Genomic DNA, 114,965 nt, shown 5'->3' on the forward strand with positions numbered 1-114,965 from the left:
CGTGCCTTGCAACGACCGTCTGTCCGGGGCCGTCGCGGCGGCCCCGGCCCGTCCCGGCCCGGCAGGAGGTCGCCGCGGAGGCGCCGGCTGCCGCCCCGTCCGGCCGGCTCCGGGACCGGCCGGTACCGCTCGGGGAAGGGATCGGGAACGGCCGGCCGGACCCTGCGAGGGCAGACAGGAGAGGGCGGGCGCGCGGCGAACCCGTGGCACACCGCCCCCGACCATCGCAAGGAGCATGAGCGTGGGCAGACCGGAGAAACCGCTGGCGCCGGACGCCGGACCGGCCACCGCCTTCGCCCTGGAGCTGCGCCGGCTCCGGGCCGCGGCGGGCTCCCCCAGCTACCGGGAGCTGGCGAGGCGTGCGCTGTTCTCGGCCTCGGTGCTCTCGGACGCCGCGGCCGGTCACCGGCTGCCCACCCTTCAGGTGGCCCTCGCCTTCGCCGAGGCCTGCGGCGGGGACCGGGCGGTGTGGGAGCGGCGCTGGCGTGCGGCGGCGGGCCGCGCGGGCGACGAGACAGGGCCGGCCGCCAAGCCGGCGCAGCAGGCACCGGAGCCGCGGCCGCGAGCCGCCGCGGGCCGGGCACCGCTGCCCGTACCCGCCCAGCTGCCGATGGAGCCGCGCCCGCTGGCCGGCCGGGCCCGGGAGCTGGGTGAGGCACGGGCGCTGACGGCGGCGGGTGCCGGTTCCGTCCCGCCGCTGGTCATCCATGGACTGGCCGGAGTGGGCAAGTCAGCGCTCGCGCTGCGGCTGGCCCACGAGCTGGCCGCGGACCTGCCGGACGGGCAGTTGTACGTCAGCCTCGGCGCCGCCGCCGACGGGCGCAAGGACGCGCCCGGAATCGCGGGCGGGCTGCTGCGGTCCCTCGGCATCGCACCCGAGCTCGTCCCGGACGATCCCGCACAGCGCATCGGGCTGTACCGCTCGGTGCTGTACGAGCGGCGCCTGCTGGTCGTGTTCGACGGCACGCTCCAGGAACGCCAGGTGCGCGACCTGCTCGTGGCCACGCCCCGCAGCAGGATCGTGGTCACCGCGCGGTCCCGGCTGCTCGGCCTCGACGGGGTACGGCGGCTGGCGCTGCCCGTCCTCGGCCGGGACGAGTCGATGGACCTGCTCGCGGGGATCCTCGGCACGGAACGGCTGGCCGGTGCGCCGCGGGCCGGTCTGCTGCTCGCGGAGGCGTGCGGCGACCTGCCACTCGCCCTCACCCTCGCCGGCCGGCGTCTGGCCGCGCGCCCGGAGGTCTTCCTCGCCGAGGCGGTCGCCGGACTCCTCGGCGCCGACGGGCTGTCCGGCCGGCTGCGGGTGGGCGACGAGAGCCTCACCGAGCGCTACGAGGACGCCTACCGCCGTCTCACGCCCCGGGCCCGGCTCCTGCTGCACCGGTTCGCGGCGGCGGGGGCGACGCCCTCCGTGGACGGGGTGATCCGGGCGCCTGCCGTCGCCCTCGCGCACGCACCGGAGCCGTCGCAGGAGCCGCAGGAGCCGGTGGAACCGGTGGAACCGGTGGAACCGGTGGAACCGGTGGAGGACGTCCTCGAAGCCGTGGTCGACAGCGGACTGCTGGAGCGTACCGACGTCCCCGGTCAGTACGGACTGCCGCCGCTGGTACGGCAGTTCGCGCTGGCCCGGGCGGCTCCCACGGCGGACGGTCCGGAGCCGGTGTGGCACCGCCCCCGGAGCGACCGGCCCGCACCGGACGCGGCACGACCCTTCCCAGCCATGACACAGGAGACCCCAGCATGACCACTCCCACCCCCGTCGCCGGCCTCGCCGAGGAGGCCGTCGGCCTGATCGCCGCCGAGGACCCGCTGGACGACGCGCTCGAAGGGTGCCCGGAGACGCTCGGACGGCTCGCCGACCCGTCGCGGCAGGCACAGGAGGCCCTGGCCGGTGAGGCGGCGCGGCTGGCCGAGCGGGCCGCCCGCGCGCCGGTCGCGGACGCCGCAGAGGAGGTGACCCGGGCCGTGGTGGTGCAGCAGGCGCGGGCGGTCGCCGACCGGCTGGGGACACGGCTGATCGAGCACACCGTCGCGGACTACCAGAACTCCCCGCTCGGCCGTCTGCTCGGTTCCCTGCCCGCGGTACGGCCTGCGGACGAGGAGCAGCAGCGCGGTCATCTGGAACGGCTGGCGGCGGTGCCCGAGTACCTGGCGAAGGCCGCCGAGCGGCACCGCGAGGGCCTGCGGGCGGGACGGCTGCCCGTCGCCGAGCGGGTCCGCACGGCGATGGCCCGGCTCGACGCGTACCTCGCCGACCCCGCCGGGGACCCGCTGCGCGCGGTGCCGCTGCGCACCCGTCACCACGCCGAGCGGGACCGGCTGGTCGACGAGCGGGTGCGCCCGGCACTCGCCGCCTATCGCGAGGCCCTGCGCACGGACCTCGTCTCCCGGGGGCGGTCCCCGGAGCGCCCGGGACTGTGCCACCTGCCCGACGGGGAGGAGCACTACGCCACCCTGGCCCGCGTCCACACCACCACCGGCCGCTCGCCCAAGGAGCTGCACGACACCGGGGTGGAGCTCCTCGCCCACCTGGAACGGGAGTACGTGCCCGTCGGAGCACAGGCCTTCGGCGGAGCGCCGGCCCCGGGGGAGGTGCGCGAGCGGCTGCGTACGGACATCCGGCTGCGGTGGGGCGGCGCGCAGGAGATGCTCGCGGCAGCCCGTACGGCGATCGCCCGGGCCGAGCAGGCCGCTCCCCGGCGCTTCGGGCGGCTGCCCGCCCGGCCCTGTGCGCTGGAGGGCAGCGAGGCGCCGGGCGCGCCCCTGGCCTGGTACATGCCGGCCGCGCTGGACGGTTCGCGGCCGGGAACGTACCACGCCAACACCGAGCGGGCGGCGGAGCGTTCGCGGGTGCTCGCCGAGGCCACCGCCTTCCACGAGGCCGTGCCCGGCCACCACGTCCAGCTCTCCCTCGCCCAGGAGCTGACCGGGCTGCCCCGGCTGCGCCGGATCGCCTGGATCAACGCCTACATCGAGGGCTGGGGGCTGTACGCGGAGCGGCTCGCCGACGAGATGGGGCTGTACTCCGGCCCGCTGGCCCGGCTGGGGATGCTGGCGATGGACTCGCTGCGGGCCGCCCGCCTGGTCGTCGACACCGGGCTGCACCACTTCGGCTGGACGCGCGAGCGGGCGGTGGCGTACTTGCGGGAGCACACGGTCCTGTCCGAGGCGGAGATCCAGAACGAGACCGACCGCTACATCGAGTGGCCGGGTCAGGCGCTGTCGTACATGACCGGCCGGCTGGAGATCCAGCGGTTGCGCACTCGCGCGGCCCGGGAGCTGGGGCCGGCCTTCGACATCCGTGCCTTCCACGACCTGGTGCTCGGCGGCGGCGCGCTGCCGCTCGACGTGCTGGACCAGGTCGTCGCGCGCTGGACGCGCAGAGGCTGAGCGGGCGCGCGGAGGGGGCCGGTGCGGCCGGCACCGGCCCCCCGTCGCCGTGCTCAGGCGGTGAAGAGACCGTTCATCTGGAAGAAGTCCAGCGAGTCGGCCAGTTCCTCGTAGCTGCCGGAGCCGAGCAGTTCCAGAGTGGCGCGGCGGGCCGCCGTGTACGCGGCCTGGGCGACCGCGGTGCCGACGCTGACGCGGCGCACCCCGGCCTTGGCCAGCTCGGCCACGCCGGGTCCGCCGGGACCGGCCATGGCGTTCACCGGCAGCGGGGAGCGGCCGGTCAGCTCGCCGAGGACGGCCAGGTCCAGCAGGCCGGGCACGAAGACGCCGTCCGCACCCGCCCGCTCGTAGGCGGCGGCGCGGGTCAGCACGTCCTCCAGGCGGCCGGACTCCTCGCCGATGCCGAACAGGTACACGTCCGTACGGGCGTTGATCACCAGCTCGGGCAGCCCGGCCGCGGTCGCGGCCGCGCGCGCCGCCGCGATCCGCTCCGCCTGCTCCTCGGGGCCGAACAGCGGGCCGCCGGGGGCCTTGGAGTCCTCCAGATTGATGCCCACCGCTCCCGCGGTGACCACCGCGGTGACCGTCTTCGCCACCTCGTCCGGGGCCGCGCCGTAGCCGCCCTCGATGTCCACGGTCACCGGGACGTCGACCGCGGCGGCGATCCGCGCGGCGGCCGCGAGCATCTCGTCCCGGTCGGCCTGCTCGCCGTCACCCTTGCCGAGGGACCAGGCGACACCACCGCTGGTCGTGGCGATCGCCTGGGCGCCGGCGGCGGCCATCACGGCGGCGCTGCCCGCGTCCCAGGCGTTGGGCAGCACGAGGACGGACTCGGCGCCGAGCGCCCGCAGCCGCCGCGCCTTGTCCTTGGTGCTCTGGTCAACTGTCATGGTTTCCGGTGCCTTTCGTGGTCGGCACAGCTCTGTGCCGCGGTTCGGGTGACGATCGCGACGGATCGTTGCACGGGGGTTCGTAACAGGGGCGGTATTCGGACGACCCGGGCGTGCGGTCAGCCCGCCGTGCGACGGGTGATGGTCACGTACAGGTGTTCGTCGAGGACCTTGGGAAGCGTGACGGCGGGCCGGCCGAGGCCGGCGACGAGCGCGTCGGCGCTCTGTCCGCTCTCGGCGAGGACGGCCCGCGCCCAGGCCCTGCCGGTGCGCAGGTGGCGGGCGAAGGCGGCGCCGTCCCGGGCGCCGTACAGCTCGGTGGCGATGGCCGCGTCCCACGGCATGACGGTGTGCGGGCGCAGCGCGTACAGCGCCTTCGCGGCGGCCGTCGGGCCGAGGGACCGCGGCCGGGGACCGAACCTGACCGGAAGCCGGGCGAGTTCCCCGTACGCGGTGGCCACGCTGTCGATTTCGGGGTCGGTCAGGTCGGCGAGCGGTGTGCCGGGCAGGGGATGACGGTCCGTCCAGGCGGCCAGCCCCTCCCCGAGCGGGTACGGTTCACCGTCCCGCGGGTAAGGGAGCCTGCACCCCCAGGAGTTGAGCCAGCGGTGCAGGGCCGTGCGACCGTCCGGGTCGCCGAGGTCGAGAGCGGGAGCGGCCGGCCCGCGCAGCTCCAGCCAGCTGCGGTCGACGCCCGGGTAGGCGGCGAACACCTCGGCCGACAGGCGCAGTTCGGCCATCGTCGGGGCGGGGCGCGCAGGTGGCCCCGGGTCGGGTCCGAGGTGGGCGCGGGCCACCTTCGCGGGGACGCACATGCGCCAGGCGTCGGTGACCAGTTCCGTCAGCTCGGGCGGACTCAGCGCGGCGAGCGTCGCCTCGGCCCAGTTGTAGCGCAGGTCGGAGGTCCGGGGCAGCGAGAACTTCTCCGGTTCCGAGGCCACCAGGGCCGCGCGCTCCTCCTTGGGGAACGCGAAGCCCAGCGTGGTCTCGTCACGGGACAGCGCCAGGTAGACGATCCGGCCGACACGGAACTTCACCCGGTCCCGGACCAGGTGCTCCTCGGTGCGCGGCAACGCGACCGCCAGGCGCCGCACGTCCTCGACGGTGGACATGTCCCTCCTCCTGTCGTGGAGCCTACGCCGGCCGGTCCTGCGCGGGCCGGTCCTGTGCGGATCCGTCCTGCGCGGGGCGGACCTTGATTTGGATGGTGTCCAGGGCCCGCCAGGCGGCGGCGACCGCCTCGGCGCCGGTCTCCGCCTCGGTGACGACCGAGCCGACCCGGTCCCAGGAGCTGCGCAGCTCCCGCACCTCGGCACCCGGCTCCACGGTCACCGAGCACGCCTGGACGCCGGGCAGCGCGCGCGCCTCGTCGAGCCCCGAGACGTCCTCCACCACCCCGGCCCCGGTGTGCAGGAAGCGGATGGCGGCGGCACCGGGGGCCTTCTCCGGGAGCGGGGTGGTCAGCGGTTCGCCCTTCATGAGGGTCCAGAAGGCGCGCACGAGGTCGACGCGGTACGCGCGGTCCATCAGGTCGACGATGCCGTCACCGGGGAAGCGGCCGGCGCACTCCACCAGGTACGGGCGGCCGTCCTCGACGATCCACTCGCAGTGCGCGATCCCCGTGCCGAACCCGACGGCCTTCAGCAGGCGCTCGGTCTCCGCGCGCAGCAGCGCGTCCAGTTCGCCGGGGATGTCGGCGGGCACAAGGTGGCCCAGCTCCACGGGCCGGCCGCCGGGGTAGAGCTCCTTGCCGGTGACGTTCCCGAACACCACCCGGCCGCGCTCCACGAGCAGCTCCACGCTGTACTCGCGGCCCTGGACGCACCGCTCGACGAGCATGCGGAGCTCGAACCCGCGGTCGGGGACCATCACCCCCTCGTCCATGGCCGTGGTCTCCGCCCAGGCATCGTCGATCTCGTCGGGGGAGGCGAGGATGCGGGTGCCGAGGGCGGCCTGCCGGTTGGCCGGCTTCAGCACGGCCGGCCCGGGGTGCTCCGCCATGAACGCGCGGACCCCGTCGGGACCGGTGACCTCCACGGACTCCGGGTTGAGGATGCCGGCGGCCCGGCTGACTCTGCGCAGCACGGCCTTGTCCCGCAGGATCCGCAGCGCCCCGTATCCGCCGGTGGGCAGCCCGTACCGTTCGGCGAGGCGGGCCGCGAAGGGGGTGGCGTACTCCTGGAGCGGGGCGATCGCGACCGGATCGAGGTCGGGGTGGGCGTTGTAGAAGGCGTCGGCCGCGCCGTCGAGCTGGTACTCCCAGGCGATCAGCTCCCGTACCACCGGGGCCTCGTCGGCCTTCGGCCCGAGCTCGCGCTTGCGGATGACATCGGGTTCGTCGACGACGATCACGGAGCCCTCGGGCTGGAACTGCGCGAGCGAGGTCACCGCCACGGGCACGAAGCCCACCATGACGACAGGGCGTTCGGGCATGTCTGTACTCCTTGGTGGATGGATCAGGCGTCCGGGTCGGTCAGCTCGGCGCGGACCTGGGCGGCGAGTTCCTCGGCGGTGGACATGGCGTCCTCGAACGACGTGCCCGTCACACCGAGGAAGCCGAGGATGCTGTTGCCCGCGGGCGGGCGGCGGACCAGGTCGCCGGGCTTGGCGGTGACCTTGAGGAAGAACAGGTCGTCCCGGCCGGCCAGGCCGTCGGGGACGTGCACGTGGGCCACGCGGCCGGAGGCCGGGGGCAGCAGGCACAGGGCCGCCGTGTGGACCCCGGTCGGCCGGTAGTGGCCGACCTTCGGGCGGACCCCGCGGGCCACGTCGGCGACGGCGGCTATCGGGTCGTAGCCGGCGGAGATGCGGGCCATGTGGTCCAGGCCGCCGCCGCCCGGGCGTACGGCGATCTCCACCAGGTGCGGGCGGCCCTCGTGGAAGCGGACCTCGGCGTGCAGCACGCTGCGCCGCAGCCCCTGGGCCCGGGCGCCCGCGGTGACGACCTCGTGCACGGCCTCGACCTGGGCCGGGGTGAGCGCGGTCGGGGCGTGGTGGACGTCGTCGTCGAAGGTGTCGCCCTCGGCGGTGACCCGGTCGACGATCGAGCCGAGGTACACCTCGTCGTCCCAGGCGAGGGCCTCGATGAGGAACTCGTCGCCGTCGAGGAAGGACTCCACCAGCAGCCCGTGCGGACCCAGGTCCAGTCCGTCGGCCTCCATCGCGTACCAGGACAGCTCGGTCAGGCCCTGCGCGGCCTGGGCGTAGCGCTCCCGCAGTTCGGCGGCGTCGTCGGCCCGGAAGACGTAGTTCGAGGCGGCCCCCAGGGTCGGCTTGACGATCACCGGGTAGCCGAACTCCTCCCCGGCGGCGAGCGCCTCGGCCTCGGTGGTGACGAAGCGGAAGTGCGGGTGGGCGGCGCCGCCGCGCTCGTGGGCCTGGCGCATCAGCAGCTTGTTCCGGCTGGCACGCGCGGCCTCCACGCCGATGCCGGGCAGGCCGAGGGCCTCGGCCACCGCGGCGACCGCGAGCACCCCCGACTCGGAGAAGGTGAACACGCCCTCGAAGCGTTCCTCGGCGTGCCATTCCTTGGCCGCCGCGATCAGCGCCTCGATGGAGCGTGAGCCTGCGGTGCGGTAGCGGTCGGCGGGCCAGAAGTCCTCGGTGCCCTCGCCGTTGAGCACGTACAGGTCCGCGCCCAGGCCGACGACCTGCTCGTAGCGGGAGATGTAGTAGGTGGCGTTCTGCCGGGCTTCGAGCGCCAGGAGTTTCATGGCGGTTCCTCTCGGATGGAAGGGGTCAGGGCCTGGCGTCGAGGGGATCGGCGTCCAGGGCGGCCAGGCCCGTCCGGTCGGGGACGCGGCCCAGGACCCGGTCGGTGAGGGTGCGGGCGATCAGCGGCGCGAACTTGAAGGACGAACCGCCGCACGCGGCGTAGGCGTGGGCCGGGCCGCCGAGGGAGACCACGAGGGGGCCACCGGTCTCGGCGTGCGACAGGTAGTAGCAGTCCTTGGTGCCGAGCACCCAGGCCGGTCCGAAGCCCGGCAGCAGGTCGCCGAACTCCGTCGTCAGCTCCTGCCGCCACCGCTCGGGCGTGACGTGGTCGGTGAGGTCGTCCACCTGGCGGCAGACGGCGGCCGAGCTGAGCTTGAGCGCCGTACCGGCCACCGGTGGGATCAGCCAGGCCCCGCGCCGGGTGCCCAGGGCGGGGACGGCCGGGGTGGCGGCCCACGCCTCGGCCGCCGCGCTGGGCACCCGGCAGTAGAGCAACGACTGCCGGTACAGGGCGAGCGACTTCGCCACCCGCTCGGGCAGCAGACGGCGCGCCCAGGGCCCCACGGCGACCACCACACCGTCACCGTCCAGTGCCTGCCCGTCGGCGAGCGTGACCCGTCCGCGTTCCCCGTCCACCGCGACCGCCGGCCGGTGTTCGAGCAGGCTGACGCCCGGCTGCCACTTCAGCCAGCCGACGCAGGCGGAGAGCACCCGTTCGGCGAGCAGCACTCCGGCGTCGTCCTCCAGGACCGCGCCGGCGGCACCGCCGAGGGAGAGGTGCGGGTAGCGGTCGGCGAGCGCGCCCGCCGTGAGCGTGTGCGCGCGCCCCCCGGCGTCGGCCAGCAGCACCGTGCCCGCGTCCGCCGCCGCGGGCGGGAGCACGGTGAGCGCGCCGACCCGCTCGTAGAAGCGGGTGGCGAACAGCTCCTCCAGTTCCAGCCAGCGACGGTGCGCGCGCAGCGCGGCCGCGGTGGTGGGCGGATCGTCCGGGTGCAGGGCCCGGATGATCCGGTGCTGGTCGAAAGAGGTGGCCCGGCTGTACGGGATGGGCCCCTGGTCGACCACCGTGACCCGGTGTCCGTCCAGGGCGCATTCCACGGCGGTCAGCAGGGCGATCACCCCGCCGCCGACGACGGTGACACGCATCGGGCACCTCCCTTCCTTCTCTCGGTCGTCCGGCGGTCGCTCAGGTCTCGGCGGTGGTGCGGCCGAGCGCCGGAACGGTGAACGGCGTGGTCGTCCGCTCGTCGGGAGCGACGGCGAACGTGCCGTCGAAGCCGCCCTCGGCCCGCGCCCGTTCGGCGAGGTCGATGAGGATCGGCGAGGCCGCGGCGATCAGGGTGCGCAGCTCGGCGAAGAGATCGCCCAGTTCGGCCGCGGACGCGGTGTGGTCGGCCGGGACCGGCCCGGCCGACAGGGCCTCGGCCCGGTCCAGGAGCCGCTCGGTGTGCAGCGGGATCAGGTCGGCGGTGCGGCTGAGGCTGTAGCCGGTGAGCCGGTAGCCGGCCTCGAACCGCTCGGCCATCGCCGCCCGGCGCGCGTTCGCCTCCGGTGACACCGGCAGCTCGTGGCCCGCGAGGCCCAGTTCGGCGACCGCCTTGCCGAGCAGGGCGCCCAGCCGGTTCCACGGGTCGACCAGCCGCTCGCCGGTGATCTTCTCCAGGGCGGCCCGGGAGAAGTTGGTGCGGGCGTGCTCCGGGGCGGTGAGCGCGAGGTGGAAGCGGACGAGGTCGCGGGGGACCTCGCGCACCAGGTCACGCGTCCACACCACGTGACCCTTGCTGGTGGAGAACTTCTCGTTCTCCAGCTCGTAGAACTCGTTGCTGACGATCGCGTCCGGGAGCACGTAACGGCCCTCGTGGGCGAGCAGCAGGGCCAGGTGGGTCAGGCCCCAGAAGTAGGCGTTGTCGAAGCCGAGGAAGTAGACCAGCCGGATGCCGTTCTCCGCGAGCCACAGCTCGTCGTCGCTCGCGGGCCGCTCGCCGTGCGCGCGCTGGGCCACGGCCGTGCAGTACATCGAGGCCGGCATGCCCTCGGCCCAGGCGTTGACGACCTGGCCCGGCGTCTCCGGGAACGGCGCCGGAATCCCCCACCCCGTGGGATAGGTGATGGGGAAGTCCGGCAGCGGGCGGGCCAGCAGCTCGCGCATCAGCTGCACGATGTGCGGGCGCCAGGTGGACTCCTTGGCCCGGTGGTAGGCGGTCAGCTGCTCGCGGTACTCCTCCAGCGGCAGGACCAGGATCTGCGTCTCCCGGTGGGTCACCTCGGCCGTGGGGTCGACGGTGGAGCGCGGGTCGGTCAGCTCGGCGAAGTTGTTGGGGTGCCCGCAGCTCTCGCACAGGCCGCCCCGGCTGACCGCCAGGCACACCGGGCACCCGCCACTGACCAGGCCCTCCATCAGGAACTCGCCGGTCGCCTCGACGTACGGCAGCTTCACCGTGCGCAGCCGGAACCTGCCGGCGTCGTGCAGCCGGGTGAGGAAGTCCAGCGTCATCGCGCGGTAACCCTCGTCGAAGGGGGCGAACCCGTCGACGGAGACGCCCATCAGGCCGAGCGTCTCCCGGATCTCCTGCCAGCTCTTCGCGGCGAGGGCGTCCGGGGTGGTGCCCAGCTTGGCGGCGCTGGAGACGACGTACGTCTGGCTGTCGTCCGTGCCCGTCGTGTAGAGCACCGGCCGGCCGGTGGCCCGCAGGTAGCGGGCGTGCACGTCGGCCGCCATGTACGGGCCCGCGATGTGGCCGACGTGCAGGTCGCCGTTGGGGGTGGGGGGCGGGCCGATGACGACCGTGCGCCGCTGTTCCGTCCGCTGGTCCATGGCTCAGGCCTCCCGGGCGTGGCGGTCGGTGAAGCGGCCGGCCATCTCGGCGTCCCACCAGACGCTGTACATCTCGAAGTCGGCGTCGGAGTCGTTGACGACGCGGTGCTCGTGGTGCGGCGGGAAGTGGACGATGTCGCCGGCGGTGAACGGCACGCGCTCGCCGTCGGCCTCCAGGAACGCCTCGCCGCGCAGGGCGATGAAGATCTCGTACTCGTGGTGGGCGTGCGCGGTGGACGCGGTGCCGGGGCGGATGACGCACCAGGAGCCCTCGAAGGGGGCGTTGAGCTGGGGCCAGGGCAGCAGACGCTGGGCGTCGAGGCCGTTCTCGTGGGTGAGGCCGGCGCGGTCGAGGTGCTTGATGAGCATGTCCGTCTCTCTGCTGGATGGGAAGCGGCGGTGGTCAGGCCGCGGCGAGGGCGGGCTCACGGTCGCCGGCCGGTTGGCCGGCGCGGTGCGCGAGGATGTCCTCGGTGATCTCCGCGGAGCGTGCGGCGAGGACGCTGAGCAGAGAGTCCGCGATGCCGTGGGTGGCCTCGTTGACGCCCTGGAGGTAGCAGGCGGCTGAGCCCTGGCGGCCCGTCTCCAGGCGGTAGTTGCGGGTGACGGCGATCTGGTCGAGGCCGAGCGCGCCACCGAGCTCGCGGACCATGCGGGGCATGTCGCGGACGAACCCGGTGCCGAGCAGCAGCAGGTCGCAGCGGAGCTCGCGGGTGGTGGAGGTGCGGCGGTCGGTGAGCGTCAGGACGATGTCGTCGCCGTCGGTCGCGGCGCCGGTGATGTCGGTCATGGTGATCATGCCCAGGCGGTCCGAGCCGGTGCGCCGGTCCTGGTAGAACTGCCGGTAGAGCGAGTCGAGGGTGGCCGGGGCCAGACCGCCGTAGTTGGAGCGGTGCATCTCGGCCAGCAGCTGGCGGCGGGCCTCGGGCTCGGCGCCGTAGAACTCGTCGACGAACGACGAGTAGAACAGCTCGTTGGTGAACTTGCTGCTCTCGTAGCCGTTCAGCCCGATCGAGCGCATGATCATCGTCGGCCGGCAGCCGGGCAGGTCCCGCAGGGCCGCGCCGAACAGCTCGGCCGCGCTCTGCGCCCCGCCCACCACCGCGACCCGGGCCGGCCGGTCCGTCGGCACGTCACCGATGCGCCGGGTGTACTCGGTGGAGTGGATGACCCGCTCGGCCGGAAGTCCTTCGAACACGGCGGGCACGTGCGCGTCCCGTCCGGCGCCGATCACCAGGTAGCGGCAGCCGATGGTCTCGCCGTCCGCGAACCCGACGGTCCAGCCGTCGAGTTCGCCGTCCGCGCCGTGCACGGGCGTGACCGAGGTGACGGCACGGCCGTACTCCACCTGCGTCCGCTCCAGCGAGTCCGCCACCCACTGGAGGTACTCGGATATCTCGCTGCGGTACGGCACGAAGCTGCCGAGGTTGACGAACGCGTCGAGCCGGCCGCGGGCGTGCAGGAAGCTGAGGAACGAGAACTCGCTGCGCGGGTTGCGCATGGTGACCAGGTCCTTGAGGAAGGAGACCTGGCTGAGGGCGTCGGGGAGCAGCATGCCCCGCTGCCATACGACGTTCTCCTCGCGCTCGACGACGAGGGCCTGGTCCGCGAGGTCGGGGGCCAGTTCCTCCAGCGCGACCGCGAGGGCGAGGTTCGCCGGACCCGCGCCGACGGCGAGCAGTTCGACTGTGCGGTGTGCCATGTGGTTCTCCTCAAGAGGTGTCGGCGGTCTGGTTCCGGGGGTGGGGTGGGCCCGGTTCACGCCGGGCGGTCCCGGGCCGGTGGGCCCGGTTCACGCCGGGACGGGCACGGTCAGCGGCTGCCCGTCGAGGACGACCAGGGCCGCTGCCGCGTCCAGGCGGGCGGTGGTCTGCCCGGGGTCCGCGCCGGCGACGATGACGTAGGAGTGGCGGGCGAGGTAGCCGTTGGGGGGCAGCCTGAGTTCGGTGCCGGGGCCGGCCATCGCCTCGGCGGCGAGCAGGCCCTCGGCGGCGGCGGGCGGGGTCACCGAGCGGACCACGCAGTCCTCGGGCGGGTAGCCGAAGCGGATGCCGACCGTGCGGTGCTCGGTGTCGGTGAAGTCGGGGCGCTGTCCCAGCGCGGCGCGCACGGCGGCGCGGGCCGGGTCGATACCGGTGGCGAGCTGTCCCAGGCGCGGGATGAGGTCGCCGCCGAGCCGCCCGTTGATCTCGACGATGACCGGACCGCGGGCGGTCAGCTTGACCTCGGTGTGGGTGATGCCGGAGCCGTAGCCGATGGCGCGGTGTGCGGCCCGCAGCATCGCCAGCAGCTCCGGATCGGTGCGCAGCGGGTCGTCCGCGGCGACGTGGTGGCCGATCTCCTCGAAGTAGGGGAAGAGGCCGACCTGTTTGCGGGCCACGAACATCGGGTGGTACTCGCCGTCCACGACGGCCGCGTCGACGCTGATCTCGGGACCTTCGAGGTACTCCTCGACCAGCGCACCGCCGCGGTAGGGGACCGCTCCGATCCGGCTGGACTCGTCGGCGGTGCGGAACGCCCCGGCGACCTCGCCGGCGTCCGCGGCGAGCACGACACCGATGCTGGCGCCCATGCCGCGCGGCTTGACGACGACCGGGTAGCCGATCTCCTCCGCCGCCGCGAGCGCCTCCTCCGCGGTGTCCACCCAGGCGTACCGGGGCTGGTCGACACCCGCCTCGCTGAGCAGCCGGCGGCTGCGGTACTTGTCCCGGCAGCCCTCCACGCCGTCCACGCCCGCACCGGGCAGGCCCAGTGCGTCCGCCACGTGCGCGGTCGTCACGATCAGGGTCTCGTCCCAGCTCAGTACGCCGCGCACCGGGACGCGCCCCGCCAGTTCCCGGGCGGCCGTGAGCACGGCGTCCCGGTCGGTGAGGTCCACGACCGTGTGCCCGCTGAGGCAGGGTGTCTGCCAGTCGGGCTCGTCGTCCGTGAACAGCCAGACCGGGTGCGTCGCCGCGGCACCGGCCAGCAGGTACTCGCGGTACTTGCGCAGCCCGCACCCGATGAGCAGGATCACGCCTTTCGCGCCCTCGCCGGCCCTGTTGTCGTCCACGCGCTGATCGCCTCCTGGATTCGAGTGACAGGGCGATTCCACGGGGTGCGCGGGTTGCCCGGAAGCCATGTCCGGGCGGGACAATCAACCCGGACGCGGCCCGGGTTCACGTCCGGTTGATTGGCCGTCCGGCACGGCCCTTCCGGGCAACCGGGCCCGCCTGTTCCATGGCTGACGTGATCGACTACGACGGCAAGCGATTCCGGAAGGTCCTGGCCGACCCGGCCGACGACGCGCCCATCGCGCTGTACCGGCAACAGGGTGATCTGGTCTGGGCCGAGTTCACCGGCGGTGACGTACGGCGCGGTTCCCTTGCGGGGACCCGGGACACCGACGGTGTGATCAGCTTTTCGTACAGCATGGTGCTCGACGACGGCCGGGTGATCTCCGGGCACAGCGTCAACACCCCGGAGGTCCTGGCCGACGGCCGGATACGGCTGCACGAGCGCTGGGAGCGCTACGGCGCCCACGCCGCGAGCGGCGTCTCCGCCATCGAGGAGGTGCGCTGACGGTGGCCGGTGTCGACTGCTCCGGGCTGGCCGGCGAGGTGGAGGGGCGCGTCTTCCTGCCGGGCAGCCCCGGCTTCCGCGTCGGCTCGCACCTGTTCAACAGGCGCTACAAGCACCGCACCCCGGCCGCCGTGCTCACCGCGGCCCACACCGCGGACGTCCAGCGGGCCCTCGTGTGGGCGCGCGAGCAGGGCGTCCCGGTCGTCGCCCGCAACGGCGGCCACAGCTTCGCCGGTTACTCCGTGGGCGACGGCCTGGTCATCGACCTCAGCCGGCTCACCCAGACCCACGCCGACGGCTCCACCGGCCTGGTCGTCGCGGGCGGCGGGGCCAAGATCAGCCATGTCTACGACGCGATGCAGCCGTACGAGATGGTCTTCTCCACCGGCACCAGCCCCACCGTCGGCGTCGCGGGCCTGGCGCTCGGCGGTGGCGCCGCGTTCGCCGCCCGCCGCTACGGCCTGACCGCCGACGCTCTCGTGGAGACCACCGTGGTCCTCGCCGACGGCTCCCTCGCGGTGGCCAACGAGCGGGAGAACCCCGACCTGTTCTGGGCCTGCAAGGGCGGCGGTGGCGGCAACTTCGGCATCAACGTCTCCCTCACCTTCCAGGCGCATCCCGTCCCGGACGTCACCACCTTCTACGTCACCTGGAAGTGGGCGGACGCCGCCGCCGTCCTGGAGGCCGGCCAGCAGATGGTGCGGAGGGCGCCGGACGACTTCGCGGCCCGGCTCGGTGTGTGGACGCACGGCACCGGGCTCGGCGCGATCCGGGACAACGCCGAAGTCACCCTCCAGGGCCAGTACTTCGGCCCGGCGGGCGAGTGCCTGGAGATCCTGGACCCGGTCCTGACCGCGGCCACCCCGGTGTCCCGGGACGTCGTCGAGCGCACGTTCTGGGAGGCCAACAAGTACATGGTCCACGCCACCTCCGGGGACCAGTTCGCGCTCCGCTCCAACTACATCCGCGAGCCGCTGTCCGCCGACGGCGTCGGGACCATGCTGTCCTGGGTCGAGCGCTGGCCCGGCAGCCACAACGCCGACGGCGGCGGGGTCGGACTGTTCTCCTGGGGCGGCGCCATCAACCGGGTGGCCCCGGACGCCACCGCCTTCGTCCACCGGGACACCCTGTTCCTGGTCTCCATGGACACCTCCTGGACGGACGACGACGGCCCCGACCGGATCGCCGCCAACCTCGGCTGGCTGGACGGGCTGCACGCCGCCATGGCCCCGCACGTCACCGGGTCCGCCTACCAGAACTTCGTCGACCCCCAGCTCACGAACTGGCGCGAGGCCTACTACGGCGCCAACTACGGGCGCCTGGTCCAGGTGAAGCAGAAGTACGACCCCGACGGGGTCTTCTCCTTCGACCAGGCCGTCGGCTCCTGACCCGGCCCGCTCCGGGCTGCCGAAGGCCCGGGAGGGTCCCTCTCCCCCCTACGAAGGTGAAGCGATGAGTGTGTCCAAGTCCAAGGAGAACGCCTCGCCCGGTGTCCTCGACGCCCTGCGGGCCACGCCCCGCTCGGTCCGCTACCTCCTCGGCGGTGTGCTGCTCAACCAGCTCGGCGCCTTCGTGCAGACCTTCCTGGTGCTGTACCTGACGCACCGCGGGTACGGCGTCGACAAGGCGGGCTTCCTGCTCGGCGCCTACGGCGTGGGCGCTGTGCTGGGCACCGTCCTCGGCGGCGAACTGACCTCCCGGCTCGGCAGCCGCAACACCATCACCACGGCCATGAGCTGCTCGGCCGTGCTGGTCTTCCTCATCCCCTGGCTGGCCGACCCCGGCGACTACCCCGTCCTGCTCGGTATGGTCGTCGTCCTCGGCCTGATGACGCAGTCGTACCGCCCGGCCGCCTCCGCGCTGCTGAGCGACCTGATGCCGGACGAGTTCCGTGTCATGGGCTTCTCCATGCTGCGCATCGCCATGAACATCGGCGCCGCCGCCGGCCCGCTGCTCGCCGCGGGCCTCATCCAGATCGACTGGAACCTGCTGTTCTGGGTGGACGGTTCGACCGCGCTGGCCTACGCCCTGCTCGCCGCGTCCCTGCTGCCCCGGCCGGCACCGGCCACCGGTGAGCAGGAACCCGGCGCCGCACAGGAGGCCCACCGCTCGGCGTACGGGACCATGGTGCGCGACCACCGCTTCCTGCTCTACCTGACCTCCATGCTGCTCAGCGCCCTGGTGTACGCACAGTTCTTCGCGGTGCTGCCGGTCGACCTCGACGAGGCGGGCCACTCCACCGCCCTGTACAGCGGTGTGCTGACCCTGTCCTCGGCCCTGCTGATCAGCTTCGAACTCGCGGTGACCGCACGGATCAGCCGCTGGCGTGCGAGCACCGCCGCGACGGTGGGCACGTTCGTCTACTGCCTCGGCATCGCCGGCTACGGCCTGCCCGGCAGCGTGCCCGCGCTGGTCCTGCTGACCACCGCCGTCAGCGTGGGCGGTCTCATGATCAGCGGACCGACCCTGTGGGCGCACCCGGCGAAGGCCGACGAGAAGGTCCGCGGCCGCTACATCGCCGCGTCCCAGACCGTGTTCGGCCTCGGCTCGGCGGTCGGCCCGGCCCTCGGCATGCTGATGTGGACCCACTACGGCGACGGTGTCTGGGCGACCTGCGCGGTCCTCGGCACGGTGGCGGCGGCCCTGGCCTTCGCCGGCCTGCGCTCGTCGGACGAACCACGGAGCACGGCCGAGCGGACGGACACGGCCGAGCGGACGCTCACGGCCGAGGAGTCCGTCGGGGCCGAGGACGCCGACGGGGCGCAGGTGACCGTCGTGGCGGACGACGCCGACGGAGCCCACCTGACCGTCGCAGCCGAGGAGGCCCCCGGCGAGACCGCGATCCCCAGCGGACGCTGAACGACCGACACCTCCGCCCACCCGGCCCGCCCCCTCCACCGCGCGCGGGCCGGACACCACACCACCGACGAACCCGCGGCCCCCTCCCCACCCCTGAACCAGGCCTCTCCCCCACCCCTGAACCAGGCCTGTCCAGCTCACCACCCGTGAGCCCCCTCCCCCTCACCACCCGTGAGACCCGTCCGTACCTCATCACCCATGAGAAAAGCCGAAGGAGCAACCGTGCCGGTCACCGACACCATCGCGCCCAGCGTCTCGACGCACCCGGCGGAGCAGCCCGTCCGCACCGCCACCCGCCGCAGGCTGCTGATGTGCCGGCCCCGGCACTACGACGTGACGTACTCGATCAACCCCTGGATGAACCCCGGCCGCAGCACCGACACCATGCTCGCGGTGCGCCAGTGGGAGCAGTTGCGCGACCTCTACCTCGAACTGGGCCACAGCGTCGAGGAGATCAAGCCGGTCGAGGGGCTGCCGGACATGGTGTTCGCGGCCAACGGCGCCACCGTCGTCGACGGCAGGGTCTTCGGCGCCCGCTTCCGGCACGCCGAGCGCACCGCCGAGGGGCCCGCCTACCTGCGCTGGTTCGAGGAGCACGGCTACCAGGACGTGCTGTGGCCCGAGCACATCAACGAGGGCGAGGGTGATCTCCTCACCGTCGGCCGCCGGATCCTGGCCGGGACCGGCTTCCGCACCGACATCCGCGCCCACGCCGAGGCGCAGGAGTTCTTCGGGCTGCCGGTCACCTCGCTGACGCTGGTCAACCCGAGGCACTACCACCTGGACACCGCCCTCGCGGTCCTGTCCGACGACGAGATCATGTACTACCCCGACGCCTTCACACCGGGCAGCCAGGCCGTACTGCGGGCCCTGTTCCCCCACGCGGTGATCGCCACGGCGGAGGACGCCGCCGTCTTCGGGCTCAACGCCTTCTCCGACGGACGCCATGTGCTGCTGCCGACCGCGGCGAAGGGACTCCAGGCCCAGTTGCGTGCCCGTGGCTTCGAGCCGATCGGGGTCGAGCTCACCGAACTGCTCAAGGCGGGCGGCAGCGTCAAGTGCTGCACGCTGGAGCTGCGCGACCGCTGAGCCGCCGACACCTCTCCCAGAAAAGGATCGCCATGTCCTCCGCGCTCGCGACTGCGGACAGCCGTACCCGCCTGCTCGACCTGCTCGCCAGGGGCGGCGCCCGCTACCGCCTGCTGAACCACGCACCGCAGGGACGCACCGACCTGGCCAGCGCGCTGCGCGGCCACCGGCTGGACCAGGCCGCGAAGAGCCTGGTCATCAGGGTGGCGCTGAGCAGCAAGCGGCGCCGGTACGTGATCGCGGTGGTGCCCGGGGACCGCAGGGTCGACCTGACCGCGCTCGCCGCGCTGTACGCGGGCCGGGAGGCGTCCTTCGCGGCGCGGGAGGTCGCCGAGCGGCTGACGGGCTGTGTCAGCGGCTGCATCATGCCGTTGAGCTTCGACCCGGAACTGGAGGTGGTCGCCGACCCGGCCCTCCTCACGCACGAGGAGATCTTCTTCAACACGGGACGCCTCGACGAGTCGGTGGCCCTGCGCACGGCCTGCTACCGCACGCTGGTCGCGCCCCGCGTGGCCGCGATGACAAGCGCCCCCTGAACGACCGTTGGTCCGCGGGCGTTGTCAGTGGCGACGTATAGCGTGCGCGGTTCAACGGCTTCGACGTGTGGGGGATGTGCTGATGGAGTTCCGGATCGAGCGGGGTGCTCTCGCGGACGCCGTGGGATGGGCGGCCAAGTCGCTGCCCGCCCGTTCGCCCGTGCCCGTGCTGGGCGGGTTGATGCTGGACGCCCGGGAGGGGCGGCTGCGCATCTCCGGTTTCGACTACGAGGCTTCCGCCGACATCGAGGTGGCGGCGAAGACCCCGGTATCCGGTCAGGTGCTCGTGCCCGGGCGCCGGCTGCTCGACATCTGCCGGGTGCTGCCCGATGCGATGGTGCGGTGCGCGCTGGAGGGTGCGCGCTTCACGATGGACGGGGGCGGTACGCGCTTCGGGCTGTCGACGCTGCCCGCGCAGGAGTACCCGGCGCTGCCCGGGCTTCCGGCCTGTCGCGGAGTGGTGGACGCGGCCGAGCTCGCCGCCGCCGTCGGCCAGGTCGTGATCGCGGCGGGCCGGGACGACACGCTCCCGGTGCTCACGGGGATCCAGGTGCGGCTGGACGGCGAGTCGATGACGCTGGCCGCCTCGGACCGGTACCGCTACGCCGTGCGCACGCTGTCCTGGCAACCCGGGGAGGCCGGCTCCGAGGCCGTGGAGGTGGTGGTACCCGGCCGCAGGCTGACCGAGATCTCCCGTTCGCTGGCGAAGTCCGGACCGATCCGTGTCGGGCTGAACGGCTCGGGCGGCGGCCTGATCTCGTTCGAGGGAGCCGGGATGCGTACGACGCTGCGGCTGCTGGAAGGACGGCTGCCGCGCTACGACAAGCTGTTCGCGCTGGACGGCCCGGCAGTCGCGGTCGCACGGCGGGAGCCGCTCGCTGACGCGGTCCGCCGTGTCGCGGTCGTCGCGGAGCCCGACAGCCCCATCCGGCTCGACTTCTCCGCCCAGGGCACCGTCCTGCTTCAGGCGGGGTACGAGGACGACGTCGCTTCGCAGCGGCTCGCGGCCACGTTGGAGGGCGCCGACGACATGGCGGTCGCCTTCAATCCGGCGTACCTGCTGGAAGCCCTCGCTTCCTTCAACGCTCCACAGATCCGCTTCGAGCTCCTGGGCCCCGGCCGGCGGGCCATGCTGAGCGGCGTGCCGGACGCGGACCACCCGGCACGGGAGGACCACCGCCATCTGCTGATGTCGGTACGCCAGTTGAGCTGACGCAAGAGGCCGATGGTCATCCAGCGCTCACACCTCCCCGGAGCGGCCGAACACCCGGTGCGGACACGCAAAGGCCGCCCGACCCGCTCCCCGGCAGGTCGGACGGCCCTTCACCGCACGTGTCAGACGTTGAAGCGGAACTCCACCACGTCCCCGTCCTGCATCACATAGTCCTTGCCCTCCATGCGGGCCTTGCCCTTCGCGCGGGCCTCGGCGACCGAGCCGGTCTCGACCAGGTCGTCGAAGGAGATGACCTCGGCCTTGATGAAGCCCTTCTGGAAGTCGGTGTGGATGACACCGGCCGCCTCGGGGGCCGTCGCGCCCTTCTTGATGGTCCAGGCGCGGGACTCCTTGGGGCCGGCCGTCAGGTAGGTCTGGAGGCCGAGGGTGTCGAAGCCGACGCGGGCGAGGGTGGCGAGGCCGGGCTCGTCCTGGCCGACGGACTGGAGGAGCTCCAGGGCCTCCTCCTCGTCCAGCTCGGCGAGGTCGGCCTCCAGCTTGGCGTTGAGGAAGATCGCCTCGGCGGGGGCGACCAGGGCGCGCTGCTCGTTCTTGAACTCCTCGTCCACCAGTTCGTCCTCGTCCACGTTGAAGACGTAGAGGAAGGGCTTGGTGGTGAGCAGGTGCAGGTCGTGCAGGAGCTCGGCGCGCTCGCTGCCCTGGACGATGCCGTGCGCGAAGAGCGTGTCGCCCTTCTCCAGGATCTCCTTGGCCTCCTCGACGGCCTTGACCTTGGGCGCGATGTCCTTCTTGATCCGCGACTCCTTCTGCAGGCGCGGCAGGACCTTCTCGATGGTCTGGAGGTCGGCGAGGATCAGCTCGGTGTTGATCGTCTCGATGTCGTCCTTCGGCGAGACCTTGCCGTCGACGTGGACGACGTTCTCGTCCTTGAAGGCGCGGATGACCTGGCAGATCGCGTCGGACTCGCGGATGTTCGCGAGGAACTTGTTGCCCAGGCCCTCGCCCTCGGAGGCACCGCGCACGATGCCGGCGATGTCGACGAAGTCGACCGTGGCCGGAAGGATGCGCTCCGACTTGAAGATCGAGGCGAGCTTGGCGAGGCGGCCGTCGGGTACGCCGACGACGCCGACGTTCGGCTCGATCGTGGCGAACGGGTAGTTGGCCGCCAGCACGTCGTTCTTGGTCAGGGCGTTGAACAGGGTCGACTTGCCGACATTGGGCAGGCCGACGATTCCGATCGTGAGCGACACGTTGCGACTTCCCGTAGTGAGTGGGCCAGGGGCTGCCAGGGGCCAGAGACCGACACTGGCCGATCCACCAGTTTACGGCGTCGCGCGCGCCCGCCTCACGACAGCGGTGTTCGCCCGGCCAAGCTCTGGCCATCGGCGTGTCTCGCGGCCGATTCGGCACATAAACAGACCTAGGTTGGTCCCTGTGGAGCAATACGGATCGCGACCCCCGAACGACGGACCGCGACGTGGCACGCCCCCGTCGGCCCCGCTGCCGGCGCAGGGACGGCGCCGGGCGGACGGCGAGCGCGGGCCCGGCGGGCGCGGGCCCGGCGGCGTCCGGCGTGGGCCCGGCGGTGTGCGCCGGCCCGCGCCCGGTGACGGACGGACCGCGCGGCCGGTGCGGGAACCGGGGCCCGGTGCGGCGGGCGGGCCGCTGCCCGGCGCGCGGCTGCCCAACCCGCGGCTGACCGGGCTCGGCAGCGGCCTGTTCTGCCTCGCGGCCATGTTCCTGCTCGGCTGGCTGGACCAGCTGCTGTTCGGCGCCTCCCCGACGGTCTACGGCGTGCTGTTCCTGCCGGTGTGCGTGCTGACCGCGCTGTGGGTGCGCGAGGGGGACGTGCTGACCGCGCCCGTCGTCGTACCGATCGCGTTCGCCGTCGGGCTGCTGCCGGTCGCCGAGGACGGCGGGGGGCTGCTCGGCCGCCTGATGGGGCTGGTCACCGGGCTCGCCACCCAGGCGGGCTGGCTGTACGCGGGGACGCTCGCCGCCGGGGTGATCGTGCTCGTCCGCCGGGTGCGGTGGGTGCGACGGCGCCGGCGCCGGAGCTGACGCCGCCGGCGCCCCGCCCCCGGCGGCTAGGCGCGCTGGGCCGCTCTCATCGCCGCGCCCACGATCCCCGCGTTGTTCTCCAGCTGGGCGGGGACGATCTCGGCCTTGACGCCCTCGATGAGGTGCAGGAACTTGTTCGCCTTGCGGCTGACCCCGCCGCCGATGATGAACAGCTCCGGCGAGAACAGCATCTCCACGTGGGCCAGGTACTTCTGGACCCGGTGCGCCCACTGCTCCCAGCTGAGGTCGTGGTCCTCCTTGGCCTTGCTGGAGGCGCGCTTCTCGGCGTCGTGGCCGTCCAGCTCCAGGTGGCCCAGCTCGGTGTTGGGGAGCAGGGCGCCGTCCACGAAGACGGCGCTGCCGATGCCCGTGCCGAAGGTGAGCAGGACGACCGTGCCCTTGCGGCCCCGGCCGGCGCCGAACTCCATCTCGGCGACGCCCGCCGCGTCCGCGTCGTTGACCACGGTCACCGGCAGGCCGCCGAGCCGGCCGCTGAACAACGCGCGCGCGTCCGTGTCGATCCAGCTCTTGTCGACGTTCGCCGCCGTACGGACCGTGGCGCCGCCGGTGACCACGCCGGGGAAGGTCAGGCCGACCGGGCCCGTCCACCCGAAGTGGTCCACCACCTGTTTCACCCCGTCCGCCACGCCGTCGGGCGTCGCCGGGTGCGGGGTGAGCACCTTGCAGCGCTCCTGGGCCAGGTCGCCCCGGTCCAGATCCACTGGGGCGCCCTTGATGCCGGATCCGCCGATGTCCACGCCGAAGATCTGCATGGCACCACGTTACGACGGACCACCGACGGTCACGCCACGGAGGTGCCGCTCCCGCCGCGCTCGGCGACCAGCGCCGCCGCCTCCTCGCGCAGGTCGCGGCGGAGTTCCTTGGGCAGCGAGAAGGTGATCGACTCCTCGGCGGCCTTGACGATCTCCACGTCTCCGTAACCGCGCTCGGCGAGCCACTGGAGGACCTGCTCGACGAGCACGTCGGGCACGGAGGCGCCGGAGGTGACGCCGACGGTCGTCACGCCCTCCAGCCAGGCTTCGTCGATCTCGTCCGCGAAGTCCACCAGGTAGGCCTCGCGGGCGCCGGCGAGCTTGGCGACCTCGACCAGCCGCTTGGAGTTGGAGGAGTTGCGCGAGCCGACGACGATGACCAGCTCGGCCTCGGCGCCCATCTGCTTCACGGCGAGCTGCCGGTTCTGGGTGGCGTAGCAGATGTCGTCGCTGGGCGGGGAGACGAGACCGGGGAACTTCGTCTTCAGGGCGTCGACGGTCTCCATGGTCTCGTCCACGGAGAGGGTGGTCTGGGAGAGCCAGACGACCTTGGACGGGTCGCGGACCTCGACCTTGGCGACGTCCTCGGGGCCGTCGACGAGCTGGATGTGGTCGGGGGCCTCGCCGGAGGTGCCGATGACCTCCTCGTGGCCCTCGTGGCCGATCAGGAGGATGTCGTAGTCCTCCTTGGCGTACCGGACGGCTTCCTTGTGGACCTTGGTGACCAGGGGGCAGGTGGCGTCGATGGTGGCGAGCCGGCCCTGGCGGGCCTCCTCGTGCACGACGGGGGCGACGCCGTGCGCGGAGAACATGACGATGTTGCCGGGCGGCACCTCCTCCGTCCGCTCGACGAAGATCGCGCCCTTCTTCTCCAGGGTCTGCACGACGTACTTGTTGTGGACGATCTCGTGCCGGACGTAGATCGGGGCCCCGTACTGTTCCAGGGCCTTCTCGACGGCGATCACGGCGCGGTCCACGCCGGCGCAGTAGCCCCGGGGGGCGGCGAGCAGGACACGGCGGCCAGAGGAAGCGGTCATGGGTCCCATCGTAAGGCCGGGTCCGGGGGCGCCGGGATCGCGTGCCGACGGCCGCGCGGGGAAGACTTGGGCGTATGTCCGACACCGGAACGACAACCTCCACCGCCGACGCGCACCAGCGGTTGCGGCGCAGCCTCGGCCTGAGGGACCTCGTGGTCTACGGGCTGCTGTTCATCGCGCCGATGGCACCGGTCGGGGTGTTCGGCACGCTCGACGCCAAGTCGCACGGCGCGGTGGCGCTGGTGTACGTGGTGGCCACGGTCGCCATGGCGTTCACCGCTTTCAGCTACGCGCAGATGGTGCGGGTCGTACCGCAGGCCGGGTCGGTCTTCGCCTACGCGCGCGCGGGACTCGGGAACGGCGTCGGGTTCGTCGCGGGCTGGATGGCGATGCTCGACTACGTGCTCATCCCGGCGGTGGCCTACCTCTTCTCCGGCATCGCGATGAACGCGCTGGTCCCCGAGGTGTCCCGGTGGGTGTGGACGGCGCTGGCCGTGGTCGTCACCACGCTCCTCAACCTGTGGGGCGTACGGGCCGCCGCGCGCGTGGGCTTCCTCGTGCTGGTTCTGGAGATCGTGGTCCTGCTGGTGTTCGTGGTGTCGGCGGTCGTGGTGCTGGCACGGGACGGGGCGCAGCGGGGGGTGCTGTCGCCGCTGTCCGGGGACGGCTCGCAGGGCGCGTTCGCGCTGTCGGCGGTGATCGGCGCGGTGTCCGTGGCGGTCCTGTCCTACCTGGGGTTCGACGCGATCGCCACGTTCGCCGAGGAGGTCACCGGGGGCTCGGCGAAGGTGGCGCGGGCGCTGCTGTTCTGCCTGGCGCTGGCCGGGGTGCTGTTCGTGGCGCAGACGTACCTGGTCGCGCTGCTGGAGCCGACGACCTCAGCGCAGCTCGCGGACGACCCCGGGAGGCAGGGTTCGGCCTTCTACGACGCGGTGGACTCCGCCGTCGGGACGTGGCTGCACGATCTGGTGGCCGCGAGCAAGGCGATCGGGGCGGCGTTCGCGGCGCTGGCCGGGCAGGCGGCGGCCGGGCGGCTGCTGTTCGCTATGGGCCGCGAGCGGAGGCTGCCGCGGGCCCTGTCCCGGACGGACGGCGGGGTGCCGCGGGTGGCCCTGCTGTGCGCGGCGGTGATCACGCTGGTCGCGGCCGGGTGGGCGGCGCGACGGGACGACGGCCTGGACAAGCTGGTGTCGGTGGTGGACATCGGGGCGCTGTCCGCGTTCACGCTGCTGCACGCGAGCGTGGTGGGGTATTTCGTGGTGCGGCACGGACCGTGGAGCTGGTGGCGGCACGTGCTGATCCCGGTGCTCGGCGCGGCGATCACGGTGGCGGTCATCGTGGAGGCGGCGGGGGTCGCACAGGTGGTGGGCGCGGTGTGGCTGGTGACCGGCTTGCTGGTACTGGCGGGCCAGCGGGGCCGGCGGGAACCGTCGACGAGCTGACCGGCGCCCCCGAGGGCGCGGGGAACCGCGCGATCAGCCGGGACGGTGCCGCGGACGGAAACGGTCCGCGGCCCTACGGCGCGTAGCCGGACTGTCGGTGGTGACCACTACGCTCGACGCCATGGCTGTGAACACGTCTCCCGAGACCCCGCTCCCCGTGGGCGAGGTCTCCCGGCTGATCGGCGGCTGGATCGACCGGCTCGGCGCGGTGTGGGTCGAGGGGCAGATCACGCAGTTGTCCCGCCGCCCCGGCGCCGGCGTCGTGTTCCTGACGCTGCGCGACCCGTCGTACGACATCTCCGTGAGCGTCACCTGCTACCGCCAGGTCTTCGACGCGGTCGCGGACGTCGTCGGCGAGGGCGCCCGTGTCGTCGTCCTGGCGAAGCCCGAGTGGTACGCCCCCCGCGGCCAGCTGTCCCTGCGCGCCGCCGAGATGAGACCGGTCGGCGTCGGCGAGCTGCTGGCCCGGCTGGAGCAGCTGAAGAAGGCCCTCGCCGCCGAGGGCCTGTTCGCGCCGGAGCGGAAGAAGCCGCTGCCGTTCCTGCCGCAGCTCATCGGGCTGGTGTGCGGCCGGGCCTCCGCCGCGGAGCGGGACGTGCTGGAGAACGCCCGGCACCGCTGGCCCGCCGTCCGGTTCGAGGTGCGCAACGTCCCGGTGCAGGGGGTGCACGCGGTGCCGCAGGTCGTGCAGGCGGTGAAGGAGCTCGACGCCATCGACGAGGTGGACGTGATCATCGTCGCGCGCGGTGGCGGCAGCGTGGAGGACCTGCTGCCCTTCTCCGACGAACAGCTGGTGCGGGCCGTGGCCGAGTGCCGTACGCCCGTGGTGTCCGCGATCGGGCACGAGCCGGACAATCCGCTGCTGGACCACGTCGCCGACCTGCGGGCCTCCACGCCGACCGACGCGGCGAAGAAGGTCGTGCCGGACGTCGGCGAGGAGCTGGAGCGGGTGCGGATGCTGCGGGACCGGGCGCGGCGCTGCGTGCACGCGTATGTGGAGCGGGAGGAGCGGGGGCTGGCGCATGCGCTGGCGCGGCCCTCGATAGAGGATCCGCACCGGATGATCGACGAGCGGGCCGACCATGTGGCCGCGCTCCTCGACCGGGGGCGGCGGACCCTGGGGCATCTGCTGGACCGGGCGGAATCCGAGCTGACGCACACGCACGCGCGCGTGGTGGCCCTCTCCCCCGCGGCGACGCTCCAGCGCGGTTACGCGGTGCTGCAACGGGCGGACGGGCACGTGGTGCGCGATCCGGCCGAGGTGACGGCGGGCGAGGCGCTGCGCGCCCGTGTCGCCGAGGGTGATTTCACAGTGAAGGTGAGCGAATGACGAGCAAGGTGGACGAGGCGCTGTCGTACGAGCAGGCGCGCGACGAGCTGATCGAGGTCGTACGGCGGCTGGAGGCGGGCGGTACGTCGCTGGAGGAGTCGCTGGCGCTGTGGGAGCGCGGCGAGGAGCTGGCCAAGGTGTGCCGGCGCTGGCTGGAGGGCGCCCGGGCCCGGCTGGACGCGGCGCTGGCCGAGGAGGAAGGGGAGGCGGAGGAGGACGGCGAGTAGGGGCCGGCGCGGGTTGTGAAGCGAGTCACCACACCCTCGATTTAGTTGAAGCTTAAACCTCACCTGTCGTAGGGTCGGTGACGTCAGCCGGTCCGGCACCCCGGGCCGGACGCGCCCCTGAGGAAATTCACCATGTCTCTCGTTCTTGACCCCGCCGCCCAGGACCTGCTGTTCCGCGAGGCCCGTACCGCGAACACCTTCACCGGCGAGCCGGTGACCGAGGAGCAGGTGCAGGCGATCTACGACCTGGTCAAGTACGGCCCCACCGCCTTCAACCAGACCCCGCTGCGCATCACCCTGGTCCGCTCGGCCGAGGCCCGCGAGCGCCTGGTGAAGCACATGGCCGAGGGCAACCAGGCCAAGACCGCCACCGCCCCGCTGGTCGCGATCCTCTCCGCGGACAACGAGTTCCACGAGGAGCTGCCGGCCCTGTTCCCGGCCTTCCCGCAGGCCAAGGACGTCTTCTTCGCCGAGCGCGCGGCCCGTGAGGGCTCCGCCACGCTGAACGCCGCGCTCCAGGCCGCCTACTTCATCGTCGGTGTCCGCGCCGCCGGCCTCGCCGCCGGCCCGATGACCGGCTTCGACCACGAGGGCGTCCGCAAGGAGTTCCTGGACGACGACCACACCCCGCTGATGGTCGTCAACATCGGCAAGCCGGGCCCCGACGCCTGGTACCCGCGCTCCCCGCGCCTGGCCTACGAGGACGTCGTCACGACCGTCTGAGCCACGCGGGCCCGACAAGAGCCCCGCTGCGCACGCGAAGAGGCCCCCAGCACCGCCGGGGGCCTCTTTCGCGTGTCCTCGTGTGCGCGGGGAGTATGCGCGGGGACCGGACGGTCACTCCGTCTTCAGGGCCGCCGCCATCGTCCTCAGCTCCTCGGCGGAGCCGGTGCCGGCCACCACCGTCGTGGAGCCGGGCGTGTCCTTGAGCACCAGGGCGTCGTACCGGCCGCCGCTGTAGCGGGTCCAGGTACGGCCGTCGATCTCCTCGGTCCGCTCGGTCGCCGACGCGCCCTGGCTGGCCTGGTCGATGAAGTCGGCGGGCTTCTGCGTGGACTGCTCGACCTGGACGTACTGGCCGTCCGGGGTCTGGAAGCCCAGGTGCCAGCGGTCGGACTTCTCGCCCTGGAAGCGTACGGAGGTCGCCTTCCAGGTACTCGGCAGGCCCTCGGGCGCGGCCACCGGGTAGCTCGCCGCCCGGCGGGCCGTGACCAGTTCGACCCGGTAGTCGACCCGCTTGAGTTCGGGAGCGTGATCGTCGTGCGGGATGGCGATGAAGTAGACGACCAATCCCACGATGCTGATCACGACCAGGGAGAGAATCATGTCCCGGGCCGTCTTCTGCCTGCCGTTCGAACCTGCCACGCCCTCTATCGTCGCAGGTGCCGCGAGCGCTCATCCGTGGGGTCCCCTGCTCATTTTGTCTGCCTAACGATAGAGTCGGGTCGAAGACCCTCACCCGGCCGTCGTCGTATCAGAAAGGTGCGCTCCGATGACCGAAAGCCACCACCTGCCGTCCGAGCTGGACGTCCCCTCCGAGGCTCCCGACCGCAACCTCGCCCTGGAACTCGTCCGGGTGACCGAAGCCGCCGCGATGGCAGCGGGCCGCTGGGTCGGGCGCGGTGACAAGAACGGCGCCGACGGTGCCGCGGTGCGCGCCATGCGGACCCTGGTCTCCACCGTGTCGATGAACGGCGTGGTCGTCATCGGCGAGGGCGAGAAGGACGAGGCCCCGATGCTCTTCAACGGGGAGCACGTGGGCGACGGCACCGGTCCCGAGGTCGACATCGCCGTCGACCCGATCGACGGCACCACGCTGACGGCCAAGGGCATGCCGAACGCGATCGCCGTCCTCGCCGCCGCCGAGCGCGGCGCGATGTTCGACCCGTCCGCCGTGTTCTACATGGACAAGCTGGTCACCGGCCCCGACGCGGCGGACTTCGTCGACATCAACGCGCCCGTGGCGGTGAACATCCGGCGGATCGCCAAGGCCAAGCGCTCCTCGCCGGAGGACGTGACCGTCGTCATCCTGGACCGGCCGCGGCACGAGGGCCTGATCCGCGAGGTCCGGGACGCCGGCGCGCGCATCAAGCTCATCTCCGACGGCGACGTGGCCGGCTCGGTGTACGCGCTGCGCGAGGGCACCGGCGTCGACCTGCTGCTCGGCATCGGCGGCACCCCGGAGGGCATCATCTCGGCCTGTGCCGTGAAGTGCCTGGGCGGGACCATCCAGGGCAAGCTGTGGCCGAAGGACGACGAGGAGCGGCAGCGGGCGATCGACGCGGGGCACGATCTGGACCGGGTGCTCACGACGGACGACCTGGTGTCCGGGGAGAACGTGTTCTTCGTCGCCACCGGGATCACCGACGGGGAGTTGCTGCGGGGGGTCCGGTACCGGTCGGAGACCGCGCTGACCGAGTCGATCGTGATGCGGTCGAAGTCGGGGACGGTGCGGAGGATCTTCTCCGAGCACCGGCTGAGCAAGCTGCGGGCCTACAGCGCGATCGACTTCGACCGGGCCAAGTAAGGGCGCCTGCTCGCGGGGGGCGCGTGGAGCGCCGACGGCTGCGGGTCGTCCGTGGTCGCTCGCGCAGTTCCCCGCGCCCCTGGTGGGGAAGCGCCCTCGGTGCGGAGAGGGCGCCCCTCACCCACGTGTTTCAGCCCGCCATACGGTCGGCCGCTGCCCGCGCCGTCTTCTTCAGTTCCAGTTCCCTGCGGCGGCGCCTCGCCAGGACCACCCGGCGTTCGGCCGCCGTGAGGCCGCCCCAGACGCCGTAGGGCTCGGGCTGGAGGAGTGCGTGTTCGCGGCACTCGACCATGACCGGGCAGCGGGAGCAGACCCGCTTGGCCGCCTCTTCACGGGACAGCCGGGCGGCGGTCGGTTCCTTCGACGGGGCGAAGAACAGGCCGGCCTCGTCGCGCCGGCACACCGCCTCGGTGTGCCAGGGGGCGTCTTGGTCCCTGTCCCGCGTCGGCACCCGCTGGGCCGGGACGGCAGCGACCTGCAGGGACGAATGCGGCGGTTGCAGCACGGTCTACTCCTGACGACGGCTTCGCGAGCGAGAGACGATGCAGCAAGGCCTACCCGCTGTGCGCGCGCCTATGCACAGCGTCCCCGTCCGCGGGCGCGCGCTGCGGCCGTACACGCCCCCCGGGGTCAGTGCCCCAGGTGTTTGCGCAGCTTGCGGTCCACCTTGTCCTGGACGCGTTCGAGGATGTCCGCCACGCGCTTGCCCCGCTTGGGCCGCGCCTCGACGTTGCCGAGGACGGCCCAGCCGTCGACGTAGACCACCGGCGCGTCGGAGTCGACCGAGTCCAGCGGGCTCACCTCGAAGTTGCCGAGCACGCCACCGCCGGTGCCGCGCAGCGAGATGTTCTCCGGGACGCGGATCTGGACGTCGCCGAAGACGGAGACCGCCTTGATGACCACCTGTTGGTACTCGAAGATCGCCTCGCTGAGGTCGATCTCGACGCTGCCGAAGACCGCGTACGCGTGCAGCCGGCGCCCGGCCCGCCAGCGGCCCCGGCGCATGGCGCTGCTGAACACCGCCACCACGTTCGCGTCGGCCTCCGCCGGGATCGCGCCCGGGGTGGGCCGGGGCGGCACCGGCGTGTAGGCGGGGGCGGTGGGGCGCTGGTGGGCGGCGGGCAGGTCCCGGATGAAGACCTCCAGCTCACCCACCGTCTTGGCGTGCAGCACCCCGCCCACGCGCTCGGCGTGCTCGTCGGCGGTCAGCCGGCCCTCGGCCAGGGCCTCGCGGAGGATGTCGGCGACCCGGTCGCGATCGGCGTCGGAGGCGCGCAGATCGGTGGCGGGTGTGGGTGCGGTCTGCTTCTGAAGGTCCACGACGGCAGCGTACCCAAACACGATAGATCGCGACACCCCTGACTGAGCCCTACCTCACAGGTTCGCCGTCGGCGGCAGGTTCTACCCTGGACAGGCTCGCCAGCGTCGGCGGGCGCCGTCCGTCAGAGTGAGGAATGGGCTGAGATGCCGCGCACTTCCCCCCCGCCCCGCCCAGCGTTCGCGTACACCGATCTGCTCCCCCAGGGAGAGGACACCACCCCGTACCGTTTGGTGACCGCCGAGGGCGTCTCCACGGTCGAGGGGCCCGACGGGCGGACGTTCCTCAAGGTGGAGCCGGAGGCGCTGCGCAAGCTGGCCGAGGAGGCCATCCACGACATCCAGCACTACCTGCGCCCGGCCCACCTCGCCCAGCTGCGCCGGATCATCGACGATCCGGAGGCGTCGGCCAACGACAAGTTCGTCGCGCTGGACCTGCTGAAGAACGCGAACATCGCGGCGGCCGGCGTGCTGCCCATGTGCCAGGACACCGGCACCGCGATCGTCATGGGCAAGCGCGGCCAGAACGTGCTGACGGCCGGCGAGGACGAGAAGCACCTGTCCCACGGCATCCACGACGCCTACACCAAGCTGAACCTGCGCTACTCGCAGATGGCTCCGCTCACCATGTGGGAGGAGAAGAACACCGGCTCCAACCTGCCGGCCCAGATCGAGCTGTACGCCACCGACGGCGGCGCCTACAAGTTCCTGTTCATGGCGAAGGGCGGCGGCAGCGCCAACAAGTCCTTCCTGTACCAGGAGACCAAGGCCGTCCTGAACGAGTCCTCCATGATGAAGTTCCTGGAGGAGAAGATCCGCTCGCTGGGTACGGCCGCCTGCCCGCCGTACCACCTGGCGATCGTCGTCGGCGGCACCAGCGCCGAGTACGCGCTGAAGACCGCGAAGTACGCCTCCGCCCACTACCTGGACAACCTGCCCGCCGAGGGCTCGCCGCTCGGCCACGGCTTCCGGGACAAGGAGCTGGAGGAGAAGGTCTTCGAGCTGACCCAGAAGATCGGCATCGGCGCGCAGTTCGGCGGCAAGTACTTCTGCCACGACGTCCGCGTGGTCCGCCTGCCCCGGCACGGCGCGTCCTGCCCGGTCGCCATCGCCGTCTCCTGCTCCGCCGACCGCCAGGCGGTCGCGAAGATCACCGCCGAGGGCGTCTTCCTGGAGCAGCTGGAGACCGACCCGGCGCGCTTCCTGCCGGACACCACGGACGAGCACCTCGACGAGTCCTCCGACGTGGTGAGGATCGACCTCAACCAGCCGATGGACACGATCCTCGCCGAGCTGACCAAGTACCCGGTGAAGACCCGCCTGTCGCTGACCGGCCCGCTGGTCGTGGCCCGCGACATCGCGCACGCCAAGATCAAGGAGCGGCTGGACGCGGGCGAGGAGATGCCGCAGTACCTGAAGGACCACCCGGTGTACTACGCCGGCCCGGCGAAGACGCCCGAGGGCTACGCCTCCGGTTCCTTCGGCCCGACCACGGCCGGCCGCATGGACTCCTACGTGGAGCAGTTCCAGGCGGCGGGCGGCTCGAAGGTGATGCTCGCCAAGGGCAACCGCAGCAAGCAGGTCACCGACGCGTGCGCCGCCCACGGCGGTTTCTACCTCGGCTCCATCGGCGGCCCGGCCGCCCGTCTCGCCCAGGACTGCATCAAGAAGGTGGAGGTCCTGGAGTACGAGGAGCTGGGCATGGAGGCGGTCTGGAAGATCGAGGTCGAGGACTTCCCGGCGTTCATCGTGGTGGACGACAAGGGGAACGACTTCTTCACCGACCCGGCCCCGCAGCCGACGTTCACGTCGATCCCGGTACGGGGGCCGGGCCTGGCCTGAGACTGAGGCGCGACGAGGCCTGAACCCGCGTGAAGGGGGCCCCGGATCTCTCCGGGGCCCCCTTCACGTCAACGTGGGTCGGCTGGTGTGTACCTGCGTCAGCGGACGTCGACGTAGTCGTAGGCGTCCGCGACGGACGAGGTGCTGTTGCCCGCGTAGTGGAAGCGCCAGGTGCCGTCCGCGGAGGCGGTCACGGTGGTCTTCAGGTAGCCGCTGGACGAGCTGGTGATCGTCTTGACGGTGCTGTAGGTGCTGCTGCCGGCCTTCTTGAACTGCAGCTGGACGGACTGGCTCCCGTAGCCGTAGTACTTCCCGTAGCTCCAGCTCGCACGCTTCAGAGTGCCGGTGACCGTGATGGCCTTGCCCTTCGCGACGGGCTCCGGACCGGCGTTGAAGCCACTGAAGCTGGCGGCCCGCTTCACCCAGTGGTTCTTGTAGACGTCCTTCTCGACGTAGTCGGCGTCATTGCCGACCGCCCAGGCGGCGACGTTCCACTTGCCGTTCAGGGCGCTGTCGTACAGGTCGTCCGACGTGGCGGTGATGGTGATCTTGCAGGTGGCGGACGTGGCGCTCCAGTTGTCGCAGGTGGCGTCCGCGTCCGTGTAGAGCAGCCCGTCCACGTCGGGGTTGTCCGGGTCGAGGCTGGTGCCGTGCCACAGGTAGGCGCCGGCGGAGTAGATGCCGGACGGGTCGGTGGCGGTCACGTAGATGTTGAAGGACTTCTGACCGGTACCGACGACGACGTCCTTGTTGCCGTTGACGGTGACCTTGGTGATCGTGGTGTCACCCACGGTCTCGTCCGCCGGCGCCTTGGCCGAGAAGGGCGCCATCTTCGCGGCGGTACCCGCCGGGTCGTCCGCCGCCTGCGCCGCCGGGGCGACTAGCGCGGTGAGCGCCACGGCTCCGGAGATGGTCGCGGCGGTCAGACTGGCACGAATGCGCATATACGTTCCCCATATAGAGAGCCACGGCAGTGGTGGGGGCACTGCCGGGCCGCGAGAGTCCAAGGAGTCTGTTGACTCGCCCGTGAAGACTCGCGGCCACCGGGAACGGTTGTACGGATGAAGAGAAGTTTTTGAACAAGCCATGACCGTGGTGTGAACCGCGCGCGTCGGGCACACGGTGGCCGGCGCGTCGCCCCCGCCCACGCCCGAGCGCCGCGTCACACCGGGAACATCACGCCGCCGCGCGATGCTGTCCACCAAGGAGGTGTCCTATGACAGACGGTCAGACAGAAGGCCGGCAGTACCGCACCGAGCACGACTCCATGGGCGAGGTCCGCGTCCCGGCCCACGCCAAGTGGCGGGCCCAGACCCAGCGTGCCGTGGAGAACTTCCCGGTCTCCGGACAGCGCATCGAGCGGGCGCACATCGAGGCGCTGGCCCGCATCAAGGCGGCGGCGGCGAAGGTGAACGCCGAGCTGGGCGTGCTGGACAAGGAGGTCGCGGAGGCGATCCAGGACGCGGCCGGCGAGGTCGCCGCGGGGAAGTGGGACGAGCACTTCCCGGTGGACGTGTTCCAGACGGGCTCGGGCACCTCGTCCAACATGAACACCAACGAGGTCATCGCGACGCTGGCGACCGAGCGGCTCGGCCGGGACGTGCACCCCAACGACCACGTGAACGCCTCGCAGTCGTCCAACGACGTCTTCCCGTCGTCCATCCACATCGCGGCCACCGCGGCCGTCACCCATGACCTGATCCCGGCCCTGGAGCACCTCGCCGCCTCCCTGGAGCGCAAGTCCGAGGAGTTCGCGGACGTGGTGAAGTCGGGGCGCACGCACCTGATGGACGCCACGCCGGTGACGCTCGGGCAGGAGTTCGGCGGGTACGCGGCCCAGGTGCGGTACGGCGTCGAGCGGCTCAGGGCCTCCCTCCCGCGCCTCGCCGAGCTACCGCTGGGCGGCACGGCCGTCGGCACCGGCATCAACACCCCGCCCGGCTTCTCCGCCGCCGTCATCGAGGAGGTCGCCCGGGCGACCGGGCTGCCGCTGACCGAGGCCCGCGACCACTTCGAGGCGCAGGGCGCCCGGGACGGCATCGTGGAGACCAGCGGACAGCTGCGGACCATCGCGGTCGGCCTGACGAAGATCGCCAACGATCTGCGCTGGATGTCCTCCGGACCGCGCACCGGCCTCGCCGAGATCCGGCTGCCCGATCTCCAGCCCGGCTCCTCGATCATGCCGGGCAAGGTCAACCCGGTGGTTCCGGAGGCCGTGCTGATGGTCGCCGCGCAGGTCGTCGGGAACGACGCCACCATCGCCACCGCGGGCGCCGCCGGCAACTTCGAACTGAACGTCATGCTCCCGGTCATCGCCAAGAACGTCCTGGAGTCGGTCCGGCTGCTCGCCAACGTCTCGCGGCTGCTGGCCGACCGGACCGTCGACGGCATCACCGCCGACCGCGAACGCGCCCGCGAGTACGCCGAGTCGTCCCCGTCGGTGGTGACCCCACTGAACAAGTACATCGGGTACGAGGAGGCCGCGAAGGTCGCCAAGAAGTCCCTCGCCGAGCGCAAGACGATCCGCCAAGTCGTCCTGGAGAGCGGGTACGTGGAGCGCGGCGACCTGACACTCGACCAGCTCGACGAGGCGCTGGACGTCCTGCGGATGACGCGCCCGTAACCGGAAGCGAACCATTCGGGCCACCGGGGCACCGCCGTGACCCGCGCCGCAGCGTCGTGTGCCCCTGGCACCTAATATCTGTGCATGACGGACGACGGAGCGATGACACGAGTGGCGGCGGGACCGGCGACCTACTGGACCCCGGGGACGCACATCCTGTGGCGCTACCGGGCGAACGGCGGCGAGCGGTACCACATCGCCCGGCCGGTCACCGTCGTACGCGACGACGCGGACCTGCTGGCGGTGTGGCTGGCCCCCGGCACCGAGTGCGTGAAGCCGGTCCTGGCCGACGGCACGCCCGTGCACCTGGAGCCGCTGGAGTCCCGGTACACCAAGCCGCGCACGGTCCAGCGGGACCGCTGGTTCGGCACGGGCGTGCTGAAGCTGGCCCAGCCCGGCCGGCCCTGGTCGGTGTGGCTGTTCTGGGAGCCGGGCTGGCAGTTCAAGAACTGGTACGTGAACCTGGAGGAGCCGCTGGCCCGGTGGGCGGGCGGGGTGGACTCCGAGGACCATTTCCTGGACATCTCCGTGCACCCGGACAGGAGTTGGCACTGGCGCGACGAGGACGAGTTCGCGCAGGCCCAGCGGGACGGGCTGATGGACGCGGCGACCGCCGAGCAGGTGCGGGCCGCCGGCCGGGAGGCGGTGGAGGTGATCCGCGCGTGGGGGACGCCGTTCGGCGACGGCTGGCCGCGCTGGCGTCCGGACCCGTCCTGGACGGTACCTTCCCTCCCCGAGGACTGGGACCGCGCACCCGCGCGCGTATCCTCATGAGACCCTTGATGCGCCCCCAGGCAAGAAACGTAGGATCGTCCTCCGCAAGGGCGTAGAAGAGCAACTTCCGGGGCATGCGCCGGGCTTGACCGATCGTCACCGAGGGGCGGCAGGACGTGAGCGAGGGGTACCAGGGCACCACCACGAAGGCGTGCGGCGACCGGGCCGCCGGCCGCGCGGAACTCGCCACCGGCACAGCGGCCGTCTGCGACCCGGCGGGAATTCCGTTCCTGGGGCACGTATTGCGGGTATCGGGATGTCGGCGGGACCAACTGCGCGCCCGGCGCACCCGGCGCGCAGCCCCGGACGGATGGATGCGACACGCGTGACGGAGCAGCCCACCTCCTTCGAACGCCCCCAGCCGGGCGTCGACCCCGCGGATGCCCGCGGGGCGCTCCTGCGTACCCAGCAGCAGTCCCAGAAGCCTCCGGCGCAGCTCGGCGATCCGGCCTTACCCGCACAGGCCCGGGCCGACGCGGTGCCGTCCGGACCGGGCACCGCCGCCCCCTGTGGCAAGGGGAAGCAGCCCGCAGCCGGCCAGGGGAAGGAGCCCTCCGTCAACGGCCCCGAGCACGCCCAGCCCGCCGGCACCGAACCCGACGCCCACCGCCCGCGTCCCGCGCCGGAGGCCATCCCGGCGCAGCCCGGCGCCGAGCAGGAGCGGTCGCCGGGTGGTCAGGAACGCCGTACCGGACAGGCTCCGCCGCCGGGGCGGCCGATGCCCATGCGGCGCGACGGGGACCGGCTCAGGTTCGTGGGCGCGGCCACCCGGCGGATCGCCCGTGGGCTCGACCTCGACGAGATCGTCATGGGGCTGTGCCGGGCCACCGTGCCGACGTTCTCCGACGCGATCCTGGTCTATCTGCGCGAGCCGCTGCCCGTCGGTGACGAGCGGCCCAGCGGTCCGGTGGTGCTGCGGCTGCGCCGCACCGACCGGATACCCCAGGAGCGGGACACCGACGGGGTGCTGCTGCCGCCGGCGTTCGAGCCGGAGCCGGAGCCGTCCGTGCTGTCGGACCTGTCGGCGCTCACCGCCGAGCTGTGCGAGGTGCGGCCGGGCGGCGCGCTGAACGAGGTGCTGCGCGGGGTGCGCCCGGTGTTCGCCGACGCGCCCGCGGCCCGGGACGCGCTGCCCGAGCTGCTCGGCGAGGGCGGTGAGGCGGTCGTACCGGGCGAGCGGCACGCGATCCTCGCGCCGTTGCGCGGCCGGCGCCGGGTGATCGGCGCGGCCCTGTTCCTGCGCCGCCCGGACCGGCTCGCCTTCGAGGCGGACGACCTGCTGGTGGCCGCGCAACTGGCCACGCACAGCGCGCTCGGCATCGACAAGGCGGTGCTGTACGGCCGCGAGGCGTACATCGCCGACGAGTTGCAGCGCACCATGCTGCCCGAGACCCTGCCCCGGCCGACCGGCGTCCGGCTGGCCTCCCGTTATCTGCCGGCGGCGGAGACCGCTCGGGTCGGCGGCGACTGGTACGACGCGATCCCGCTGCCCGGCAGCCGGGTGGCGCTGGTCGTCGGCGACGTGATGGGCCACTCGATGACCTCGGCGGCGATCATGGGCCAGCTGCGCACCACCGCGCAGACGTTGGCCGGGCTCGATCTGCCGCCGCAGGAGGTGCTGCACCACCTGGACGAGCAGGCGCAGCGCCTGGGCACCGACCGCATGGCGACCTGCCTGTACGCGGTCTACGACCCGGTGACGCACCGCATCACGATCGCCAACGCCGGCCATCCGCCGCCCGTGCTGCTGCACCTGGGCGGGCGGGCCGAGGTGCTGCGGGTGCCGTCGGGTGCGCCGATCGGGGTCGGCGGGGTCGACTTCGAGGCGGTGGAGCTGGAGGCGCCCGCCGGGGGCACCCTGCTGCTGTACACCGACGGCCTGGTGGAGTCCCGGCTGCGGGACGTGTGGACCGGCATAGAGCAGTTGCGGGAGAAGCTGGCGGCGACCGCGCGGCTGACCGGCCCGGACCATCCGCCGCCGCTGGAAGCGCTGTGCGACGAGGTGCTGGACATGCTCGGGCCGGGCGACCGGGACGACGACATCGCGCTGCTCGCCGCCCGTTTCGACGGGATCGCGCCGAGCGATGTCGCCTACTGGACGCTGGAGCCGGAGGACTCCGCCCCGGGCCAGGCCCGCCGGCTGGCCCGGCGCGCGCTCGCCCGCTGGGACCTGGAGGAGCTGACGGACTCGGTGGAGCTGCTGGTCAGCGAGGTCGTGACGAACGCCGTGCGGTACGCGTCGCGGCCGGTGACGCTGCGGCTGCTGCGCACGGACGTGCTGCGCTGCGAGGTCGGCGACGACGTGCCGCAGCTTCCGCGCCTGCGGCAGGCGCGGGCCACGGACGAGGGCGGGCGCGGCCTGTACCTGGTCAACCGGCTGGCCCGGCGCTGGGGTGCCACCCGGCTGAGCACCGGCAAGGTGGTGTGGTTCGAGCTGAACCGCGGCTGAGCGCTGCAGGACCCCGCGACATGCGACAGGGCGCCCGGTGTGACCGGGCGCCCTTCGCTGTCGTGTCCTGTCGTGGGGCTACGGGACGTTCTCCGGGTCGAGCGGGTTCTCCGGGCTGATCGACGTCGTCGGCGGCCGGCTCGTCGGGGTCTGGGTCGGGGTCTGGGTGGGCGTCTGGCTGGGGGTCTGGGTCGGCGTCCGCGAGGGCGTCTGGGTCGGCGACTGCGACGTCTGCGAGGGCGTCTGGGTCGGCGTCCGGGTCGGCGTCTGGGTCGGGGTGTGCGTCCAGGTCGGCGTCTCGGTCGGCGCGACGGCCGCGCCCTGCGTGGTGTTCAGGTCGAACTTCGCCTTGTCGGTGACACCGAAGGTGTACGTGGCCCAGATCTGCGCCGGGTAGCCGCCGCCGTTGATCCGGCCGGGCGGCGGAAGCAGGCCGGTCGCGCCCTTCATGGACACGTGGGCCTTGGTCTTCGGGTCCTCGCCGAACAGGCCGACGGAGGTGACCAGGTCGGGGGTGTAGCCGGTGAACCAGGCCGACTTGTTCTCGTCGGAGGTACCGGTCTTGCCCGCCACCTGCTGGCCGTCGCGCAGCGGGTTGTTCGCCACGGACTGCTTGGCCGTACCGTCGTCGACCACGCCGGTGAGCACCGAGGTGACCGTGTCGGCGGCCGTACGGCTGATCACCGAGCCGCCGACCGGGTTCGGCATGTCGACCGTACGGCCCTTGTTCTCGGCCGACTTGATGATCGTCGGGGTCACCTTGTAGCCGTGGTTGGCGAAGGTGGCGTAGATGCCGGCCATCTCCAGGGGGCTGGCTCCCATGGAGCCGAGGGTCTGGGCGGGCACGGCCTGCATGCCCTTCGTGTTCATGCCGAGCTTGCCCGCCGTGCTCATGACCTTGTCCATGCCGACGTCCACGCCCATCTGCGCGAAGACGGAGTTGACGGACTTGTTCATCGCCTGCTGCACGGTGATCTTGTCGTAGTCGACGTCGTCCTCGTTCGGCGGGGCGAAGCCGACCTTGGCGCCGTGGTCCAGGACCTGGCGGCGGCTGGTGCCGTCGTAGACGGTGCTCGCGGTGATCGGCTTGCCGTCCTGGGTGGTGGCGTTCTGCTCCAGGGCGGCGGCGAGGATGACCGGCTTGAACGTGGACGCCGGCTGGTAGTCCCGGCGGGTGGCGTTGTCGAAGTAGTGCTTGTAGTAGTCCTGGCCGCCGTAGAGCGCGAGGATCCTGCCCGTCTTGGGGTCGACGGAGACGGCTCCGGCCTGGATGGCGCCGTCGACCTTGCGCTTCTTCGGGTCGAGCTTGCCGGTCAGCTGGGTCCTGACGGCCTTCTCCAGCGCGGCCTGCTTCTTCCGGTCGACGTTGAGGGTGATGGTCCAGCCCTTGTCGACGACGGCGTTCTCCGCCTGCGACTGGGTCAGGCCCTCCTGTGCCATGAGCTGCTGCTCCAGCTGCTGGTTGGCGAGTTCGACCAGGTAGCCCTTCTGCCCGCCGAGGCCCGGGGCGCCCTTGGGCTCCTTCGGGTAGGGGAAGTGCATGGCGTCCCGGTCGGCCTTGGAGAGCCAGCCCTCCTCGACCATGTTGTCCAGGACGTAGTTCCAGCGCTGTGTGACCAGTCGCTTGCCGGTCTTGGTCGCCACGGCCCAGTCGTACTGGCTGGGGGCCTGGAGCAGGGCGGCGAGGTAGGCGCCCTGCGCGACGCTCAGGTCCTCGGCGTCGACGCGGTAGTAGGCCTGGGCGGCGGCCTGGATGCCGTAGGCGTTGCGGCCGTAGTAGCTGGTGTTGATGTAGCCGGCGAGGATGTCGTCCTTGGACTTCTCGCGGTCCACCTTGAGCGAGATGACCAGCTCCTTCAGCTTGCGCGTGACGGTCTGGTCCTGGTTCAGGTAGTAGTTCTTGACGTACTGCTGGGTGATGGTGGAGCCGCCCTGCTTGCCCTTGCCGGACAGCGTGTTGAGCAGACCGCGGGCGGTCCCGCGCAGGTCGACGCCGGAGTCGTGGTAGAAGCTCTTGTTCTCGGCGGCGACGAAGGTGAGCTGGACCTTGCGGGGCACCTTCGACAGGTCGACGATCTCGCGGTTGACCTCGCCCTTGCGGGCCAGAATCGTTCCGTCACTGAACTTGTAGACGTTGCTCTGCTGCTGGGCGGCCGCGTTTCCCTCGGGGATGTCCACGTACAGGTACAGGCCGATGAAGCCCAGGATGCCGAGCAGGCACACACCGAAGAAGGTGCCGAGGATCTTCTTCCAGCCGAAGATCCGGCGTATGAGGCTCTTGGCGGGCTTGCCGGACGCGGTGGGCGCCGAGGGCATGGGCGCGGAGCGGCGGCGCTTGGGTGCCGCGCGGTGGCCGCCGCGCTGTCGCGCTCGTCTCTCTTCCGCTCGTCCCATGGGTCCCTACGCTCGCTTCCGTCTCGGGGTCAGCTCCGAAAGCTAACACCCCTCTATATGACAAAGGGCGTCCGATCCGTTCTTTTACGGACGTGACAATCAGCACCTGCCCCATCGGAACCGACGGCTGTGACTGGTCCAAGGTTGCTCGGCGGCGTAAAGTGTTATCACTTTGCTAGAACGGAGCTAGGCAGACAGAGCCAGGCGCCACCAGAACCGGGGGTCCCCTATGTCCATATCCGAGCCGGCCGCCACCGCCGACGTCCCCGAGATGCCCGCGCCACGGGTGCGGGAGTTCACCGCCCACAGCATCGGCGGCGGGCTCGCCCTGCTGCTCGGACTGATCGGGCTCGGCGCCGCGGTCGCGCTGTTCGCGGCCTCCGGGGCGGCCTCCTCGGGCGCGGCCCAGGGCGGGTTCGTCGCCGCCGGCGTCGTCGTCCTGCTGGCGTCCGTCATCGGGATGCGCGGCCTGAACACGGTCGCGCCGGGCGAGGCCCGGGTCGTCCAGCTCTTCGGGCGTTACCGGGGCACGATCCGGCAGGACGGTCTGCGCTGGGTGAACCCCTTCACCTCCCGGACCCGGATCTCCACCCGGGTGCGCAACCACGAGACCGCCGTACTGAAGGTCAACGACGCCTACGGCAACCCGATCGAGCTGGCCGCGGTCGTGGTGTGGAAGGTCCAGGACACCGCCCAGGCCACCTTCGAGGTGGACGACTTCGCCGAGTTCGTCGCCACGCAGACCGAGACGGCCGTGCGGCACATCGCCATCGAGTACCCGTACGACGCCCACGAGGAGGACGGCCTGTCGCTGCGCGGCAACGCCGAGGAGATCACCGAGAAGCTGGCCGTGGAACTCCAGGCGCGGGTGGAGGCGGCCGGGGTGCGGATCATCGAGTCGCGCTTCACGCACCTCGCGTACGCTCCCGAGATCGCCTCGGCGATGCTCCAGCGGCAGCAGGCGGGTGCGGTCGTCGCGGCCCGACGGCAGATCGTGGACGGCGCGGTCGGCATGGTCGAGGCGGCGCTGGCCCGCATCGCGGACGCGGACATCGTGGAGCTGGACGAGGAACGGAAGGCGGCGATGGTGTCGAACCTGATGGTGGTGCTGTGCGGGGACCGGGCCCCCCAGCCGGTCCTCAACACGGGGACGCTCTACCAGTGACGGATCCGGTGACGGACCCCTCGGGGACCCCGAAGCGCCGGCCGCAGCAGCGCAAGCAGGTGCTGCTGCGGCTGGACCCGCTGGTGTACGAGGCGCTGGCCCGGTGGGCCGGGGACGAGCTGCGCTCGGCGAACGCGCAGATCGAGTTCCTGCTGCGGAGGGCACTCGCGGAGGCGGGGCGCCTGCCGAAGGACACCGGACCCCTGCCGCGGCGGGGCCGGCCGCCTGTGTCAGAACCGTGACAACCGGCCCCCACCTGCGGGGCCGTACCGCCCGCCACGCTCCCCGCACGGCGTGTATACATCCCGCGTATACACCGTGTGTAGAGTGCTGCCATGTCCATCGGTCACACCCTTCTGGGACTCCTGGAGTCCGGCCCGCGCCACGGCTACGACCTCAAGCGGGCCTTCGACGAGAAGTTCGGTCACGACCGGCCGCTGCACTACGGCCAGGTCTATTCCACGATGTCCCGGCTGCTGAAGCACGGCCTCGTGGAAGTCGACGGGATCGAGGCCGGCGGCGGCCCCGAGCGCAAGCGGTACGCCATCACCGACGCCGGCGTCACCGACGTCGAGCGCTGGCTCGCCACCCCGGAGAAGCCGGAGGAGTACCTCCAGTCGACCCTCTACACCAAGGTCGTCCTCGCCCTGCTCACCCACCGCGACGCGACCGACATCCTCGACACCCAGCGGGCCGAACACCTGCGCAGCATGCGCATCCTGACCGACCGCAAGCGCAAGGGCGACCTCGCGGACCAGCTGATCTGCGACCATGCCCTGTTCCACCTGGAGGCCGACCTGCGCTGGCTGGAACTGACCGCCGCGCGCCTCGACAAGCTCCGCGCGGAGGTGGTGGCCAAGTGACTCCCCCGCCCGGCACCCTGCTCGCCGCCGAGAACCTGCGCAAGTCCTACGGCCCCACGGTCGCCCTCGACGGCGCGGAGTTCTCCATCCACCCCGGCGAGGTCGTCGCCGTCATGGGCCCCTCCGGCTCCGGCAAGTCCACGCTGCTGCACTGCCTGGCCGGCATCGTGCCGCCCGACTCCGGCTCCATCACCTACGACGGCCGTGAACTGGCCGGCATGAGCGACGCCGGGCGCAGTGCCCTGCGCCGCAGCGAGTTCGGCTTCGTCTTCCAGTTCGGGCAGCTCGTCCCGGAGCTGACCTGCGTGGAGAACGTGGCGCTGCCGCTGCGCCTGAACGGCACGTCCCGCAAGGAGGCCGAGCGGGCCGCGCTGAGCTGGATGGAACGCCTGGAGGTGGACGACCTCAAGGGCAAGCGGCCCGGCGAGGTCTCCGGCGGCCAGGGCCAGCGGGTCGCGGTGGCGCGGGCGCTGGTCACCGGACCCCGGGTGCTGTTCGCCGACGAGCCGACCGGCGCGCTCGACTCCCTCAACGGCGAACGCGTGATGGAGCTGCTGACCGACGCGGCCCGCTCCACCAACGCCGCCGTGGTCCTGGTCACGCACGAGGCCCGGGTGGCCGCCTACTCCGACCGCGAGATCGTCGTACGCGACGGCAGGTCCCGGGACATGGAGCGCGCCATATGAACGTCCGGCAGTGGTGCAGAGACCTGGGCATGGGGGCCCGGTTCGCCGTCACCGGCGGACGCGAGGGCTGGGTCCGGATGCTGCTCACGGCGGTCGGCGTCGGCCTGGGCGTGGCCCTGCTGCTGCTGACGACGGCACTGCCGAACATCCTGACCGCCCGCGACCGGGTGGAGAACGCCCGCCAGGACTTCTCGGCCTCCTACGACACCCCCAAGGCCGGGAACACCGTGCTGGTCGGGGTCACCGACACCGAGTGGCACGGCAAGAACATCCGCGGCCGGCTGCTCGAACCGGAGGGCGCCCGGGCGCCGCTGCCGCCCGGCGTCGGCCGCTTCCCGGCGAAGGGCGAGATGATGGTCTCGCCCGCCCTGAAGAGGCTGCTGTCCTCGGACGGCGCGGGGCTGCTGCGCGAGCGGATCCCGTACCGGATCACCGGGACCATCGGTGACAGCGGACTCATCGGCTCGCAGGAACTCGCCTACTACGCGGGGGCCGACGGCCTCGTCCCGCACTCGGGCGGCGCCCGGGTGGACCGGCTGAACGCCTTCGGCAACCCCGACCCGGTGCCGGAGCAGACCGACCCGGTGCTCATCCTCATGACGCTCGTCGTGTTCGTCGTCCTGCTCACGCCGGTCGCCGTCTTCATCGCCGCGGCCGTGCGGTTCGGCGGCGAACGGCGCGACCGCCGGCTGGCCGCGCTGCGGCTGGTGGGCTCCGACAGCCGGATGACCCGCCGGACCGCGGCGGGCGAGGCGCTGGCCGGGTCGCTGCTCGGACTGGCCGTCGGCACGGTGTTCTTCCTGATCGGACGGCAGGTGGCGGGCTCGGTGGAGGTCATGGGGGAGAGCTTCTTCCCGAGCTACCTCGACCCCTCCCCCGCCCTGGTCGCGCTGGTGGCGGTGGCGGTTCCGGCGGCCGCGGTGCTGGTGACGTTGCTGGCGATGCGCGGGGTGGTCGTGGAACCGCTCGGCGTGGTGCGCACGGCCAGGCAGCCCCGCCGGCGCCTGTGGTGGCGGCTCCTGCTGCCGTTGGCGGGCCTGGCGATGCTGTACCCGATGATCGGCAACGGCCGTTCCCACGGCGACTTCAACCAGTACCTCGTCATCGGCGGCGTGCTGCTGCTCCTGGTCGGCGTCACCGCGCTGCTGCCCTGGCTGGTGGAGGCGTTCGTCAGCCGGCTCGGCGCGGGCGGGGTCTCCTGGCAACTGGCGGTACGGCGGCTGCAGTTGAGCAGCGGCACGGCCGCCCGCATGGTCAACGGCATCGCGGTGGCGGTGGCCGGGGCGATCGCGCTGCAGATGCTGTTCGCGGGCGTGGAGAGCCAGTACACCAAGGAGACCGGCAGGGACCCGGGCCGGGCCCAGATGGAGGTCGACCTGTCCGATCGCACCCGGCTGCCCGCCGCACGCGCGGAGCTCGCCGGCACCAAGGGAGTACGGACGTCGGTGGCGCTGTCCACCGGCCAGGTCGGCGGCAAGCGCCGGGAACCCGACCGCGTGGCCCCCGTCACCGTCGGGAACTGCGCCGCGCTCAGGGAGGTCGCCCACCTGCCGTCCTGCCGCGACGGCGATGTCTTCGCCCTGTACAACCCGTACTCGGACCCCGGTTACCAGAACGGGCTCCGGCCCGTCATGCGGCCGGGCGCGCGGGTCTGGATCGACCCGACGCAGGGGGAGGCGCGCGGCCGGGAGGTCGCCTGGACGCTGCCGGCCACGGTACCCAAGGCCACCGCGCGCAAGGACGCGCTCCAGGGCGACCCCAGCGGCCTGCTGGTCACTCCCTCCGCCCTGCCCGCCCAGGCCACCGCGACGCTGTACGGCCACGTCTATCTGCGCCTGGACGACACGGTGCCGGACGCCCAGGAGCGCGTGCGCACCACGACCGCCCGGACCGACCCGCTCGCCTACGCCTGGACCTGGGCGGCCACCGAGCGGTCCGGCCGGTACACCTCCCTGCGCACCGGCCTGTTCATCGGCGCGGTCTGCGTGCTGGCGCTGATCGGGGCGAGCCTGCTGGTCTCCCAGCTGGAGCAGTTGCGCGAGCGGCGCAAACTGCTGTCGTCACTGCTCGCCTTCGGCACCCGGCGCCGCACGCTCGGCCTGTCGGTGCTGTGGCAGACGGCCGTACCGATCGCGCTCGGTCTGCTGCTGGCCTCGGCGGTGGGCCTGACCCTCGGCACGGTCCTGCTGAAGATGACGGCGACCCCGGTCTCCGTCGACTGGGCGAGCGTCCTGTCCCTGACCGGCGCCGGCGCGGCGGTGGTCCTCGCGGTCACGCTGTTGAGCCTGCCGCCGCTGGTCAGGATGATGCGGCCGGAGGGCCTGCGTACGGAGTGAGTCCGCCGTCGACCGGCTGCGGCGCCGTCACGGCCGGTCGGGCGGTGCCCCGCGCCCCTGCGGGGCGCTCACGCCGCCAGCACCCGGACGGGCAACGCCCGCAACGCCTCCCGCAAGGCGCCCGCCAACTCCTCGTACTCCGCGGCGCGCGCCGCCCCCGCGCGCATCGCGAACGCGACCCGGCGGCTCGGGGCGGGCTCGGCGAAGCACCCGGTCAGCAGCTGGCTGCTGCGGGTGGTCTCCAGCTTCAGCGCGGTGCGCGGGAGCAGCGTGCAGCCGAGGCCGCCGGCCACCAGCTGGACCAGCGTGGACAGGCCGGCCGCCGTGGTGGTGACCGGGGCGTCCTCGCGGCCGGCCTCCCGGCAGATGTCCAGCGCCTGGTCGCGCAGGCAATGACCCTCGTCCAGGAGGAGCAGGTTCAGCTCCTTCAACGCCTCGCGCGGGATGCCCTCCCGGCCGCCGAGCCAGTGGTCGAGCGGGGTGACGAGCACGAAGTCCTCGTCGAAGAGGGGGAGTTCCAGGACTCCGGGGACGCCCAGCGGCACGGCCAGCAGCAGCAGGTCGAGCCGCCCGGAGTTCAGGCCCTCGACCAGGTTGGCGGTCTGCTCCTCGTGCACCTGGAGGTCGAGGTGCGGGTAGCGGTCGTGGACGAGCCGCAGCACGGTCGGCAGCAGGTACGGCGCGACCGTGGGGATCACCCCGAGGCGCAGCACGCCCGTGAAGGGCGCCCGGACCGCCTCGGCCTCCTCCAGCAGCGCGCCCACCGCGTCCAGCACCGCCTTGGCCCGCACGGCCAGCCGCTCCCCCGCGGGCGAGAGCAGCACCTTGCGGGTCGTACGCTCAAGGAGGGTCACGCCGAGGGTCTCCTCCAGGGTCGAGACCGCGCCCGAGAGGGCGGGCTGGCTCATCCCGATGGCCGCCGCCGCGTCCCGGAAGTGCAGGTGCTCGGCCACGGCGGCGAACGCCCGTAGCTGCGCCAGGCTCGGCTGCCTGCGTTTGCCGTTGCTCACGGTCACTGATAACTACCTCCGATCAACACGACCGAGTGTAGCTATTTCACTAATCAATGCACCCTGTGCCACCATCGATCACGTCCAACCCATGGGAAACACCCCAAAAGGGAAGTTTCTTCGCTGCAAGGAGAGCGCGTGCTCACTGTCGGTGACAAGTTCCCCGAGTTCGAACTGACCGCCTGCGTCTCGCTGGAGAAGGGCAAGGAGTTCGAGCAGATCCACCACAAGTCCTACGAGGGCAAGTGGCTGGTGGTCTTCGCCTGGCCCAAGGACTTCACGTTCGTGTGCCCGACCGAGATCGCCGCGTTCGGGAAGCTGAACGACGAGTTCGCCGACCGCGACGCCCAGATCCTCGGCTTCTCGGGTGACTCCGAGTTCGTCCACCACGCCTGGCGCAAGGACCACCCGGACCTGACCGACCTGCCGTTCCCGATGATGGCGGACCCCAAGCACGAGCTGATGCGCGACCTCGGCATCGAGGGCGAGGACGGCTACGCCCAGCGCGCCGTCTTCGTCGTGGACCCGAACCACGAGATCCAGTTCACGATGGTCACCGCCGGTTCCGTGGGCCGCAACCCCAAGGAGGTCCTGCGGGTCCTGGACGCCCTGCAGACCGACGAGCTGTGCCCGTGCAACTGGACCAAGGGCGAGCAGACCCTCGACCCGGTCGCGCTGCTGGCTGGTGAGTGACCCGTGTCGCTCGACTCCCTCAAGTCCCGTATCCCGGACTACGCCAAGGACCTGAAGCTCAACCTGGGCTCGGTCATCGGCAACTCGGACCTGCCCGCGCAGCAGCTGTGGGGCACGGTGCTGGCGACCGCCATCGCCTCCCGTTCCCCGATCGTGCTGCGTGAGCTGGAGCCGGAGGCGAAGGCGAACCTCTCGCCGGAGGCGTACCAGGCCGCCAAGTCGGCCGCCGCCATCATGGCGATGAACAACGTCTTCTACCGCACCCGGCACCTGCTGTCCGACCACGAGTACGGCACCCTGCGCGCGGGCCTGCGGATGAACGTCATCGGCAACCCGGGCGTGGAGAAGGTCGACTTCGAGCTGTGGTCGTTCGCGGTCTCCGCGATCAACGGCTGTGGCATGTGCCTGGACTCGCACGAGCAGGTACTGCGCAAGGCCGGCGTGGAGCGCGAGACCGTCCAGGAGGCGTTCAAGATCGCCTCTGTGGTGCAGGCGGTCGGCGTCACCCTCGACGCCGAGGCCGTTCTGGCCGAATAAGCCGTACGCCGAGGACCCCGCTCACCCCTGGTGGGCGGGGTCCTCCGCGTCCGGGGCCTCGGTCTCCTCCACCGGCTCGGCGGAGGCGTGCTGCTGGACCTCCTGCGAATACTGCCGCAGGTACCCCACCACCGTGTTCGTCACCGCCACCAGCGGTACGGCCACCACCGCGCCGCCGATGCCGGCCACCATGCCGCCGGCGGCCACGGTCAGGACGACGGCCAGCGGGTGGACCCGGACCGCGCGGCCCAGGATGAACGGCTGCAGGACGTGCCCCTCGATCTGCTGGACCGCGAGGACGACGACGAGTGTCATCACGGCGGTGAAGACGCCCTGGGTGACCAGGGCCACGATCACCGCGAGCGCGCCGGAGGCGACCGCGCCGACCAGCGGGATGAACGAGAACAGGAAGATGAAGACGGCCAGCGGGACGGCCATCGGCACGTCCAGGAAGTAGATGCCGATGCCGATGAAGATGGCGTCGATGAGGGCGACCAGGACCGTGCCGCGCACGTAGGCGGTCAGGGTGCGCCAGGCGCGCGGACCGGCGCCGGCCACGCCCGGACGGGCGGCGGCGGGCACCAGCTTCAGGAACCACTGCCAGATGCGCTTGCCGTCGTAGAGCAGGAACAGCGTCGAGAAGAACACCAGCAGGATGCCGGTGAGGGCCTCCACGATGACCTGGACGCCCTCCAGACCGGCCGACGTGATCTGGTCGGCGTTGGCGCCGATCGCCTCACGGAGGTTCTTGGCGATCTGGTTGATCTGCTTGTCGGTGACGTGGAACGGGCTCTTCAGCAGCCAGTTGCGCAGGTCGTCGATGCCGCTCTGGATCTGGTTGGAGAGCGTGTCGATGTTCTCCATGACCTGCCAGGTCACGAACCAGCCCATCAGGCCGATGACGACGAAGCCGCTGATGGCGGTGAGCGCGGTGGCCGGGCCGCGCGGCACCCCCCGCCGGGTGAGCCGGGCGACCGTCGGCTGGAGCAGCGCGGTGACCAGCAGCGCGATGACGAAGGCGAACACCACCAGTTGGATGGCGCTGATGACCCGCATCAGCACCCAGACCGTGCCGGCCAGCACCAGCAGCCGCCAGCCCGCCTCGGCCGCGACCCGGACGCCCCACGGCACGGCCTCGGCCGGGTCGGGGCGGGGACCGGACGGCGCTGCGGGCCGGCGGACGGGCGCAGCCGTGGCGGCAGGCGCGTCGACCGGCCCCGAATCGGCGGACGCGGCGGGCTCGACGGCTTCGCCGTGCTCCTTCTCCACCTCGGCGCGGCGCTCGTCCAGGCGCTCGCTCATCTCGGTGAGACCGGCCCCCAGCCGGCCGAGCCAGCCTGGCACTCGCGACATGATCCGTCCTCTTCCCCCGCGTCCCCGGGTGCTCGCCACCACTCCCCCCTGGAGTCGTTCGGATACGACCGTACAGGGCGAAAGCCCCTCCCCTAAGGACGGGGAGGGGCTGCGCGAGGTTGAGAGAGCACCGGCGCGAGGCGCCGGTACCGGCCGAGCGCCTAGTACCAGTGGTTGGCCTGCCAGAACGACCAGGCCTGGCACGGGCTGCCGTACCGGCCGTTCATGTAGTTGAGGCCCCACTTGATCTGGGTGGCCGGGTTGGTCTGCCAGTCGGCGCCGGCCGAGGCCATCTTGGAGCCGGGCAGGGCCTGGAAGAGGCCGTAGGCGCCGGAGGAGGCGTTCACCGCGCGGTAGTTCCAGCTGGACTCGTGGTTCACGATGTTGCTGAAGCAGCCGTACTGGTCGCCGGCCACCATCTGACGCGCCATCGCCTGGATCTGCGCCACGGAGTAGCTGCCCTGGACCGGGAAGCTGGAGGAGTCGCGGACATCGGTCCCACGGCTGGCCGCGGCCTTCGCCTCGGCGCGCTCCTTCGCCTCCTTGGCCGCCTTCTCGGCGAGCTCCTTCTTGGCGATCGCGGTCTCGGCGGCAGCCTTGCGGGCCGCTTCCTCGGCGTCCTTCTTGGCGCTCACGTCCGCGGCGATGGCCTGCGCGTCGGCCTGCTGCGTCAGGGACGCGGTCTGCACCTGCGCCTGCTGACCCGCGGGTATGTCGGCGAGGAGCGTGGTGTCGGCTGCCGTCGCCTCGGCGTCGTTGGTCTGCGCGGTGCTGCCCGAGGCAACGCCGACGACGCTTCCGACAGCGGTGACCGCGGTGGCGGAGGCCACTGCGAATCCCCGGACCGAAATCCGGCTCACACGGTTTCCTTCCAGCATCGCCCGCTTCGGTGACCCTGGCGGACGCGATCGTGCCCCTGACACTGGCCTCCCAACTGCGGGGTCACGGGAGGCGCGGGCCCGGTGGGCAACTCCCCCAGAGGGAGCGCCGCGTGGTGCTCGGGCGGCATACGACGAACTCTATGGAGTTGATGATGCTCAAGGGGTGCCGTACCGCTGGGGGTACAGCTGTGTCGTATGCGGGGCCTGACAGGAACGAGACTCTGCCGTAACCGGACGCCGCGTGGCAATTCTGTGTTGCGTGTGAAAGCTCACATCCCGTTTGGCCCTGGGGATTTCAGGAAAGCTCCACGCGCGAAAGCGCCGCCCGGCTAGGCTCGTGGCCTTTGCCGGACGGCGCCAACAGCCGTCACCTCTACGCGAGATACGTCAGATGTGACCGTCCTCCAGCATTTCGGTCACAAGTGCCGCAATCTGGGATCTCTCGGAACGCGTCAGCGTGACGTGGGCGAAGAGCGGGTGACCCTTCAGTTTCTCCACCACGGCGACAACGCCGTCGTAGCGTCCTACGCGCAGATTGTCCCGCTGTGCCACGTCATGCGTGAGAACGACACGCGAATTCGCACCGATCCGGGACAGAACAGTCAGCAGGACGTTCTTCTCCAGGGACTGCGCCTCGTCCACGATGACGAACGCGTCGTGCAGCGAGCGCCCGCGGATGTGGGTGAGCGGGAGCACCTCCAGCATCCCGCGCGCGGTGACCTCCTCGATGACCTCCCGGCTGGTGACCGCCGACAGGGTGTCGAAGACGGCCTGGGCCCACGGGCTCATCTTCTCCGCCTCGGTGCCCGGCAGATAGCCCAGCTCCTGCCCGCCGACCGCGTACAGCGGCCGGAAGACCATCACCTTCTGGTGCTGACGGCGCTCCAGCACCGCCTCCAGGCCCGCGCACAGCGCCAGCGCCGACTTGCCGGTGCCGGCCCGGCCGCCCATCGAGACGATGCCGACGTCCGGGTCGAGCAGCAGGTCGAGCGCGATGCGCTGCTCGGCGCTGCGGCCCTTGATGCCGAACGCCTCCCGGTCGCCGCGCACCAGCCGGACATTGCCCTCGGCGGTGACCCGGCCCAGCGCCTTGCCGCGCTCGGACTGGATGGTCAGGCCGGTGTGCACGGGGAGGTCGGCCGCCTCCGGGACGTACACGTGTCCTTCCTCGAAGAGGACGTCCACCTGCTCGCCCGGCAGGGTGAGTTCGGTCATCCCGGTCCAGCCGGAGTTCTCCGTGATGGCCAGTTCGGCCCGGTACTCCTCGGCGAGGAGGCCGACCGAGGACGCCTTGATCCTGAGCGGCAGGTCCTTCGACACGACGGTGACGTCGAACCCCTCGGCCTGCAGATTGCGGGCCACCGCGAGGATGCGCGAGTCGTTGTCCCCCAGGCGGTAGCCGGTGGGCAGCACGCTGGGGTCCGAGTGGTTGAGCTCGACCCGGACCGTCCCGCCCAGTTCCCCGATCGGGATGGGGGCGTCGAGGCGACCGTGCTTCACCCGGTAGTCGTCCAGCAGGCGCAGTGCCTGGCGGGCGAAGTAGCCGAGCTCCGGATGGTGCCGCTTGGCCTCCAGCTCCGTGACCACCACGATGGGGAGCACGACCTCGTGCTCGTCGAAGCGGGCCAGGGCGTTCGGGTCGGCCAGCAGGACGCTGGTGTCGAGAACATACGTGCGCCGGTCGGGCTTGTGGCGCTTTGTGCTGGTCACCACGGAAGGACGTACCCCCTCGGATGAGGTCGGGGAGCGACGAAGTGATGCTGGACCGGTGTCCGGCCCCCGCGCACGGCGGGCCGTGAACCGGCCCTCCGCGGCTGCTTCCGTGCGGTGGCCGCACGGTCGGGCTGGTGCAAAGGGCCTCCCGGGCGGGCGACCCCGTGCCGCCCGCTGAGATCCGACGCCCGTGGTTCGGGCGTCGACCTGTTTGCCTTATGCCCTCGATGATGCGCGGCCATGCAAATGCGGCCACCAGCGCGCCGGTGAACTCCTCGTTACATCCCCGCCAATCGGGGTATACGACGACGCCCCGTCACCGAGCGGCGACGGGGCGGGGCCGGCGGGTCAGCCTCCGTACCGGCGGTGACGTGCGGCGTAGTCGCGCAGGGCACGCAGGAAGTCGACCTTCCGGAAGGCCGGCCAGAAGACCTCGCAGAAGTAGTACTCCGAGTGAGCGGTCTGCCAGAGCATGAATCCGGACAACCGCTGTTCCCCGCTGGTGCGGATCACCAGATCGGGATCGGGCTGGGCTCCGGTGTACAGGTGACGGCCGATCATGTCGATGTCGACGGACTCGGCGAGTTCCTCCATGGACACGCCCTTGTCCTGCGCGTCGAGCAGCATGGAGCGCACGGCGTCGGCGATCTCCTGCCGGCCGCCGTAGCCGATGGCCACGTTGACGAGTATCCCGTCGATGTGGGCGGTGGCCTCCTCGGCCTCCTTCAGGGCCGTCTGCATCTGCGCGGGCAGCAGGTCCATCGTGCCGACGTGGTGCACCCGCCAGCGGCCGTCGGCGGCGAGGGTGCGGACGACGTCCTCGATGATGCCGAGCAGGGGGACGAGCTCCTCCTGCGGCCGGTCGAAGTTGTCGGTGGACAGCAGCCACAGGGTGACGACCTCGACGTCGGTCTCGGTGCACCAGCCGAGGAACTCCTCGATCTTCTCGGCACCGGCCCGGTGCCCGTGGACGGTGCTGGAGCCGGACGCCTTCGCCCAGCGGCGGTTGCCGTCCATGATGACGCCGATGTGCTTGGGCACCTGAGCGTGGTCCAGGTGGCCTTCCACCCGGCGTGCGTAGAGCCTGACGAGCAGGCCGCGCAGCTTGTCGCGCAGGTTCACGTGACCCTCCGGGGGTTGGGCGCGGGGGTTGGGCGCGGGGGACGGGGTGCCGGAGCCGTTGAGCCTACCGCTGCTCGGGGGTTGGTCATGGCCCGCCCCTTCAGTGGGGACGGCGGACCGGGGACGGGAGGTTCCCGGATCGGGTTCCCGGAGCGGGGAAGAAAAACGGGCCGGTCCGTGGGGGGGAGACGGACCGGCCCGAGGGGGGGTTTCCACCATAACCCTTCGTAAGGGATGGTGGGTGCATCGGCGGGTCACAACTACTCTCCGGAATCATCCGGCGACGCCACGCTGGCCGCGGAACGCGGGATTCATGGGGGCTTCATGGCCGGTTCACAGCGGAATTCCAGGGAAATCCGGTCGGATACGAACGGATTCGCAAGGATTAGGCCATCTTGGGGTTCATCGGCGAGTTGCCCCGGATCCCCCCGGACGGGCGACGCCGTCAGTGAAGGGTGGACTTGACGCCTCCGCTACGCCACCGGGACGGAGACCGCACGGCTCCACGGCACCGCGCAGCCCCCTCCACTGCGCGGTACCGCCCGCGCAGCTTTGCTCACGCGAATAACCTTGGTCTGAACTTACGTGATCGAGGAGACCGGTGTGAACCGCGCTCGATAACAATGTGGAAACCCCGGGCGAACTCCGGTCGGACTACGGTCGACGACCCGGCTTGCGTACGTCGAAAAGCTGCCGGGCGCTGTACGCGACGAACGGCCCCTCCTTCTCGATCCGTTCGTGCAGCGCGCGCAGCCTGGGCTCGTACGCCTCGACCGTGAAGTCCGGGACCATCCACACCACCTTGCGCAGGAAGTGGACGACGGCGGCGATGTCGTGGAACTCCATCCGCAGCCGCTCCGCCCGCACCCCGGCCACCTCCAGGCCCGCCGCCTCGGCGCCGGCCCGCTCCCGCTCGGGGTCGCGGGCGGCGCGCGCCTCCTCCGGCTGCGGCCCGAGGAAGTACTCGACCAGCTCGAAGGCGCTGCTCGGCCCCACGTGCTGGGCGAAGTACGTCCCGCCGGGCCGCAGCACCCGGGCGATCTCCGTCCAGTACGGCCGCACCGGGTGCCGGCTGAGCACCAGGTCGAACACCCCGTCCGCGAACGGCAGCGGCGCGTCGTCCGGGGCGGCGACCACCACGACGCCCCGGGAGCGCAGCAGGGCGGTGGCCTTCGCCACGTTCGGCGGCCACCCCTCGGTGGCCGCGACCAGCACCGGCCGGGCGGGCTCCGCCCGGCCCAGCGCGAAGTCCAGCACCTCTCCGCCACCGGTCTGGATGTCCAGCACGGCCTCCGCGCCGGCCAGCCGCTCCCCCGCCGACCGGGCATAGCCCCACGACGGCCGATCCTCGGTGGCCCGGCCCTCGAACCACGAGAAGTCCCAGCCCTCGGTCGGTACGGCGGCACCCTCGGCCACGAGGTCCTCGAAGGAACGCTGCAGAGTCATACGGCCATCGTCCCAGCCGGGCCCCCGCGGGTCATGCGGTTTTCCGCCCCCCGGCCGGGACCGCTCTCAGCCCTCCCCGGGCGGCGCGGCGAGAACCAGCATGATGTGCTCGTCCGCCCCGTGGCGGACCGTGCCGGTCCGCTCGAAGCCGTGTCTCTCCAGGAGCCGCACGGAGGCGGTGTTGCCGGCGAAGGGGTCCGCGTACAGCGGGCGCACCGGCTCCAGCTCCAGGAACCGGGCGAGCGCCCGCGTGCCGACCCCGCGGCCCCAGTACGGCCGCCCGAGCCAGTAACCGATGAACCGCCGCCCGTCCTGCGTCCAGGACACGACGCTCCCGGCGGCCTCCCCGCCGACGGTGACCGTCCGCACCAGGCAGTCGGGGTCACCGAGCACCCGCTCCCGCCAGTGCCGGAAGAAGACCTCCCGCGGCCGGGGGGCGAACCTGGACCGCCGGACGGCTTCGGGGTCGTGCTCGTAGGCGAAGAGGGCCTCCAGGTCCTGCTCCGTGACGGCCCGCAGACGCACGGGGAGATCCGATTCGGGCGCACCGGTGTCGCGGTCACCGGTCATGTCGTGCTCGTGTGGGTCAGCCATGAGGGGAGTGTGACACCCGCCACTGACAATGCCCCTGACCTGCGGTGGCTCATCTCCCCGCCGCGTCCGCTCAGGGCACCAGCGGGCGGACCTCCCGCGCGGCGAAACGCACGAAGCCCTCCGGGTCGGGCTCGTCCGCCGTCGGCTGCAGCACGACGGTGTCCGCACCGGCCTCGGTCAGCCGCCGTACCGCCTCGGCGACCGCGCCCGCGTCCCCGGCGACCCCCACGTCCGCCGCCGGCTCCAGCCCCTCTGCGGCCAGTTCCGCGCGCAGCCGGGCGTCGGCGCCGGCGCCCGTGGCGGCCAGCAGATAGACCACGATCCGGTGCGCACCGTCACGTCCGGCCGCCCGCCGCCCCTCCTCCACGAGCTTCCTGGCCCGCCGTACGCCGTCCGCCGAGGTGGCGGCCGTGAGCAGGGTGCCGTCGGCCTTCTCACCGGAGAGCCGGAGCGTACGGGGTCCGGTGGCGCCCGCGAGGACGTCGACCGGGCGCTCCGGGGGCCAGTCGAGGGCGACGTCCTCCAACTGGACGTACCGCCCGCGCACACTGAGCCGTTCCCCGTGCAGCAGGGCGCGCAGGGCGTCGAGATGTTCTCCGAGGAGGCCCAGCGGGGAGGCGGCCCGGGCGCCGACCTGGCCCATCCAGTCCTGCACCCCGTGCCCCACGGTCAGGACGGCCCGGCCGGGGAACATGCGCTCCAGCGAGGCGGCCTCCATGGCGGTGACGGCCACGTTCCTGAGCGGCACGGGCAGCAGTCCGATGCCGACCCGCACCCGTTCGGTCCAGGCGAGCGCGGCGGCGGCCGTGGAGACCCCGCCCTCCAGGAAGCAGTCCTCCCACAGCCACAGTTCTTCGAGCCCCACGTCATCCGCGAGGCGGGCGACGGCCCGCAGCCGCTCGGGGGGAAGCTGGGGGCGGAATACGACACCGAGTGCGGTCATGGAGCCCTTCCTAGTGGGGAGGACGGGAAAGGACAACGGGTTTGCGGATCCGGGCGAGTTGGCGACACGGGTGGCTGGACGTGGGAGGTCGGGGCATGGGGCGGCGCTGGCGGGACGGGCGGGGACGGCTGATCGTGCGGGCGGGCCCGGCCTCCGCCTCCGGCGCGGGACGGGCCGCCGTCCCCGTGCCCCTGGAGATCGCGGCTTCCTACCGGGCGCGGACGAAGGGGCTCCTGGGCCGGGACGCGGTCGACGGGGCGCTGCTGCTGTCGCCGGCCAGTGGGGTGCACACCTTCGGGATGCGGATCCCGATCGACGTCGCCTACCTGGACCGCCGCCTGACCGTCATCGCCGTCCGCACGATGCGCCCCGGCCGCCTGGGCCTGCCGCGCCCTCGGGCGCGGCACGTGCTGGAGGCGGAGGCGGGGGCGATGGCGGGGTGGGGGCTGCGGCCGGGAGTACGGGTGGAGGTGGAGGTGGACCTGGGGGCCCTGGGGGTGGACCCGGGGTAGCCGGGTGCTGCCTCACTGCTGGGTGCGGGGAAAGGACACCTCGACCCGGCGGTTCTTCTTCCGGCCGGCCTCGGTGGAGTTGTCGGCGATCGGGTACTGCTCGCCGTAGCCGCGGACGTCGAAGGTGATGGACGGGGTGTTCAGGTCCTGGTCCAGTACGGCCTGTACGGCGTTGGCGCGCTGTTTGGAGAGGGTGTCGCCGTGGGCGGAGGAGCCGAGGTTGTCGGTGAAGCCGAAGACGCGGACCTGGGTCGCGTTCTGCTTCCTGATCTCCTCGGCGATGCCGGCGATACGGGCCTTCGCCTCCGCGCCGAGCTTGGCGCTGTCCTTGTCGAACAGCACCTCGGCCTGGAGGGCGAAGGTCACGTCGGCGTTGGTGTCCTCGCGCCGTTCGTCCCCGCTCTGGTCCTCCACGACCGACTTGATGTCCAACACCTTGGCCTCGGCCAGCGTGGCCCCTTCCGGCAGCTTCAGATCCGGATCCGTGGGGTCGACCTTCACCGGGGCGGCGGCGGAGGGCTCGGTACCGGGGGGTTCACTGGGGCCGGTGTCGTCGGCGGACGCGGGGGTGGCGGGCAGGTTCACGACGAACAGCAGGACAGCGGCTGTGAGGGCGGTCCGGGGTGCGGTGATCACTTGGCCTCACCCGGAAATCTTGATGGGGGCGGAGGAGAACGTCGGCAGCTGGAAGTCGACTTCGGTCGTGTTTGCCGGGGGGGCTGGGAACTGCATGAAGACGGCCAAGGTGGCACCGGACTTGAGTGTCGAGAAGCCAGTGGTCGTCAGGGGACGGCCCTCCGTGTCCCGCAGCACGTAATACCGCTTCTTGCCCTGCGAATCGATGAGCGTGGCACCACCCAGAGACCTGCCGTTCCTCAGGATCTCGGTTTCGTTGCCGCTCAAGGCGGACGGGATGACGATGCTCTTGGCCCCGTCGTTCCTCAGCGTGCCGTTGACGGTGACGAAGCCACCCGAGTCACGTACCGCTGAGGTGACCTGGAGGATCAGACCGTCCGAGCCTTTCAGCTCTGCAAGCGGCTCTTCGGACTGCCCCTCCTGAGCACTCGGCTCCGATGTGCCCGCTTTGGAGGCGGACGCCGAACTGTCCGGCTTCTTGTTGTCATCACCGCTTCCGCCGCAGCCGGCCACCCCGACAGCCAGACCGACCGCAACGGAGAATGCGACCATCCCCCTGCGGGTCTTCGCAGTGAACCGAATGCTCATGGCTCCGCTTCCTTCGTCACTCATCGTCAGCTTGTCAGTCAGCCCAGGTGCACGTCGAAGAGGTCTTCGGGCTTCGGAAGCTCCGCCGGCTCGTCCGGATCCAGCTTCCAGTCCTTGTCCTTGCAGGTGAGTTCAGGCAGCGCATCCGCTTCGTCTCCCTCGTCGGAGAGCTCGAACGTGCAGAGCGGTTCGATGACGGCGGTTGCGGAAGCAGTCGACTTGACATCCTCCGTTCCGGGTACGACGGAATGACCGACGGACTTGTTGGTCTTCACATCGACGCGGTACTTCAGCAACTCGGGTGAAAGGCAGGAATTCAACTGGGCATCGTTCTGTGCCGCGAGTTGTCCGGCTCGCCAGCATGGGTCGCCGACCTCAGTCTTCCCCTCGAGAATTTGCTGCCACTTCTCCGGATCCAGCAGCACCTTGACCCACTGTTCCCCGAGTTGGTCCCGAACGTTTTGGGCCGCCGCGAGCGCTGCGGCATCAGCGGCCGTCTGGGCACCGCCCCGGTTGACCGCAGCCTGACCGACCGCGAGATACGCGAACGCAAGAAAGAGCAGGCCTGCCACCACCGTGATGTAGATGGGGAAGGCCTGCCCTGCGTCGCGGTGTGGAGGAATCAGCCGCCGGTGACCTCGGCGATCTTCTGGGTGATCGCGTCGTAGATCGATTGACCGATGCTCGTACCCGTGATCGCCAGCACGATCGCCACGACCACGGCGATGATGCCGAGGTACTCCACCGCGGTCTGCCCTCGGTCGTCCCGGGCGGCACGGGACTGCAGATACGCGACGGTGGTGTTGAACCATTTGCTCACGGTTTTCCCCTCCAGCTTCGCCTCGGATCCGCGAAGCGTAGGACAGAACAGTCATGCCACCCCAGGGCCCCAGGGCCCAACCCCAGGCCCATTCCGGGTGGGGGGTTCTTGCCCGGTGTGTCATGTCAGGCCACCCCCAGCCACTTCGCCGTCGCCTGGGACCTCGTCGTGCTGTGGAGCTTGGCGAAGATGCGGTTGATGTGGTTCTTGACCGTCTTCTCGCTGATGAAGCAGGCGGCGGCGATCTGCTGGTTGGTCATGCCGGACGCGATGAGGTCCATGATCTCCGCCTCCCTGCTGCTCAGCCGGAACCGTGACCGGAAGGACTGTCCCATAGATGGTTGCAGTTGCGAAAGAGGGTGGGGGGCCGAATCTGGTAAATCAACGGCACGTTGGGGGTCGTCGTGTGCAAGTGCATCACCCCACAGCTCCGCCAGCAACGCCCTCGCCGCCCCCGGCGTCACATGCGGACGACCCTCCCGTACGTCCCGCACCGCCCTCACCAACTGCTCCGTCGTGAACTCGCCGTGCACCAGGTATCCCCCCGCCCCCAGCCGCAGCGCCTCTCGTACGGTCTCCGTCTCGTGGCTGTAGGTGAGCATCATGACGGGGGCCAGCCCCACCAGGTGCGGCAACGCCGAGATTCCGTCGACGCCGGGCATGCGGACGTCGAGGAGGATGACGTCCGGCCGGTGCCGGACCGCCGCCTCGTACGCCTCCCGCCCGTCCCTCGCCTCCGCCACCACCGTGGTGTCCGGGTGACCCGAGAGCAGGGCCGTCAGACCGGCGCGGACGACGGGGTTGTCGTCGGCGACCAGCAGCCGCAGCGGCGGGGACGCCGACGACGGCGGTGGGAACGGCTGTGGTGGTCGTCGGGGGCGCATGTGCCTCCTCTCAGGCATTCCGGGACACGGGTGGCGGTGTCGGTGCCGGTGTCGGTGTCGGTGTCGGTGTCGGTGTCGGCAACGGGACCTCCAGGCGGACCTCCGTGCCTCGTTCGTGGGTGCCCCTTCCGACGCGGATCCGGGCGCCGGCCTGCGCCGCCCGCTCGACCATGCCGAGCAGGCCGAAGTGGCCCGAACCACGCAGCTCTTCGAGTGTGGTGCCCGGCGGAAGGCCCCTGCCGTCGTCGTGGACCGTGACGCGGAGCAGGTGGCCGTCGACCGCCGCCCGTATGTCCACGCGGGTCGCGGACGCGTGCCGGTGGGCGTTCTCCAGTGCCTCCATGACGATGGAGAGGACATGGCGGGCCAGGGGGGCCGGGAGTGCGGGCAGGCCGGTTCCCTCGCCCACTCCACCACCGCCCTCGCCCGTCTCACCGTCCCCCTCCTGCCCTCCCCAGCCACACGTGACCCTCAAGCCCGTGCGGTTCGTGAAGTCCGCCGCCCGGTGCGCCAGTTCCCGCCACAGCGGGGTCCGGTCCGGCGCGTCCGGCCGGTCCCGGCGCAGGTCCGTCAGCAGCTCCCGGGACTCCGCCGCCGCCCTGCGCGCCGAGCGGGACACCAGTTCCGCCTGTTCCCTGATGCGGGCCGGGTCGGGGGTCGCGGCCGACGCCGTGGCCGCCAGGCCGTCCGCCGCCAGGGCCACGCCGTACAGGGTCTTGGCCACGGAGTCGTGCATCTCGCGGGCCAGCCGGGCGCGTTCCGCGCTCACCGCCTCCGCCGCCGCGAGGCGGGCCTGGACCGTCGTCAGGGCCTGGGTCGCGGCGCCGAAGCGGAGCATCAGGTTGCGCAGGGTCGAGCCCATGGCACCGGCGATGACGCAGAGGCCGGGGAGGAGGAGGGCCTCCGCCACCGGCGCGTGCCGGTCGGCCTTCAGGGTCGCGTGGACCAGGAGCAGGATCAGGGACTGGAGCGAGGCGAAGCAGGCGGCGCCGCGCCAGCCGTAGACCAGGCCGGCCAGGAGCGGGGTGCAGACGCTGACGTAGGCGAGGGTGGTGTCCGGGCCGGCCGAGATGAGGAGGAAGGAGCCGAAGAGGGTGTCGGCGGCCAGCAGGCTGGGGTGGCGCAGGAGGAGGGGGCCGAAGCGTTCCCAGTCGCGGAAGAGGACGTAGGACACCATGAAGGTGACGACCACGGCCGCGCCGACCAGGCGGGCGCCCAGGCCGGGGGCCGCGTTGAGGAGGGCGGCGGGGGCCGACAGCACGATCATCGCCAGGCGGAAGCCGAAGACCTGGCGGCACATGGCCTGGAGGGCACGGATCTGGAGCTTCTCGGAAGGCTCGCCCGGTGGCGCCACCGTCCCCGAAAGCGTCGCCGACGAGCTCGGGTGCGGTGGGACCTCCGTCCCAGCACCGGCCGCCCCCGGCCCCCGCTCCAACCCGGCCGCCCCCGGATCCCGCTTCCACCCGGCCGCCCCCGGATCCCGCTTCCACCCGGCCGCCCGCAGCCACGCCCCGGCCCGTGCCACCCCCGCGTGCACGCCGCGGCCCGTACGCCCCCTCTGCACCGTCGAACCCGTCACCGTCACGGCCGTCCTCACTCCCCCGTGAGTGAGCCGAAGTCCACGCCGGAGCCGAGGAGCAGGCCCGCGCCCAGCAGGAGCATCGTCGCCGGGACCATGAACGTGGTGATCATCAGGGTCGCCTTCGGCACCGCCCGCGCGGCCTTGCGGCGGGCGTTCTGGGCGTCGGTGCGGCGCATGTCCTTGGCCAGGGACACCAGGGTGTCCACGATGGGCGCGCCCAGCTCCTCGCCCTGCTGCAACGCCGTCACGAACATGGCCACCTGCTCGGAGTCGTTGCGCCGGCGCAGCTCCGCGAAGGCCTCGCGGCGGCTCATGCCGAGGTCCATCTGGCGCAGGGTGATGCGCAGTTCGTCGGCCCACGGGCCCTCGTAGCGGGAGGCGACCCGGTCCAGGGCCTGCCGGAAGCCGAGCCCCGCGCTGACCACCACCGCGAGGACGTCCAGGAAGTCCGGCAGGGTGCGTTCGATGACGTCCTTGCGGACCCGGATGGCCGACCAGAGGCCGACCTCCGTCCAGAACGCGCCGAACAGCAGGAGAAGTACGGCCACGAACCACTGGCCGCGGAGGAGGAAGACCAGGAAGCCGACGGCGCCCAGTGCGCCGTAGACGGCGCGGCGGGCCGCGTAGCGGTCGATGGTCAGGCCGCCGGGGTTGCCCGCGAGGTCGATCTTCCGGCGGTACCTGGCCACGCGGCGCGGGCCCATCAGGCGCAGCACGGCCGGGGCGTAGCGCATGCCCATGCGGTCGATGACCGAGCCGACCGCGCCGGTGCGGGTGGCGCCGACCTCCAGGGCGACGGCGAGGTCGCCGGGGAGCCTGGCGTCCGCGCGGTACATGCGGATGCCGGCGAAGGCGCCCCAGACGCCGAGGCCCATCAGCAGGGCGAGCAGGTATGCCACCGGGTCACCTCCCTCAGACGTCGATCCGGCTCATCCGGCGGATGAGGACGAAGCCGACGGCGTACATGGCGAACGCGATGATCACGCACGCCTGGCCGACCGGTGAGCCGGTCATGCGGTCGAGGGCGCCGTCCTTGACTCCGTTCATCAGGAACAACGCGCCGATCCCGAGGACGGGCACGGCGTACGACGTCATGGTCACCTGGGAGAGCTGGGTACGGATCTCGCGCCGGGTCTCCTTGCGCTCCTCCAGGGTCTCGGTCAGGTTCCGCAGGGCGGAGACCACCTGGCCGCCCGCCCGGTTCGACAGGACCAGCGTGGTGACCAGGACGACCAGTTCGCGGGAGGGCAGGCGGTCGGCCAGCTCGCCGAGGGCGTCGTCCAGGGAGTGGCCGACGGCGAGCTGGTCGGCGACCTTGGCCAGTTCCTCGCCGGCCGGGGCCTCCAGCTCCTCCGCCGCCATGCCGATCGCGGTGCGCAGGGCGAGGCCGGCCTGGGTGGCGTTGGCCAGGATGCGGGCCAGTTCCGGGAGTTGGTTGATGAACCGTTCGATGCGCTTCTGCCGCTGCCAGTTGAGGAACTGGACCGCCGCCCAGACGCCGAGCAGGCCCGCGATCGGGCCGAAGAAGGGGGCCAGGGTTGCCTGGCCGATCAGCCAGAGGGCCGCGACCGTCCCGAGCATGGCGGCGAAGAACTCCCCCGGCGTGACGTCCAGGCCGGTGGCCGCCAGGCGCCGCTCCAGCCAGCGGCCGAGGCGGGTGCGGCGCAGCCGCCGGTCCAGGTCGCGGAAGCGGCGTCTGCGGCCGGTCGCGGGCGGCGGGCCGGTGTGTGCGAGGCGGTCCACGAGGGCGGCGCGCCGGGCCCGGCCGGAGGCGTAGGCGTGCACGCCGGCCACCGCCAGGACGCAGGTCAGCAGCGTCACGCCGGTGGTGAGCTGGACGAGGGTGTGCAGTTCCATGGTCCTGGGTCCTACCTGGCTTCTCGGGTGGCGAGCTGGTCGGCGGAGCGGGCGACGCCGAAGGCCTGGGGGATGGGCTGGCTCGCCATGTAGAGGCGGTCGGCGGCGCGGCGGGGCAGCGGGAAGTACCGGAAGTCGCCGTACACGCGGCCGTCCGGGGTCATGGGCCGCGCGTCGAAGCGCGCCACGGTCGCCAGCCGGTACGGCTCCCCGCCGTGGCTGTCGAGCAGCGCGATCTCGGTGATCCGGCGGGCGCCGTCGGCGAACCGGGTGAGCTGGACGATGACGTCGACCGCGCTGTTGATCTGGTCGTGCAGGGCGACGAAGGGCACCTCGACGTCGGACATGGAGGCCAGCGTCTGCAACCGCGTCAGCGCGTCCTCGGCGCTGTTGGCGTGCACGGTCGCCAGCGAGCCGTCGTGGCCCGTGGACATCGCCTGGAGCATGTCGAGGGACTCGCCGCCGCGGACCTCGCCGACCACGATCCGGTCGGGGCGCATCCGCAGGGAGTTGCGGACCAGGTCCCGGATGGTGACCTGGCCCTTGCCCTCCACGTTCGGCGGGCGGGACTCCAGGCGGACCACATGGGTCTGCTGGAGCTGGAGTTCGGCGGAGTCCTCGATGGTGATGATGCGCTCGTGCGGCGGGATCAGCCCGGACAGGGCGTTGAGCAGGGTGGTCTTCCCGGTACCGGTCGCACCCGAGACGATGATGTTGAACTTCGCCTGCACCAGGCCCGCCAGCAGGTACACCATGTGCTCGTCCAGCGACCCGAACCCGATCAGTTCCTGGAGGGTGAAGGAGCGCGGGAAGCGGCGGATGGTGAGGATGGGGCCGGTCAGGGACAGCGGCGGGATGATGACGTTGACCCGCTCGCCGGACGGCAGGCGGGCGTCCACCATCGGGTTCGACTCGTCCACGCGGCGGTTGACCGTCGACACGATCCGCTCGATGGTCTGCATGAGCTGGTCGGCGGAGACGAACCGGAGGGGAAGTTGTTCCACCCGGCCGCCGCGCTCCACGAAGACGGCGTCCGGCCCGTTGACCATGATCTCCGTGATCGAGGCGTCCTCCAGCAGCGGTTCCAGGATGCCGAGGCCCAGCGCCTCGTCCACGACCCGGCGGATCAGCTGGGAGCGCTCGACCGTCGACAGCACCGGGCCCTCGCGGCTGATGATGTGCCCGAGCACCCGCTCCAGCCGCGCCCGGCGTTCGGCGGCGGCCAGCGAACTCATCTCCGCGAGGTCGATCTCCTCCAGCAGCTTGGCCCGGTAGGAGGCGACCAGGTGCCCGTCCTCGCCCCGGCTGCCGTGCTCCTCCGGGGTGCTGATGCGTGCCCGCAGACTCATGGGGTCGCCTCTTCTCGGTCAGTGGTCGAGCGGCATGGTGGCGGACTTGGTGGCGGAGCCGAGGTCCCAGACGATGGTGGGGATGTGGACGGTCGCGGTGACGGTGACCGAGTCGTCCCCTCCGCCGGTCTCGCCGCACTGCACGGAGAGGCCGCCGCTGACCGCGTCGGCGCACGCCTGCCCCACGTCCTGCCGCAGCGACGCGGCACGCGCTCCCGCCCTGGCCGCCGTACCGGCCTGCTCGGCGGCGTAGGCGACGGCGCCGATCTGGAAGCCGGCCAGGCCGACGATCAGCAGGACGGGGACGAACCCCAGGTACTCGACGGCCACTTGGCCACGGTCGCGTCTCGGGCGGCGGTACGGCATCTCAGTCCTTCACCTCCTCGACGGCGCCGGCGTGGCCGTGCACGGTGGCGGGGAAGGAGATCACGCCCGGGAAGAGGACCGGGACCTTGAGGGAGACGTCGGCCGTGACGTAGCCGGACGGGCTGCACTGCACCGACGCGCCCCCCTTCCACGCTCCCGACAGGTGCTTCAGCCCCGCCTCCGCGCACGCTGCCTGACGCGCGCCTCCCCGTGGCGCGGCCGTCCCCGCCCGCACCGCCTCGTCGGCAGCATTCCCGGCGAGCGTGAAGGTGTATCCCACGAGTACGGCCTGCCACATGAGCACCAGCGTCAGGACGATCAGCGGGGTCATGCCCAGGAACTCGATGCTCACCTGTCCCCGGTCCCCGTCCGGCCTTCTCATCAGGGACTCACTCCTTCCGGCGCCGCAGGCTCACGGAACCGCGTCCGTTCCCGCGGTGAGAGGCTCCCTCCGCGGCCTTCACCAGCCCCAGCTCCCCCGCGAGCCCCCACAGCGCCTGCTTGACCGTGCTCCTGGCGTCGAGCTCGTGGACCCGCCCGGCGTCCACGACCGCTTGCAGCTCCTTGAAGTTGGCGGGTACGGCCGTGCGCGCCAGGGCCGTCCCGGTGATGCGCTGCACGAGCGCGGGCTGGATCTCCGTACTGCGCGTGTGGCGGTTGACGACCACGGTCGTCTCCTCGGCCTTGCGGATCTGCAGCCGGTCCCACATCCGTACGGTCCGTTTGGCGGCGCGTACGGCGATGACGTCCGGGGTGGTGACCAGCAGCGCGGTGTCGGCCATCTCGACGGCCGCCGCGCCGGCCCCGCTGAGCTGGGCGCCGCAGTCGACGACGACGACCTCGTAGCGGGAGCGCAGGGCGCTGACGAGCTGGCGGGTGGCGCGGTCGGTGACCTCCTCGCCGCGTTCGCCCTCGCCGGGCGCGAGGAGCAGGGCGAGCCCGGTGTCGTGGCGGAAGACGGCGTCGGCGAGGACGCGGGGCGAGATGTCGGTGATGGCGGCCAGGTCGGCCACCGACCGGCGGAACTGGATGTCCAGGTAGGAGGCGATGTCGCCGGTCTGGAGGTCGAGGTCGACCAGGGCGGTGGCGCGGCCGGAGGCCTGGGCGGCGAGGGCGAGCTGGATGGCGGTCAGTGTCGCGCCCACACCTCCCTTGGCGCCGCTGACCGTGACGACGGTGCCGCCGGCCCCGGCGAGCGTCTCGGCGCCGTGCCCGAGGTGCCGTCGTACCCCCGTCGACCACTGGGCGACGGCCTGCACGCGGTTGGCGAGCTCCTCGTACGACAGCGGGAGCGCGACCAGGCCGCGGGCGCCGGAGTCCATGGCGGCGGCGAACAGGCCGGGGCTCGCGTCGGTGGTGACGAGGATGACGCCGACGGCCGGGAAGCGCAGGGCGACCTCGCGGATCAGTTCCAGGGCCGGGACCGGGCCGATCCGTTCGTGGACGACCACGACCTCGGGCAGTTCGTCGACCGACTCGGCGGCGAGCCGGGCGAGGGTGTCGACCAGCTGGGTGGAGTCGGTCACCGGGGGCTGCGGCTCGGCGTCGGGGAGCTGGCTGAGCAGGGTGGTGAGGGAGCGGACGGCGTCCGGGTCCGCGCCGGCCGGGAGGATCCTGGTGGGCATGGCCGCCTCTCACTTGTCCGTCGCGAGTTCGTAGGTGCGGTCCTGGTCGGGGACGCTGGTCTCGCTGCCGGGGGCCACGAGCGCGAGCCGGACGCGCTGGGCGAAGGACTCGGCGTAGGTGACGCGCTGGGCGTCGAGGGTGGACAGCGCGAAGGTGATGGGGACGGCCTCGGTGGCCTGCTGGTTCTTGTCGCGGTCGGGTTCGAGGGCGGTGATCCGGCCGACGTCGATGACCCGGGCGTTGGTCACGATGATCTTCGACTGGTCCGGGTCGCCCTCCTTCTTCCCCTCGAAGGTGGCGTAGACGTTGACCCGCGACCCCGGGGTGATCTTCCCCGCCACGCCGGTCGCCGCGTCGATCATGATGGCGACCTCCTGCTGGCCGGGCCGGAGGGCGGGCCGGTCCACGATCATGTCGGTCTGGAGCAGGGAGCCGGCGTGCAGGGTGGTCACGGCGATCTTGCCGCGGATCTGCCGCAGGTCGGTGACGGCGTTGCCGGACAGCCACCGCTTCGGCATCTCGATCTTCTCGAACTGGCCCGTGTCCAGTGCGGTGTACGGCTTCACCTCGGACCTGACCCGGTAGGCGGCGACCTCGGGCCCGACCTTGGAGTTCGCGTCGTGGATGACGGAGAGCACGCCGGCGAACGCGCCGAGCGCGCACAGGACCGACAGGATCAGGAGTATCACGCCGCGGCGCTGACGGGAGTTCATGAACCGTGCAACCTCATTGGGGGAATCGGTCGAGCGGGACGGGTCAGGTTGGCGCAGGTCAGGCGGGCGTTCGCTGTTCCAGGGCGCGGGGTGGCTCGTGGCCGGGCGGGGTGGCGGAGCAGAAGACGCAGCGGTCGCCGATGACGTCCAGGCCGCACCAGTGACAGCCGGTCTGCCGTACGGAGGTGACCAGCTGGTACAGGACGGACAGGTCGGCGAGGTAGCCGCAGAACTCGACCATGCGGCCGGTCCCCCACCACACCGGTGACTCGGCGGGCAGCGGGGTCTCGCGCAGTCCGTGCACACCCCACCGGGTGCCGAGCCCGGCGGCCCACTCGCTCTGCAGCTGCCCCTTCGCGACCAGCATCCAGGTGCTGAACTCGGGCCCCTTGAGCGTGGCGTCGGGGGCCACCTTGACGAGCTGGGGCTCGGGGTGGGCGAGGACGGCGAACTGGCTGCCCGGCATCCAGCTCCTGGCGTGCGCCTTGAGGCCGACCGGGACCCGGTCCAGTTTGGCGACGGAGCCGAGGACGGCGCCGGCGTGGATGTAGTGGGTGAGCAGCCGGCCGGCGGAGGCCAGCACGCCCGGGCTCAGGTCGCAGGAGGCGAGCTGGCGCAGCTGCCGGGCCAGGACGGCGATGCCGAGCGGCGGTAACTCCGGCCGGAACAGGGCGATGCGGTCGCTCTCCAGCAGTGAGCGCAGGGTGTACAGCCGCCGTACGACGGGCTCCGGGGTGGCCTGTGAGCAGACGACGACCACGTAGCCGTACTGCTCGGTGAGGGTGTGGAGTTCGGTGAGGGCCTGGTCCAGCGGCTTGCGGTCGAGGGCGGCCAGGACGACGGCGGGCATGGTCCGCTCGTCCTGCGCCGGCAGCGCCATGTCGGCACTGGTCACGGCAATGGCAGTTGGCACGCGCAGCTCCCCGCTCTTCACACCCGCCGGCCCACCGGTGTAACTCCAGTGCGCCAGGACGACTTCATTGCGTGACTACCTGAGCACTGTATCCACGGGCGTATGACCGGAGAACAGCGTTTGTGAAGCCGGTGTGGAACTCTCCCGGAGCAAGTCCCGCCAAACCCGGACAGGTTGAGCCACTGGCCGGAAACGGTTTTGGTCTGGACCTCTTGACACCCGGATTGGTCTGGACCAACTTAAGGGCGCAAGCGGTGGCCACCGCCCCTCTCCTCCTCTCCCCGTCCACTCCCCACGGAGGCTCCAGTGGACCGCGCACCAGGCATACCCAGACCCCGCGCACGGCGGCTCGCGGCATGGTCCGCCGCCACCGCCCTGGCCCTCTCGGTCGCGGGCCTCGCCACGGCCGGACCCGCGTCCGCCGCGGACGTCAACAACGTGAAGAACGCGGGCTTCGAGTCGGGCCTGGCCAACTGGACGTGCACGGCCGGCAGCGGCACGACGGTCACGTCCCCGGTGCACGGGGGCACCGGGGCCCTGAAGGCGACCCCGGCCGGCCAGGACAACGCCCAGTGCACCCAGGCGGTCGCGGTCAAGCCCAACTCGACCTACACGCTGAGCGCGTGGGTCCAGGGCGGCTACTCCTACCTGGGCGTGACGGGCACCGGCACGACGGACGTCTCGACGTGGACCCCCGACTCGACGTCCTGGAAGCAGCTGTCGACGACCTTCACCACCGGCGCCTCGACGACCTCGGTCACCGTCTACACCCACGGCTGGTACGGCCAGGCGGCCTACTACGCCGACGACATCTCGGTCTACGGCCCCGACGGCGGCGGAGGCGGCGACCCGGCCCCGACGGTCCCCGCGGCCCCGTCCGGCCTCTCCGTGACCGGTACGACGTCCTCCTCGGTCTCCCTGTCCTGGTCGGCGGTGTCGGGCGCGACGGGCTACAACGTCTACCGGAACGGCACGAAGGTCACGGCCGTGACCGGCATGTCGGCTACGGTGACCGGCCTCGCGGCGTCCACGTCGTACTCCTTCCAGGTCACGGCGACCAACGCGGCCGGTGAGTCGGCCAAGTCGGCGACGGTGACGGGCACGACGGCCTCCGGCACGGGCGGCGGGGGCGGCGGCTCGCTGCCCAAGCACGCGGTGACCGGCTACTGGCAGAACTTCAACAACGGCGCCACCGTCCAGAAGCTCTCGGACGTCCCGTCGTCCTACGACATCATCGCGGTGGCCTTCGCCGACGCGACGTCGACCCCGGGAGCCGTCTCCTTCACCCTGGACTCCGCCGGCCTGAACGGCTACACCGTCGACCAGTTCAAGGCGGACATCAAGGCCAAGCAGGCGGCCGGCAAGAAGGTCATCATCTCGGTCGGCGGCGAGAAGGGCTCGGTGTCGGTCAGCGACGCGTCCTCGGCCACGAACTTCGCCAACTCGGTCTACTCCCTGATGCAGACGTACGGTTTCGACGGCGTCGACATCGACCTGGAGAACGGCCTGAACGCGACCTACATGACGCAGGCGCTGCGCGCCCTGTCGTCGAAGGCGGGCTCCTCGCTGATCATCACGATGGCCCCCCAGACGATCGACATGCAGTCCACGTCGAACGCGTACTTCCAGACGGCCCTGAACGTCAAGGACATCCTGACGGTCGTCAACACCCAGTACTACAACAGCGGTTCCATGCTGGGCTGCGACGGCAAGGTCTACAGCCAGGGCACGGTCGACTTCCTGACGGCCCTCGCCTGCATCCAGCTGGAGGGCGGCCTCTCCCCGTCCCAGGTCGGCCTCGGCGTCCCCGCCTCCACCCGCGCGGCGGGCAGCGGCTACGTCTCCCCGAGCGTGGTCGACAATGCCCTGGACTGCCTGACGGCGGCGACGAACTGCGGCACCTTCAAGCCGTCCAAGACCTACCCCGCCCTGCGGGGCGCGATGACCTGGTCCACGAACTGGGACGCGACGGCGGGCAACGCGTGGTCGAACACGGTCGGGCCGCACGTGCACGCGCTGCCGTGACGTGACCCACTGAACGCACGGCGCCCGGGCCTTCTGGTCCGGGCGCCCTCGTGTGCGGCAAGAACGGCCTGACTTGTTCGATCGGCCGGCTGTCACGTTGCCACTGGTCACAGGCCGATGTGATGATCCCGGCCATGGCTGAACACGGGGGGCCTGTACGCAGGTCGCGGTTGTACGACTACGCGCATACGGCGGCACCCGACGCATCGGAGACCGCGGACGACCCCGAGCGCGGGCGGCAGGAGTTCGCGGTTGTGCTCGGCGCGTTCCGGCGTACGGCCGTGCTCGTCCCCCTCGACCCGGACACCGGCAGCCCGTTGGCCGCCGATTTCGGTGGTGTCCGCTGGTTCTACGCCTTCTCGAACGAGGGGGCGTTGGCGCGTTTCGCGCTGGCGCGGGGTGAGGGTGGCCGGGAGTGGCCGTATCAGCGGTGGCTGGGGGCGCGTCTGCTGGACGCTGCGGTCTCGGCGGTCGGGGTGCCGTGCGGGGTGGCGCTGGACTGCGCGGACGGGGAGGACGGGATGGTCTTTCCTCCGGTGCGCGGGATCGTGCCGGACGCGGTGGCGGTGGACGTCGGTGCGGCGGGTGAGGACGAGGGGGACGGGCGGTGACCGGGGGCGGCGGCAAGGATCTCGCGACGGACGGGCTCGGCCTGATCGCCAAGGGGCTGACCGAGGCGCTGGGCGAGCTGAAAGAACTGGGCATGGTCGGCGAGGCCGGAGCGGGGCGTGGCTTCGGTGACATCGCGCTGTCCGGGCTGGAGCTGGGCCACGAAGGTCTCACGGGCGAGTTCACGTCGTTCTGCGAGCGCTGGGAGTGGGGCGTGCGGTCGCTGATCAACGAGGGCAACGGGTTCGCCGCGAAGACGGGCCTGGCGGCGGGCACGTACTACGAGACCGACCAGTACGTGGACGGCACCTTCAAGATCGTCACCAACGCGGCCATCGGCAATCCGTACGCCTCCGAGGAGGGCGTGCAGAAGATGGGTTATGGTGACATCGCCAAGTCCGGTGCGAGCGTGGACTACAGCGAGGAGTCGTTCGAGCAGGCCTGGGACACCAGCAAGCAGGGCTGGAAGGACGCCACACGCGATGTGATGACCTCCCGCACCCTGGGACCGGTGCCCGGGATGAACCCCGAGAACCTGCACAGCGCGTTGGGTATGTCCGACGAACAGTACGACCGGCTGGTGGACGACGTCTCCGGCCCCTCGCCCGAAGCCCGCGCCCAGGCCGCTCAGGAGCAGCAGGGTGGTGAGGGCTGATGGGGGTCTTCGGTGACATCGGCGACGGCCTGAACAGTGCCCTGGGCTACGGCGAACACCTCTACGACGAGGGCAAGAAAAAGCTCGGCGAGGCGGTCGACTACGGCACCGACAAACTGGGCGGCGCACTGGACTACGTCGGCGCGCACGACTGGGCCGACAGCGTGGAGGACTGGGGCGACGACGTCGCCTCCGACCTCGGGGCGACCCCGGGCGAACAGCAGCTCGGCCAGACCGAGGAAGCGAACGAACTCGTCCACGGCAACCCGGACAAAATCCGCGAGAGCGCCAAGCACCTGCGGGACTTCCGCGGCGCGTTCGACAAGGTCAGCCAGGGGCTGAAGAAGGTCGACTCCTCCGGCTGGAAGGGCGAGGGCGGCGACGCCTTCCGGGAGAAGTTCGGCGTGCACCCCGCCAAGTGGGCGCAGGCCGCCGAGGCGTGCAGCACGGCGGCCGGGGCACTGGAGGCGTACGCCGACACCGTCAAGTGGGCACAAGGACAGGCCAAGGAAGCCGTCGAGCTCTACAAGAAGGGCGTGAAGGCCTCCAAGGACGCGGTGGACGCGTACAACAAGAAGGTCGACGCCTACAACGCCAAGATCAAGGCCGGTGAGGACCCGGGCCCCAAGCCCGAGCCGTTCCACGACCCGGGCAAGGCCGACATCCAGGCCGCGCGGGAGAAGCTCGCCGAAGCCCGCAAGCAGCGCAACACCGCCGCCGCCGAAGCCCAGGGAAAGGTGAAATCGGCACTGGCCCACGCCCCCGCCGAGCCGCCGCCCCTGAGCCGTCTCAAGGACGACTTCACCGACGGAGCGCTGTCCACCAGCATCGAGCTGACCCACTTCGCCGGCGGTGTGGCCAAGGGCACCGCCGGCCTGGTCAACTTCGTCCGCGGCCTGAACCCCGCCGACCCCTACAACCTCACCCACCCCGCTGCCTACCTGCAGAACGTCAGCATGACGCTCTCCGGCCTGACCTCCACCGCCGCGCACCCCGAGCGGACCGCGAAGGCCATGTGGGACGAGGCCCGCAAGGACCCCTCCGAGTTCGGCGGACGCATGCTGCCCGAACTCGTCGGCACCAAGGGCCTCGGCACGGAAGCGGGCCTTGTACGGAAGGCCGCCGAGACCGGGCTCACCCGCCGGGCCGCGGAAGCCGCGGCCACACGAGAAGCCCGCGCCGGGGCCGAGGGCGCGGCCGGGAAGACAGCCCGGGACCGGGTCAACGAGGACCCGCACGGGCCCTCACGAGAGCCGGACTCCGTGCACAGCGGCGGCACCGACCCGATCGACCTCGCCACCGGCAAGATGTACCTGCCGCAGACGGACGTCACCCTCCCCGGCACACTCCCCCTGCTCCTGACCCGGCGGGTGGAGTCGGGTCACCACCTGGGCCGCTGGTTCGGCCCGTCCTGGTCCTCCACCCTGGACCAGCGCCTGGAGATCGACGCGGAGGGAGTCGTCTACGTCACGGAGGACGGCCTCCTGCTGTCCTACCCCCACCCCGCACCCGGCCTGCCCACCCTGCCCAGCCACGGCCCCCGCCTCCCTCTGGACCGGGTGGACGGCGGCTACACCATCACCGACCCCCGGACACACCACACCCGGCACTTCGCCGACCAAGGCCAGAACCTCGCCATCCTCGAACAGATCGACGACCGCAACGGCAACTGGATCACCTTCGAGCACGACACCGAGGGCGCCCCCCTGGGCGTCCACACGAGCGCCGGCCAGGGCATCCGCATCACGACGGAATCGGGGCGCATCACGGCGTACCACCTGACCGCGACCGGCGAGGAACTGAGGCGCTTCGGCTACACAGACGGCAACCTCACAGAGGTCGTCAACTCCTCCGGCCTGCCACTCCGCTTCACGTACGACGAGGCCGGCCGCGTCACCTCCTGGACGGACACCAACGACCGCAGCTACACGTACGAGTACGACGACCAGGACCGCTGCGTCGCGGAGGGCGGCTCGGCGGGTCACATGGCGCTGCGCCTGACATACGGTGAACCGGATGCCACAACGGGCCTGAGGACCACTACGGCGACGACGGCCGAGGGTCACGCACGACGCTACTTGGTGAATGACGCCTGGCAGGTGGTGGCGGAGACCGACCCACTCGGCGCAACGACGCAACATGTCCGCGACCGTTACAACCGCCTGCTGTCCACGACGGACCCCCTCGGCCACACGACCACGTTCGAGTACGACGCCGCCGGCAACCTCACCCGGGTGGTCCGCCCGGACGGCCGCGAGGCGCGGGCGGAGTACAACGACCTCGGCCTGCCGGTGAAGGTCGTGAACCCGGACGGCACGGTGATCCGCCAGACGTACGACGACCGGGGCAACCGCACCTCGGTGACCGACCCGGCGGGCCAGACAACCCGGTTCACGCACAATGAGGCCGGCCACCTGATGTCGGTGACGGACCCCCTGGGCCACACGACAAGGGTCGTCTGCGACCGCACGGGCCTCCCGGTGCAGGTGACGGACCCCCTGGGCGCCACCACACGCTACGAACGAAACGCCCTCGGCCTCCCCACCACGATCACGGACCCCACCGGCGCGACGACCCGCCTGGAATGGTCACTCGAAGGCAACCTGACCCGCCGCACGGCCGCCGACGGCACCACAGAGACGTGGACGTACGACGGCGAGGGGAACTGCACGAGCTACACGGACCCGCTCGGCGGGGTCAGCCGCTTCGAGTACACCCACTTCGACCTGCTGACGGCCCGCACGGGCCCCGACGGCGTCCGCTACGCATTCGACCACGACACGGAACTGCGACTGACGAAGGTCACGAATCCGCAGGGGCTGACCTGGACGTACGAGTACGACGCGGCCGGCCGCCTGGTGACGGAGAGGGACTTCGACGACCGGACGCTGAAGTACGTATACGACCCGGCGGGCCGCCTGATCTCACGGCGGAACGCGCTCGGCGAGGAGATCACCTACGAGCGGAACGAACTCGGCCAAGTGCTGCGGAAGGACGCGGCGGGCCAGGTCACGACGTACGCCTACGATCTCACGGACCAGCTCGCCCAGGCCGTGGGCCCGGACGGCACCACACTGACCCTGCTGCGAGACCGCCACGGCCGCCTGCACTCGGAGACCGTCAACGGCCGCACGGTGACGTACACCTACGACACCCTGGGCCGCCGCACGGGCCGCACCACGCCGACAGGTGCCGTATCCACATGGTCGTACGACGCGGCGGGCCGCCGCACGGGCATGGTGGCGTCCGGCAGACCGATCGACTTCACGTACGACGAGGCGGGCCGCGAAGTGACCCGCCATATCGGTGGCACGATCGCCATGGAGCACTCCTTCGACTCCTTGGGCCGCCTGACAAGCCAGTCGGTGACCGGTGCCGGAGGCCGCCGGGTTCAACACCGGACGTACACCTACCGGGCCGACGGGAACTTGATCGGCATAGACGACCACCTGTCCGGCACCCGCCGCTTCGACCTCGACGCGACCGGCCGGGTGACGGCGGTCCACGCGGCCGGCTGGACGGAGCAGTACGCGTACGACGAGGCGGGCAACCAGACCGAGGCGTTCTGGCCGTCGGACCACCCGGGCCAGGAGGCCGTCGGCCCGCGCACCTACACGGGCACCCACATCACGCGAGCAGGCAACGTCCGCTACGAGCATGACGCGCTGGGCCGCATCATCCTCCGCCAGAAGACCCGTCTGTCCCACAAGCCGGACACCTGGCGCTATGAATGGGACGCCGAGGACCGCCTGACCTCGGTGCTCACCCCGGACGGCACGCGCTGGCGCTACACCTACGACCCCCTGGGCCGCCGCACGGCGAAACTCCGTCTGGCCGACGACGGCGAAACGGTCGCGGAGCGGGTGGACTTCACCTGGGACGGCACAACGCTCTGCGAACAGACCACGACATCCCTCGGCCTGCCCAACCCGGTCACCCTCACCTGGGACCACCAGGGCCTGCGTCCGGTCTCCCAGACGGAACGCATCACCGCAGCGGAAGCCCCCCAGCAGGAAATCGACTCTCGCTTCTTCGTCATCGTCACCGACCTGGTCGGCACCCCGAGCGAGCTGGTGAACGAGCAGGGCGAAATCGCCTGGCGCACCCGCAGCACTCTATGGGGAGCAACGGCGTGGTCAGCCCACAGCACGACCTACACACCACTACGTTTCCCAGGCCAGTACTACGACCCGGAAACCGGACTCCACAACAACTACCTTCGCACTTACGAACCGGACACTGCCCGGTATCTCAGCCCCGACCCACTCGGCCTCCACCCAGCGCCAAACCCTGCGACCTACGTCCACAATCCCCACACATGGGTCGACCCGCTCGGGCTCTCCCCCTACCCTCCGCAACAAAAGATCATCCAGACCCCGGAGGTCGTCGCCCCGAAGCCCCTCAAACCGCACCAGGTGATGGACGAGTGGAAGAAGTTCTTGGGAGACGGGCCCTATACGAACATCCATCCGCGTACTGGACTGCCGGACCCGGATCGCCTCGTCTCAGCCGACGGCCGGCGCAGCATTCGACTCGGTCCCCACGAGATGAACAGCAAGCCCACCAAGTTTCACTTCCATATGGAAACCTGGACATTCGAGTCACCCACCAACACATGGATCGTGGATAACACCATGATCCGAGTACCACTAGGACTGAAGTAATGCGCATCGAGATTCTGGACCTATCGCCCGCGATGGAGACCGGAAAAGGTCCCTTGGTCGCCTTCAGGAGCCTATCCGGGCAGGCATGGGCCCGATGGCGCGGATCCGAGCTGCCGCAGGTGGGCGCTCTTGTGGATGTCGAGGTCGACGTCCCCGACGAGATCGCCCGGTGGGCCATCGTGGACGGGCCGGCCACGATGGCATCGGACACACCGAGATCGCCGGTACGCATCAGAGGTGTGGTGGCCACCGTGGATGAAGACGCCGTGGTAGCTATCCGAGTCGGCGCCGACATCATTCTCGTGGAGCTCGCGCGCCCCATCGACTCCGTTCAACCCGGTCAGGTCGACAAGCCCAGGGTCGGCGCCGCCATCGAGTTCACGACCCCTGAGATCGACATCTATCCCTACTCGGTTTGAGCCTCCCCCATGTCACTCCGCGTAGGGCGTCACCTCGAAGTGCGTCGCCCCGACAGGCTCTTCTCCGTCCGTCCGGAAGCTGTCCCTACCGTCCGCATCCGTAGCGGGCGAGGACGCCATCGGGTGCATCACCTTGAGGGACTTCGCAGAGAGCTTCCCCATAGATGTGACCTATTTAGACGTGGGGAAATGCCAGACAAGCTGGGCCAGTCCCCTGAGACTCCTTGAACGCGATGACGATGCCATATCGTGCCTCACTTCATCCATCACGGACCCGACGAACAGCGACTTCGTCTTCTGCTGGCCCCTCTGAGGTCCGTGAGATTGTCTATGTTCAGAACTCGATCATTTTCCTCGAAGGCCTAACACTCAACCCCGCTGAGCCTTGGCACCCCGCGGAACCTCGATCCACAGTCGACGAAGAGGGGCACGGGGCATCTAATGGCAGACACCCCTCGTCAGATTGGAAAATTCGACAAGATGCCGGTCGTGGAGTGATGGTGCCAACGACCTGAAAAGTGGGATTTGTCACCATAGTCGGTAACAGTTCGAAATCAAAGAAAGGGTAAGGAGTCCGTGACCTTCGGTCCGCCGCCCGGCGGGTTTTCCTCCTCCCCCGCCCTCCACCTGGACGCCACCGTCAGAGGTCGAGCAGGCTTTGTTCGAAGCCAAGTCGCGTGAGGGCTGGGCGGCGTACTTCGGAACGCTCGCGCAGGGCAGGCTGTTCTTCGAGATACAGAAGGAGAAGGCGGACGCCACGCCCAGTGCGACGTACGCCGTCTTCGGGTACGACCCGCGCGTTGTCGGCGGGCGGATCTGGGCCGTGTACACCGAGGGTGTGCTGCCCGCACCGGAGCCCCACCGGGTGTTCGACTGGAACTACCTGGAATGGTTCGCCAAAGCGTGGCAGCCGACCGATCCACCGGTGATCGTCGTCAACCCCGGAAGTCCTTGCGAGGCGTTCCTCCCCTCGGCACCCCCGCACTCGGCGGCGTGGGCCCGGTACGGGGAGCAGGCTCCCGCCCAGGAGCAGTCGCCGCGTCTTCGCACTCTTCGTATCGGCAGCCCCCTGCACGGCCCCGCCGCCCACGGCCTCGCCTGCGGGGCCCTCCTGTGCGTGAACAACGATTCCCTTCTGGAACGGCATGGCCTCGCACGGCGAGGGCTATCCCAGGGAACGAAAACAGCTACGGGAGTGGTGGGGCATCACCAGTCGCGAGGAGTGGCCGTCCGCCCTCAACGGCCTGCTCGCCGCTGAATCACACAGCATGGTATGGGACTTCGCCATCGGTCTGCGTCGGACCATCGCCCGGGACTTCGGCGGACATTTCGACGTGGGGTACTGGAAGCAGTCCGTGGCCAACGTCATCCGCGCGAACTCCCAGGGCTCCGCCGTGGTCACCGAGGACGGCGTCACCAAGACCGAACCCCGGCCCGAGTCCGAGGTCGAGGCCCGTATCGAGGGGGTGCAACGACTCATCGGGCGGATCACCCGCTACGAGGCCCGTATGCGCGCCGACGGCGTCCTGGGTGAAAACCAGTACGTCTCGTCCGTCGGCGCCTGAGATCTCGGGCGCGCCTCGAACATGGCCCGGTGGGGCCTCGCGGCCCGTTTCGGGACCCTGAATGAGGCCGAGTCCGCCGTCATCCAGGCCGGGCGGGCCTCCGCCTTGGCGTACAAGTCGTGGCAGGACTTCGCCGCCGGCTTTGTCCTTGGGCGCTCCCTCCACTTCGACGAAGAGGAGTTCGGCAGCTGGTACCAGGACATGGTCAAGGCCCATCACATCCTCGTGTCCGACCCCGGCAGCCCCTGGCTCAACATCCCGTTCCGCTGACGGCCACCTGCTCAATCCCGGTGGCGTGCGGCGCCCGCCCTCACGCCACCCCAAGCTCACACCACACGTACTTCCCCCGGTCGCCGAACCGCGCCGACGGCTGCCACCCCCAGTACTCCGCGCAGGCCATCACCAGCCCCAGCCCCCGCCCCGCCTCCCGCTCCAACGCCCGCTCCAACGGCACCGGCGGCTCGGGCGGCGCCGGGTCCGTGTCCCACGCCCCGATCCACACCAGGCCCTCCGGGGAGCGGCGCACCCTCAGCGCCGCCGGCCCCTTGGTGTGCCGTACCGCGTTCGACACCAGCTCCGTCGCCAGGAGTTCAGCGGTGTCGAGCAGCCCCGCCAGCCCGTGCAACGTCAGGATCACGCGCAGGGTCCGACGGCAGACCGTGACGGCTCTGGGGTCGTTGGGGATGTAGAGCGTGTAGTCCCAGGGTTCGTTCTCGGGCATGACTCATCAGCTCCAGTCGGTGAGTGGGGTTTCCGCTCACGGTGGCATTGCCGCAGCCGTCATGGCAGGACGGCGCGGTGCGCTTCCGCAGCGTGTGCGATGCGTCACCGAAGGTAGGGCATAAATTTCATTCGCAGCAAGCCGGTCACGTAACCTTGCCCTCGAAAGAGTCGCCTCACCAGGGCCGTTGAGGAGAGAGGTCGCCGTGCCGGCACGACGGAACCCCACAGCACGCCAGGTTCGCCTGGGCACCGAACTGCGGAGACTGCGCGAGGCCGCCGGGCTCAAGGCGACGGAGGCGGCCGCCCTGCTCGGGACGAACTCCGTGCAGATGAGTCAGATCGAGTCGGGCGTCGCGGGGGTGAGCGAGCAGCGCGTGCGTCGGCTCGCCGCCAACTACGCCTGCTCGGACGATGCCTTGATCGACGCTCTGGCCGCCATGGCGACGGACCGTACGCGCGGCTGGTGGGAGGAGTACCGGGGCGTGCTCCCCGCCGCCTACCAGGACCTGGCCGAGATGGACCATCACGCGCGGTTCCGCAAGGACGTGGCGGTCATCCACGTGCCGGGGCTCCTTCAGACGGAGGAGTACGCCCGGGCCCTCTTCGCCTACATGAACCCGGAGTTCCCGGCGGGCGAGGTGGCTCTTCGGGTGGAGCACCGGATGAGGCGGAGAGTCGTCATCGACGGACCGGACCCGATCCCGTACCAGACGGTGATCCACGAGGCGGCGCTCCGCATCCGGGTGGCCGGACGCGCCGCTTCACGCGCTCAGCTCGACCGCGTCCTGGAGGCTTCCGAGGCCGATCACGTCACCGTTCAGGTCGTCCCGCTCGCCCTGGACGACTTCGCTGGCGCCGGAAGCGCCATGGTGCACCTGGGTGGAGCGGTTCCCCGGCTGGACACCGTCGTGCGCGATGCTCCGCACGGCACGGCGTTCATCGACTCGGAAGCACAGCTGGAGCACTTTCGAAGGCTGTTCCGTAGGGTGAGGGCGCAGGCGCTGTCCCCCGAGCGGTCGCGTGACCTCATCCACCAGTTGGCGAAGGAGCTGTGAGGACCGGTGATCACCCCCACCTCGTGGAAGAAGTCGTCCTTCTCCGGCGGAGGTGAGGGCAACGACTGCGTCGAAGTCGCCGACATGGACACCCACATATCCATCCGCGACTCCAAATCCCCCACCCGAGCCACCCTCACCTTCCCCGCCCCCGCCTTCACCGCCTTCATCGAAGCCCTGAAGGCGTCCCCCTCCGCGGACTGAGCGGCACCTCGGCATCGCCCCGCCGTTTCCGGTCGTTCCCTCCAAGTGCACTTGACCTGATCATGCCAACACCGCACCATGAGCGCCAACCCGCACAGCGAACTCACAGGAAGCCCGACCCAGGGCCCCGAAGGTTCGCATCCGCACGTCGCACGGGAACACCCCACCTCCACCCCACAAGGAGAGTTCATGCGACTTCGCATCCGCGGCTCCGGCGCGCGCGGCGGCAGACGTACCGCCGCTCTCGGTGCACTGCTGGCCCTCGCGCTCGCCGCCCCGGTCTCGACCGGCGTCGACCATGCCACCGCCGACAGTGTCCGCAAGCTCGAATCGGCCGACGACGGCGTTCGGCAGTACGAGATCCACCAGAGCACGACACCCGTGACGCGTACGGCCATCCAGGCGACCGGTGTCACCGTCGACGAGGCGGACGAAGAGACGGTCGTCGTGTCCGGGCGGGCCGAGCAGATCCGGCGGCTTCGGCAACTCGGTTACGAGGTCCAGCCCTTGGGCGCGGTGCCGCAGCGGTCCGGGGCGCGGCTCTACGACTTTCCCAGCGCCGACTCGAAGTACCACAACTACGCCGAGATGAACGCCGAGATCGATCAGCGGCTCGCCGCCTACCCGGGCATCATGAGCAAACGGGTGATCGGGAAGTCGTACCAGGGGCGGGACATCGTCGCCATCAAGGTCAGCGACAACGTCGGTACCGACGAGGACGAGCCCGAGGTGCTGTTCACCGCGCATCAGCACGCGCGGGAGCACCTGACCGTGGAGATGGCGCTCTACCTGCTGCGCGAACTCGGCGCGGGGTACGGACCGGACTCCCGGATCACCGACATCGTCAACAGCCGGGAGATCTGGATCGTCCCGGATCTGAATCCGGACGGGGGCGAGTACGACATCGCCAGCGGGTCGTACCGGTCGTGGCGGAAGAACCGGCAGCCCAACTCCGGCTCCTCGTACGTCGGTACGGACCTCAACCGGAACTGGAACTACAAGTGGGGCTGCTGCGGCGGGTCGTCAGGGTCGACGTCCTCCGAGACCTACCGCGGGTCCGCCGCAGAGTCCGCGCCCGAGGTGAAGGTCGTATCCGACTTCGTGCGCGGCCGGGTCGTCGGCGGCAAGCAGCAGATCAAGGCCGGCATCGACTTCCACACCTACAGCGAGCTGGTGCTGTGGCCGTTCGGGTGGACGTACAACGACACCGCCACCGGGATGACCGCGGACGACGCCGCCGCCTTCAAGGCCGTGGGGCGGAAGATGGCCGCCAGCAACGGGTACACCGCGGAGCAGTCCAGCGACTTGTACATCACCGACGGGTCCATCGACGACTACCTCTGGGGCGTGCACAAGATCTTCGACTACACCTTCGAGATGTATCCGACGTCCAGTTCCGGAGGGGGGTTCTACCCGCCCGACGAGGTCATCGAGCGGGAGACCTCCCGGAACAAGGACGCCGTGTTGCAGCTGCTGGAGAACGCCGACTGCATGTACCGGTCGATCGGCAAGGCCGCCCAGTACTGCGGTTAGGTCACGCCTCCTCGAAGTAGGCGTCGAGCACCGCGTCGAGCTGCTCGTCCCACTCCTTGAAGCGCGCCCTGGCCGCCGCCTCGATCTCGATCGGGTACCAGCGGCGGTCAGGGGTGTGCACAGTGATCGTGTAGCGCTTGCCGAAGCGGGGCGACTCCGTCTCCACGGCCGCGATCTCGTCCCAGCGGAACTCGCAGGCCTCCTCGTCCAGGCTGAGGCGGACGCCCTTGTGGTCGGCCACTATCCGCGCCCGGCGGTCGGACGCCTCGAAGACCGGGCCGTCGGCCTTGTCCTCGGTGTCCGCGTCGGTGACGGTCCCGGCGTCCGCCCCGCCGGCGTCCACCCGTTCAGAGGACGCCGGTTCGGAGGACACTGGTTCGGAGGACCGCGGCTGTGCCGAGTCCCCTACCGGTGCGGTCCCCAACGCCGGCTCCGGTGACTTCGTCACCTCGTCCGTCGGCGTCGGACCCGTGATCCCCGGGACGAAGGCCGGGTCGAAACCGGCGCCCATCACGGGCTCGGCCTTCACCAGGTCGACCTTCACAGGTGCGGCCTTCAACGGCCCGGCCTTCAAAGGCTCCGCCTTCGACGGCGCTGCCTTCGACGGCTCCGCGGCCTCGGTCGGCTCGTTGCTCGATCCTATGCGCTGCTCCACGGCGGCAGTATGGACGACTTCCCTGTGCCGGAACCAGTCAGCCCACGAACACGCTGACCACCGCCGCCACCACGAACCCCGCCAGTGACAGCACCGATTCCAGGACCGTCCAGGTCCGCAGCGTGTCCCGTTCACTGATGCCGAAGTACTTGGCCACCATCCAGAATCCGCCGTCGTTGACGTGCGAGGCGAAGATGGAACCCGCCGAGATGGCCATGATGACGAGGGCGGTGAAGGCCTGCGAGTGGTGGCCCTCGGAGAGCAGGGGCGCCACGATGCCCGCCGTCGTCACGATCGCGACCGTCGCCGAGCCCTGGGCGACCCGCAGGACCACCGAGATCAGGTAGGACAGGACGATCACGGGCAGGCCCACGTCGTGGAACGTGTCCGACAGCGCCTGCGCCACGCCGCTCGCCTTCAGCACGGCACCGAAGACGCCACCGGCGCCGACGACCAGCAGGATGTTGCCGATGGGCTTCAGGGACGCCGTCGACACCGTCTCCAGGGACTTGCGGGACCAGCCGCGGCGGATGCCGAGCAGGTAGTAGGCGAGGAGGAGGGCGATCGTCAGGGCGACGAAGGGGTGGCCGAAGAACTCGACGACCGAGCGGCCGGTGGAGGGATCGAGGGCGATCGAGGAGAAGGTGGCGGCGAGAATCAGGATCAGCGGCGTACCGATGATGGCGAGGACCGTGCCCAGCGGCACCGGCTCCTCGCGCGGCTCGACACCCGAGGCGCGCTGCTCCTGGAGGACGGCCTGCTTGGCGTCCGCCGCCGCCTCCACCATGTCCTGCGGTACGGCGACGAAGATGCGGCGGCCGATCCACGCGGAGTACGCCCAGGCGGCCAGCACGGCGGGGATGCCGCAGACCACGCCCATGAGGATGACCCAGCCGAGGTCGACGTGGAGCAGTCCGGCGGCGGCCACGGGGCCCGGGTGCGGGGGCAGGAAGGCGTGGGTCATCGACAGGCCGGCCAGCAGGGGCAGGCAGTACAGGAGGATGGACCTGCCGCTTCGCTTGGCGGCGGCGTAGACGATCGGCGCCAGGACGAAGATGCCGACGTCGAAGAAGACCGGGATGCCGAAGATCAGGCCGGTCAGGCCCATCGCGAGGGGGGCCCGGCGCTCGCCGAACAGGGCGAGCAGGCGCGAGGCCAGTACCTCCGCGCCCCCGCTGACCTCCAGGACGGCGCCGAGCATGGTGCCGAGGCCGATGATGATCGCGACGTGGCCGAGGATGCCGCCCATGCCGGATTCGATGGTGGACACCGCGTCCGAGCGCTGGACCGTGCCGAAGAGTTCGGTGACCGACAGGCCGGCGAGCAGGCCGACGGCTATGGAGACGGCGAGCAGGGCGACGAACGGCTGGAGTCTGACCTTGATGATCAGGAAGAGGAGCAGGGCGATGCCCACGGCGGCGACCGTGAGCAGTCCGGCCGTGCCGTCGACGAGGAGGAGCAGGCCTCCGGTGTGGGGTGGTGCGGCGGGAGCGGGGGCGGCGAGCGGATAGGACATAAGGGGGTCCTCTACGTAAATGCATACTGCTTTCGGGCAGGGGGGAGCGCGGCACGGCGCCCCGTGAGGTGCCGTGCCGTACCGGACGTGCGGGAGGTGCGAGGGGTGAGGGGACGTCAGCCGAGGACGGCGAGGGCGTCGATCTCGATGAGGAGGCCGGCCGGCAGACCGACATAGACCGTCGTGCGGGCGGCGGGCGGCTGGGTGAGGCCCTGCTCCTCGAAGTAGGCGTTGTAGATCTCGTTCATCTCGGCGAAGTGGTCGACGTCCGTGAGGTAGACGCGGATCATCATCACGTCGTCCCAGTCGGCGCCGCCCTCCTCCAAAATCGCCTTGACGTTGGCGAGGGTCTGGAGGGTCTGCACGCGCAAGGTGGGGCCGGCGGGCGTGGGGGGCTTGCCCTCCTCGGCGGGCAGGAAGCCGACCTGCCCGGCGACCTGGAGGATGTTGCCCTTGCGCACGCCGTGCGAGAACTTGGCGGGCGGGGTGGTGTGGGTCTTCGGGGTGAGGGCGATCTTGTCGGTCATGCGGTGCGGTCCTTCACTGGGGTGCGTCCGGAGTACTCGCCGCTGATCGCGTCCGCCGTACGGCGCACCAGCGGGAGCAGGGTGAGGAGTTCGTCGGCGGTGACGACCACGTTCGGCGCGGACACCGACATGGCGGCGACCACCCGGCCGTCCGCGCCGCGGATGGGGGCGGCGACGCAGTTGATGGACTCCTCGTGGCCACCGAGGTCGGTGGCCCAGCCCTGTTCGCGCACCGTGGCCAGCTCCTTCAGGAATGCCTCGGCGTGGGGGGTCGAACGGGCCGTGTACAGGGGGTAGTCGAGCTGCTGGGCGAGGGCGCGGCGCTCGGGTTCGGGCAGGTCGGCGAGGAGCAGCTTGGCCACGGCGGCGACGGTGATGGCGACGGGCTTGCCGATCCGCGAGTACATCCGGACCGGGTAACGGCTGTCGACCTTGTCGATGTACAGCACCTCGTTCTCCTCGTAGACGGCGAGGTGGACGGTGTGACCGCACTGTTCGTTCAGCCGTACGAGGTGGGGGTGGGCGATCTCGCGGATGTCGAGGTTCTCCATCGCCTCCTGCGCGAGGGCGAAGAGGCGGGCGCCGAGGCGGTAGCGCTGGTCGGACTGGCGGTAGACCAGGCCGTGTTCGTGCAGCGTGCGCAGGAGGCGCAGGGCCGTGGACTTGTGCACGCCGAGGCGGTCGGCGACCTGGCCGAGGTCGGCGGGGCCCTCGGCGAGCAGCGGCAGGATGCTCAACGCGCGGTCGACGGTCTGACTCATGGAATGTTCGCCTCCTCCTCGGCCTGCTCGGCTTGCGTCCAGCCGGGGCCGAGTCGAAGTCTCCCCCATGCGCCGTCGTCCAGGGCGGCGAGGCGGTCGGCGAGGCAGCGGGCGGGGGGTGCGGCCAGGTCGCCGGGGGTGGTGAGGGCGGCGGCGGCGAAGAGGTGGCCGTGCCGGAGCCGGTCCCTGACGGTCAGCCCCCGCAGGGTCGCCGAGAGGAAACCGGCCGCGAAGGCGTCTCCCGCGCCGGTGGTCGCCACGACGGCTGTGCACAGGGCGGGCACGAAGACGGGCGGGGTGGCACCGGGCCGGGAGTCGGCCACGCGGTCCGGCGCCGACGGGGCACCGCCCTTCTCCGGGACGTCCGCCGACCGCGCGGCACGACCGACCGCGGGGAGCGGACGCGCGAAGGCCGTCGCACCCTGCGCCCCTTGCTTCACCACCAGCACCGCCGGCTCCGGCAGCACCCTCCGGATCGCCTCGGGGCCGCCCGTGACGTCCCATGCCTGCTCCGCCTCGTCGGCGCCGACGAACACGATGTCCGCGCGCCGTGCCAGGTCCAGCAGGAGCTGGGCGCCCTCGCCGTCCCGCCACAGTCCCGGCCGGTGGTTCACGTCGAAGGACACCAGAGGGCGCCCGGGGACGGGGGCCGTCAGGGTGTGCAGCAGCTCCCGGCACTCCTCCGACAGCGCGGCCGTGATGCCGGTCAGGTGCAGGACGCGGGCCGACCGGGCCGCCGCGAGGTCCACGTTGGTCACGGACATCGCCGACGCCGCCGAGCCCGCCCGGTAGTACGCCACCTCGTGCGCGCCCGTCCCCCGGTCCCCGGCGGTGCGGAAGTAGACGCCCGTGGGCCGGGCGGGGTCCCGGTGCACGGCGGTGACGTCGACTCCGTACCCGGCGATCCGCTCCAGCAGGTGGTCGCCGAAGCCGTCCGCGCCGACGCGGCTGACCCAGCGTGCCGTGTGCCCGAACGCGGCCAGGGCGCAGGCGACGTTGGACTCGGCGCCGCCGATGGCCCGGTCGAAGGAGGGGACGTCGGCGAGGCGGCCGGGGCGGCTGGGCAGGAAGGTGACCATGGACTCACCTAGCGCCACCACGTCCACGTCCATGACATTCCGCGGGTGCGCAACGGCCGAGGCGTAAGCAGCGTCGTTGATGATGACTCCTGTCGATCGCCAGGCCGGCGGATCCGTTGACCCGGTGTTCGGCGAGATGCTAGACACCTGTAAGCAATACACGCAATGGTCGTTGCAGATAATGCAACGCCTGAGAGGGGCTCCATGGGCACCGAAGCGCTCACCCGCCTTGCCGAGGAACGTGTCGACCACCGCTTCAAGGGCCTCCCCCCGGACGCCGACGGCCTGACCGTCGCCGAGCTGGCCGCCCAGCGCCGCAACCTCTTCCGGGACGGCGACGGCTTCACCACCCCCGTCCTCGCGCTGTCCGCCGAGCGCCTGGAGCACAACCTCGCGCTGATGGAGACGTACACCGCCCGGCACGGTCTGGCCTTCGCCCCGCACGGCAAGACCTCCATGGCCCCGCAGCTCTTCCAGCGCCAGATCGAGCACGGCGCCTGGGGGATCACGCTCGCGGTGCCGCACCAGGTGCGGGTGGCCCGCGCGTTCGGCGTCCAGCGGGTCTTCCTCGCCAACGAGCTGGTGGACGCCCCCGCCCTGCGCTGGATCGCCGGTGAGCTGGCCGCCAACCCGGACTTCCGGTTCGTCTGCTACGTCGACTCCGTGCGCGCGGTGGAACTGATGGACGCGGCCCTCGCGGGCACGGCCCGCCCGGTGGACGTCGTGATCGAGCTGGGCGCGGGCGAGGGGGCCCGGACGGGCGTGCGGACGGAGGCGGAGTGCGCGGCCGTCGCCGCGGCCGTAGCCGCCGTGCCGACCCTGCGCCTGGTCGGCGTGGCGGGCTACGAGGGCGAGGTGCCGCGGGCCGATCCGGAGCGCGTGCGGGCGTATCTGCTGCGGCTGGTGGCGCTGGCCGCCGAGCTCGACAAGGACGGGCGGTTCGGCGAGGCCGAGGAGATCGTGGTGAGCGCGGGCGGCAGCGCCTGGTTCGACGCGGTCGCCGACGTCTTCGCCGGGATTCCCGGACTGTCGAAGCCCGTACTGAAGTTGCTGCGCTCGGGCGCGTACGTCTCGCACGACGACGGGCACTACCGCAGGCTCACCCCGTTCGGCCGGGTGCCCGAGGAGGGCGCCCTGGAGCCCGCCTTCCGGCTGTGGGCGCAGGTCGTCTCCCGGCCGACCCCCGAGCAGGCCTTCGCCAACGCGGGCAAGCGCGACGCGGCCTACGACCTGGACCTGCCCGCCGCCCAGGTGGTACGCCGGAACGGCGAGGAGCGCCCGGCCACCGGCATCACCGTGACCGGGCTCTCCGACCAGCACGCCTGGCTGCGCACGGACCCGGAGGCGGACCTGGCGGTCGGTGACTGGATCGGCTTCGGTCTGTCCCACCCGTGCACGTCATTCGACAAGTGGCAGCTGATCCCGGTGGCCGAGGCGGACGGCACGGTCGTCGACTACATCCGTACGTTCTTCTAGGAGGCCCCCGTGGAGGACCTGGTCATCCGGGACGCCGACGTCGTCGACGGCAGCGGGGCGGACGCGTACCGCGCCGATGTCGTGATCGACGCCGGCCGGATCGTCTCGATCGTCAAGGAGGCCGCCGCGGCGGGCTGCCAGCGCCCGCGCGCCATGCGGGAGATCGACGCGGAGGGCCTGGTCCTCTCCCCCGGCTTCATCGACATGCACGCCCACTCCGACCTGGCCCTGCTGCGCGACCCCGACCACAGCGCGAAGGCCGCGCAGGGGGTCACGCTGGAGGTGCTGGGCCAGGACGGGCTGTCGTACGCCCCGGTGGACGACCGCACGCTTCAGGAGGTGCGCCGGGCGATCACCGGCTGGAACGGGTACGGCGAGGACATCGACTTCGACTGGCGGAGCGTCGGCGAGTACCTGGACCGGCTCGACCGGGGCATCGCCGTGAACGCGGCCTATCTGATCCCGCAGGGCACGGTCCGGGCGCTCGTCGTCGGCTGGGAGGACCGCGTGGCGACCCCCGAAGAGCTGGACCGGATGCGGCGGTTGGTGGCCGAGGGGCTGGAACAGGGCGCGGTCGGGCTGTCCTCGGGGCTGACGTACACGCCCGGGATGTACGCCGGGGACGCCGAACTGACCGAGCTGTGCCGCGTGGTGGCGTCCTACGGCGGCTACTACTGCCCGCACCACCGCTCCTACGGCGCCGGCGCCCTGGAGGCCTACGCCGAGATGGTCGGCCTGGCCCGGGAGGCGGGCTGCCCGCTGCACCTCGCGCACGCGACGATGAACTTCGGCGTGAACAAGGGCCGGGCACCGGAACTGCTCGCGCTGCTCGACCGGGCCCTGGAGGCGGGCGCGGACATCACGCTGGACACCTATCCCTACACCCCCGGCTGCACCACGCTGGCCGCGCTGCTGCCGAGCTGGGCGAGCGAGGGCGGCCCCCAGGAGATCCTGGCCCGGCTCACCGATCCCGCCACGGCCGAACGGATCCGGTACGACCTGGAGGTCACCGGCTCGGACGGCTGCCACGGCGTGCCGGTGGAGTGGGAGACGATCGAGATCTCCGGCGTGACCGATCCGGGCCTGGCCGACGTCGTGGGCCGCACCGTCCGGGAGGCGGCGGAGCTGCGCGGCGAGACCCCCTGGGCCACGGCCCACCGGCTGCTGGTCGGGGACCGGCTCGGGACGACCATCCTCCAGCACGTCGGCCACGAGGAGAACGTCCGCGCCATCATGCGCCACCGCGCGCACACCGGCGGCTCCGACGGCATCCTGCGCGGCAGCAAGCCGCACCCGCGCGCGTACGGCACCTTCCCGCGCTACCTCGGCCACTACGTGCGGGAGTTGGGGGTGCTGACGCTGGAGGAGTGCGTCGCCCACCTCACCTCCCGGCCCGCGGCGCGGCTGCGGCTGCCGGACCGCGGGCTGGTGCGCGAGGGCTACCGGGCCGACCTGGTCCTGTTCGACCCGGAGACGGTCGCGCCCGGCGCCACCTTCGCCGAGCCGCGCGGACTGCCGGCCGGTATCCCGTACGTGCTGGTCGACGGCCGGTTCGTCATCGAGGACGGCAGGCGGACGGACGTCCTCGCGGGGCGGTCCGTCCGCCGTACGCCGCTGTGAGACGTGCCTACGGCTTGGGCAGGGTGCAGCCGGCGGCGCTCAGGTTCAGCTTGTTGCCGGTGGTGAAGCAGGCCGGGATGTTGTAGGTCTCCTCGGCGTAGTTGATGCCCTGGCGGACGGTGACGGTGCCGTTCGCGTCGACCTCGCACGGGTTGTTCACCGTGCACCGCTGGCCGTCCTCGTTGCCGGTGTTGTTGACGGCGACGACCTTGCCGGTGGCGGTGTCGATGACCGGGGAGCCGGAGGTGCCGCCGATGGTGTCGCAGGCGGAGGTGTAGCGGACCGAGTCCTTCCAGGTCCAGTCGCCCTCCTTCAGCCGGTACACGAACCCGTCGATGTTGCAGCTGTAGATGCGCTTCCAGTAGCCGGAGACCACCTTGATGGCGGTGCCGGCGACCGGGTGCGTGTCCTGCACGGTGAGCGGGCTGATGCCGTACGAGTTCCTGATCGCCGCGTAGGTGGTGGTGGTGCGGTAGATCGTGACGTCCGTGTCCGTCATGGTCGAGTAGACGACCTGGTTGGCGCGGAGGGTGGCGACCTTGGTGCCGGCGGAGTTCAGCAGGCCGAAGGTACGGCTGGAGGACTGGCCGGTGATGACCTCGCCGGGGTCCGGGAAGCCGGTCTCCAGGCAGTGACCGTTCGTCAGCACGAGGGCCGGGTCGGTGTCGGCGGAGCCCGGGAAGCGGATGACGGAGCCGGAGCAGTTGCTGAGCGAGACGGTGCCGGCGAAGTCGACGGTCGCCTTGACGGCCTTGGCGGTGTGCGGGGCGGTGGTGTGCGCGGCGGCTGTCGCGGGGGTCGCGCCCAGCCCTGCCAGGGCCAGGGAGGAGAGCGCGGCGACGAGAGGCTTCTTCATGTGGGGGTCCCCTCTTACGACTTGGGCGACCGGAGTGCTCCGGTCGCCCACTGGTTGTCATGCGCATTCTCAGCGTCGAAGAGGAGCGGGGACAAGACGCCGTGTCAGGTCATAGGGGTTTCCCTGTGCGACCGGGCCGCGACGGAACCGCCGTGGCGCGGCACGGATCCGACGCGGCGCTCAGCGCGGGTGCTTCGTGGTGCCGTGGCCGTGGCCGTTGCCCCTCCCGGGGGTGACGGACGGGGAGGGCGTCGGCGCGCCGGACGACGCCGTCACCGTAGGGGCCGGTGTCGTCGTCCGCGTCGGCGCGCCGGACGGCGACACGCCCGGCGCCGAGGGGGTGGTGGCCGCCGGGCCGTCGGCCGTCCCGCCGTTCGTGTCGCGCACGGTGCCGCCGTCCGGGGAGGCGGCCGAGCGCGACGGCACCGGGTCGCCGGCCTCCGGGGCACTCACGCTCGGCGAGCCGGTGTCGCCGCGCGGGCTCGCGGAAGCGGAGCCGACGTTCACGCTCCCGCCGTCCTCGGGACGCGCGCCGGACGGGGAGCCCGAGCCGCCCAGCGCGGCGAACCCGGCCACGGCACCGGCCACGCCGAGGACCCCGGCGACGACCGCCACCCGGCGCCGGCCGCCGGCGCGACGCGCGGCCCGCCGCCGTCCGGCCCGGCCCTCGCCGGGCACACCGGTGGCCGTGACGGGGCCGTCCGGAAGCGTCACCTCCGCGCGGTCCCCGGCTTCGGGCGTCGCGACGGGCTGCGCAGACTCCTGGCCCCCTTCAGTCGCATCCGCCCCGTGCGCCTCATATGCCTCGTGCAGCGCGGGCAGTTCGCGGGTCGCGTCGTAGGCGTTCTGCCAGCCGTGCGCGGCGGCGGGATCGGCGTACTGCTCGTACGCGGGGGCCGGAGCCGGCTGCGGGTGGTACACGTTCGGCCGGGTCCCGGGCGCGCCACCCGCTCCATTCATGCCGCCCGCCCCCGCCTCGTACTCCCGTTCCGTGGACATGCCAGCGAATTGTAGGGACGCAAGCGACTCCTGAGACAGCCGACGGTGATATCCGGGCAAACCTTCGTGTCTCACGTGGCGGAAAACACGAGCCATGAGGCGTTACCGGGCCGTAAGCTCACGCACATGCAGGTGATCCAGTCGACCAAGCTCGCCAACGTCTGTTACGAGATCCGGGGCCCGGTTCTCGAAGAGGCCATGCGGCTTGAGGCGGCGGGCCACCGCATCCTCAAGCTCAACACCGGCAACCCGGCCGCCTTCGGTTTCGAGTGCCCCCCGGAGATCCTGGAGGACATCCTCCGCAACGTCTCCACCGCGCACGGCTACGGCGACGCCAAGGGCCTGCTGGCCGCCCGCCGCGCGGTCGTGATGCACAACCAGACCCTCGGCATCGAGACCGACGTCGAGCACGTCTTCATCGGCAACGGCGTCTCCGAGCTGATCGTGATGGCGATGCAGGGCCTGCTGGACGACGGCGACGAGGTGCTCGTACCGGCCCCGGACTATCCGCTGTGGACGGCGGCCGTGTCCCTCTCCGGGGGTACGGCGGTGCACTACCGCTGCGACGAGCAGTCCGACTGGATGCCGGACCTCGCCGACGTCGAGCGCAAGGTCACCGACCGCACCAAGGCGATCGTCATCATCAACCCGAACAACCCCACGGGCGCGGTCTACGACGAGACGGTGCTGCGGGGCCTGACGGACATCGCCCGCCGGCACAACCTGCTCGTCTGCTCCGACGAGATCTACGACAAGATCCTCTACGACGGCGCCACGCACACCCCGACCGCGAAGGTCGCCCCGGACCTGCTGACCCTCACCTTCAACGGCATGTCGAAGGCGTACCGGGTGGCCGGCTACCGCGTCGGCTGGATGTCGATCTCCGGCCCGCGCGCCCACGCCGACTCCTACATCGAGGGCCTGACGATCCTGGCGAACATGCGGCTGTGCGCCAACATGCCGGGGCAGCACGGGGTGGTCGCGGCGCTCAGCGGACGCCAGACGATCAACGACCTGGTGCTGCCGGGGGGCCGGCTGAAGGAGCAGATGGACACCGCCTACGAGCTGCTGACGCGGATCCCGGGGGTGAGCTGCGTACGGCCCAAGGGCGCGCTGTACCTGTTCCCGCGCCTGGACCCCGACGTCTTCAAGATCAAGGACGACCGGCGGATGGTGCTGGACCTGCTCCGCAAGGAGAAGATCATGGTCGTCCAGGGCACGGGCTTCAACTGGCCCGAGCCGGATCACTTCCGGGTGGTCACGCTGCCCACGGTGGGGGACCTGCGGGACGCGGTGACCCGCATCGGCAACTTCCTGGACGGATACAGCCAGCCGTAGTCGATGGGCTCCGTTCCGTGACCCGACTCAACTTTAGACGAAATCCAAGCTAAGATGGCTTCCTGTCAGAGCACAGGAGGCCATCCCCCATGTACGAGCCGATCCGCACCAAGTCGGTCCACAGCACGATGGCCGGCACCGCCTCGGACTTCCCCCACCGGTCGCGCGAGGAGGAGCTGGACATCCAGCTCGCCGGGCACCTCGCCGCGCTGCTCGCGGTCACCGACGAGTTGCGCGCGCTGACCCCGTCCCCCGACCTGGACACGGCCGCGGAGCGCCTCGCGGCGCAGGTGGCCCGGCTGCGGGGAGGACGTACGCCCCTGCGGGCGGCGCCGGCCGCGGCCGGTGACCCCGCCGCCCTGCACCGGCGCGCGCACGCCCTCGCCGGGCGCGCGCTCGTGGTCGCCGCGTCGCGTGCCGACACGGCGGTGGCGATCCTCTCGGCCGAGCGGATGGACGCGCACACCGCCGCGCTGTCCGCCGACCCGAAGGAACTCAGCACCGCCTGACCCCTGCCGGGGTCCCCCCGATCGGCCCCGGTCCGCGCGCACCCGCAGCGACGCGCGGACCGGGCGCCATACGCTGCGCTCGGCCCGGGCCGGATGGCGGGGTGCGGTGCGTTGTCCTCTGCCGGGCGCCGGTCCCCGTGGCCGGGCCCCGGTCCCCGTGGCCGGGCACCGTGCAGACCGCAGGTCAGGCGGGTGAGGGCCGAGCGCCGTGCAGATCGCGGTCAGGCGGGTGGGGGCCGAGCGCCGCCGCGGTGGAGCGAGGGTGACCGGCGTCCTGCGCCACCGTCGCCGCCCCACGCCCCGCCCCATTCCGGAGGGGTGACCTCCGGTTGCATACCGGGAACGGGACGTCACCCCCCGTTCATCTCGGCGCGTGCGGAACTTGGGGTTCCGGGAGCACGCTCCCCGGCGTGAGACGTATCGCGGGAATCGTCCTCGCGGTTCTGCTGATCGGTGGCGTGGTGGCCGCCGTCGTCGCGGGCCGGCAAGAAGAGGACAAGGGCACGGCAACGAAGACCGTGCGTGGCGTGATCGGATCGGAGAAGGCCGACTTCTTCGCCGATCCCGACGTGGTGAAGGCCCTCGCCGCCAAGGGCTACACCGTCAAGGCCGAGGCCTCCGGGTCCTGGGCCATGGAGGGGCTGGACCTCAAGGGGTACGACTTCGCCTTCCCGTCCAGCCAGGCACCCGCCGACCAGCTGGCGCGGAAGTACCACGTCCAGGAGCCGCTGCCCCGGCCCTTCTACTCGCCCCTCGTCGTCGTGGCGCACCGCGCCGCGGCCGACGTGCTCGCCGCGAACGGGCTGGCGGTGCTCGACGGGAAGAGCCGCGGCACGCTGAGGACGGGCGCCTACGTGGACGCCGCCCGGCACGACCGCACCTGGCAGCAGCTCAGGGGCGCCAAGGCCCACGGCGAGCTGACGGGCACCCTGTACATCGCCAGCACCGACCCCGAGTCCTCCAACTCCGGCGCCCTCTACCTCGCCGCCGCCTCCTACGTGGCCAACGGCGGCAAGGTGGTCGCCGGCAAGGCCGACCTCGACCGCACCGCTCCCCTGCTGCACAAGCTGGTCAGCGTCCAGGGCGCCCAGCAGTCCAGCACGGACGCGGTGTTCCGGGACTTCGTCAGCGGCGCGGGCAACCCGCTGGTGCTGGTGTACGAGTCGCAGGTCGCGGCGCTCCTCGCCGAGCAGCACGGCGTGGACGACCTGGTGGTGCTGTACCCGGACACCACCGTCAACAGCGACCACACCGTCGTACCGCTCGACGCGGACGGCCGGGCGCTCGGGGAACTGCTCAGCACCGACCCGGCCCTGCGCAAGCTCGCCGTCCGGCACGGATTCCGGCCGCAGGGCGACGCCGCCGAGTTCGTCGCGGCCACCGCCGACCGCGCCGACCACCTCAACCAGAAGCTCACCGGTGTCCGGCAGGCACCCGTGCCCACCTCCGCGGTGCTGCACGAGATGGCCCGCCGGGCCCGCGGATGACACGGGGGACCCACATGACCGACAGCGACTTCCGGCTCACGCCGCCCGATCCCGTGGCGCCCGTGCCCAAGGAGAAGGCCGGCGGTCTGGTGCCCGTCGAGGACGGCGTGCGCACCGACATGGCCCGCAAGGCCGCCGCCTTCGTCGAGCAGCTCGCCGCGCTCGACGCCCGCTCGCCCGAGTTCGCGGGCAAGGTCGGCGAGATCACCGCGCTCGGCGCGGGTGAGATGCGCACCGCCGCCGTCCAGTCCAACCGCATGCTGGAGCGGGCCGTGCGCAGCCTGCCCGACAAGGGCGGGGACGCCCAGGGCAAGGTCGCCGGCTCGCTCGTGGAACTGCGCCGGGTGGTGGAGGACCTGGACCCGCGGGACCTGCCCGCGAACAAGGGCCGCAGGTTCCTGTCCCTGCTGCCCGGCGGCAACAAGCTGCGCGACCACCTCGCCAAGTACGTCTCCGCGCAGGGCAACCTGAACCGGATCGTGGGCGCGCTGCGCGGCGGGCAGGACGAACTGCGCAGGGACAACGCCGCGTTGCAGACCGAGCGGGTCCGGCTGTGGGAGACGATGGGCAAGCTCCAGGAGTACGTCGTGCTCACCCAGGCCCTGGACACCGCCGTCGAGGAGCACATCGCCGGGGTCGGCGACCCGCAGGAGGCCGACGCCCTCCGCGCCGACGTGCTCTTCCCGGTCCGGCAGAAGCACCAGGACCTGCTCACCCAGCTCGCGGTGTGCGCCCAGGGCTACCTCGCCATGGACGTCGTGCGCCGCAACAACGACGAGCTGATCAAGGGCGTCGACCGGGCCGCCACGACCACCGTGTCGGCGCTGCGCATCTCCGTGATGCTGGCCTCCGCCCTGGACAGCCAGAAGAAGATCGTCGAGCAGGTCAACGCGTTGCGCGGGACCACCGAGGACCTCATCCGGGGCAATGCCGAGATGCTCGCCACGCAGAGCGGCGAGATCCAGCGCATCGCCGCCGACCCTGCGGTCGGCGCGGAGACCCTGCGCGCCGCGTTCCAGCAGATCTACCGCACCCTCGACGCCATCGACAGCTACAAGGTCCAGGCGACCGAGGTCATGGCGAGCACCGTCCGGTCCCTCACGGACGAACTGCGCGACGCCTCCGCCCACCTGGAGCGCAGCCGCGCCCAGGCCGCGTTGGAGGGGGGTCTCGGATGAGACGACGGTCCCTGCTCGCCGTGCTCGCCGTCACCGCCGGCCTGCTGAGCGCGTGCACCTCACAGGACCCGGAGGACGACGCGAACGCGCCGAGGCGCGGCACCCTCCGGGTCCTCGCCTCCAGCGAACTCAGCGACATGACGGCCGTCTTCGACCGCGTCCGCGAGGACACCGGCATCACCGTCCGGCCCACCTACATGGGCACCCTGGACGCCGTCGACCTGCTGGCCCGGGGCAAGACGGACGGGGCGTACGACGCGCTGTGGCTCTCCTCGGACGACTACCTGCGGCTGCGGCCCGACGCGGCGAAGAAGGTGGTGTCCGAGACGCCGGTCATGTCCAGCCCGGTCGCCGTCGGCGTCAGGCCGGCCACCGTGCGGGAGCTCGGCTGGAAACCGGAGGACGTCACCTGGTCCCAGGTGGAACAGGCCGTCCAGGACGGGAAGCTGACCTACGGCATGACCGACCCGGCCCGCTCCAACTCCGGCTTCGCCACGCTCGTCTCGGTCGCCTCCGCTCTCTCCGGCGCCCAGTCCGCGCTCACCGACGCCGACGTGGCCAAGGCGAGGCCCCGGCTGAAGGAGTTCTTCCAGGGGCAGAAGCTGACCTCGGGCTCGTCGGGCTGGCTCGCCACCGCCTACCGGCGGCGCGGCACCGTCGACGCCCTGCTCAACTACGAGTCCGTCCTCAAGGGCATCCCGGGCCTCACCGTGATCCGCCCCCGCGACGGCGTCGTCACCGCCGACTACCCGTTCTCCTCGCTCGCCTCCACCGACGCCCGCACCCGCGAGGACGTCCGCAAGGTGACCGCGGACCTGCGCACCGACGCCGTGCAGGAGCTGATCACCGACACCACCCACCGCCGACCGGTCGTCCCGTCGGTGCGGCCCGCCGCCGGTCTCGACCCCGGTCGGCGCCGTGAACTGCCCTTCCCGGGCAGCCGCTCGGTGGCCGACGGGCTGCTGGACTCGTACGAGAACGAACTGCGCCGCCCCTCCCGCACGGTGTACGTCCTGGACACCTCCGGCTCCATGGAAGGTGACCGGCTCGCGGCGCTGAAGCAGGCGCTGGCCGCGCTCACCGGCGACTTCCGGGACCGGGAGGAGGTGACGCTGATGCCGTTCGGCTCGGAGGTGAAGAGCGTGCGCACCCACGTCGTCGACCCGAAGGACCCGAAGGCCGGCCTGGCCGCGATCCGCCGGGACACCGACGCGCTCGACGCCGACGGCGGGACCGCCGTCTACACCTCGCTGGAGCAGGCGTACGACCACCTCGGCACCGACCGGGACACGTTCACCTCGATCGTGCTGATGACCGACGGCGAGAACACCGCGGGCGACGAGGCGGGCGACTTCGACGGCTTCTACCGCGCCCTCGGCCGCGACCGGCGGGACATCCCGGTCTTCCCGATCCTGTTCGGCGACTCCTCCCGCTCCGAACTCCAGCACATCGCCGACCTGACCGGCGGCCGGCTCTTCGACGCCCGGCAGGGCTCGCTGGACGGCGCCTTCGAGGAGATCCGTGGCTACCAGTGAGGTCCTCGGCTACCTGGAGTCCCGCAAGAACCTCACCGGCAGCGCCTGCGGGTTGCTCGGCCTGGTGCTGACCTTCGCCGGGGTCGCGGGTCCGTACTGGCCGGTCGTGGTGGCCGGGCTCTACGGCGCGGGCGCGCTCATCACCCCGCCGGAGCGGCCCGCCCTGCCGGACTTCCCGAGCCCGTCGGCCCGACTGGAGGAGCTCCGCGCCGATTTGGGCCGGCTCGTCGGCTACCTCGCGGACGTCGACCTGCCGCCCGAGGCCGCCGCCCGGCTGGGCGGACTGACCGGGCTGCTGGGCGCGCTGCTGGAACCGGGCTGGGTCGCCGAGGCGCTCGCCCAGGACCCGGAAGGCGTGCACACCGTCTCCCGGGCGGTGCGGCAGGACATCCCGGAGGCCGTGGACGCCTTCGTCCGCACCCGCTGGTGGACGCGGCTGGCACCGGGCACCGAGCCGCCCGAACGCCACCTGGAGCGCCAGCTCGACCTGCTGCGGCAGGAGGCCGAGCGGCTGGCGGCGGAGCTCGGCGAGGCCGAGGCCCGCCGCCAGGAGTCCCACACCCGGTACCTGGAGGACCGGGGCGGGACGGGGGACGGCGAACTCAGCGCCTGACGTACACCGTGGCCGACGCCGTGCCGCCGGTGTGCAGGTCGTCGCCCGGCCAGCTGACGGTGTAGGTCACCTCGCGCCGGGTGCGCGGCAGGTCGTCGACGGTGAAGGTGCCGTCGGCGGCGACGGTCACCGACGACAGGGTGCCGGTGCCGAGCCGGTCCGTGCGCCGCACGGTGAGCGTGGCCCGCTCGGGCAGGGCCTTGCCCTGTGCGGTGAACGTGCCGGTGAGGTGCACGCCCTCGCTCGTCGTGGCCTCGTCCGGACCGGTCAGCGTGAGCGAGCTCGGTGCCTTGCCGACCGTCACCGTGTGGGTGACGTCGGTGGCGGGGCGGTGGGTGAGGTCGCCGAGGAAGGACACCCTGTAGGTGGCGTCGCCGACGAGGTCGGGCTCGTCCAGGACGGTGAAGGTGCCGTCGTCCCGGACGGTGGCGGTGCCCAGCTGGTGCGTACCGTCCGCGTCCTCGCGCACGGCGGTCACCTTCAGCGGCCCGGCGGGAGCGGGACCGTCCCATTCCAGCCGGCCGCGCACCGACAGCGGCTCACCCGCCACGGCACCGGAGGGGCTGTGGGTGAGGTCGCCGGTGAAGCGGGTGTCGTACTGGACGGCCGGGGGCTGGATGACGTGCAGCCAGTACTCCTGGCCGGTGCCGCCCCGGGTGACCGCGAAGAGCCGGGAGCCGTCCTCGGACCAGGCGAGGCCCCGCGGGGTGACGCCGTTGCCGTCGAGGCTGCCCTCGAAGGCGAGCTCCAGCGGCGGCGTGCCGTCGGCCGGGTCGGCGCTCTGCACCAGCAGATCGGGCGTGCTACCGGCAGCCTGGGCGCCCCGGGCGATGTACTTGCCGTCGCCGCTGAAGGCGACCGCGGTGGAGGTCGCCCCGGCGGGCAGGGCCTGGTACTGGCCGGGCGCGTCCGACAGGTCGCCCGCGTTCAGCAGCCGGGTGCCGGCGGTGGCGTCGGCGACGGCGACCTTGGTGCCGTCCGGGCTCGCCGCCATGTCCTTCAGGTCGAGGGCGCCCTTGCCGTCGCCGTCCGCGAACCGGCGGGAGGCGTCCCGCACCGGTGCGGCGCCGCTGACGTCGAACGAGGCGAGGAAGGGGTTCGCGGCGCCGCTCTCCTCGGGCTGGCCCATGAGGAGACGGTTCTGCGCGCGGGCCCCCGGGGCCAGCTGGAGCCGGCCGATGTCGTTCCAGCCGGTCCGGGAGACCGTGCCGTTCGTGAGCATGTCCAGGGACGTGGTGGCCGTGGCGCACTGGTAGCTCTGGAAGACATAGGCGTCGGTGCTCCACACCGTGCCGCCCGCGTAGGCGAGTTGACGTCCGCAGGTGTCGTAGGCGGCGCTGTGCGCGCCGTTCTGCTGGAGTGTGCCGGTGTCGTAGGTGACGACGCGTCCGCTCTCGCCCACGTACAGCGTCGCGGAGTCCTCGCTGAGCGCCACGCCGGAGACCGGGCTGGTGTGCGGGAGCGACGCGACCTTCTGGCCCTGGAAGTCGTAGACCAGCACGGTGCCGGCGGTCTGGCCGTCGCGCTGGTCGGCGATGTAGACGCGCTGGTGCACGGAGTCGACGGCCAGGCCCGAGTACGAGGAGATCGGCAGCTTGGCCACGGCGTCGGAGGCCGCCGCGTGGGCCGCGGGCGCGGCGGCGACGGTCAGTCCGGTCCCGGCGAGCACCGCGGTGAGCAGGGTGGCCGCGAGACGTCTGGATCGGTGTGCTGTATTCAACTGTGCCCCCCACAGGCTGAATCGAGCACCTCACCGGTGTCGGTGAGACGCCTGTAAGGGCCATGAAACAGGTGTGAAGATCTCGTGGGCAAGGAGGCGCGCGACCGGGCCCCGCACGCCGTTGTGCGGGGCCCGGCGGGTCGTTCACCGCGGCCGGTCGTGACGATCGCTGGTCAGGGCACGGCGACCGGCCGCGGAGTCATCGGTGGGCGGTTCAGCCCAGTCGCTCCACCAGCGCCCGGTACTGGTCCCACAGTTCCTTCGGGGTGTGGTCGCCGAAGGTGTCGAGGTGCCCGGGGATCAGCGCCGCCTCCTCGCGCCAGACCTCCTTGTCGACCGTGAGCAGGAACTCCATGTCGGAGTCGGACAGTTCGAGGCCCGCGGTGTCCAGGGCGTCCTTCGTCGGCAGGATGCCGATCGGGGTCTCGACGCCCTCGGCCCTGCCCTCCAGCCGCTCCACGATCCACTTCAGGACCCGGGAGTTCTCACCGAAGCCCGGCCAGACGAACTGGCCCTCGTCGTTCTTCCGGAACCAGTTGACGTAGTAGATCTTCGGCAGCTTGGACTGGTCCTTGTCCTTGGCGACGTCGACCCAGTGGGCCATGTAGTCGCCCATGTTGTAGCCGCAGAACGGCAGCATCGCGAAGGGGTCGCGGCGCAGCTCGCCGACCTTGCCCTCGGCCGCGGCGGTCTTCTCGGAGGCCACGTTGGCGCCGAGGAAGACGCCGTGGTTCCAGTCGAAGGACTCCGTCACCAGCGGCACCGCCGTCGCGCGGCGCCCGCCGAAGAGGATCGCCGAGATCGGCACGCCCTTCGGGTCCTCCCACTCGGGGGCGATGATCGGGCACTGCGAGGCCGGCACGGTGAAGCGGGCGTTGGGGTGGGCGGCCGGGGTTCCGGAGTCCGGCGTCCAGTCGTTGCCCTTCCAGTCGGTCAGGTGGGCCGGGGGCTCCTCGGTCATGCCCTCCCACCACACGTCGCCGTCGTCGGTGAGCGCGACGTTGGTGAAGACCGCGTTGCCCCACAGGGTCTTCATCGCGTTGGCGTTGGTGTGCTCGCCGGTGCCGGGCGCGACGCCGAAGAAGCCGGCCTCGGGGTTGATCGCGTACAGCCGGCCGTCCTCGCCGAACCGCATCCAGGCGATGTCGTCGCCGATCGTCTCCACCGTCCAGCCGGAGACGGTGGGCTCCAGCATGGCGAGGTTGGTCTTCCCGCAGGCGGAGGGGAAGGCGGCGGCGACGTACTTGGACTCGCCCTGCGGCGGGGTGAGCTTGAGGATCAGCATGTGCTCGGCCAGCCAGCCCTCGTCGCGGGCCATGACGGAGGCGATGCGCAGGGCGTAGCACTTCTTGCCGAGCAGGGCGTTGCCGCCGTAGCCGGAGCCGTAGGACCAGATCTCGCGCGACTCGGGGAAGTGCGAGATGTACTTGGTCTGGTTGCAGGGCCAGGGGACGTCCTCCTGGCCGGGTTCCAGCGGGGCGCCGAGCGTGTGGACGGCCTTGACGAAGAAGCCCTCGTCGCCCAGCTCGTCCAGGACGGCCTGGCCCATGCGCGTCATGGTGCGCATCGAGACGGCGACGTAGGCGGAGTCGGTGATCTCCACGCCCAGCGCGGACAGCGGGGAGCCGAGCGGGCCCATGCAGAAGGGCACGACGTACATGGTCCGGCCCCGCATGGAGCCCCGGAACAGGCCCTGGTCGCCGGTGAAGATCTCCCGCATCTCGGCGGGGGCCTTCCAGTGGTTGGTCGGGCCCGCGTCCTCCTCCTTCTCCGAGCAGATGAAGGTCCGGTCCTCGACGCGCGCGACGTCGGAGGGGTCGGAGGCGGCGTAGTAGGAGTGGGGGCGCTTGACCGGGTCGAGTTTCTTGAACGTTCCCTTGGCGACCAGTTCCTCGCACAGCCGCTCGTACTCGGCCTCGGAGCCGTCACACCAGACCACGCTGTCCGGCTGCGTCAGTTCAGCGATCTCGTTGACCCACGAGATCAGTTCCTGGTGGTTGGTGGGGACGACGGTGGGAGCCGCGATGTCGCGCGCCACGATTGCTCCTAAGTGAGGGATTTTTTGTGTTCTCGCCCCGTGGGGGCCGCGACCCGGATGCTTCGTAGCCTGCTCATCCGGTGCCGACCGCACTCATTTGATCATCCGAGTCTAGTGCCCATCTGTCCAGAGGGCATCACAAGTGAGCAGCGTGAGGAATCCCACGGTTACCACGACTCTTTGCGTCCACGTTGGGTTCAGCTGAAGGACTTTTTGCCGGATGACTTGATTGAACGTGCATTGACGAGTGACTTACGACAGCGTCGGTACCATGCGGCCATGACTGCGTCCGCCTCCGACGCGCCCTCGGACACGCCGGCCGCCGGCCGTGGCCCCGTGGCGCTCTCCCTGCCGCATCCGGTCAAGCCCAGGCTCCGTGGCTGGCTGCACCTCGGCATGTTTCCGGCCGTACTCATCGCGGGACTCGTACTCACCGCACTCGCCGACTCGACCAGAGGCCGCATCGCCTGCGGCATCTACGCCCTGACCGCCTGCCTCCTGTTCGGCGTCAGCGCGCTCTACCACCGGGGCAACTGGAGCCCGCGCATGGACGGCGTGCTGCGCCGCCTCGATCACGCCAACATCTTCCTGATCATCGCGGGCACCTACACCCCGCTGACCCTGCTGCTCCTGCCCGGCGCCAAGGGCCAGTGGCTGCTGTGGGGCATCTGGGCCGCCGCGGTGGCCGGCATCGTCTTCCGCGTCTTCTGGGTCGGCGCCCCGCGCTGGCTCTACACGCCCTGCTACATCGCGATGGGCTGGGCGGCCGTCTTCTTCCTGCCCGACTTCCTGCGCACGGGCGGCATCGCGGTCCTGGTCCTGGTGGTCGCCGGCGGCCTGCTCTACAGCGCCGGCGGCGTGATCTACGGCATCAAGCGGCCGAACCCCTCACCGCGCTGGTTCGGCTTCCACGAGGTCTTCCACTCCTTCACGCTCGCCGCGTTCGTCGTCCACTACATCGGCATCTCGCTGGTGGCGTACCAGCACGCGTAACCCCTCCCACCTCGCCTCCTCCGGCCACGGCTCGTTTGAGCCGTGGCCGTTTTTCATGCCCGGCATGCCCCGGCACGCCTCAGCGCACCTCGGCGATTGACAGTTCCATGATTTTGAGAGTTACTTTCATTTCATGGAGACTGTCATTCAAGACGACGGTGCGCGGCGCGACCCCCGCCGCTGGTGGGCCCTCGGGGCCCTGGTCGCGAGCATGCTGGTGCTCGGCTTCGACACGACGATCCTCAACGTCGCCCTGCCGACCATGGCGGAGCAGCTGGGGGCCACCACCGGCCAGCAGCAGTGGATGGCGGACGCGTACGTCGTCGTCTTCGCCGCGCTGATGCTGCCCGCCGGTCTGCTGGGCGACCGGTTCGGGCGCCGCCGGATGCTCGTCGCCGGGCTCGGCGTCTTCCTGGCGGGCTCGCTCCTCGGCTCGCTGGCCGGCGACGTGAACGCCGTGATCGCCGCACGCGCGGTGATGGGCGTCGGCGCCGCGCTGATCATGCCGCTCGCCCTGTCCGTGCTGCCCTCGCTGTTCGGCCCCGGCGAGCGCACCAAGGCGGTCGGCCTGATCTCCGCCGCCTCCGCGCTCGGCATGCCGCTCGGCCCGATCATCGGCGGCTGGCTGCTCGACCACTTCTGGTGGGGCTCGGTCTTCCTGATCAACCTGCCGATGGCCGCGATCGGCATCGCCGCCTGCGTGTTCCTGCTCCCCGAGACCAGCGACCCCGCCTCCCCGAAGGTGGACGTCCCGTCCACCGCGCTCACCGCGACCGGCCTCGGCGCCCTCATCTACGCGATCATCGAGGCTCCCGAGCGGGGCTGGGCCGACCCCCTGGTGCTGGGCACGGCCGCCGCGTCCGCCGTGCTCCTCACCGGACTGGTGCTGCGCGAACGCCGGGCGGTGCGCCCCATGCTCGACATGGCCCTGCTCGGCCGGCGCGGCTTCCTGCTCAACACCCTCGCCGCGACCCTGGTGATGTTCGTGCTGTCCGGCCTGATGTTCGTGCTGCCGCAGTACCTGCAGGCCGTCCTCGGCAACGACGCGTTCGGCACCGGCCTCAGGCTGCTGCCGATGATGGGCGGACTGCTGGTGGCGGCGCGGGGCGCCCAGCCGGTCGTCGCCCGGTTCGGCGCCCGGGCCGTGGTCGGCGCGGGTCTGGTGGTGCTCGCCTTCGCCGCCCTGCTGGGCAGCCGTACGACGGTGGACTCCGGCTACGGCTTCACCGCGCTGTGGCTGTCGATCACCGGCATCGGCTTCGGTTTCTCGGTCGTCCCGGCCATGGACGGCGCCCTCGGCGCCCTTCCCGCCGACCGGGCCGGCAGCGGCTCCGGACTGCTGATGACGCTCCGCCAGGTCGGCGGTGCCATCGGCATCGCGCTGCTCGGGAGTCTCCTGGCGGGCGCGTTCCGGGACCGGCTCGACGTGACCGGGCTGCCCTCCGCCGCCGCACACACCGCCGGGGAGTCCGTGGTGGCCGCCCACCTGGTCGCCGCCAGGACCGGCTCGGCCCGTCTCGCGGCCTCGGCGGACGCCTCCTACGTGCACGGCATGACCCTGGTGCTGCTGGTGTGCGCGGTCGCCGCCCTGGTGGCCGCCCTGCTCGCGGCACTGCTCCTGCCGAACGCACCGGCCGCCCGGCGCACGGCACGGGAGGAGTCCCCGGCCGTGGCCCCCACCACGGCCGATGCCGGACAATGACCGGCATGACGCCCGCACGTTCCCCGCTCTCCCCCGCCGACCGCCCCCCGCTGGGCCTGCGTGAACGCAAGAAGATCAAGACCCGCGAGGCGATCCGCGCCGCCACTTACGCGCTGATCGAGGAGCAGGGCTACGACGCCACGACGATCGACCAGATCGCCGACCGGGCCGAGGTGTCACCGTCGACCGTCTTCCGGTACTTCCCGACCAAGGAGGACATCGTCCTCACGGACGAGTACGACCCGCTGATGCTGGAGGAGTTGCGCGCCCGGCCCGCGGGAGAGCCGTGGATGGACTCGGTACGGCACGTGATGCACAAGGCCATCGACGCGATGATGGCGGAGGCCCCCGACACGGTGCGGGTGCGGGCGCACCTCGCGGTCCAGGTCCCCGCCGTCCGGTCCCGGATGGTCGAGAGCATGGCGGAGACCGGACGCCTGCTGCGCGTGGCCCTCGCCGAACGCTCCGGGCTGGCCGCCGACAGCCTCGAAGTGCGCGTCTACGCGATGTCCCTCGTCGGCGGCCTGATGGAGGCCAACATGGCCTGGGCGGAGAACGGCTTCCAGGACGACCTGCGCGACATGCTGGACCGCGCCCTGGACGTCCTGGAGCACGGCCTCCCCGTTGGAAATCCCTGAAGTCCCGGCCCGCTCCCGTGACATCCTGACCGGGTGAACGGTCCCGAGATCCACGTCGAGTTCGCCCCAGAGCTGGCCCTGTTCGTCCAGCGGAGACCGCACCGGACGCTCGTCACCGACGGAGTCTCGTCCCTCGGCCATGTCGTCGAGTCCCTCGGGGTACCGCTCACCGAGGTCGGCGCGCTGGTCGTGGACGGCCGCGAGGTCCCGCCCTCGCACGTCCCCAAGCCGGCCGAGCGACTGGTCGTACGGCCGGTGGGGCGCCCCCAGCGGGTGCCCGGCGCACCCCTGCGGTTCCTCCTCGACGTCCACCTCGGCACGCTGGCCCGCCGGCTGCGGCTGCTCGGCGTGGACACGGCGTACGAGTCGACGGACATCGGCGACCCGGCGCTCGCCGCCCGCTCGGCGGCCGAGAAGCGGGTCATGCTCAGCCGCGACCGGGGGCTGCTGCGCCGCCGGGAACTGTGGGCCGGCGCGTTCGTCTACAGCACCCGCCCCGACGACCAGCTCCACGACGTCCTCGACCGCTTCGCCCCCGAGCTGCGCCCCTGGACCCGCTGCACGGCCTGCAACGGCCTGCTCAGACAGGCCACCAAGGACGAGGTCGCGGCCCAGCTCGAACAGGGCACCCAACGCTCCTACGACGTCTTCGCCCAGTGCACTTCCTGCGGCCGGGCGTACTGGAAGGGCGCGCACCACGACCAGTTGGAAGCGATCGTGGAGCGGGCGCTGAGCATGCGTACCCAGAGCGGTTGAGTACGCCGGCCGATCCACCGGGACCGGCCGGCGGGGTTGGCTCGGGGCATGAACACGGTACAGATGACCAGCGCCCGGGTGTGGGACGGCGTCCGCGTGGCAGCGGGGTGGGGGCTCGGGCTGCTCCTGCCGACGGTGTTCTTCTCCACGCTCCTGACCTTCACCAGCGAGCGGGCCGGCAGGTGCCTCACCTACGGCGAGGACTGCTCCGCGGTGCCCGGCCGGCTGCTGCACGGCAGTTTCTGGGCCTCGCTCCTGGCCGGCCTGGCCGCGCTGGTGTGGCCCCGAGCCCGGTGGACGGGCGCCAGGATCGGGGCCGTGCTGGTCCAGTGGGGGGCCCAGTTGCTGCTGGCCGCGCTGATCCTCAGCTACGCCTGACGTCCCCCTTCCCGCAGGCGATGCCGTCCTTGTCGCGGTCCAGGTGGTGGCGGTCGCGGCCGTGGACCTTGAGGCGGCCGTACCCCTTGCCGAGGAGCCAGGCGCACCGTTCGGCCCGGGGCATCTTCGGGAACGTCCAGGGCACGCACTGGTCGATGCGGCCGTAGGCGTGGTCGCAGCCGTCGAAGCCCTCGGCCATCCTCACGCCCTGGTGGTGCTCGTGCGCGCTGCCCTGGGTGGCGCTCGGCCGGAGTTCGTCGGCGAAGGACTGCACGCGGGCCGCGGCGACCTGTCCCTCGGAGCCGACGCGGACCCACTTCGCCACCGACGGCACACCGTTCGCGTCGACCACCGACAGCATGTACCAGCCGGGCGGTGCCAGGTTCGGGTTGCTGGTCAGGCTGAGGTCGACGGTGTTGCCGTCGACGGTCATCGGCAGGTCGACGTAGCGCTGGTTCGGGTCGGAGGAGTGGGTGACGGCGGCCGGGCGGATCAGGGACGCCTTCACCACCGGCTTGTCCACGGTGACGCGCTGGGAGGTGCCGTACGTCCAGCGGGTGCTCGCGAGCGAGGTGATCTGCGGCCGGGCGCCCTTGAACAGGTACGGCGGCTCGTAGATCGACACCCGCTGGTCGAAGGAGCCGTCACCGGGGTTGTCGCCGATGCTGAGCACCCGGCCGTCCGGCAGCAGCGTGGACGAGGAGTGGTAGGTCCGCGGGACCGGGTCGGTGGCCAGGCCCGCCTGGAAGGTGTTGGTCGCCGGGTCGTACAGGGATGCCTCGAAGACGGGGTCCTCACGGTAGGTGTGCAGGGCGCCGCCGGTCTCCAGCACCGTGCCGTCGGGCAGGATCACCGCGGAGACGTACACCTTGCCCTGGGTTCCGGTCTGCGGGCTGCCATTGGCGTAGTGGCCCTGCGGCAGGTCGGGGCCGGGCAGGTACTGCGGTGCGGCGGCCTTCATGTCGATCAGGTCGGTCAGCCGGTGGGCGTCCGGGGAGACGGTGTGGTTGCCGCCGCCCATGGTGAGGACCTTCTGGTCCTGGGCGGGCGGCAGCAGCACCGACATCGACTGGTCGCGCTCGTCCTTCTTGCGCAGCCCGGGCACCTCGCTGATGGTCCCGGTGCCGTAGTCGTAGACGGAGGCGCCGGTGCCGGGCAGGCCGCCGCCGAAGACATGGCTGCCGGTGTAGAAGAGGCGGCCGTCCTGGAGCAGGATCATCGACGGGTAGAGCCCCCAGAAGGACCATGCCTGCCTGGCCTCGCCCATCGGCAGCCACTTGTTCCCGGCGTAGGAGAAGTGCTCGTTGACGACCGTGCCGGCGGAGTCCTCGCCGAGACCGCCCAGCGCGATGACGTCACCGTTGCCCATCGCGGTCGCTGACGGGTACCAGTGCCCGGCCAGCATGTCGTTGACCTTGGTGTACCTGTTCTGGGCCGGGTCGAAGACATAGCTCGTCCGCAGGCCCTTGTAGCCGACGCTGCCGTCCGGTGCGGCGTAGTCCTTGTTGCCGCCGACCACCAGCACCCGGCCGTCCGGGAGCTGGACGTGCCCGGCGCAGAAGAAGTCCTCCGGGGTCGGGATGTCGGTGTAGGTACCGGTCGCCGGGTCGAACAGGCTGGTCCTGAAGGTGCCGGCGGCGAACGCGCCCCGGTCGTTGCCGGAACCGGCGATCAGCAGCACCTTGCCGGTGTGCAGCAGCACCGAGTGGATCGCGCGCACCGGGGAGTTGGCGGACTGCACGCTCCACCTGCCCCGGCACTCCGGCCCGGTGCCGCCCGTCGTGCAGGGGTCCGGCGCGGCGGGCACGGTGGCGTCGGTCATCGCGTAGTCGTCGGTGGTGAGGGTGCCGACGCCGTACAGGGCGCCGCCCCAGGTGATCTGGTCGGTGTTCGGCGGGATGACCGGGGTGCGCACCTCGGTGCGGGTCCAGCCGGCCGACTGGGGCAGGGTCCTGAGGTCGGTCCAGTACACCCAGCCCTGGGTGGTGTCGTGCCGGAACAGGGTGAACGCCACGTCCGGGGTGCTCGACCGGTACCAGAACGACAGGTCGTACTGGCGGCCGGGGGTGACCTGCGGGGCGCAGGAGTTCTCCAGCATCATCGTCTTGCGGTCGCCGGCGGCGCGCCGGGTCAGCTCGATGCGGACGGCGCGGCTGCCGCTGTGGGCGTCGTCGGTGACGGTGAAGGAGAAGTCGTTGTCCCCCCAGCCCGACTTCTCGAAGCACTGCGGGAACCGGGACGGCCCGTCGAGCACCTCCAGACCGGGGTTCTTCACCAGGTTGCTCGCGGCGGTGGCGCTCTGCGTCCCGAGCGGGCCGAGGCCGAGCGCCGCGGTGAACAGCAGCAGCGCGGTCAGCAGCAGCCGGGTGCGGGTCGGCCGGGCTCTGGCCGGTCCGGGCGGGCGGTAGGGCATGACGGTGTACGGCACAGAGGTCCCCCTCTATCGGTGGCGGTCCTGCGGATCAGCCGGCGCGGCCGATGCGGAGGATGTCGATCCGGCCGCCGCCCTCCCCGAAGGTGGCGACCGGGGTGCCGTGCGCGAACAGGGCGCGCAGCGTGGGCAGATGCTCGCGCTCGCCGCGCAGGGCGGGCGTGGACACGACGTAGTCGATGTCCTTCCAGCCGTGCGGCAGGGTCTTGCTGACCGCCGGGTCCTGGTCCAGCTTGTAGTGCCAGATGACGCCGGTGCCGGGCCGGTATCCGGCGTCGACGGCGTCCAGCCAGAGCACGCCGTCGGTGACCAGGCGGACCTCGGCTCGGTCGCCGGTGTCCGTCTCGCGCAGCCAGCGGGCGGCCTCGCGGTAGACGCGGTTGTCGTCGGCGGTGGTGGCGAGCCGGTCCTGGTGGTACCAGGCGGGGCCGGCGACCCCCGCGGCGGCGAGGAGCGCGGCGAGGGCGGCTGCGGACCGCAGCCGGGGCCGGCCGGGCAGCCGCTCGACCAGCACCTGGACGAGCCCGGCGAGGGTCAGCGCCAGGAAGGGCAGCACCTGCGCGATGTACATCTGCGGCAGGTATCCGCCGGGCCGGAGCGCGACCAGGGTGAGCACCAGGACGCCGAGGGCGGCGGGCCGCAGCCGCCGCACCGGCAGCGCGCACAGCGCGGCGACGCCGCCCCCGATCAGCAGGTACGGGTCCTGGGTGAGCCAGTCCGTGAACAGCCGGTGGGCGTCGGTGCCCGCTTGGAAGGCGGAGCCGCTGCCCTCCCGCCCGCCGAGCTGGAACTTCAGCGTGCCGAGCAGCGAGACATGGCCGGCACCGGGCAGCAGCTCGCCCTTGAGCAGGGCGTACAGCGGATAGAACAGGCCGGTCAGCACGAAGCCGGAGAAGAAGCCGGCCAGGGAGAACTTCCGGGTGCTGGGGTGACTGCCCTGCCACATCGCCACCAGCAGCACCGGCAGCAGCACGCCGATGGTCTCCTTGGAGAGCACCGCGAGCGCGAAGGACATGCCGGCCGCGGCGTGGTGCCACAGGTCGCGGCGCGGCGAGAGGGCGAAGGCGAACGCGGCCAGCGCCCACAGGACGGCGAAGTTGTCCAGGTAGATCTGCCGGTGCAGCACGACCGCGAGCGGTGACAGCCCGTACAGCAGGACCGCGCCCGCGGCGGCGGGCCGGGCCAGGCCGAGGCGGCGGCCGACGACGTGGACCAGGACGCAGCTCACGGCGGCCACCGGGAGCATCGCGATGCGGCCCTGGACGAACGTGGGCAGGTCGGGCAGGAGCAGATCGGGCAGCCAGGAGACGCCCGAGAGTTGTATCCAGCCCAGCGGCGGATGGTCGTACCAGTAGGTGTAGTGCGCGAGTTCCCCGTGCCGGACGGCCCAGGACTGCGCGAGATAGGTGCCCTCGTCGTCGTTGGGAAACGGGTATTTCCCGATTCCCCGCGCACGCAGCACGAGCGCGATGATGATTACCGGAGCAACCCAGAAATAATCCGACCGAAACAATGTGCGACGCGCCGCGGGCCGGTCTCCCTGTGAATTATCCGCCTCCGGCCGGAGAACAACGGCAGTCCCCATGCGGAATCCCCCACCCCCACTTATGACCCGACTCGACCCAGGGACCTCCCCCTCGAACCCCCTGGAAACCGGGCAGGCCGGAGCATCATGGCACAGGTCGCCCCCCTACATGAGAGGAATCCCAGATTCCGCTCGTGCGCCGGCGCCACATTGCCGAGGAATTGGTGAACCTGCTAGCTTCACTGAAAAGCTCGCCGCGATCGTGTTGCGATCATGCGGGAAATCACCCCGGAAGGCCGGGGGAAGTGGGCCCGGGGGAACCGGGGGGTTGAGAAGGGCCCGACGATCGCATTCCGCTGCGCGAGCACGGGAAGACCAGGGAACCAAGGGGGGAATTCGTGGTCTCCGCTGTCCTGTTCATCGATTCCGTCGTCCTGATGGTCGCGGCCGGCGTCACGCTGTGGTGGATGCTCCATGCCTGGCGCACCCCGGAGACACTCCGGTCCACGGCCTTCGCCGAGCCCGACGGCAAGCCCGGCCTGTCCTTCTCGCTGCTGGTCCCGGCCCGGCACGAGGAGGCCGTACTGCGGCACACCGTCGAGCAGATGCTCCGCATCGACCACCCGTCCTACGAGATCCTGGTGATCGTCGGCCACGACGACCCGGGCACCGCCGCCATCGCCGGGCAACTGGCCCGGGAACACCCGGAGAAGGTCCGCACGGTCGTCGACACCCACGAGGTGAAGAACAAGCCGCGCGCCCTCAACACCGCGCTGCCGCACGCCCGCGGCCAGGTCATCGGGGTCTTCGACGCCGAGGACGTCGTCCACCCCGAGCTGCTGGAACACGTCGACTTCGCCTTCCGGCGCGAGAACGCCGACGTCGTCCAGGGCGGCGTCCAGCTGATCAACTACCAGAGCAGCTGGTACAGCCTGCGCAACTGCCTGGAGTACTTCTTCTGGTTCCGCAGCCGGCTCCACCTGCACGCCCGCAAGGGCTTCATCCCGCTCGGCGGCAACACCGTCTTCGTCCGCTCCGAACTGCTGCGGGCCACCGGCGGCTGGGACGGCGACTGCCTCGCCGAGGACTGCGACCTGGGCGTACGGCTGTCCAGCGGTGGAGCCAAGGTCGTCGTCGCCTACCACTCCGCGCTCGTCACCCGCGAGGAGACTCCCGACTCCCTCAAGGCCCTCTACAAGCAGCGGACCCGCTGGAACCAGGGCTTCCTCCAGGTGCTGCGCAAGGGCGAGTGGCGCCGGCTGCCCGGCGTCGGCCAGCGGCTGCTCGCCCGCTACACGCTGAGCACCCCGTTCGTGCAGGCCGCGACCGGCGTGATGATCCCGCTCGGCATCCTGGCCGCGCTGATCGGCGGCGTACCGCTGCCGTTCTCGCTGTTCGCCTGGCTGCCCATGCTGCCGATGGCCGCGATGGTCGTCTTCGAGGCCGTCGCGCTGCACGACTTCGGCAAGGAGTACGGCTTCCGCATCGGCGTCCTGCAGTACGTCAAGCTCATCGCCGGCGGGCCGGTGTACGCGGTCGTCCTGGCCGCCGCCGCGCTGCGCGCCGTCTGGCGCGAGTACACCGGGCGGCACGACTGGGAGCTGACCTCCCATGTCGGCGCCCACCTGCCCGTGCAGACCCCGCAGCCCCAGGAGGCCCGGTGACGGCGCCGCCCGCCCACGTCTCGATCGTCGTGCCGACCTTCGGGGAAGCCGGCACCGTCCACGCCCTGCTCACCCGCATCGCCGCCGCCGTGCCCGACGGTGTCCGCGCCGCAGTGGGCTTCGCCGACGACTCCGCCGACCACACCTGCGGGCCGGCACCGATCGGCCCGGGCCCGGTGGAACCGATACCGGACCCACTGAGCTGACGCCCGGCCCAACGGCTGCACCGCACACCGCCGGGCCCGGTCGAACCAGCACCCGTCCCGCCGCCCCCGCGGCCGGACGTCAGCCGTACCGACGACCACATCGCACCCCGCCGGGCCCGGTGGCGTCGGTGCCGGGGCGCCGGGCCGGTGGCCGGGGCTGTCAGGGAGCGGTCAGCTTCGTCCGCAGGGCGTCCGGGTCCGTCACCGGCAGGTCGCAGACGAAGCCGCGGCAGACGTAGGCGGTGGGCGCGCCGTCGGTGAGGGTGCGGCCGGTGAGCAGCGGGAACTCCTCGCTGTCCGGGGTGCCGCAGGCGACGACGGCCCCGGGGGCGGTGCTCAGCAGCGCCGTACGGTGCAGGGCCGCCGTCCGCTCGTCGTCCGGGGCCGGTCCGACGACCGCCACCTCGCGGGGCCCGTCGAGCAGCGCCTCGGCGACGGCCAGCCCCCATCCGATGAACCGGGGCACACGCGGCCCGAGCGTCTTCACGACCCCCAGCGCCCGCTCGGCGGCGGCCCGGTGCGGCTCGGAGCCGGTGTGGGCGGCGTAGCTCAGCAGCGCGCCGGCCGCGGCGGTCCAGCCGGAGGGCGCGGCGTTGTCGGTGGGGTCCTGGGGCCGGCGGATGAGCTGCTCGGCGTCGGACGCCGTGTCGTACAGGGCACCGCTCTCGGTGTCGGTGAAGCGGGCGAGGACGTGGTCGAGCAGCAGTCCGGCGAAGTCGAGCCAGACGCCCTCGCCGGTCACGGAGGCGAGCGCGAGGAAGCCCTCGGCGACGTCGGCGTAGTCCTCCAGCACCCCCGCGTTCGGGCCGACCCGGCCGTCCTTGCTGGTGCGGGCGAGCCGGCCGTGTTCGTCGAGGTGGACGCGGACCAGCAGGTCGGCGGCGGCGACGGCGGCCTCGGTGAGGTCCGGCCGGTCGAAGCAGGCGCCGGTCTCGGCGAGCGCGGCGATGGCGAGCCCGTTCCAGGCGGCGACGACCTTGTCGTCCCGGCCGGGCGCGGGCCGCCGGTCCCGGGCGGCGAGGAGCCGGTCCTTGACGGAGGCGATCTTCTCGGCCTCGAACACGCCTTCCGTCTGCGGGAGTTGCAGGACGGACTGGCCGTGCTCGAAGGTGCCCTCATCCGTCACGCCGAAGTACTGGGCGGCGAGGTCGGCGTCGTCCCCGAGGACCTCACGCAGCTGATCGGGCCGCCAGACGTAGTACGCCCCCTCGACGTGCCGCCCGCTGCCGTCGTCGCTGTCGGCGTCCAGGGCGGAGGCGAATCCGCCCTCGGCGGTGCGCAGTTCGCGCAGCAGGAACTGGGCGGTGTCCAGCGCGACCCGCCGGGCGAGGTCCGAGCCGGTGGCCCGCCACAGGTGGGTGTACACCCGGCAGAGCAGGGCGTTGTCGTACAGCATCTTCTCGAAGTGCGGCACGACCCAGTCGCGGTCCACGGAGTACCGGGCGAACCCGCCGCCGAGCTGGTCGTAGATGCCGCCCCTGGCCATCCGCTCACAGGTGTCCCGGGCCATCTGGAGCGCGCCCTCGGCACCGGTCCGCGCGTGATGGCGGAGCAGGAACTCCAGCACCATGGACGGCGGGAACTTCGGCGCGCCGCCGAATCCGCCGCGCTGCGGGTCGTACTCACGGGTGAGCCCGAGCAGGGCCTGCGCGAGCTCCTGCTCGCCGGGCGCCTCGGCGGCCTGCCGGACGATCTCCCGCTGGGCGAGATCGCGGACGATCTTCCCGGCGACGTCGGCGACCTCGTCCCGGCGGGTGGTCCAGGCCTGCTGGACGCCCTCCAGCACCTGCCGGAAGGAGGGCATGCCGTGCCGGGGCGCGGGCGGGAAGTAGGTGCCGAAGTAGAACGGCTCCGCGTCCGGGGTGAGGAACACGGTCATGGGCCAGCCGCCGTGCCCGGTGGCCGCCTGGACGGCCTCCATGTAGACGGCGTCCACGTCCGGCCGCTCCTCGCGGTCGACCTTGACGCTGACGAAGTGCTCGTTGAGGTAGTCGGCGGTGGCCCGGTCCTCGAAGGACTCGTGGGCCATCACATGGCACCAGTGGCAGCTGCTGTACCCGACGCTCAGCAGGACGGGCCTGCCGGTCCTGCGGGCCTCGTCGAAGGCCTCGCCGGACCACGGCCACCAGTCGACGGGGTTGTCCGCGTGCTGGAGCAGGTACGGGGACGTCTCATGGGCCAGTCGATTCGGCATGACTCCATCCTGCCGCAGCGATCCCCGCGCGGTACGACAGCCCCGGACGGCGGCCCCCGGTTTCGCCGGACCGGCGGGTGCCGTGGCGACGCCGTGGGGGCGGCTCCCGGACGTGATCGGCCGGGAGGCGGTCGACACGAAACCCTCACCACCCCCGCTGATCGCCACCCCCTCGCCATGCCGCCTTCCCCGAAGGACACTCGTACGCAACGGAGTTGACGCCGGAGGGGGACGGGACATGCGGGACGGTCATCGGGCGGAGGCCGAGCGGCTGCTGGTGCGGGCCGTGGAGGAGGAGGTACGGCGGTCGGGCGGGCGGATCGACGGTCAGCTGCTGCTGTCACGGGCGCGCGGCGCGCTGGACGCGATGGCGGGTGCGGCCGGCGAGGAGTACGAGGCCTACACCCGCGCACTGGACGAGGCGGAGGCCGGCCGGCTGACCTTCGGCCAGCGGTACGCGCGCGAAGGCGCCGGAACGGCCCTGCTCGTCGCGGCGGTCGCCGCCGTCGCCGCCGCCGTCGCCGACCTGGCCCTCGGCACCGGTACCGGCACGGCCCTCGGCGCGGGCGTCACCGCGGGCGCGGTGGGCGCCGCGGCGACGGTGGTGAAGGTGGCCGGGGCGCACCTTCCCGCCGCCCACCACCGCGCGGGCGCGGCCGGCCAGCCCGGCGGCCCGGAGCAGCTGCGGTTGCAGTGGCTGACCGCGCTGGAGGTGCGGGGCATCCGCCCGTTCCTCGACCAGCAGCGGGTGCTCAGCGCCTCCACCGGCGCCAGGAAGAAGGGCGGCGGCCCGGCGCTGCGCGGCGCGGACAAGAGCGCGGCGGCCCGCAGGCGATCGGTGCTGGAGCAGTCCTTCGGGCAGCTCCCGGACGCCGACGGCCCGTTCGCGGGACGCCGGGCGGAGCTGGGGCGGATCAGACAGTGGGCGCAGGCGGCCCGTGCGGCCACCGAGACCCGGCCGACGCTGGTGGTGCTGCACGGCGAGCCCGGCTCCGGCCGGACCACGCTCGCGGTGCGCGCGGCGCACGAGCTGCGGGACCACTTCCGGGGCGCGGTGGTGGTGGACCTGCGCGGCGACAACCGGGAGGAGGCGCCACTGTCCACCCG

107 protein-coding genes (1 of these 107 running past the window's edge) are annotated in these 114,965 nt (G+C 71.6%); 55 read left to right on the forward strand and 52 right to left on the reverse strand.

What is annotated here, in order from left to right; genetic code table 11:
- The first annotated feature begins 235 nt into the window (after positions 1-235).
- Both C3492_RS29950 and C3492_RS29955 read left to right on the forward strand, forming a co-directional pair.
- Positions 236-1,744, forward strand: a complete 1,509-nt coding sequence (locus C3492_RS29950; RefSeq protein WP_258055967.1) for an XRE family transcriptional regulator — start codon at positions 236-238, stop codon at positions 1,742-1,744.
- The gene (locus C3492_RS29955) at positions 1,741-3,390 is read left to right on the forward strand and encodes a DUF885 family protein (RefSeq protein ID WP_103815768.1); all 1,650 of its coding nucleotides are present in this window, start codon (positions 1,741-1,743) and stop codon (positions 3,388-3,390) included. Before C3492_RS29950 ends, C3492_RS29955 begins: the two co-directional genes overlap by 4 nt.
- 53 nt (positions 3,391-3,443) lie before the next feature.
- Here the strand turns inward: C3492_RS29955 and C3492_RS29960 are convergent, their stop codons facing one another.
- From C3492_RS29960 to C3492_RS30000, 9 genes are all read right to left on the reverse strand, one after another.
- Positions 3,444-4,280 (reverse strand): isocitrate lyase/phosphoenolpyruvate mutase family protein, encoded by an 837-nt coding sequence (locus C3492_RS29960; protein WP_103815769.1) that lies wholly within the window; start codon positions 4,278-4,280, stop codon positions 3,444-3,446.
- Between the two features lie 119 nt (positions 4,281-4,399).
- On the reverse strand, positions 4,400-5,392 hold the full coding sequence (locus C3492_RS29965; RefSeq protein ID WP_103815770.1) for an MmcQ/YjbR family DNA-binding protein: 993 nt from the start codon (positions 5,390-5,392) through the stop codon (positions 4,400-4,402).
- A gap of 22 nt (positions 5,393-5,414) precedes the next feature.
- Entirely contained in the window at positions 5,415-6,713 is a 1,299-nt protein-coding gene (locus tag C3492_RS29970) for an ATP-grasp domain-containing protein (RefSeq protein ID WP_103815771.1), read from the reverse strand.
- A 23-nt stretch (positions 6,714-6,736) separates the two neighbouring features.
- Entirely contained in the window at positions 6,737-7,993 is a 1,257-nt protein-coding gene (locus tag C3492_RS29975; protein WP_103815772.1) for an ATP-grasp domain-containing protein, read from the reverse strand.
- Between the two features lie 25 nt (positions 7,994-8,018).
- Positions 8,019-9,140: an FAD-binding oxidoreductase gene (locus C3492_RS29980; protein WP_103815773.1), complete on the reverse strand. Its 1,122-nt coding sequence runs from the start codon at positions 9,138-9,140 to the stop codon at positions 8,019-8,021.
- 40 nt (positions 9,141-9,180) lie between these two features.
- On the reverse strand, positions 9,181-10,809 hold the full coding sequence (locus C3492_RS29985) for a class I tRNA ligase family protein (protein ID WP_103815774.1): 1,629 nt from the start codon (positions 10,807-10,809) through the stop codon (positions 9,181-9,183).
- A gap of 3 nt (positions 10,810-10,812) precedes the next feature.
- Positions 10,813-11,178 (reverse strand): cupin domain-containing protein, encoded by a 366-nt coding sequence (locus C3492_RS29990; RefSeq protein WP_103815775.1) that lies wholly within the window; start codon positions 11,176-11,178, stop codon positions 10,813-10,815.
- Between the two features lie 34 nt (positions 11,179-11,212).
- On the reverse strand, positions 11,213-12,511 hold the full coding sequence (locus tag C3492_RS29995; RefSeq protein ID WP_103815776.1) for a lysine N(6)-hydroxylase/L-ornithine N(5)-oxygenase family protein: 1,299 nt from the start codon (positions 12,509-12,511) through the stop codon (positions 11,213-11,215).
- A gap of 90 nt (positions 12,512-12,601) precedes the next feature.
- Positions 12,602-13,861: an ATP-grasp domain-containing protein gene (locus C3492_RS30000; RefSeq protein WP_103815777.1), complete on the reverse strand. Its 1,260-nt coding sequence runs from the start codon at positions 13,859-13,861 to the stop codon at positions 12,602-12,604.
- A gap of 176 nt (positions 13,862-14,037) precedes the next feature.
- On the opposite strand from C3492_RS30000, the gene C3492_RS30005 reads away from it, so the two are divergent.
- The 6 genes from C3492_RS30005 (at position 14,038) to dnaN (ending at position 20,067) form a co-directional block, all read left to right on the forward strand.
- Positions 14,038-14,370, forward strand: a complete 333-nt coding sequence (locus C3492_RS30005; RefSeq protein WP_103815778.1) for a hypothetical protein — start codon at positions 14,038-14,040, stop codon at positions 14,368-14,370.
- Positions 14,371-14,372: 2 nt separating this feature from the next.
- Positions 14,373-15,758 (forward strand): FAD-binding oxidoreductase, encoded by a 1,386-nt coding sequence (locus C3492_RS30010; RefSeq protein ID WP_103815779.1) that lies wholly within the window; start codon positions 14,373-14,375, stop codon positions 15,756-15,758.
- 64 nt (positions 15,759-15,822) lie between these two features.
- Positions 15,823-17,229, forward strand: coding sequence for an MFS transporter (locus tag C3492_RS30015; RefSeq protein WP_103815780.1), 1,407 nt, complete (start codon positions 15,823-15,825; stop codon positions 17,227-17,229).
- A gap of 222 nt (positions 17,230-17,451) precedes the next feature.
- Entirely contained in the window at positions 17,452-18,318 is an 867-nt protein-coding gene (ddaH, locus tag C3492_RS30020) for a dimethylargininase (protein WP_103815781.1), read from the forward strand.
- Between the two features lie 32 nt (positions 18,319-18,350).
- The gene (locus C3492_RS30025) at positions 18,351-18,854 is read left to right on the forward strand and encodes a YbaK/EbsC family protein (protein ID WP_103815782.1); all 504 of its coding nucleotides are present in this window, start codon (positions 18,351-18,353) and stop codon (positions 18,852-18,854) included.
- A gap of 82 nt (positions 18,855-18,936) precedes the next feature.
- Entirely contained in the window at positions 18,937-20,067 is a 1,131-nt protein-coding gene (gene dnaN / locus C3492_RS30030; RefSeq protein ID WP_103815783.1) for a DNA polymerase III subunit beta, read from the forward strand.
- 122 nt (positions 20,068-20,189) lie between these two features.
- Here the strand turns inward: dnaN and ychF are convergent, their stop codons facing one another.
- Positions 20,190-21,278: a redox-regulated ATPase YchF gene (gene ychF / locus C3492_RS30035; RefSeq protein ID WP_103815784.1), complete on the reverse strand. Its 1,089-nt coding sequence runs from the start codon at positions 21,276-21,278 to the stop codon at positions 20,190-20,192.
- A gap of 379 nt (positions 21,279-21,657) precedes the next feature.
- Here ychF and C3492_RS30040 point away from each other — a divergent pair, with 379 nt between their 5' ends.
- Positions 21,658-22,089 (forward strand): DUF6542 domain-containing protein, encoded by a 432-nt coding sequence (locus C3492_RS30040; RefSeq protein ID WP_103815785.1) that lies wholly within the window; start codon positions 21,658-21,660, stop codon positions 22,087-22,089.
- Between the two features lie 26 nt (positions 22,090-22,115).
- Here C3492_RS30040 and ppgK read toward each other — a convergent pair whose 3' ends face one another.
- Positions 22,116-22,862: a polyphosphate--glucose phosphotransferase gene (gene ppgK, locus C3492_RS30045; protein ID WP_103815786.1), complete on the reverse strand. Its 747-nt coding sequence runs from the start codon at positions 22,860-22,862 to the stop codon at positions 22,116-22,118.
- Positions 22,863-22,891: 29 nt separating this feature from the next.
- Complete coding sequence (locus C3492_RS30050) at positions 22,892-23,908, reverse strand: 4-hydroxy-3-methylbut-2-enyl diphosphate reductase (RefSeq protein WP_103815787.1); 1,017 nt, start codon at positions 23,906-23,908, stop codon at positions 22,892-22,894.
- A gap of 65 nt (positions 23,909-23,973) precedes the next feature.
- On the opposite strand from C3492_RS30050, the gene C3492_RS30055 reads away from it, so the two are divergent.
- The 4 genes from C3492_RS30055 (at position 23,974) to C3492_RS30070 (ending at position 27,621) form a co-directional block, all read left to right on the forward strand.
- Positions 23,974-25,341, forward strand: a complete 1,368-nt coding sequence (locus tag C3492_RS30055; RefSeq protein ID WP_103815788.1) for an APC family permease — start codon at positions 23,974-23,976, stop codon at positions 25,339-25,341.
- 121 nt (positions 25,342-25,462) lie between these two features.
- Entirely contained in the window at positions 25,463-26,671 is a 1,209-nt protein-coding gene (gene xseA / locus C3492_RS30060; protein WP_103815891.1) for an exodeoxyribonuclease VII large subunit, read from the forward strand.
- Positions 26,668-26,898 (forward strand): exodeoxyribonuclease VII small subunit, encoded by a 231-nt coding sequence (locus tag C3492_RS30065; protein WP_103815789.1) that lies wholly within the window; start codon positions 26,668-26,670, stop codon positions 26,896-26,898. The genes xseA and C3492_RS30065 overlap by 4 nt, the downstream gene beginning before the upstream one ends.
- A 132-nt stretch (positions 26,899-27,030) precedes the next feature.
- Positions 27,031-27,621 carry a malonic semialdehyde reductase gene (locus C3492_RS30070; RefSeq protein ID WP_103815790.1) on the forward strand — a complete coding sequence of 197 codons (591 nt, stop codon included), beginning with the start codon at positions 27,031-27,033 and terminating at the stop codon, positions 27,619-27,621.
- Between the two features lie 114 nt (positions 27,622-27,735).
- Here C3492_RS30070 and C3492_RS30075 read toward each other — a convergent pair whose 3' ends face one another.
- Complete coding sequence (locus C3492_RS30075; RefSeq protein ID WP_103815791.1) at positions 27,736-28,263, reverse strand: DUF4245 domain-containing protein; 528 nt, start codon at positions 28,261-28,263, stop codon at positions 27,736-27,738.
- A 127-nt stretch (positions 28,264-28,390) separates the two neighbouring features.
- Here C3492_RS30075 and glpX point away from each other — a divergent pair, with 127 nt between their 5' ends.
- The gene (gene glpX / locus C3492_RS30080) at positions 28,391-29,425 is read left to right on the forward strand and encodes a class II fructose-bisphosphatase (RefSeq protein ID WP_103815792.1); all 1,035 of its coding nucleotides are present in this window, start codon (positions 28,391-28,393) and stop codon (positions 29,423-29,425) included.
- Between the two features lie 130 nt (positions 29,426-29,555).
- Here glpX and C3492_RS30085 read toward each other — a convergent pair whose 3' ends face one another.
- Both C3492_RS30085 and C3492_RS30090 read right to left on the reverse strand, forming a co-directional pair.
- The gene (locus tag C3492_RS30085; RefSeq protein WP_103815793.1) at positions 29,556-29,930 is read right to left on the reverse strand and encodes a WhiB family transcriptional regulator; all 375 of its coding nucleotides are present in this window, start codon (positions 29,928-29,930) and stop codon (positions 29,556-29,558) included.
- A 125-nt stretch (positions 29,931-30,055) separates the two neighbouring features.
- Positions 30,056-30,745 (reverse strand): DUF1707 domain-containing protein, encoded by a 690-nt coding sequence (locus C3492_RS30090; protein ID WP_103815794.1) that lies wholly within the window; start codon positions 30,743-30,745, stop codon positions 30,056-30,058.
- Positions 30,746-30,889: 144 nt separating this feature from the next.
- On the opposite strand from C3492_RS30090, the gene C3492_RS30095 reads away from it, so the two are divergent.
- Positions 30,890-32,584 (forward strand): fumarate hydratase, encoded by a 1,695-nt coding sequence (locus tag C3492_RS30095; protein WP_103815795.1) that lies wholly within the window; start codon positions 30,890-30,892, stop codon positions 32,582-32,584.
- A 98-nt stretch (positions 32,585-32,682) separates the two neighbouring features.
- Here the strand turns inward: C3492_RS30095 and C3492_RS30100 are convergent, their stop codons facing one another.
- Complete coding sequence (locus tag C3492_RS30100) at positions 32,683-33,528, reverse strand: DUF5707 domain-containing protein (protein WP_103815796.1); 846 nt, start codon at positions 33,526-33,528, stop codon at positions 32,683-32,685.
- A gap of 272 nt (positions 33,529-33,800) precedes the next feature.
- On the opposite strand from C3492_RS30100, the gene C3492_RS30105 reads away from it, so the two are divergent.
- The 3 genes from C3492_RS30105 to C3492_RS30115 all read left to right on the forward strand — a co-directional run bounded on the left by C3492_RS30105 (position 33,801) and on the right by C3492_RS30115 (position 38,430).
- Entirely contained in the window at positions 33,801-35,207 is a 1,407-nt protein-coding gene (locus tag C3492_RS30105) for an aspartate ammonia-lyase (protein ID WP_103815797.1), read from the forward strand.
- 84 nt (positions 35,208-35,291) lie between these two features.
- A complete protein-coding gene (locus C3492_RS30110; protein WP_181140625.1) occupies positions 35,292-35,981 on the forward strand; it encodes a DUF402 domain-containing protein in 690 nt (229 codons plus the stop codon).
- A 325-nt stretch (positions 35,982-36,306) separates the two neighbouring features.
- Complete coding sequence (locus tag C3492_RS30115; RefSeq protein ID WP_103815799.1) at positions 36,307-38,430, forward strand: SpoIIE family protein phosphatase; 2,124 nt, start codon at positions 36,307-36,309, stop codon at positions 38,428-38,430.
- 78 nt (positions 38,431-38,508) lie between these two features.
- Here the strand turns inward: C3492_RS30115 and C3492_RS30120 are convergent, their stop codons facing one another.
- Entirely contained in the window at positions 38,509-40,824 is a 2,316-nt protein-coding gene (locus C3492_RS30120) for a transglycosylase domain-containing protein (protein WP_103815800.1), read from the reverse strand.
- 229 nt (positions 40,825-41,053) lie between these two features.
- On the opposite strand from C3492_RS30120, the gene C3492_RS30125 reads away from it, so the two are divergent.
- The 5 genes from C3492_RS30125 to C3492_RS30145 all read left to right on the forward strand — a co-directional run bounded on the left by C3492_RS30125 (position 41,054) and on the right by C3492_RS30145 (position 45,874).
- Positions 41,054-41,989, forward strand: coding sequence for an SPFH domain-containing protein (locus C3492_RS30125; protein WP_103815801.1), 936 nt, complete (start codon positions 41,054-41,056; stop codon positions 41,987-41,989).
- Positions 41,986-42,231 (forward strand): hypothetical protein, encoded by a 246-nt coding sequence (locus tag C3492_RS30130; RefSeq protein WP_103815802.1) that lies wholly within the window; start codon positions 41,986-41,988, stop codon positions 42,229-42,231. The genes C3492_RS30125 and C3492_RS30130 overlap by 4 nt, the downstream gene beginning before the upstream one ends.
- A gap of 93 nt (positions 42,232-42,324) precedes the next feature.
- The gene (locus tag C3492_RS30135) at positions 42,325-42,852 is read left to right on the forward strand and encodes a PadR family transcriptional regulator (protein ID WP_103815803.1); all 528 of its coding nucleotides are present in this window, start codon (positions 42,325-42,327) and stop codon (positions 42,850-42,852) included.
- The gene (locus tag C3492_RS30140; protein ID WP_103815804.1) at positions 42,849-43,538 is read left to right on the forward strand and encodes an ABC transporter ATP-binding protein; all 690 of its coding nucleotides are present in this window, start codon (positions 42,849-42,851) and stop codon (positions 43,536-43,538) included. Before C3492_RS30135 ends, C3492_RS30140 begins: the two co-directional genes overlap by 4 nt.
- Complete coding sequence (locus C3492_RS30145; RefSeq protein WP_103815805.1) at positions 43,535-45,874, forward strand: ABC transporter permease; 2,340 nt, start codon at positions 43,535-43,537, stop codon at positions 45,872-45,874. Before C3492_RS30140 ends, C3492_RS30145 begins: the two co-directional genes overlap by 4 nt.
- A gap of 68 nt (positions 45,875-45,942) precedes the next feature.
- Here the strand turns inward: C3492_RS30145 and C3492_RS30150 are convergent, their stop codons facing one another.
- Positions 45,943-46,890, reverse strand: coding sequence for a LysR substrate-binding domain-containing protein (locus tag C3492_RS30150; protein WP_103815806.1), 948 nt, complete (start codon positions 46,888-46,890; stop codon positions 45,943-45,945).
- 132 nt (positions 46,891-47,022) lie between these two features.
- Between C3492_RS30150 and C3492_RS30155 the strand changes: the two genes are divergently transcribed.
- Positions 47,023-47,577: a peroxiredoxin gene (locus tag C3492_RS30155; protein ID WP_103815807.1), complete on the forward strand. Its 555-nt coding sequence runs from the start codon at positions 47,023-47,025 to the stop codon at positions 47,575-47,577.
- Between the two features lie 3 nt (positions 47,578-47,580).
- Positions 47,581-48,114 (forward strand): alkyl hydroperoxide reductase, encoded by a 534-nt coding sequence (locus C3492_RS30160; protein WP_103815808.1) that lies wholly within the window; start codon positions 47,581-47,583, stop codon positions 48,112-48,114.
- A gap of 21 nt (positions 48,115-48,135) precedes the next feature.
- Here the strand turns inward: C3492_RS30160 and C3492_RS30165 are convergent, their stop codons facing one another.
- The 7 genes from C3492_RS30165 to C3492_RS30195 all read right to left on the reverse strand — a co-directional run bounded on the left by C3492_RS30165 (position 48,136) and on the right by C3492_RS30195 (position 56,166).
- Positions 48,136-49,467, reverse strand: a complete 1,332-nt coding sequence (locus C3492_RS30165; protein WP_103815809.1) for an AI-2E family transporter — start codon at positions 49,465-49,467, stop codon at positions 48,136-48,138.
- Positions 49,468-49,628: 161 nt separating this feature from the next.
- Positions 49,629-50,345 (reverse strand): transglycosylase SLT domain-containing protein, encoded by a 717-nt coding sequence (locus C3492_RS30170; protein ID WP_181140626.1) that lies wholly within the window; start codon positions 50,343-50,345, stop codon positions 49,629-49,631.
- 390 nt (positions 50,346-50,735) lie between these two features.
- Positions 50,736-52,061 (reverse strand): PhoH family protein, encoded by a 1,326-nt coding sequence (locus tag C3492_RS30175; protein ID WP_014674686.1) that lies wholly within the window; start codon positions 52,059-52,061, stop codon positions 50,736-50,738.
- Between the two features lie 348 nt (positions 52,062-52,409).
- Positions 52,410-53,183, reverse strand: coding sequence for an isoprenyl transferase (locus tag C3492_RS30180; protein ID WP_103815811.1), 774 nt, complete (start codon positions 53,181-53,183; stop codon positions 52,410-52,412).
- A gap of 654 nt (positions 53,184-53,837) precedes the next feature.
- A complete protein-coding gene (locus C3492_RS30185; protein WP_103815812.1) occupies positions 53,838-54,629 on the reverse strand; it encodes a class I SAM-dependent methyltransferase in 792 nt (263 codons plus the stop codon).
- A gap of 66 nt (positions 54,630-54,695) precedes the next feature.
- Positions 54,696-55,223, reverse strand: a complete 528-nt coding sequence (locus C3492_RS30190; protein WP_103815813.1) for a GNAT family N-acetyltransferase — start codon at positions 55,221-55,223, stop codon at positions 54,696-54,698.
- Between the two features lie 70 nt (positions 55,224-55,293).
- Positions 55,294-56,166 carry an LLM class flavin-dependent oxidoreductase gene (locus tag C3492_RS30195; RefSeq protein ID WP_103815814.1) on the reverse strand — a complete coding sequence of 291 codons (873 nt, stop codon included), beginning with the start codon at positions 56,164-56,166 and terminating at the stop codon, positions 55,294-55,296.
- A 95-nt stretch (positions 56,167-56,261) separates the two neighbouring features.
- On the opposite strand from C3492_RS30195, the gene C3492_RS30200 reads away from it, so the two are divergent.
- Positions 56,262-56,678: a DUF192 domain-containing protein gene (locus C3492_RS30200; protein WP_103815815.1), complete on the forward strand. Its 417-nt coding sequence runs from the start codon at positions 56,262-56,264 to the stop codon at positions 56,676-56,678.
- A 12-nt stretch (positions 56,679-56,690) separates the two neighbouring features.
- Here C3492_RS30200 and C3492_RS30205 read toward each other — a convergent pair whose 3' ends face one another.
- From C3492_RS30205 to C3492_RS30275, 14 genes are all read right to left on the reverse strand, one after another.
- Positions 56,691-57,314 carry an OmpA family protein gene (locus tag C3492_RS30205; protein WP_103815816.1) on the reverse strand — a complete coding sequence of 208 codons (624 nt, stop codon included), beginning with the start codon at positions 57,312-57,314 and terminating at the stop codon, positions 56,691-56,693.
- A gap of 6 nt (positions 57,315-57,320) precedes the next feature.
- Positions 57,321-57,902 carry a hypothetical protein gene (locus C3492_RS30210; RefSeq protein WP_103815817.1) on the reverse strand — a complete coding sequence of 194 codons (582 nt, stop codon included), beginning with the start codon at positions 57,900-57,902 and terminating at the stop codon, positions 57,321-57,323.
- Positions 57,903-57,940: 38 nt separating this feature from the next.
- On the reverse strand, positions 57,941-58,525 hold the full coding sequence (locus C3492_RS30215) for a pilus assembly protein TadG-related protein (protein WP_374938394.1): 585 nt from the start codon (positions 58,523-58,525) through the stop codon (positions 57,941-57,943).
- The gene (locus tag C3492_RS30220) at positions 58,525-58,722 is read right to left on the reverse strand and encodes a Flp family type IVb pilin (RefSeq protein WP_103815818.1); all 198 of its coding nucleotides are present in this window, start codon (positions 58,720-58,722) and stop codon (positions 58,525-58,527) included. The genes C3492_RS30215 and C3492_RS30220 overlap by 1 nt, the downstream gene beginning before the upstream one ends.
- Positions 58,723-58,847: 125 nt before the next feature.
- Positions 58,848-59,606 carry a response regulator transcription factor gene (locus C3492_RS30225; RefSeq protein ID WP_103815819.1) on the reverse strand — a complete coding sequence of 253 codons (759 nt, stop codon included), beginning with the start codon at positions 59,604-59,606 and terminating at the stop codon, positions 58,848-58,850.
- Between the two features lie 10 nt (positions 59,607-59,616).
- Positions 59,617-61,191, reverse strand: a complete 1,575-nt coding sequence (locus tag C3492_RS30230) for a histidine kinase (protein ID WP_308461163.1) — start codon at positions 61,189-61,191, stop codon at positions 59,617-59,619.
- Between the two features lie 8 nt (positions 61,192-61,199).
- A complete protein-coding gene (locus C3492_RS30240; protein ID WP_181140627.1) occupies positions 61,200-62,087 on the reverse strand; it encodes a DUF5936 domain-containing protein in 888 nt (295 codons plus the stop codon).
- Between the two features lie 13 nt (positions 62,088-62,100).
- Positions 62,101-63,045: a type II secretion system F family protein gene (locus C3492_RS30245; protein ID WP_103815821.1), complete on the reverse strand. Its 945-nt coding sequence runs from the start codon at positions 63,043-63,045 to the stop codon at positions 62,101-62,103.
- Positions 63,046-63,056: 11 nt separating this feature from the next.
- Positions 63,057-64,394 carry a CpaF family protein gene (locus tag C3492_RS30250; protein ID WP_103815822.1) on the reverse strand — a complete coding sequence of 446 codons (1,338 nt, stop codon included), beginning with the start codon at positions 64,392-64,394 and terminating at the stop codon, positions 63,057-63,059.
- A gap of 18 nt (positions 64,395-64,412) precedes the next feature.
- Positions 64,413-64,760 carry a TadE/TadG family type IV pilus assembly protein gene (locus tag C3492_RS30255; protein WP_103815823.1) on the reverse strand — a complete coding sequence of 116 codons (348 nt, stop codon included), beginning with the start codon at positions 64,758-64,760 and terminating at the stop codon, positions 64,413-64,415.
- Between the two features lies 1 nt (position 64,761).
- A complete protein-coding gene (locus C3492_RS30260; RefSeq protein ID WP_103815824.1) occupies positions 64,762-65,142 on the reverse strand; it encodes a TadE family protein in 381 nt (126 codons plus the stop codon).
- 7 nt (positions 65,143-65,149) lie between these two features.
- Positions 65,150-66,385 carry a P-loop NTPase gene (locus tag C3492_RS30265; RefSeq protein ID WP_103815825.1) on the reverse strand — a complete coding sequence of 412 codons (1,236 nt, stop codon included), beginning with the start codon at positions 66,383-66,385 and terminating at the stop codon, positions 65,150-65,152.
- 9 nt (positions 66,386-66,394) lie between these two features.
- Positions 66,395-67,099: a Flp pilus assembly protein CpaB gene (gene cpaB, locus C3492_RS30270; protein ID WP_103815826.1), complete on the reverse strand. Its 705-nt coding sequence runs from the start codon at positions 67,097-67,099 to the stop codon at positions 66,395-66,397.
- A gap of 58 nt (positions 67,100-67,157) precedes the next feature.
- Positions 67,158-67,994: a hypothetical protein gene (locus C3492_RS30275; RefSeq protein ID WP_181140638.1), complete on the reverse strand. Its 837-nt coding sequence runs from the start codon at positions 67,992-67,994 to the stop codon at positions 67,158-67,160.
- A 324-nt stretch (positions 67,995-68,318) separates the two neighbouring features.
- Between C3492_RS30275 and C3492_RS30285 the strand changes: the two genes are divergently transcribed.
- From C3492_RS30285 to C3492_RS47005, 10 genes are all read left to right on the forward strand, one after another.
- A complete protein-coding gene (locus C3492_RS30285; protein ID WP_103815828.1) occupies positions 68,319-70,037 on the forward strand; it encodes a chitinase in 1,719 nt (572 codons plus the stop codon).
- A gap of 134 nt (positions 70,038-70,171) precedes the next feature.
- Positions 70,172-70,648 (forward strand): hypothetical protein, encoded by a 477-nt coding sequence (locus C3492_RS30290; protein WP_258055969.1) that lies wholly within the window; start codon positions 70,172-70,174, stop codon positions 70,646-70,648.
- On the forward strand, positions 70,645-71,301 hold the full coding sequence (locus C3492_RS30295; RefSeq protein ID WP_103815830.1) for a hypothetical protein: 657 nt from the start codon (positions 70,645-70,647) through the stop codon (positions 71,299-71,301). The genes C3492_RS30290 and C3492_RS30295 overlap by 4 nt, the downstream gene beginning before the upstream one ends.
- Positions 71,301-75,965, forward strand: coding sequence for a putative T7SS-secreted protein (locus C3492_RS30300; RefSeq protein ID WP_258055971.1), 4,665 nt, complete (start codon positions 71,301-71,303; stop codon positions 75,963-75,965). The genes C3492_RS30295 and C3492_RS30300 overlap by 1 nt, the downstream gene beginning before the upstream one ends.
- A complete protein-coding gene (locus C3492_RS30305) occupies positions 75,965-76,384 on the forward strand; it encodes a hypothetical protein (RefSeq protein ID WP_103815831.1) in 420 nt (139 codons plus the stop codon). The genes C3492_RS30300 and C3492_RS30305 overlap by 1 nt, the downstream gene beginning before the upstream one ends.
- A gap of 181 nt (positions 76,385-76,565) precedes the next feature.
- Positions 76,566-76,697 (forward strand): hypothetical protein, encoded by a 132-nt coding sequence (locus C3492_RS46990; protein ID WP_374938395.1) that lies wholly within the window; start codon positions 76,566-76,568, stop codon positions 76,695-76,697.
- Positions 76,698-76,731: 34 nt separating this feature from the next.
- Entirely contained in the window at positions 76,732-76,899 is a 168-nt protein-coding gene (locus C3492_RS46995; RefSeq protein ID WP_374938396.1) for a hypothetical protein, read from the forward strand.
- A 143-nt stretch (positions 76,900-77,042) separates the two neighbouring features.
- Entirely contained in the window at positions 77,043-77,642 is a 600-nt protein-coding gene (locus C3492_RS46145) for a hypothetical protein (protein ID WP_258055973.1), read from the forward strand.
- Between the two features lie 10 nt (positions 77,643-77,652).
- Entirely contained in the window at positions 77,653-77,949 is a 297-nt protein-coding gene (locus tag C3492_RS47000) for a hypothetical protein (protein WP_374938390.1), read from the forward strand.
- A 21-nt stretch (positions 77,950-77,970) separates the two neighbouring features.
- A complete protein-coding gene (locus C3492_RS47005; RefSeq protein WP_374938391.1) occupies positions 77,971-78,219 on the forward strand; it encodes a DUF1266 domain-containing protein in 249 nt (82 codons plus the stop codon).
- Between the two features lie 40 nt (positions 78,220-78,259).
- Here the strand turns inward: C3492_RS47005 and C3492_RS30315 are convergent, their stop codons facing one another.
- The gene (locus C3492_RS30315) at positions 78,260-78,670 is read right to left on the reverse strand and encodes an ATP-binding protein (protein WP_103815832.1); all 411 of its coding nucleotides are present in this window, start codon (positions 78,668-78,670) and stop codon (positions 78,260-78,262) included.
- A 205-nt stretch (positions 78,671-78,875) separates the two neighbouring features.
- Between C3492_RS30315 and C3492_RS30320 the strand changes: the two genes are divergently transcribed.
- From C3492_RS30320 to C3492_RS30335, 3 genes are all read left to right on the forward strand, one after another.
- Positions 78,876-79,727, forward strand: coding sequence for a helix-turn-helix transcriptional regulator (locus tag C3492_RS30320; protein WP_103815833.1), 852 nt, complete (start codon positions 78,876-78,878; stop codon positions 79,725-79,727).
- A gap of 6 nt (positions 79,728-79,733) precedes the next feature.
- Complete coding sequence (locus tag C3492_RS30325; RefSeq protein ID WP_103815834.1) at positions 79,734-79,931, forward strand: DUF397 domain-containing protein; 198 nt, start codon at positions 79,734-79,736, stop codon at positions 79,929-79,931.
- A gap of 189 nt (positions 79,932-80,120) precedes the next feature.
- Positions 80,121-81,464, forward strand: coding sequence for a M14 family metallopeptidase (locus C3492_RS30335; protein ID WP_181140630.1), 1,344 nt, complete (start codon positions 80,121-80,123; stop codon positions 81,462-81,464).
- Between the two features lies 1 nt (position 81,465).
- On the opposite strand, the gene C3492_RS30340 is transcribed toward C3492_RS30335, so the two are convergent.
- The 5 genes from C3492_RS30340 to C3492_RS30360 form a co-directional block, all read right to left on the reverse strand.
- Complete coding sequence (locus tag C3492_RS30340) at positions 81,466-82,023, reverse strand: hypothetical protein (RefSeq protein ID WP_103815896.1); 558 nt, start codon at positions 82,021-82,023, stop codon at positions 81,466-81,468.
- A 133-nt stretch (positions 82,024-82,156) separates the two neighbouring features.
- Positions 82,157-83,635 (reverse strand): GntP family permease, encoded by a 1,479-nt coding sequence (locus tag C3492_RS30345; RefSeq protein ID WP_103815835.1) that lies wholly within the window; start codon positions 83,633-83,635, stop codon positions 82,157-82,159.
- A 116-nt stretch (positions 83,636-83,751) separates the two neighbouring features.
- Positions 83,752-84,162, reverse strand: coding sequence for a RidA family protein (locus C3492_RS30350; RefSeq protein WP_103815836.1), 411 nt, complete (start codon positions 84,160-84,162; stop codon positions 83,752-83,754).
- On the reverse strand, positions 84,159-84,923 hold the full coding sequence (locus C3492_RS30355) for an IclR family transcriptional regulator (protein ID WP_103815837.1): 765 nt from the start codon (positions 84,921-84,923) through the stop codon (positions 84,159-84,161). Before C3492_RS30355 ends, C3492_RS30350 begins: the two co-directional genes overlap by 4 nt.
- Positions 84,920-86,035, reverse strand: a complete 1,116-nt coding sequence (locus tag C3492_RS30360) for a sugar kinase (RefSeq protein WP_103815838.1) — start codon at positions 86,033-86,035, stop codon at positions 84,920-84,922. Before C3492_RS30360 ends, C3492_RS30355 begins: the two co-directional genes overlap by 4 nt.
- A gap of 171 nt (positions 86,036-86,206) precedes the next feature.
- Between C3492_RS30360 and C3492_RS30365 the strand changes: the two genes are divergently transcribed.
- Together C3492_RS30365 and C3492_RS30370 are read left to right on the forward strand one after the other, a co-directional pair.
- Positions 86,207-87,478, forward strand: a complete 1,272-nt coding sequence (locus tag C3492_RS30365) for an amino acid deaminase (protein WP_103815839.1) — start codon at positions 86,207-86,209, stop codon at positions 87,476-87,478.
- 9 nt (positions 87,479-87,487) lie between these two features.
- Positions 87,488-89,098 (forward strand): amidohydrolase family protein, encoded by a 1,611-nt coding sequence (locus tag C3492_RS30370; protein ID WP_103815840.1) that lies wholly within the window; start codon positions 87,488-87,490, stop codon positions 89,096-89,098.
- Positions 89,099-89,105: 7 nt separating this feature from the next.
- Here the strand turns inward: C3492_RS30370 and C3492_RS30375 are convergent, their stop codons facing one another.
- Both C3492_RS30375 and C3492_RS30380 read right to left on the reverse strand, forming a co-directional pair.
- A complete protein-coding gene (locus C3492_RS30375) occupies positions 89,106-89,954 on the reverse strand; it encodes a serine protease (protein WP_103815841.1) in 849 nt (282 codons plus the stop codon).
- A 180-nt stretch (positions 89,955-90,134) separates the two neighbouring features.
- A complete protein-coding gene (locus tag C3492_RS30380) occupies positions 90,135-90,953 on the reverse strand; it encodes a hypothetical protein (RefSeq protein WP_258055974.1) in 819 nt (272 codons plus the stop codon).
- 126 nt (positions 90,954-91,079) lie between these two features.
- Between C3492_RS30380 and C3492_RS30385 the strand changes: the two genes are divergently transcribed.
- The 6 genes from C3492_RS30385 (at position 91,080) to C3492_RS30410 (ending at position 97,613) form a co-directional block, all read left to right on the forward strand.
- Entirely contained in the window at positions 91,080-92,291 is a 1,212-nt protein-coding gene (locus C3492_RS30385) for a pyridoxal phosphate-dependent aminotransferase (RefSeq protein ID WP_103815842.1), read from the forward strand.
- An 89-nt stretch (positions 92,292-92,380) separates the two neighbouring features.
- Positions 92,381-92,800 carry a hypothetical protein gene (locus C3492_RS30390; protein ID WP_103815843.1) on the forward strand — a complete coding sequence of 140 codons (420 nt, stop codon included), beginning with the start codon at positions 92,381-92,383 and terminating at the stop codon, positions 92,798-92,800.
- A 410-nt stretch (positions 92,801-93,210) separates the two neighbouring features.
- Entirely contained in the window at positions 93,211-94,287 is a 1,077-nt protein-coding gene (locus tag C3492_RS30395; RefSeq protein ID WP_103815844.1) for a substrate-binding domain-containing protein, read from the forward strand.
- 14 nt (positions 94,288-94,301) lie between these two features.
- Entirely contained in the window at positions 94,302-95,465 is a 1,164-nt protein-coding gene (locus C3492_RS30400; protein WP_103815845.1) for a toxic anion resistance protein, read from the forward strand.
- Positions 95,462-97,000 carry a VWA domain-containing protein gene (locus C3492_RS30405; RefSeq protein ID WP_103815846.1) on the forward strand — a complete coding sequence of 513 codons (1,539 nt, stop codon included), beginning with the start codon at positions 95,462-95,464 and terminating at the stop codon, positions 96,998-97,000. The genes C3492_RS30400 and C3492_RS30405 overlap by 4 nt, the downstream gene beginning before the upstream one ends.
- The gene (locus C3492_RS30410; protein WP_258055976.1) at positions 96,987-97,613 is read left to right on the forward strand and encodes a hypothetical protein; all 627 of its coding nucleotides are present in this window, start codon (positions 96,987-96,989) and stop codon (positions 97,611-97,613) included. The genes C3492_RS30405 and C3492_RS30410 overlap by 14 nt, the downstream gene beginning before the upstream one ends.
- Here the strand turns inward: C3492_RS30410 and C3492_RS30415 are convergent.
- Together C3492_RS30415 and C3492_RS30420 are read right to left on the reverse strand one after the other, a co-directional pair.
- The gene (locus C3492_RS30415; protein ID WP_103815847.1) at positions 97,603-99,282 is read right to left on the reverse strand and encodes a hypothetical protein; all 1,680 of its coding nucleotides are present in this window, start codon (positions 99,280-99,282) and stop codon (positions 97,603-97,605) included. The genes C3492_RS30410 and C3492_RS30415 overlap by 11 nt on opposite strands.
- A gap of 265 nt (positions 99,283-99,547) precedes the next feature.
- Positions 99,548-101,371, reverse strand: a complete 1,824-nt coding sequence (locus C3492_RS30420; protein WP_103815848.1) for a phosphoenolpyruvate carboxykinase (GTP) — start codon at positions 101,369-101,371, stop codon at positions 99,548-99,550.
- 279 nt (positions 101,372-101,650) lie between these two features.
- On the opposite strand from C3492_RS30420, the gene C3492_RS30425 reads away from it, so the two are divergent.
- From C3492_RS30425 to C3492_RS30445, 5 genes are all read left to right on the forward strand, one after another.
- Complete coding sequence (locus tag C3492_RS30425; protein WP_103815849.1) at positions 101,651-102,364, forward strand: hemolysin III family protein; 714 nt, start codon at positions 101,651-101,653, stop codon at positions 102,362-102,364.
- A gap of 133 nt (positions 102,365-102,497) precedes the next feature.
- Positions 102,498-104,066: an MFS transporter gene (locus C3492_RS30430; RefSeq protein WP_103815850.1), complete on the forward strand. Its 1,569-nt coding sequence runs from the start codon at positions 102,498-102,500 to the stop codon at positions 104,064-104,066.
- Complete coding sequence (locus C3492_RS30435; protein WP_181140631.1) at positions 104,063-104,704, forward strand: TetR/AcrR family transcriptional regulator; 642 nt, start codon at positions 104,063-104,065, stop codon at positions 104,702-104,704. The genes C3492_RS30430 and C3492_RS30435 overlap by 4 nt, the downstream gene beginning before the upstream one ends.
- Before the next feature lie 33 nt (positions 104,705-104,737).
- Positions 104,738-105,460 carry a Mut7-C RNAse domain-containing protein gene (locus C3492_RS30440; protein ID WP_103815852.1) on the forward strand — a complete coding sequence of 241 codons (723 nt, stop codon included), beginning with the start codon at positions 104,738-104,740 and terminating at the stop codon, positions 105,458-105,460.
- A 48-nt stretch (positions 105,461-105,508) separates the two neighbouring features.
- Positions 105,509-105,838 carry a hypothetical protein gene (locus C3492_RS30445; protein WP_146075735.1) on the forward strand — a complete coding sequence of 110 codons (330 nt, stop codon included), beginning with the start codon at positions 105,509-105,511 and terminating at the stop codon, positions 105,836-105,838.
- On the opposite strand, the gene C3492_RS30450 is transcribed toward C3492_RS30445, so the two are convergent.
- On the reverse strand, positions 105,825-108,251 hold the full coding sequence (locus C3492_RS30450) for a galactose oxidase early set domain-containing protein (protein ID WP_103815899.1): 2,427 nt from the start codon (positions 108,249-108,251) through the stop codon (positions 105,825-105,827). The genes C3492_RS30445 and C3492_RS30450 overlap by 14 nt on opposite strands.
- A 49-nt stretch (positions 108,252-108,300) precedes the next feature.
- A complete protein-coding gene (locus tag C3492_RS30455) occupies positions 108,301-109,731 on the reverse strand; it encodes a glycosyltransferase family 39 protein (protein WP_181140632.1) in 1,431 nt (476 codons plus the stop codon).
- A 500-nt stretch (positions 109,732-110,231) separates the two neighbouring features.
- Between C3492_RS30455 and C3492_RS30460 the strand changes: the two genes are divergently transcribed.
- Together C3492_RS30460 and C3492_RS30465 are read left to right on the forward strand one after the other, a co-directional pair.
- Positions 110,232-111,458: a glycosyltransferase family 2 protein gene (locus C3492_RS30460; RefSeq protein ID WP_103815900.1), complete on the forward strand. Its 1,227-nt coding sequence runs from the start codon at positions 110,232-110,234 to the stop codon at positions 111,456-111,458.
- Positions 111,455-111,664 (forward strand): hypothetical protein, encoded by a 210-nt coding sequence (locus C3492_RS30465; protein ID WP_103815855.1) that lies wholly within the window; start codon positions 111,455-111,457, stop codon positions 111,662-111,664. The genes C3492_RS30460 and C3492_RS30465 overlap by 4 nt, the downstream gene beginning before the upstream one ends.
- A gap of 160 nt (positions 111,665-111,824) precedes the next feature.
- On the opposite strand, the gene C3492_RS30470 is transcribed toward C3492_RS30465, so the two are convergent.
- Positions 111,825-113,858 (reverse strand): thioredoxin domain-containing protein, encoded by a 2,034-nt coding sequence (locus C3492_RS30470; RefSeq protein WP_103815856.1) that lies wholly within the window; start codon positions 113,856-113,858, stop codon positions 111,825-111,827.
- A gap of 238 nt (positions 113,859-114,096) precedes the next feature.
- On the opposite strand from C3492_RS30470, the gene C3492_RS30475 reads away from it, so the two are divergent.
- Positions 114,097-114,965 carry the beginning of a tetratricopeptide repeat protein gene (locus C3492_RS30475; RefSeq protein ID WP_103815857.1) on the forward strand. 2,338 nt of this gene lie beyond the right edge of the window, so 869 of the gene's 3,207 nt are visible here — the first part of the coding sequence; its start codon is at positions 114,097-114,099; its stop codon lies off the right edge, out of view.

The organism is Streptomyces sp. Ru62, from assembly GCF_002920615.1.
In the GTDB taxonomy this organism is placed as follows: domain Bacteria; phylum Actinomycetota; class Actinomycetes; order Streptomycetales; family Streptomycetaceae; genus Streptomyces.

Coding starts and splice junctions, on each gene's coding strand:
- C3492_RS29950 (WP_258055967.1), top strand. CDS start 236: ATGAGCGTGGGCAGACCGGAGAAACCGCTGGCGCCGGACGCCGGACCG.
- C3492_RS29955 (WP_103815768.1), top strand. CDS start 1,741: ATGACCACTCCCACCCCCGTCGCCGGCCTCGCCGAGGAGGCCGTCGGC.
- C3492_RS29960 (WP_103815769.1), bottom strand. CDS start 4,280: ATGACAGTTGACCAGAGCACCAAGGACAAGGCGCGGCGGCTGCGGGCG.
- C3492_RS29965 (WP_103815770.1), bottom strand. CDS start 5,392: ATGTCCACCGTCGAGGACGTGCGGCGCCTGGCGGTCGCGTTGCCGCGC.
- C3492_RS29970 (WP_103815771.1), bottom strand. CDS start 6,713: ATGCCCGAACGCCCTGTCGTCATGGTGGGCTTCGTGCCCGTGGCGGTG.
- C3492_RS29975 (WP_103815772.1), bottom strand. CDS start 7,993: ATGAAACTCCTGGCGCTCGAAGCCCGGCAGAACGCCACCTACTACATC.
- C3492_RS29980 (WP_103815773.1), bottom strand. CDS start 9,140: ATGCGTGTCACCGTCGTCGGCGGCGGGGTGATCGCCCTGCTGACCGCC.
- C3492_RS29985 (WP_103815774.1), bottom strand. CDS start 10,809: ATGGACCAGCGGACGGAACAGCGGCGCACGGTCGTCATCGGCCCGCCC.
- C3492_RS29990 (WP_103815775.1), bottom strand. CDS start 11,178: ATGCTCATCAAGCACCTCGACCGCGCCGGCCTCACCCACGAGAACGGC.
- C3492_RS29995 (WP_103815776.1), bottom strand. CDS start 12,511: ATGGCACACCGCACAGTCGAACTGCTCGCCGTCGGCGCGGGTCCGGCG.
- C3492_RS30015 (WP_103815780.1), top strand. CDS start 15,823: ATGAGTGTGTCCAAGTCCAAGGAGAACGCCTCGCCCGGTGTCCTCGAC.
- C3492_RS30025 (WP_103815782.1), top strand. CDS start 18,351: ATGTCCTCCGCGCTCGCGACTGCGGACAGCCGTACCCGCCTGCTCGAC.
- dnaN (WP_103815783.1), top strand. CDS start 18,937: ATGGAGTTCCGGATCGAGCGGGGTGCTCTCGCGGACGCCGTGGGATGG.
- ppgK (WP_103815786.1), bottom strand. CDS start 22,862: ATGCAGATCTTCGGCGTGGACATCGGCGGATCCGGCATCAAGGGCGCC.
- C3492_RS30050 (WP_103815787.1), bottom strand. CDS start 23,908: ATGGGACCCATGACCGCTTCCTCTGGCCGCCGTGTCCTGCTCGCCGCC.
- C3492_RS30055 (WP_103815788.1), top strand. CDS start 23,974: ATGTCCGACACCGGAACGACAACCTCCACCGCCGACGCGCACCAGCGG.
- xseA (WP_103815891.1), top strand. CDS start 25,463: ATGGCTGTGAACACGTCTCCCGAGACCCCGCTCCCCGTGGGCGAGGTC.
- C3492_RS30065 (WP_103815789.1), top strand. CDS start 26,668: ATGACGAGCAAGGTGGACGAGGCGCTGTCGTACGAGCAGGCGCGCGAC.
- C3492_RS30070 (WP_103815790.1), top strand. CDS start 27,031: ATGTCTCTCGTTCTTGACCCCGCCGCCCAGGACCTGCTGTTCCGCGAG.
- glpX (WP_103815792.1), top strand. CDS start 28,391: ATGACCGAAAGCCACCACCTGCCGTCCGAGCTGGACGTCCCCTCCGAG.
- C3492_RS30095 (WP_103815795.1), top strand. CDS start 30,890: ATGCCGCGCACTTCCCCCCCGCCCCGCCCAGCGTTCGCGTACACCGAT.
- C3492_RS30100 (WP_103815796.1), bottom strand. CDS start 33,528: ATGCGCATTCGTGCCAGTCTGACCGCCGCGACCATCTCCGGAGCCGTG.
- C3492_RS30105 (WP_103815797.1), top strand. CDS start 33,801: ATGACAGACGGTCAGACAGAAGGCCGGCAGTACCGCACCGAGCACGAC.
- C3492_RS30110 (WP_181140625.1), top strand. CDS start 35,292: ATGACGGACGACGGAGCGATGACACGAGTGGCGGCGGGACCGGCGACC.
- C3492_RS30120 (WP_103815800.1), bottom strand. CDS start 40,824: ATGGGACGAGCGGAAGAGAGACGAGCGCGACAGCGCGGCGGCCACCGC.
- C3492_RS30125 (WP_103815801.1), top strand. CDS start 41,054: ATGTCCATATCCGAGCCGGCCGCCACCGCCGACGTCCCCGAGATGCCC.
- C3492_RS30135 (WP_103815803.1), top strand. CDS start 42,325: ATGTCCATCGGTCACACCCTTCTGGGACTCCTGGAGTCCGGCCCGCGC.
- C3492_RS30145 (WP_103815805.1), top strand. CDS start 43,535: ATGAACGTCCGGCAGTGGTGCAGAGACCTGGGCATGGGGGCCCGGTTC.
- C3492_RS30165 (WP_103815809.1), bottom strand. CDS start 49,467: ATGTCGCGAGTGCCAGGCTGGCTCGGCCGGCTGGGGGCCGGTCTCACC.
- C3492_RS30170 (WP_181140626.1), bottom strand. CDS start 50,345: ATGCTGGAAGGAAACCGTGTGAGCCGGATTTCGGTCCGGGGATTCGCA.
- C3492_RS30185 (WP_103815812.1), bottom strand. CDS start 54,629: ATGACTCTGCAGCGTTCCTTCGAGGACCTCGTGGCCGAGGGTGCCGCC.
- C3492_RS30190 (WP_103815813.1), bottom strand. CDS start 55,223: ATGGCTGACCCACACGAGCACGACATGACCGGTGACCGCGACACCGGT.
- C3492_RS30195 (WP_103815814.1), bottom strand. CDS start 56,166: ATGACCGCACTCGGTGTCGTATTCCGCCCCCAGCTTCCCCCCGAGCGG.
- C3492_RS30200 (WP_103815815.1), top strand. CDS start 56,262: ATGGGGCGGCGCTGGCGGGACGGGCGGGGACGGCTGATCGTGCGGGCG.
- C3492_RS30210 (WP_103815817.1), bottom strand. CDS start 57,902: ATGAGCATTCGGTTCACTGCGAAGACCCGCAGGGGGATGGTCGCATTC.
- C3492_RS30225 (WP_103815819.1), bottom strand. CDS start 59,606: ATGCGCCCCCGACGACCACCACAGCCGTTCCCACCGCCGTCGTCGGCG.
- C3492_RS30245 (WP_103815821.1), bottom strand. CDS start 63,045: ATGGAACTGCACACCCTCGTCCAGCTCACCACCGGCGTGACGCTGCTG.
- C3492_RS30250 (WP_103815822.1), bottom strand. CDS start 64,394: ATGAGTCTGCGGGCACGCATCAGCACCCCGGAGGAGCACGGCAGCCGG.
- C3492_RS30255 (WP_103815823.1), bottom strand. CDS start 64,760: ATGCCGTACCGCCGCCCGAGACGCGACCGTGGCCAAGTGGCCGTCGAG.
- C3492_RS30260 (WP_103815824.1), bottom strand. CDS start 65,142: ATGAGAAGGCCGGACGGGGACCGGGGACAGGTGAGCATCGAGTTCCTG.
- C3492_RS30265 (WP_103815825.1), bottom strand. CDS start 66,385: ATGCCCACCAGGATCCTCCCGGCCGGCGCGGACCCGGACGCCGTCCGC.
- cpaB (WP_103815826.1), bottom strand. CDS start 67,099: ATGAACTCCCGTCAGCGCCGCGGCGTGATACTCCTGATCCTGTCGGTC.
- C3492_RS30290 (WP_258055969.1), top strand. CDS start 70,172: ATGGCTGAACACGGGGGGCCTGTACGCAGGTCGCGGTTGTACGACTAC.
- C3492_RS30300 (WP_258055971.1), top strand. CDS start 71,301: ATGGGGGTCTTCGGTGACATCGGCGACGGCCTGAACAGTGCCCTGGGC.
- C3492_RS30305 (WP_103815831.1), top strand. CDS start 75,965: ATGCGCATCGAGATTCTGGACCTATCGCCCGCGATGGAGACCGGAAAA.
- C3492_RS47000 (WP_374938390.1), top strand. CDS start 77,653: ATGGTATGGGACTTCGCCATCGGTCTGCGTCGGACCATCGCCCGGGAC.
- C3492_RS47005 (WP_374938391.1), top strand. CDS start 77,971: ATGGCCCGGTGGGGCCTCGCGGCCCGTTTCGGGACCCTGAATGAGGCC.
- C3492_RS30315 (WP_103815832.1), bottom strand. CDS start 78,670: ATGCCCGAGAACGAACCCTGGGACTACACGCTCTACATCCCCAACGAC.
- C3492_RS30335 (WP_181140630.1), top strand. CDS start 80,121: ATGCGACTTCGCATCCGCGGCTCCGGCGCGCGCGGCGGCAGACGTACC.
- C3492_RS30345 (WP_103815835.1), bottom strand. CDS start 83,635: ATGTCCTATCCGCTCGCCGCCCCCGCTCCCGCCGCACCACCCCACACC.
- C3492_RS30350 (WP_103815836.1), bottom strand. CDS start 84,162: ATGACCGACAAGATCGCCCTCACCCCGAAGACCCACACCACCCCGCCC.
- C3492_RS30355 (WP_103815837.1), bottom strand. CDS start 84,923: ATGAGTCAGACCGTCGACCGCGCGTTGAGCATCCTGCCGCTGCTCGCC.
- C3492_RS30360 (WP_103815838.1), bottom strand. CDS start 86,035: ATGGACGTGGACGTGGTGGCGCTAGGTGAGTCCATGGTCACCTTCCTG.
- C3492_RS30365 (WP_103815839.1), top strand. CDS start 86,207: ATGGGCACCGAAGCGCTCACCCGCCTTGCCGAGGAACGTGTCGACCAC.
- C3492_RS30375 (WP_103815841.1), bottom strand. CDS start 89,954: ATGAAGAAGCCTCTCGTCGCCGCGCTCTCCTCCCTGGCCCTGGCAGGG.
- C3492_RS30380 (WP_258055974.1), bottom strand. CDS start 90,953: ATGTCCACGGAACGGGAGTACGAGGCGGGGGCGGGCGGCATGAATGGA.
- C3492_RS30385 (WP_103815842.1), top strand. CDS start 91,080: ATGCAGGTGATCCAGTCGACCAAGCTCGCCAACGTCTGTTACGAGATC.
- C3492_RS30390 (WP_103815843.1), top strand. CDS start 92,381: ATGTACGAGCCGATCCGCACCAAGTCGGTCCACAGCACGATGGCCGGC.
- C3492_RS30400 (WP_103815845.1), top strand. CDS start 94,302: ATGACCGACAGCGACTTCCGGCTCACGCCGCCCGATCCCGTGGCGCCC.
- C3492_RS30405 (WP_103815846.1), top strand. CDS start 95,462: ATGAGACGACGGTCCCTGCTCGCCGTGCTCGCCGTCACCGCCGGCCTG.
- C3492_RS30425 (WP_103815849.1), top strand. CDS start 101,651: ATGACTGCGTCCGCCTCCGACGCGCCCTCGGACACGCCGGCCGCCGGC.
- C3492_RS30430 (WP_103815850.1), top strand. CDS start 102,498: ATGGAGACTGTCATTCAAGACGACGGTGCGCGGCGCGACCCCCGCCGC.
- C3492_RS30435 (WP_181140631.1), top strand. CDS start 104,063: ATGACCGGCATGACGCCCGCACGTTCCCCGCTCTCCCCCGCCGACCGC.
- C3492_RS30445 (WP_146075735.1), top strand. CDS start 105,509: ATGAACACGGTACAGATGACCAGCGCCCGGGTGTGGGACGGCGTCCGC.
- C3492_RS30450 (WP_103815899.1), bottom strand. CDS start 108,251: ATGCCCTACCGCCCGCCCGGACCGGCCAGAGCCCGGCCGACCCGCACC.
- C3492_RS30460 (WP_103815900.1), top strand. CDS start 110,232: ATGGTCGCGGCCGGCGTCACGCTGTGGTGGATGCTCCATGCCTGGCGC.
- C3492_RS30470 (WP_103815856.1), bottom strand. CDS start 113,858: ATGCCGAATCGACTGGCCCATGAGACGTCCCCGTACCTGCTCCAGCAC.